The sequence below is a fragment of the Streptomyces sp. Pv4-95 genome, from assembly GCF_045782725.1.
Classification (GTDB): domain Bacteria; phylum Actinomycetota; class Actinomycetes; order Streptomycetales; family Streptomycetaceae; genus Streptomyces.
Window position 1 is genome coordinate 5,385,047 of record NZ_CP127172.1, and the last position, 113,881, is coordinate 5,498,927.

Here is a 113,881-nt window from a genome sequence, read left to right on the forward strand (position 1 = left end):
GCGCGGAGACGGCGGGCTCCTTGAGGGTCTCCATGATCGCCTCGACCAGCGCCTCGCGTGCCTCCTTCAGCAGGCGGCGCACGATCACACGGGTGAGCTGGGTGGCTCCCGCCGCTCCGATCTCGGACAGTCCGAAAGTGAAGGGGGCAGCTGCCTGGGCCGCGATGATCTCGGCAGCAAGGATCGCCAACTGGGCGATCACCGCCACTTTCATCCCGATGATGATCCCTGCGCCCACGTCCAGCGCGACGGCGATCAGCTCCGCGGCGGTCCGCGCGTCGTCCAGGTAGCCGGAGCCGGTCCCGGAGAACTTCTCCCAGGTCTTGCTGAACCCGTCGATGCTGTCGCCGGAGTTCTGCGACAGGACGTTGCCGGCCGCGGTGACACCCTCCGACTGCAGCTGTTCGACCGCCGCCGCGAAGTCCCGCCACTGCTGGGCGGATTCCATCATCTTGTCCTCGTCGCCCGTCGGCCAGTCGTAGCCGAGCATCTCGAGGACCCATTCGAGCCAGTCCGGCAGCATGAGCGACATGACGGCGATCCCCCGTAGGACAGCAGAGCGAGGTGGAGAGGAGAGGAAGGTGGTTCAGGACTACGCGGTGCCGGGCGACTTGAGGCTGGAGATCGACTGGCTCTGTGCCTCGGCGTTCGCGATGTGCTGCTTCATCAGCGAGTCGTTGAAGTCCTCGTCGGCCTGATGGTTGTTGCCCATCGTGGTCAGCGCGCCGCCGATCTCCTGAAGCTTGGCGGCGAGGTGCCCCATCGACTCGTACATGCCGTCGCGCAGACCTTCATAGACGACGCCGAACTTCGAACCGATGTCGTCGTCGCCCCAGGGCGGGGTGCCCTGGCCCTCAAGGCCGGTCAGTCCGGTCTGGAGCTTGTCCACAGCGGTCTGGTAGCGCTCGCCCACGCTGGTGAAATCCTTGCCGCCGGCCTTGAGTGACGGTACGTCGGCCTGCAGTCCGTCTCCCGCCACAACATCCCCCGTTTCGAGAACCTGGTCGTAGCCAAGTGGCTCCAGGCAAGTCTAGGCATGAGAGGCGGTCCGGCCTCAAGACGCCTTCTGTCACAGCCGTGTTACCGGTGCCGAGCGGTGCGCGTCACCTCGCCGGGCCCCGTGCGGCGGCCGGGCGACAACGTTGACATTAAACCGTTCCGGCCGTCGGCAGCGAATGGTTGGCGAGGCCGGCGACTCCGGCGCCCGGATGGCGTGACCGGAGTGACGGGGTTTCACGGCTCCTGGGGTGTGCCGCGGTCGAGGGCGCGGAGGGCGAACCACAGCTCCATACGGACGTCGGGGTCGTCCAGGTCGGTGTCGAGGAGGCCCGCGATACGGCCGATGCGCTGGCGGACGGTGTTGCGGTGGATGCCCAGAGCGGTCGCCGTGCGGTCCCAATTCCCGTGCAGTGAGAGCCAGTTGTGGAGAGTCGAGAGAAGGGCCGAGGATCCCGTCAGTGGGGCCAGGAGTGCCTGGGCGTGGTGCCGGGCGTCGGAGGGAGCGACGAGGGCGGTGATGCCGTGGGGGTCGGGGGGCCGGTGTTGGACGAGGGGGACGCGGCCGGCCAGGGCGCGCCGGAGGGCGGAGGCGGCGTGCCGGTCGGCGGCCGGCAGCTCGGCGACCGGGACGGCTTCGCTGACGCCGAATGTCCAGCCCGGGTGCCCGGTGAGTTCGCGGTCGGCGGGGACGAGGGCGCGCAGGGCGGAGGACTCGGGGTGCGGTGCGGTGGGCCGCTCGGACCCGGCCTCGGCGCGGGCCGGGGGCGCGGGGTCCGGTGCGGCTGTGGAACAGCGGGCCACGAGGGGGGTGTCGAGAGCGGCAGCCAGGGCGGCGGGGGACGCGGCCGTGTCGCGGCGCGGCTCGGCGTGCACGACGGCCCAGAGGGGGTGACCGAGGAGCGGGCCGACCTCCGCGGGGCGGGCGCCGAGGAGCAGCTCGGCCAGCGCGGCGGAGTGGTCCGCCCCGGCCTGGCCGGCATCCGCCGCCGGGCCGGTGATCAGGGAGAGGAGTACGGCGGCGACGCCCGCGATGGTGTGGGCGGGCGGGTCGAGGGGGTGCGCGGCGACCACGAGGGCGGGTGCCTCGCGGCGGGGGCCGCGCCCGGTGAGGGCGTACGCGGTCAGGTGGGCGTCGGGCAGGGTGTCGGTCGCCGAGGAGGGGCCGCCGCGGCCGACGACGCCGGCGAGGTGCGCGGCAGCGGCCCGGCAGGCGGCGGTGGGCGGGGGGCCGGCGGTGCCGTGCTCGGTGCCGTCGGGGGTGAGCAGGGCGGTCCAGCCGTGCGCGTGGCGGGCCAGGGCGCGCAGGACGGCCGGTGCGGGGTCGGGGCGGGCGGCGGCCGCGGCCAGCGCCCGCTGGGCCTCGCTGAGCCGGGTCAGCTCGCGGTGCCTGGCCTCCGTCACGGCCTGCCAGACGGCGCTCTCCACGGCGGTGAACGGCGTGGCCGGGGGCACTTCGATCAACGGCAGACCGTGCCGGTCGCAGGCGGCCACCAGGGCGCGGGGGACGGTGTCGTGCACCGGCGCGATCCCGAAGCCGAGCGCGGCGGCACCGGCGGCCACGGTCCGGGCGACGTAGCCGTCGAGATAGGCGTCGAGCGAGCCGGGGTGGAGCCCGTCGGGAGAGGCGTCGGGGGCGGGGCCGATGGCGTCGGTCTGGGGGGCGGGGCCTGCGCTGTCGGTCTCGGGGGCGGTGTCGGCTCCGGTAGGGGTGTCCGCCCCGGTGCTGATCGGGGGCTCGGCTTTCTCCTCCGTTCCGCTCGCCGCCTCCGCCAGGTGCATCCCTGCCGTGAGCAGCATCTCGCCGCCCAGAAGGTAGGGCACCGGGTCGGCCATCTCCGAGGTGTGCACCCAGTGGATGGCGACGCCCTCCCGCGGCCCCGCGATCTGCCGCAGGCCGAGGTCGGTGCGCGCGAGGAGATCGGCCAGCGCGACCGGAGGCGTCGAAGGCGGCACGGTACGCGCGGCCGCAGCGGGCCCCGGGCCGCCTGGTGAGGGGTGCGGGGCCGGTGGGACCTGCGGCTGCTGCTGCGGCATGTGCGAACCATCCACTGAGGGAGCGGTGAGTGGAGGAAACGTACACTTCAGCGTCGACTTTCAGCCTCCTAGGGTCAACCCCCAAGGCGAGACACACGTACGGCACCCGTCCCCGTCACACCCCACGCCGCACCGGTCTCGCGTCCCCGTTCTGCATTCCCCCTCTCCCCTCGGCGTTGCTGGAAGGGATGGCCCATGGCTGTCGACTACGCGGTGATCGTGCTCTACCTGGCCGGAATGCTCGCCATGGGCTGGTGGGGCATGCGGCGCGCCAAGTCCAAGAGCGAATTCCTGGTCGCCGGGCGCCGCCTCGGGCCCGCGATGTATTCGGGCACCATGGCCGCGATCGTTCTCGGCGGCGCGTCGACCATCGGCGGCGTCGGGCTCGGCTACCAGTACGGGCTGTCCGGCGCGTGGATGGTCTTCACCATCGGCATCGGGCTGCTGGCACTGAGCATCTTCTTCTCGGCGCGGATCGCCCGGCTGAAGGTCTACACCGTCTCCGAGATGCTCGACCTGCGCTACGGCGGCTCGGCCGGGATCATCTCCGGCGTCGTGATGTGGGCGTACACGCTGATGCTCGCCGTGACCTCGACCATCGCCTACGCGACGATCTTCGATGTGCTCTTCGGCATGGACCGCACCCTCTCGATCGTGCTCGGCGGCGTGATCGTCGTCGCCTATTCGACGCTCGGCGGGATGTGGTCGATCACCCTCACCGACATGGTCCAGTTCGTCGTCAAGACCATCGGCGTGCTGCTGCTCCTGCTGCCCATCGCGGTGGTCAAGGCCGGCGGCTTCGCCGAGATGCGCGACCGGCTGCCGGACGACTACTTCGCGCCGCTGGGCATCGGCGGCCAGACCGTCTTCACGTATGTGCTCATCTACTCCTTCGGCATGCTGATCGGGCAGGACATCTGGCAGCGGGTGTTCACCGCCCGCGGCGACAAGGTGGCGCGCCTGGGCGGCACCGCCGCCGGTACGTACTGCCTGGTCTACGCAGTGGCCGGCGCCGTCATCGGTACCGCGGCCAAGGTGCTCTACCCCCACCTGGGGAGCCCCGACGACGCCTTCGCGACGATCGTGAAGGACGCCCTGCCGGTAGGTGTGCGCGGGCTGGTCCTGGCGGCGGCACTGTCCGCGGTGATGTCCACGTCGTCGGGCGCGCTGATCGCGTGCGCGACGGTCGCCAACAACGACATCTGGTCCCGTGTGAAGGGGTTCGTGGCGGCTCGGCGGGCGGCCCCGGACGGCCCGGACGCGGGCCGGGAGCCCGCTGAAGGACCGGACGCCGAGGCGGCCGGCGGGTCCGACGAGGTGCGGGACAACAGGCTGTTCATCCTGATCATGGGCATCGCGGTCATCGTCATCGCGATCGCGCTCAACAACGTCGTCGAGGCGCTGACGCTCGCCTACAACGTCCTGGTCGGCGGCCTGCTGGTGCCCATCCTGGGCGGGCTGCTGTGGAAGCGCGGCACCGCCACCGGCGCCCTGGCGTCCGTCGCGGTGGGCGGCGTCACCGTCATCGGCCTGATGGCCTCGCTCGGCGTCCTCGCCAACGAGCCGATCTACTACGGGCTGCTCGCCTCGCTGGTGACCTACGTCGCCGTGAGCCTGGCCTCGAAGCCGACCGATCCCGCGGTGCTCACCGCCTGGCGTGCCCGGCTGGCCGGCGAGCCGGCACCGGAGGACGACGGCACCGAGGAGCCGGCGCCCTCGTCCGCGGTCCACGGCGCCTGAGCCGGGCCCCGGACCCGCCTCCGCGCACCCTTCTCCGTCCCCCGCTCCCCCTCCTCAGGAAGGCAGCACCCACGCATGAGCACCACCACCCCCACGGCGGCACCGCACCGGCGCAACGGCGGCGATCTGGTCATGGAATCGCTGACCGCGCTCGGCGCGAGCACCGTCTTCGGGCTGCCGGGCCAGCACGCGCTCGGGGTGTTCGACGCGCTGCGCCGGTCCGAGCTGCGCTACGTCGGGCTGCGGGTGGAGAACAACGCGGGCTTCGCGGCCGACGCGTACGCCAGGACCACGCACGGGGTGGCACCGCTGCTGGTCTCCACCGGGCCCGGGGCGCTGATGACGCTGGCCGCGCTCCAGGAGGCGGCCGCCGGCTCGGCCGCCGTCCTTGCCATCGGCAGCCAGGTGCCGCTGGCCGGTATCGGCGGCGGGCGCCACGGCTATCTGCATGAACTCACCGACCAGAGCGCCGTTTTCCGGGGCGTGGTCAAGTCCGTCCACACCGCTCGGACGGCCTCGCAGATCCCGTCCGCGGTGGCCGCGGCATGGGAGTCGGCACTGACCGTGCCGCACGGGCCGGTGTGGCTGGAGATCCCCCAGGACGTGCTGCTGGCGCCGGTCGAGGTGCCGCAGGTGAAGGAACTCCACGCCGCACCGCGCGAGTTGCCGCCACGTCCGGAGGTGGCGGCGGAGGCCGCGCGGTTGCTGGCGGAGGCCCGGCGGCCGGTCATCCTGGCCGGCGGCGGCGTCGTACGCGCAGGTGCCGAGGCGGAGCTGCTGGCACTCGCCGAGGCACTGCGGGCGCCGGTGGTGACGACGTTCGGCGGCAAGGGCGCCTTCCCCTGGGAGCATCCCCTCTCGCTCCGGTCCTGGCTGGAGGACCGCTACACCACGGAATTCCTGGAGGACGCCGACACGCTGCTGGTGGTCGGCTCGGGGCTCGGCGAACTCTCCTCGAACTACCACACGTTCCGGCCCCGCGGCCGGGTCGTGCAGATCGAGGCGGACCTCGGCAAGCTGGAGTCGAACCATGCCGCGCTGGGGATGCACGCGGATGCCAGGCCGGCACTGGCGGCGCTGGTGAAGGAGGTGGCGGACCGCCCGGCGCGGGAGAGCGCGGGCGCCGGATCCGCCGCTCCCGAGGACGCGGTGGCGGACCTGCTGGAGCGGGTCCGGCAGCGTATCGACGGGCAGGGACTCGACCTGGAACAGCGGATCCTGGCCTCGGTGCGCGAGGCGCTGCCCGACGATGCGGTCAGCTGCTGGGACATGACGATCCTGGCGTACTGGGCCTGGTCCGCGTTCGACGCGCGCCGCCCGAACGCGCTGCACTCCGCGCAGGGCTCCGGCGGCCTGGGCTACGGCTTCCCGGCGGCGCTCGGCGCGGCCGTCGCCGACCCCGCCCGGCCGGTGCTCGCGGTCTCCGGCGACGGCGGCGCGATGTACTCGATCGCCGAGCTGGCCACCGCCCGGCAGTACGCCCTGCCGGTCACCTGGCTCATCGTCGACGACGGCGGCTACGGCATCCTGCGGGAGTACATGAACGACGCGTTCGGCGAGGCCACCGCGACCGAGCTGGCCCGGCCGGACTTCGTGGCGCTGGCCGAGTCGTTCGGGGTGCCCGCGGTCCGGACGAGCCCGGAGCGGCTGCGGGAGGACCTGGCGGCGGCGCTCGCGGAGCCGGGGCCCTCGGTGGTGGTGCTCCCCGCCCGGCTGCGGATGTTCGCACCGACGCACCTCGACGACGCACCGGCCGACGGCGCGGGGGCGCCGGAAGCGCCGTAGCCGCCCGCGGGCCTCAGGCGCGAGCAGTCAATTCGCCCCACGAACGCCGCTTCCGCGCCTCGTTGCTGCCGCTTCCCCTCTCACGGACCGGGCGGGCCGGCCTCGGGGGCGCGGGAGGCGGGGGCGGCGGCGACCCGCCCCTGCAGCAGCCGGGACAGCGACGCGTGCACGTCCTCGACCGAGCGGTGCGGCTGGAAGGACAGCCAGTCCAGCGCGGCCACCAGGACCATGCCGAGCAGGGCGGAGGCGGTGAGCGGGACGTCGAGTTCCGCGGTGAGTTCACCGCTGTCGACGGCCTCCCGCAGGACGGATTCGACGACCGCGAGCGCCCGGCCCCGCACCGACTGGAGCGTGGCGCGCCACGTGCGGTTGGTGCGCCAGAGTTCGGCGACGTAGAGCTGGGTGAGGGCGGGGGAGCCGGCGATGAAGTCCAGGCCCGCCCGGATCATCGCGTCCAGGGCGTCCACCCGGGTGCCGCCGCGGGCCGCGGTCGTCTCCGCGGCTTGCCGCAGGGAGCCGGCCAGGAGGTCGATGCCGTCCCGCAGCAGCTCCTCGTACAGGACGTTCTTACTGGTGAAGTTGTAGTAGACGGTGCCCTTGGCGACGCCGGCGCGGTCGGCGATCTCGTCCACGGTGGTGGCGGAGAAGCCCTGTTCGGCGATCAGGGTGACGGCGGCGTCGAAGAGCCTTCGCCGGGTGGCCGCTCGGCGCGGACCCGCGGCGGGGACGTGCCGGCAGCTTCCCGTGGTGGCCGCGTCGCCCGCTTCCGCCGCGGTGCCGGGGCGCGCCCCGGGGGCGGTGCCGTGGCCGGCACCGCCCCCGGGACCGGAACGCTCGGTCACAGGCTGAGCTCCGGGTGCAGATCCTTCATCCGGACGACCTGCCGGCTGCGCGCCGCCAGAGCGGTGAGCGCCAGCGCGCCGAGGGTGAAGGCCGTGAGCACGATGCTGCCCTGCCACACGGGTTCGAGACCGCCGCCGGTGATGAGCCGGCGCAGCCCGTCGACGACGTAACTCATCGGCAGGAACGGGTGGATGGCGGCGAAGAACCCGGGGCTGGTCTGCACCGGGTACGTGCCGCCCGCCGAGGTCAGCTGGAGCATCAGCACGACGAGGGTGAGCACCCGCCCGGCCGGGCCGAAGAACGCGCTCAGCAGCTGGATGACCGCGGTGAAGCAGGCCGTCGCCAGCAGCAGGAAGCCGATGGTGGCGGCGGAGCGGGCCATCTCCAGGCCGAGACCCCAGTGCAGGACGGCCATCAGGGCGAGTACCTGCGCCACTCCGATCGCGAACGTCGGCAGCCACGAGCCGAGCGCGATCCGCCAGCCGGGGGCACCGGCCGCCAGGGCACGCTTGCTCAGCGGGGCGAACAGCATGTACGCGACCATCGCGCCGACCCAGAGGGACAGCGGGATGAAGTAGGGCGCAAGGCCGGTGCCGTAGTTGGGCGCCTTGTGCATCGACTTCGAGGCCAGGCCGACGGGGTCGGCCATCACCTCGGTGCGGGCGTCGCGGTCGTGCTTGTCGTAGTCCGGAATCTTGGCGACGCCGCTGTGCAGGCCCTCGGCCAGCTGGTTGGAGCCGTCCTTGAGCTTGAACAGGCCGCCGTTGAGGGAGACCGCGCCGTCCTTGAGCTTGCCGATGCCGCCCGCCAGCTGGTCGGTGCCGTTCTTGGCGGCGCCGATGCCGTCGTGCATCTGCCCGGCGCCGTCGGCCACCCGGCCCGTCCCGTCGGTGAGCCGGCCCGCGCCGTCGGTGAGCTGCCCGGTCCCGGTGGCGATCTTGCCGGCGCCGTCGGACACCTTGTGCGCACCGGCGTTGAGGCGGTTGATCTCCGCGACGGCCGTTTCGAGGTCCTTCTCGGAGGTCGGTGCGCGGTCGGCGACGGCGGTGGCCACCTTGTCGAGCCTGCGCAGGTCGCCGGTCAGCTTGTCGATGCCCGAGGTGTGCGAGGTGACAAGGGAGTTGACCTTCTCCGCGGTGTCGGCGGCGAGCGCGGTGGCGTCCCGGGCCTTCTTGAGCGCGGGGCAGTCCGCGTCGAGGGAGACGGTGCTCCCGCAGCGCTGGTCGTAGAGGGTGTCGAGCTGGTCGGCTGCCTCGCGTGCGTCGGAGGAAGCGCGTGCGGTGTCCCGCGGCAGTGTGCCGAGGTCGTCGGCGAGTGCCCCGGAGGCGCCCGCGACGATCCGGGCCTTCTCGCCGAGGTCCTTGGCGTACTGCTTGAGGAACGGGCGGGCCTTGCCGGCCAGGCCGTTGGCGGTGTCGGCGAGCTTCTGGGTGCCGGCCGCGACCTGCCGGGTGCCCTGGCTGAGCTCCTCGATCTTGGAGTGCGCCAGACCGAGCTTCTCCTCCAGGGTCTTGGCGCCCCGGTGGGTGTCCCCGGCGCCCTTGCTCAGGTCACCGGACCCCTTGTCGAGCTTGCCGAGGCCGCCGGACAGTTTGCCGGTGCTGTCCTTGGCGGTCCCGAGGCCGTCGGCGAGCTTGCCGGAGCCCTTCTTGGCATCGCCCAGCCCGTCGTCCAGCTTGCTCGCGCCGTCGGCCGCCTCGGCCGTCCGGTCGTGCAGGTCGGAGAACGACACGAAGATCTTGTCGAGGAAGGCCCGGGAGGACTTCGCCGAGGTCTTGGCGCGGATCTCGGAGAAGACGGTCTTGGAGATCGAGCCGACGATGTAGTTGTTGGCGTCGTTCGTCCGGACCTGGAGCGCGCCGGTCTGCGGGGAGTCGCCCGAACTGGAGGCGATCCGCTCACTGAAGTTCTTCGGGACCGTCAGGGAGAGGTAGTAGGTGCCGTCCTCGACACCCTTGGCTGCCTCGGCGGCGCTGACCTCCTCCCAGTGGAAGGTCTTGCTGTCCGTGACGTTCCCGGCCAGCTCCTCGCCCGCGTTGATCTTCTTGCCGTCGGCGGAGGCCCCCTCGTCGTTGTTGACGATCGCCACCGGGATCTTGTCCAGACGGCTGTAGGGGTCCCAGAAGGAGCAGAGGTACAGGGCTCCGTAGAGCAGGGGAATCAGCATCAGGGCGACGAGCCCCAGCCGGGGGAGCTTCCCCCTGCCGAAACGCCTGAGCTCAAGCGCGGCCAGTCGCGGCGAACGCATTCGCTGCTTCCTCCTCATCGATGTCGTTCTCGTCGGTCTTGGCGGCCTGGGCGGCAGCCTTATCGGCCTGGGCGGCAGCTTTTTCGGCCTTGGCGGCCTCGTCGGTCGTCCCGGCCCCGTCGGTTTCCGTGCTGCCGGGCCCCTTGCGCGCGGTGGTGGCCGGCGCGGTGCGGACGACGAGCGCGTCCGGTGGTGCGTCGCCGCCGGCGGCCACGACGGTGGTGCCCGCCAGCGCGAGGTCCCGCAACAGCTCCCAGGCCAGGGCACGTTCGTCCGCGGAGAGCTTGAGGTCGACGTCGTCGACGGCGAGCAGCCGGGGGTCGTGCATGACGGCGAGCGCGAGGGAGAGCCGCAGCGCTTCGAGCCGCTCCAGGTCGCGTACGGCGGTCCGCAGCCCCTTGGGCAGCGTGTCCGGGTCGAGCCGGACGGCGGCCAGCGCCGCCTCGATCCGGGCCCGGGTGGCCTCCTTGCGGCGGCGGCCCCAGGGCAGCGCGCCGCTCAGGGGGCCTTGCAGGCGGTTCCCCAACAGGGCCTGCTCCTGGAGGTGTTCGCCGACGGTGAGCGCCGGTTCGAGGTCGGCGACGCCCGGCACATGCGCCAGGGCCGTGCGGCCGCGCACCGCCCCCATCCGCTTGGGCAAGGGGAAGCCGGCGACCGTCGCATGGCCTTCGGTGATCCGCATCCGGCCGGTGAGCGCGAGCAGCAGGCAGGTGCGGCCGGAGCCCGAAGGCCCCTGGACCGCGATCAGTGCGCCCGGTTCCGCGGAGACGTCGACACCTCTGAAGGCCCATCCCCGTGGGCCCTCGACTCCGATCCCCCTGGCGTTGACCGCCGCCCCCTGACGGGTGGTGTCCACAACCCCTCCTTTGTTCTGACTGGTCAGTCTAAAAGTGTGCCGTAAGTGTGGCCCTATTGACCAATCGGGGGAGTTTCGTGCGAGCGCGCCGGAGCAGGTCGCGGAATTCGTGCCGTGGACTCCGTGACCCGGGCGGGGGTGTCGTTCTAGGGTGCCTTTCACGGCGGGGGCCGATGTATTGCCATGCTCAAGGCGCAGTCCGTACCGCATGACCCGGGTACGGCTGTGCACGTACCACGGAGAACCATGGATCGCTCGACCCATCACCCCGCGGACCCGCCGCCGCAGGGACCGTCGAACCACCCCGCCCGGACGGGGACGCGCCTGCCGCGCAAGGTCGTCGCCCCGCTGCTCGCCGGAGCCCTCGTCGCGGTGCTCGCGCCCGCCTCGGCCTCGGCCAGGACCGAGGCGCCGCCCACGGCCACGCCGCCCGGCGCCGCACACGGATCCTGTACGAAGGACGCCGACGCCTCCGGCGGCGACGGCTGGACGGCCACCGCCGACCGCATCGACCCCGAGGACAGCCACCACGCCTTCGTCGGCAACGGCTACCTCGGCCAGCGGGTGCCGCCCAACGGAACCGGCTATGCCTCCTCCGGGGGCAAGACGGGCTGGCCGCTCAAGACCCCCGAATACGACGGCTCGTTCGTCTCCGGCCTCTACGCCAAGGGCCCCAAGGAGCTCAAGGGCCGCCAGGCCATCGCGGCGATCCCCACCTGGACCACGCTCGACGTCGCCACCGGCGGCGCGCACTCCGAGACCTTCTCCTCCGCCACGAAGCCCGGCCGGATCTCCGACTACCGCCAGACCCTCCACCTGCGCTGCGGCTTCGTCCGCACCTCGCTGACCTGGACGGCCGCCGACGGCCGGGCCACCGACCTGGTCTACGACGTCCTCGCCGACCGCACCAACGCCCACACCGGCGCCGTACGGCTGCGGATGACCCCGCACTGGAGCGGCTCCGCCACGGTCACCGACGCCCTCGACGGGCGCGGTGCCCGCCGGATGACGCAGGCAGGCGACCCCGCCGGCGGCAAGGGCTCCCGCGGCACGATGGACGTCGCCTTCCGCACGGACGGCACCAAGACCGACGGCGCGGTCGCCTCGACCCTCCGCGCCGACCGGAAGGTGCGCGCCGAACGCCCCCGACAGGGCACGCGGAACGCCGAGTTGAGCAACAAGCAGCAGCTGCGCTTCCCGGTCAGCAGCGGCCGCTCGTACGAGCTGACCAAGTACGTCGGCGTCGACACCGCACTCACCTCCCGCTCCCCGCGCGCCACCGCGCACGCCGCCTCCCGGCAGGCCGCGGACCGCGGCTGGGACGCGCTCTTCGCGCGGCACACCGCCGCCTGGCAGCGGCTGTGGCGCAGCGACATCGAGGTCCACGGACGTCGCGAGCTGCAGTCGTGGGTCCGCTCGGCGCAGTACGGCCTGCTGTCCAGCACCCGGGCCGGCAACCGCAACAGCATCGGCCCCACCGGACTGACCAGCGACAACTACGCCGGTGAGATCTTCTGGGACGCCGAGACCTGGATGTACCCGGGGCTGCTCGCGAGCCACCCCGACCTCGCCAGGTCGGTGGTCGACTACCGCTACAAGACCCGGGCAGGCGCCCGCGCCAACGCCGAGAAGCTCGGCTACGACGGGCTGTTCTACCCCTGGACGTCCGGCAGCAAGGGCGACCTGAACAACGAGTGCCACAGCTGGGACCCGCCGCACTGCCGGACCCAGAACCACCTCCAGGGCGACATCTCCCTCGCCACCTGGCAGTACTACCTCGCCACCAAGGACACCGGATGGCTGCGCTCGCGCGGCTGGCCGGTCCTGAAGGGGATCGCCGAATTCTGGGCCTCCCGGGTGACCCGCAACGACGACGGCAGCTACTCGGTCAAGAACGTCGCCGGGCCCGACGAGTACAGCAACGGTGTCGACGACGGGGTGTTCACCAACGCCGGCGCGGCCACCGCGCTGCGGCACGCCACCCGCGTCGCGGACATCCTCGGCGAGCGGGCGCCCGCCTCCTGGCGCACCATCGCCGACAAGCTGCGCATCCCCTACGACGCGAAGAAGAAGGTCTTCGAGCAGTACGCCGGATACAAGGACACCACCATCAAGCAGGCGGACACCGTGCTGCTGATGTATCCGCTGGAATGGCCGATGAAGCCGGACCGGGCCGCCGGCACGCTGGACCACTACGCCGCGCGCACCGACCCGGACGGCCCGGCCATGACGGACTCCGTGCACGCCATCGACGCGGCCGGCATCGGCGAGGCCGGCTGCTCGACGAACACCTACCTGATGCGCTCCATCAAGCCGTTCGTCCGCGGCCCGTTCAAGCAGTTCTCCGAGGCGCGCGGCGACAAGGCCGGTGCCGGTGACCCGCACGCCGGCCGGCCCGCGCAGGACTTCCTCACCGGCAAGGGCGGCTTCCTGCAGACCTTCACCCACGGGCTGACCGGTCTGCGGCTGCGCGAGGACAAGGTGCGGCTCGACCCGATGCTGCCGCCGCAGCTCTCCAAGGGCGTCACCCTGCGCGGTCTGCGCTGGCAGGGGCGGACCTACGACATCGACCTCGGCGCGCACCGCACGACCGTGCGGCTGACCGACGGCGCGCCGATGCGGATCGACACGCCGGAGGGCGAGAAGGTCGTGAGCCGGGGCGTGCCCGCGGTCCTCAAGACCCGCCGCCCGGACCTGGCCCCGACCGACAACGCGGCCCGGTGCACCCCGGCCCGCGCCACGTCGGAGGAGCCCGGGATGTACGCCGGTGCCGCGGTGGACGGCAACGCGACCACCGCCTGGGTACCGGACGCCGCCGACGGCACGCTCACCGTCGACCTCGGCCGCAGCACGCGCGTCGGCCGGATCACCCCGCACTGGACCGCGACCCGCCCGAAGTCCTACGTCGTGCAGACGTCGCAGGACGGAAGGCACTGGCACCGGGCCGGCGGGGAGGACCGGACGCGGGCGCGGTACGTACGCGTCGAGGTCCACGGTGACGGAGCCGCCAAGGGCGACGGCAAGCCGGCACAGCACCCGGGGATCTCGGAGCTGACGGTGGACAAGGGGGAGTGAGCCGGGGGCGCCGCGGCGCCGGGTCGGGCAGTTTCGGCCGACCCGGCCCCGCGGCGCCCGGTGCCTCTCCGTGGTGCCTGGTGCCTTCCCGCGGTGCCCGGTGCCTCCCGCGGCGCCTGGCGCCTCTCCGTGGTGCCCGGCGCCTCCCGTGGCGCCCGACCGTGCCCGTCCTGAGAGGGCCGGCAGGCTCGGCGGGCCGCGCCAGGCAGGGGCGGGCCCCGGGCAGCACCTGCCCGACGATCTCCTGGTCTCCGCCCGTGCCGGCCCGCCCCGGGAGGCGGGGTGTGGCCGGAACCGGGCGGTGAATTGTTGCAGCGGGATGAAATCTGCCCGGCTCGGCGTTGGTGACAGCGGCAACGGTCGAGATGCGGGAGGCATCGGGTGGCGGGGACGGATACGGCACGACAGGGCTGGGCGCGGCGGCTGTCGCGCGACTGCTGGCAGTACAAGAAGGACGTGCTGCTCGCGCTCGGCGCCTCGCTCGCCGGCATGGCCGTGATGGCCCTGGTCCCGCTCGTCCCGAGGCTGATCATCGACGACGTCATCATCCAGCACGAGCGCTCCCTCGCCCCCTGGGCAGGCGTCCTCGTCGTCGCCGCGATCGCCGTCTACGCCCTCACCTACATCCGCCGGTTCTACGGCGGCCGCCTCGCCCTCGACGCCCAGCACGATCTGCGGACCCGCATGTTCGGCGCCATCGCCCGGCTCGACGGCCGGCGGCAGGACGAGCTGAGCACCGGCCAGGTCGTCGGCCGCGCCACCAGCGACCTGCAGCTGATCCAGGGCCTGCTGTTCATGCTCCCGATGATGATCGGGAACGTCCTGCTCTTCGTGATCTCCCTCGTCGTGATGGCGGTCCTGTCGCCGCTGCTCACCGTCGTCGCGCTGGCCGTCGCCCCCGCCCTGTGGTTCATCGCCAAACGCAGCCGCACCCGGCTGTTCCCGGCCACCTGGTATGCCCAGGGCCAGGCCGCCGCGGTGGCCGGTGTCGTCGACGGCGCGGTCTCCGGCGTCCGCGTGGTCAAGGGCTTCGGGCAGGAGGAGCAGGAGACCGGCAAGCTGCGCGAGGTGAGCCGCAGGCTGTTCGCCGGACGCCTGCGCACGGTCCGCCTCAATGCCCGCTACACCCCCGCCCTGCAGGCCGTACCGGCACTGGGACAGGTCGCGATGCTGGCCCTCGGCGGCTGGATGGCCACCCAGGGCCAGGTGACCCTCGGAACCTTCGTCGCCTTCTCCACCTACCTCGCCCAGCTGGTCGGCCCCGTCCGGATGCTGGCGGTGATGCTGACCGTCGGACAGCAGGCCCGTGCCGGTGTGGAGCGGGTCTACGAGCTGATCGACACCGAGCCGTCGATCCACCAGCGCCCGGACGCGCACGAGCTGCCCGCCGACGCCCCCGCCACCGTCACCTTCGACGACGTGACCTTCGGCTACGCCCCGCTGCCGCCGTCCGAGCACAGCGCCGCCGACCGGTTCTCCAAGGACGCCTCCTCCGAGGAGGCCCCCGTCCGCCCGGTCCTGGAGAACTTCTCCCTGCGCATGGAAGCGGGCGAGACCGTCGCCGTCGTCGGCACCTCCGGCAGCGGCAAGTCCACCGTGTCGCTGCTGCTGCCGCGCTTCTACGACGTCTCCGCGGGCCGCGTCCTCGTCGGCGGCCACGACGTACGCGACCTGACCCTGGAGTCCCTGCGCGCCGCCATCGGCCTGGTCCCCGAGAGCAGCTTCCTGTTCTCCGACTCCGTCCGCGACAACATCGCCTACGGCCACCCGGACGCCACCGACGAGCAGGTTCGCGCGGCGGCCCGCGCGGCCCAGGCCGACGGCTTCATATCCCAGCTGCCCGACGGCTACGACACCGCGGTCGGCGAACAGGGCCTGAGCCTGTCCGGCGGGCAGCGGCAGCGTGTGGCCCTGGCCCGCGCCATCCTCACCGACCCCCGGCTGCTGGTCCTCGACGACGCCACCTCCGCCGTCGACGCCCGCGTCGAGCACGAGATCCACGAGGCGCTGCGCGGGGTCATGGCGGGCCGCACGACCCTGCTCATCGCCCACCGCGCCTCCACCCTGGCGCTCGCCGACCGGGTCGCCGTCCTCGACGGCGGGCGGCTGGTCGACATCGGCACCCAGGAAGAGCTGGAAGCCCGCTGCGCGCTCTACCGCAGGCTGCTCACCGACCCCGAGGAGCTCGGCGGCGTCGAGCACGACCCGGCGGGCGAACTGGCCGGTGCCTTCACCGGCGACCACACCGGCACCGGACTGCTGGACGGCGACGCCGAGACCGCCGAGCCGGACCGCCGGAGCGCGGGGAGCGAGGTGCCCGGCACCATCACGCCCGAGCTGTGGGTGCGCCGCGAGCAGGAGACCGAGGAGGACGCGGCCGGGGCGATGCCCGGAGCGGCCGCCGCGGCCGGCCCGGGCATCGGCGCCGCCATGGCCGGGCTGCCCGCGACACCGGAGCTGCTGGAGCAGGTCGCCGCACTGCCGCCGGCCACCGACGTCCCGGACGTCGACGAGGACCGCGCGGTGCGCGCCGAACGGTCCTACGGCCTGCGCCGGCTGCTGCACGGCTTCGGCGCGCCGCTCGCGGTGGCCCTCGCCCTGGTCGCGGTGGACGCGCTGGCCGGACTGCTGCTGCCGATCCTGATCCGGCAGGGCATCGACGACGGTGTCCGCCGCGGCGCCCTGATCGGCGTCTGGACGGCCGCCGCGCTGGCGCTCGGCGTCGTCCTCGCCCAGTGGGCCGCGCAGATCGGCGCCAACCGCATGACCGGGCGCACCGGCGAGCGGGTTCTCTACTCCCTCCGCGTAAAGATCTTCGCGCAGCTGCAGCGCCTCGGCCTCGACTACTACGAGCGCGAGCTGACCGGCAAGATCATGACCCGGATGACCACGGACGTGGACGCACTGTCCACCTTCCTGCAGACGGGCCTGGTCACCGCCGTCGTCTCCGCGCTGACCTTCTTCGGCATACTCGTCGCACTCCTCGCCATCGACATCCAGCTGGCGCTCGTCGTCTTCGCGACCCTCCCACCGCTGATCATCGGCACGTACTTCTTCCGCAAGCAGAGCGTGAAGGCCTACGAACTCGCCCGCGAGCGGATCAGCGTCGTCAACGGCGACCTCCAGGAGAGCGTGGCGGGGCTGCGGATCGTCCAGGCGTTCCGGCGCGAGGGGCTCGGCGCGCAGCGGTTCGCGGCCCGCAGCGACGCCTACCGCCGGGCGCGGGTCCGCGGTCAGTTCCTGATATCGATCTACTTCCCCTTCGTCCAGCTGCTCTCCTCCGTCGCGGCGGCGCTGGTGCTGATCGTCGGCGCCGGCCGGGTCGGCTCCGGCACCCTCAGCGCCGGTGCGCTGGTCGCCTACCTGCTCTACATCGACCTGTTCTTCGCCCCCGTACAGCAGCTCTCCCAGGTCTTCGACGGCTACCAGCAGGCGTCGGTCTCGCTGGGCCGCATCCAGGAACTGCTGCGCGAGCCGACCACCACACCGGCCGCGGCGGCACCGCGCAAGGTGCCCGCCCTGCGCGGCGAGATCACCTTCGACAAGGTGCACTTCCACTACGGCGAGAACGACGAACAGGCCCTGGCGGGCGTCGACCTGACCATCCCGGCGGGCCAGACCGTGGCCTTCGTCGGCGAGACCGGCGCCGGCAAGTCCACCCTGGTCAAGCTGGTCGCGCGGTTCTACGACCCGTCCTCGGGCGCCGTCCGCGTCGACGGCACCGACCTGCGCGAACTGGACCTGACCGGCTACCGCCACCGCCTCGGCGTGGTACCCCAGGAGTCGTTCCTCTTCGCCGGCACGGTCCGCGACACCATCGCCTACGGCAAGCCGGACGCCACCGACGCCGAGGTGGAGGCCGCCGCCCGGGCCGTCGGCGCGCACGCCATGATCGCCACCCTGGAGGACGGCTATCTCCACGAGGTCGCCGAACGCGGCCGCAACCTCTCGGCCGGCCAGCGCCAGCTGCTCGCCCTCGCGCGCGCCGAACTGGTCGCCCCCGACGTGCTGTTGCTGGACGAGGCCACCGCGGCCCTGGACCTCGCCAGCGAAGCCGTGGTCAACCACGCCACCGACCGCCTCGTCGGCCGCCGCACGACCCTCGTCGTGGCCCACCGGCTGACGACCGCGGCCCGCGCCGACCGCGTCGTGCTGATGGCCCACGGCCGGGTCGCCGAGGACGGCACCCACGCCGAGCTGCTCGCCCGCGGCGGACGGTACGCCGAACTGTGGCGCACCTTCACCGGCGAGGAGGAACCCGTGGCGGCCTGAGCGACGGCCACAGCGCCGCCCCCGCCGCGAGCCGTCGGGGGCCCGCCCGTCCGCTGCGCCCGCGCCTCGACGTCACCCGTTCGCCGCACGCCGCCACCCGCCCCGCGACAAGGGCTGGTGGCGGTCTCGTTGCGCGGATAGGTTCAGCCCGACCTTTGTCATCCCAAGGGGAGGGTGCATGCGCAAGGCCATCAGATGGCTGCTGTCGCTCGTCGTGCTCATAGGCACGGTAGGAGTCGGCGGCGCGTCGGCAGGGGCGGCCACCGCCGCCGAGCCGAAGAGCAAGGACATCAAGGACCGGATCCTCGCGATACCGGGGATGAGTCTCATCGAAGAGAAGCCGGTCGACGGCTACCGCTACTTCGTCCTGAACTACACCCAGCCCATCGACCACCGCCACCCCGCCAAGGGCACCTTCCAGCAGCGGCTGACCCTGCTGCACAAGTCGGTGGACCGCCCGACGGTGTTCTTCACCTCGGGCTACAACGTCAACACCACGGCGACCCGCAGCGAGCCCACCAAGATCATCGACGGTAACCAGGTCTCCCTGGAATACCGCTACTTCACCCCGTCCCGCCCCACGCCGACCAACTGGAAGAAGCTCGACATCCAGCAGGCGGCGAACGACCAGCACCGCATCTTCAAGGCGCTGCACCGGATCTACGACCGGAACTGGATCGCCACCGGAGGCAGCAAGGGCGGCATGACGGCGACGTACTACCGCCGCTTCTTCCCGCACGACATGGACGGCACCGTCGCCTATGTCGCGCCCAACGACGTGCGCAACGACGAGGACTCGGCCTACGACAAGTTCTTCGCGACCGTCGGCACCGCGCAGTGCCGCGCCGACCTCGCGGCCATCGAGCGCGAGGCACTGGTGCGCCGCGAGGAGATGGTCGACCGCTTCCGGAAGTGGGCGGAGAAGGAAGGCAAGACCTTCACGACCGTCGGCAGCGCCGACCGGGCCTACGAAGTCATGGTCACCGACCTGGTCTTCGGATTCTGGCAGTACCAGCCGGCCGAGACCGCCTGCCCCCAGGTGCCCGCGCCGACCGTCTCCACGGACGCACTGTGGGCCTGGATGGACGAGGTCGGCGGCTTCGCCAGCTACACCGACCAGGGCATGGAGCCGTACACGCCGTACTATTACCAGGCCGGCACCCAGCTCGGTGAGCCCGGCTACGGCTACCCCCAGCTCTCGGACCTCCTGAAGTACCCGGGCATCAACAACTCCCGGACGTTCGTGCCCAAGGACATCCCGATGCGCTTCGACGCGCGCGCCATGCCGGACGTCGACCGCTGGGTGCGCCACCACGCGAACCGCATGATGTTCGTCAACGGCCAGTACGACCCGTGGAGTTCGGAGCACTTCGAGCTCGGCAGGGGAGCCCGGGACTCCTACCTCTTCACGGTGCCCGGCGGCAACCACGGCTCGAACATCGCGAAGCTGAAGGAAGCCGACCGCACCAAGGCCACCGCCGAACTCCTGGAATGGGCCGGCCTCCCGGCCCCCGCGAACGGCAAGGCCACCCCGCAGGCCCCGTACGACAGGAAGCTGGACAAGCAGGAAATCCGGCGGATGCCGCTGCTGCGGCCGTAGGCCGTAGGCCGCACGTCGACGCGGCGCGCCCCTCGCCTCGCCGAGGCAGGGAGCGCGCCGCGTTCGGCACGTCAGTACGTCAGCCCGTGTCCCATCGGGTAGAGGGCGGTCGTCGGGGCGTCGGCGCGCATCACCGGCACGGGCAGCTTCCCACCCGGCTTAGTCCGCCCGGCGATCACCCGGGCCGCGGCCCGCAGCTCCACATCCGTCCAGGAGTAGCTCGCCAGCCCCGCCTTGACGCCGGCGAGCTGGGCGATGTCGTACGGATTGCGGACGGCCAGCTGCACCACCGGTTTCCCGGTGTCCAGCAGCGCGGAGACCAGCTGCCGCTGGGACGACGCGGCGGTGACGTTGTAGGTCGCCACCACCACCGCGTCCCGCTCGCCCAGCGCCGCCACCGCCTCGTCGATCTGCGCCTGCGTCGGCGTCATGCCGGTGGGCAGGGCGGTGGCCGTGAAGCCCAGCTCGGTCAGGGCCGTCGCCAGGACCTTCGTGGGCGGGCCGCCGGTGCCGGACGGCGCGGCGGCGTCGGCCCCCACCACCAGCACCGAGCGCTCCCGCCGACGGGACAGCGGCAGCACCCCGCCCTCGTTGCGCAGCAGGGTGGTGGTGCGGTCCGCGATCCGGTCCGCGGTGGTGAGGTGGCTGCGGGTGCCGACCACCCGGTCCACCGCCGCGTGGGTGGTGTACGGGTCGGCGAACAGCCCGCGCTTCTCCTTGAGCAGCAGGATGCGCAGCAGCTTGACGTCGAGCTCACGCTCGGTCAGCTCACCGTCCTGGAGGGCCTTGAGGACCGCGCCGTGCGCGACGGCCAGATCCGGGGGGTTGAGCAGCTGGTCGACGCCCGCCTTGAGGGCGAGGACCGGCACCCGGGCGTCGCCGTATTTCACCCGTACGCCTTCCATGCCCAGTGAATCCGTCACCACCACACCGTCGTAGCCGAGGCGTTCGCGCAGGATGCCGGTGAGGATCGGCCGGGAGAGGGTGGCGGGGTCCTCGCTGGGGTCGAAGGCGGGCACGACGATGTGCGCCGTCATGATCGAATCGATGCCGGCGGCGATCGCCGCGGTGAAGGGCGGCGCGTCCAGCCGCTCCCACTCCTCGGCGGTGTGGTGGATGTACGGCAGCCCGACGTGGCTGTCGGTGTCGGTGTCGCCGTGCCCGGGGAAGTGCTTGGCGCAGGCCGCGACGCCGCCGGCCTGATACCCCTTCACCTCGGCGGCGACCATCCGGGCCACCGCCTGCGGGTCGGCGCCGAAGGAGCGCACCCCGATGACCGGGTTCGCCGCGTTGACGTTGACGTCCGCGTCCGGGGCGTAGTCCTGCCGGATGCCCATCGCGAAGAGTTCCTCGCCCGCGATCCGGGCCGCCTTGCCGGCGTCCTCGCGGGAGCCGGACGCGCCGAGCGCCATCGCCCCCGGGAAGAGGGTGGCGGGTGCTCCTATGCGGGCCACGATGCCGTGTTCCTGGTCCGTGGAGATCAGCAGCGGGACGGGGACGCGCTGGGCGGTGGCGGCCTTCTGGATGCCGTTGGACAGATCGGCGATCTGGTGCGGATCGCGGGTGTTGTGCGCCCAGCCGAAGTAGATGATGCCGCCGACGTGGTACTTGGCGATCAGCTCGGCGGCGTTGGCGACGCCGAGCTCCTTCTGGTTGGACGCGACGTCGGCGGGGTCGGGGTCGGTGGCGGAATGCCCGAAGACCCGCATCACGAAGAGCTGGCCGACCTTCTCCTCCGGCGTCATACGGGAGATGAGACGGCGCAGCTTGGCACGGGTGGCGGCGGTGGGAGGGGAGGGCGCCCGGCTCCCGGCGGGGAGCCCGGCGGCGTGTGCGGGGCCGGCGCCCGCGGCGCAGGCGGCGGCCGCGGCGGCCGCGGTGGTCAGGACGGTACGTCTGGAGTGCATGTGCGCTCCTTTCGGAGGGCTTCCTCGGCTGAATGAAGGAAACTTCCAAGGAGACACGGATAGCCGGAAAACTATTGCCGGTCAATGACTGGGGACGTGGTGGCGCTCAGGTATTGCGGTGCGGCCAGGGCTGTGTGAGGGGCCGTCGGCCGTCCCCGGGCCCCGGCGCGGGCCGCCACCGGCGCCCGGTCCCTTCAGGAGACGGGCCGCGCGTCCAGCAGGCGCTGGAGGTGGGCGCGGCCGGGCGCCAGCAGGGGAGCGAGGTCCTGCGCCTCGGGGTACCAGCGCTTCTCGTACTCCCAGCAGAGCCAGCTGCCGGTCTCCTGGCCGTCCGCGCCCGCCGGGCCCTCGCCGAGAGTGGCCAGCACCGACTCCAGCGGCAGCCGGCCCGCACCGAGCGGCAGCGGCGTGGTGTCGTCGGCCGACGCGACGTCCTTGACCTGGATGTAGCCCAGGTGGGGGGCGAGTGCGGCGTGCGTGTCGACGGGGTCCTCGCCGCCGAGCCAGCTGTGCAGCACATCCCACAGCGCTCCGATGCTGCCGTGGCCCACGGGCCCCAGGATGCGCGCGGCGTCCGCGCCCGTGCGGTGCGAGTCATGGGTCTCCAGCAGGACCCGGACGCCCCGGTCGGCGGCGAGCGGCGCCACCGCACCCAGCCGACGCGCCGCGTCGGCCTCCGCCTCGGCGGCCGGACGGTCACCGGCACCGGGGAAGACCCGTACGAACGGCGCCCCCAGATCGGCGGCGAGCAGCACCAGTTCGGTCAGTTCGTTGGCCAGCTTCTCCTCGTCCGCCTCGCCCTGGGCGGCGGCCGCGACCTGCTCGTATCCGGCGAGCGCCAGAACCTGCACCCCCGCGTCGGCGAACTGCTCGCGCACGGCGGCCCGCTCGCGCATCCCGAGCAGCGGGTGCACCGGCTCCTCGGGGTGGGCGCGCAGTTCCACGCCCTGGTACCCGGCGTCGTTCGCCAGCCGCAGCACGTCCGGCAGCGGCATACCGGGCACCCCCAGGGTCGAGAACGCGAACCGCACCGCGCTCCTGGTGTCGTCCCTGCCGCTTGCCATGCCGCCTCCTGTGCCGTAGCTCGCCGTGCCGTCGTTCGTGCCCGCGATCCCGCCGTCCATGCCCGTCCCGCGACGGGGCCGGGCGCCGGTCCACGGGCCCGGCCGGTCCATGGTGCGCTGCCCCGGCGGCCGCTCCGGTCCGGCGCGCCGGTGAACGCTCCCCGGCCGGGGGCGCCGGAGGAGGCCACCGGCCGGGACCGTGGCCCGGGGCGCCCCGTCCCGCCGATCCGGCCTACGCAGCCCGCACGCATCCGGTACCCGTGCCCCCGCCCGGTCATCAGGTGTGCGGGACCGCCGTCGACCGGCGTACCAGCAATTCCGCGCGCAGGGCCGCCACTCCGCCCGGCGGCGGCTCCTCCCGCCCCGTCGCCAGCCGCCCGGCCCGCGCCCCGGCCTCCTGGAGCGGCAGCCGGACGGTCGTCAGGGCGGGCGCGGTGTCCACGCTGAACGGGAGGTCGTCGAAGCCGGCGACGGACACGTCCTGCGGGATCCGCAGCCCCCGGTCCCGCAGCGCCGCGCAGACGCCCAGCGCGGCGGTGTCGTTGGCCGCCACGATCGCCGTCAGGGCCCCGTCGCGGCGCAGCAGTTCGACGGCCGCGTCGTAGCCCGACGCGCGGTCGTAGGCGCCCTGCACGGTGCGCCGCGGATCGTCCTCGATGCCGTGCGCGGCGAGCGCGGCGCGGTGGCCGGCCAGGCGCTCGCCCGTGGTGGTGCGGCCGGCCGGCCCGGCGACGCAGCCGATACGGACGTGCCCGAGCCCGGCGAGGTAGGCGGTCAGCTGCTCGGCTCCGCCCCGGTTGTCGAACGTGAGCGTGGTGAAGGGCGCGGCGGCGTCGGGGCCCGGCCCGCCGACCGCCGGCCGTCCGCACAGCACGACCCGGGTGCCGGCGCCGGACAGCCGCGCCAGCTTGGCCTCCAGTGCCCGCGCGTGCGCGCTGTCCTCCGAGGCGCTGCCCGTCAGGACGACGGCCGCCGCCCGCTGCCGCTGGAGCAGCGTGAGGTAGGTCAGTTCGCGCTCGGGGGAGCCGCCCGTGCTGCACACCACGGCCAGCTTCTCGCCGCCGGGCCCGGCGCCGCCCAGCTCCGTCTGGACGGCGCCGGCGATGATCCCGAAGAACGGGTCGGCCATGTCGTTGACGAGGATGCCGATCAGGTCGGAACTGGCCGCGGCGAGCGCGCTGGCCGGACCGTTGACCACGTACTCCAGCTCCTCGACGGCACGCAGCACCCGGCTGCGCGTGCTCTCGGCGACCGGGTAGTTGCCGCTGAGCACGCGCGAGACGGTCGCCGCCGACACCCGCGCCCGCGCCGCCACATCCGCCAGCGTCACCCCCACGGCGCGCTCCGCAGGGCCCCGGCGCTTCCGGCGCCCCTCGTGTTCTTCATGTCCCACCTCTTGTCCGTGTCCTGAGCGCAGGCTAGCTTCTCTTGCGATAGAAAGCGCTTACTATTCGGGGCGCGCACCAGCCGCACACGCCGACGACGACCGTCGGCGACCACACGACCCGACCGGCGGCAGCCGGCAGCGAAGAGGGGGCCCGGCCGTGACACGCACGACCGTACGCATCGCCATGAACGGCGTGACCGGACGCATGGGATACCGCCAGCACCTGGTCCGCTCCATCCTCGCCCTGCGCCAACAGGGCGGACTCGACCTGGGGGACGGGACGGTGATCTGGCCCGAGCCGGTGCTCGTCGGCCGCGCCGAGCACCGGCTCCGGGCCATCGCCGAGCGCCACGGCCTGGACCGCTGGAGCACCGACCTCGACTCCGTGCTGTCCGACGACGGCATCGACATCTACTTCGACGCCCAAGTCACCGCCGCCCGCGAGGAGGCCGTGAAGAAAGCGATTGCGGCCGGAAAGCACCTGTACGTCGAGAAGCCCACCGCGAGCGACCTGGCCGGCGCCCTGGACCTGGCCCGCCTCGCCCGGGACGCCGGCGTCAAGCACGGAGTCGTCCAGGACAAGCTCTTCCTGCCCGGACTGCGCAAGCTCCGCCGCCTCGTCGAGGGCGGATTCTTCGGCCGCATCCTGTCGGTGCGCGGCGAGTTCGGCTACTGGGTCTTCGAGGGCGACTGGCAGAAGGCCCAGCGCCCCTCCTGGAACTACCGCGCCGAGGACGGCGGCGGCATCGCCGCCGACATGTTCCCGCACTGGGAGTACGTCCTGCACGAGCTGTTCGGCCCGGTCAGGACCGTCCAGGCGCACATCACCACGCACATCCCGCACCGCTGGGACGAGTCGGGCGCCGGCTACGACGCCACCGCGGACGACGCCGCCTACGGCATCTTCGAGCTGGCCGGCGGCATCGTCGCGCAGATCAACTCCTCCTGGGCGGTCCGCGTGCACCGCGACGAACTCGTGGAGTTCCAGGTGGACGGAACCGAGGGCTCCGCCGTCGCCGGGCTGCGCGGCTGCCGCGTCCAGCACCGCGCCGGCACCCCCAAACCGGTCTGGAACCCCGACATCCCGGCGTCCGAACCGTTCCGGGCGCAGTGGCAGGAGGTGCCCGACAACGACGACTTCGACAACGGCTTCAAGGCCCAGTGGGAGCTGTTCCTGCGGCACGTCGTCCGCGACGAACCCTGGCGCTGGGACCTCACCGCGGGCGCCCGCGGTGTCCAGCTCGCCGAACTCGGCCTGCGCTCCTCGACGCAGGGCCGCCGCCTGGACGTGCCGGAGCTGACGCTGTGACCGCACCCGGCCGCACCGCAGCAGGCCCGCACCCGGCCGGGCCCCTCCCGGGCGGATACCCGCCGCCCGCCTCCCGCACCGTCTTCGCCGCCGCCCACGTCGTCGCCGACCCGCAGGCCGACACCACCCCCGACGGCCCCGCCGCCCTCGACTGGGACGCCACCCTCGCCTTCCGCCGCCACCTGTGGTCCCACGGCCTGGGCGTCGCCGAGGCCATGGACACCGCACAGCGCGGGATGGGCCTGGACTGGCCGGCCGCCGCCGAACTGATCCGCCGCTCCGCCGCCGAGGCACGAGCCGTCGGCGGCCCGCTGGCCTGCGGCGTCGGCACCGACCAACTCCCCCCGGGAAAAGCCGCCCTGGCGGACATCCGCGGCGCCTACGAGGAACAGCTCGGGCTCGTCGAGGACGTCGGCGGCCAACCGATCCTGATGGCCTCCCGGCAACTCGCCGCGGCCGCCCGCGGACCCGCCGACTACCGGGAGCTCTACGGCCACCTGCTGCGCCAGGCCCGCCGCCCGGTGATCCTGCACTGGCTCGGCCCGATGTTCGACCCGGCACTCGAGGGCTACTGGGGAAGCGCCGACCTCGACACCGCCACCGACACCTTCCTCGACATCATCGCCGACCACCCCGGCACGGTCGACGGCGTCAAGGTCTCACTGCTCGACGCCGGCCGGGAGGTGGCGCTGCGCCGCCGGCTGCCCGCGGGCGTGCGCTGCTACACCGGCGACGACTTCCACTACCCGGAACTGATCGCCGGCGACGACCAGGGCTTCAGCCACGCCCTGCTGGGCGTCTTCGACCCGCTGGCGCCACTGGCCGCCGCCGCGGTGCGCCTGCTGGACACCGAACGCCCCGGAGCCACCGCCGACTTCCGGGCCGCCCTCGACCCGACCGTCGCCCTCTCCCGGCACCTCTTCCGGGCACCCACCCGCTTCTACAAGACCGGCGTCGTCCTGCTCGCCTGGCTCGCCGGCCACCAGTCGCACTTCACCATGGTCGGCGGCCTCCAGTCCGCCCGCTCGCTGCCGCACCTGCGCCGCGCCCACGAACTGGCGGCAGGACTCGGCCTGTTCCCCGACCCGGACCTCGCCGCCGCCCGGATGCGCACCCTGCTCGCCCTCCACGGGATGGAGGACGCATGACCGGCCACGAACCGCACACCGCCGCGGGGCAGGCGCTGCTGGACCGCCTGAGCATCAACCAGGAGACCGTCAAACAGTGGTCGCTGCCGGAGCTGGCGGACGGCTGCGCACGCGCGGGACTGCGCGGCGTGGGACTGTGGCGGGCGCCGGTACAGGACTACGGCGTGACCGAGGCCGCCCGGCTCGTCCGGGACGCCGGACTGACGGTCACCAGCCTGTGCCGCGGCGGATTCCTCACCGACCCGGAACCGGCCGCGCGGGCCGCCGCCCTGGACGACAACCGGGCCGCCGTCGACGAGGCCGCCACCCTGGGGACCGACACCCTCGTGCTGGTCTCCGGCGGCCTGCCGGCCGGCAGCCGCGATCTGCACGGCGCCCGGGAGCGGATCGCGGACGCGCTGGCCGAACTGGCGCCGTACGCCGCGGAGCGGGGCGTACGGCTGGCGATCGAACCGCTGCACCCCATGTACGCAGCGGACCGCTGCGTGGTCTCCACGCTCACCCAGGCGCTCGCGCTCGCCGAACGCTTCCCCGCCGAACAGGTGGGGGTCGTCGTGGACACCTACCACCTGTGGTGGGACGACACCGTCGGCGAGCAGATCGCCCGCGCCGGAGGCGGGCGCGGCCCAGGCCGGGACGGCTCGCGGATCGCCGCGTTCCAGCTCGCCGACTGGATCACGCCGCTGCCCGAGGGCGTCCTGCTGGGACGCGGCCAGCTCGGCGACGGATCGGTGGACCTGCGCTGGTTCCGCGAACAGGTCGACGCGACCGGCTACCGCGGCCCCATCGAGGTGGAGATCTTCAACCCGGCGCTCTGGGCGCGGGACGGGGCGCAGGTCGTGGCCGAGATCGTCGCGCGGTTCGGCGCGCACGTCGGCTGACCGCCCTCCCGCGAGCCGTACCTGGCGGTGACCGGAAAATAACTCACCGGATACGCACAACCGTTGGCGGTGCACGGAAGTCATAGCTGGCGTCGGTCTCGTGAAGGGGAGGGATCCGGGGGGATCCGGGGGCTGACACGGAGGGGGAATCGAGGGGCCCGGCCATCGGACGGGCCCCTCGATGACGGCCGGGACACCCGCACCCGGCGGCGGACGCGGGACGCGCTGTCGGACCCCGGCGGTACCGTCGGGACATGGTCAACGCAGCGGTGGTGGAAGGGGTCCTGGAGCGGATCACCTACGCCAACGACGAGAGCGGCTACACCGTCGCCAGGGTCGACACCGGCCGCGGCGCCGGCGACCTCCTCACCGTCGTCGGGGCACTGCTCGGCGCGCAGCCCGGCGAATCGCTCCGCATGGAGGGCCGCTGGGGCTCCCACCCTCAGTACGGCAAGCAGTTCACCGTCGAGAACTACACCACCGTGCTGCCCGCCACCATCCAGGGCATCCGCCGCTATCTGGGCTCCGGCCTCATCAAGGGCATCGGCCCGCGGATCGCCGACCGCATCGTGGAGCACTTCGGCACCGACACCCTCGACGTCATCGAGCAGCAGCCCGCACGGCTGGTCGAGGTGCCGGGTCTGGGCCCCAAGCGCACCAAGATGATCGGCGCGGCCTGGGAGGAGCAGAAAGCCATCAAGGAGGTGATGGTCTTCCTCCAGGGCGTCGGCGTCTCGACCTCCCTCGCCGTGCGCATCTACAAGAAGTACGGCGACGCCGCCATCTCCGTCGTCCGCAACCAGCCCTTCCGCCTCGCCTCGGACGTCTGGGGCATCGGCTTCCTGACCGCCGACCGCATCGCCCGCTCCGTCGGCATCCCGCACGACAGCCCCGACCGCGTCAAGGCGGGCCTCCAGTACGCCCTCTCCCAGTCGACCGACCAGGGGCACTGCTTCCTCCCGGAGGAACAACTCATCGCCGACGCCGTGAAGTTGCTCCAGGTCGACACCGGCCTGGTCATCGACTGCCTGGGCGAACTGGCCGCCGACCCCGAGGGCGTGGTCCGCGAGACGGTGCCCGGCGGGGAGGGCGGCGCGCCCCTCACCGCCGTCTACCTCGTGCCCTTCCACCGCGCCGAGATCTCCCTGGCCGGCCGGCTGCTGCGGCTGCTGCGCACCGACCAGGACCGGATGCCCGCGTTCCAGGACGTCGCCTGGGACCGGGCGCTGGCCTGGCTCGCCCGGCGCACCGGCGCCGAGCTGGCTCCGGAGCAGCAGGCGGCGGTGCGGCTGGCGCTGACACAGAAGGTCGCGGTGCTCACCGGCGGGCCGGGCTGCGGCAAGTCCTTCACCGTCCGCTCCGTCGTCGAACTGGCGCGCGCCAAGAAGGCCAAGGTGGTGCTCGCCGCGCCCACCGGCCGGGCGGCCAAGCGGCTCTCCGAACTGACCGGGACGGACGCCTCCACCGTCCACCGCCTGCTGGAACTCAAGCCCGGCGGGGACGCCGCGTACGACGCCGACCGCCCCCTGGACGCCGACCTGGTGGTGGTCGACGAGGCGTCGATGCTCGATCTACTGCTGGCCAACAAGCTCATCAAGGCCGTACCGCCGGGCGCCCACCTGCTGCTGGTCGGCGACGTCGACCAGCTGCCCTCGGTAGGCGCCGGCGAGGTGCTGCGCGATCTGCTGGCCGGGTCAGGAGCCGCGCACAGCGCGTCCGACAGCGCAGGCCGGGTGACGGGCGGGCCCGTGCCGGCCGTCCGGCTGACCCGCATCTTCCGGCAGGCCCAGCAGTCCGGCGTGGTCACCAACGCCCACCGCATCAATGCCGGCCGGCCCCCGCTGACGACCGGGCTGGCGGACTTCTTCCTGTTCGCCGAGGAGGACACCGAGGAGGCGGGACGCCTGACGGTCGATGTGGCGGCCCGCCGGATCCCGGCGAAGTTCGGCCTCGACCCGCGCCGGGACGTCCAGGTCCTGGCCCCCATGCACCGCGGCCCGGCCGGAGCCGGCGCCCTGAACGGCCTGCTCCAGCAGGCCGTTACCCCCGCCCGCCCCGATCTGCCGGAGCGCCGCTTCGGGGGCCGGGTCTTCCGCGTGGGTGACAAGGTCACCCAGATCAGGAACAACTACGAAAAAGGCCGCAACGGCGTCTTCAACGGCACCGTCGGCGTGGTGACCGCCCTGGACGCCGACGAGCAGCGGCTGACGGTGCTCACCGACGAGGACGAAGAGGTTCCCTACGACTTCGACGAACTCGACGAACTCGCACACGCCTATGCCGTGACGATTCACCGCTCGCAGGGTAGTGAGTATCCGGCGGTGGTGATTCCGGTCACCACCGGCGCCTGGATGATGTTGCAGCGCAATTTGCTGTATACCGCCGTGACCCGGGCAAAAAGACTGGTGGTGCTCGTCGGCTCCCGAAAGGCTCTGGGGCAGGCGGTGCGCACCGTATCCGCCGGTCGGCGCCGTACGGCGCTCGATCACCGGCTCGGCGGAGTGTTGTGATGTGCCGCCTCTTTCCCAATCGGGGCGAAGGGGAGCAGGATGGGCACTCAGGCGGCACTCAGTGCCGCGATAAGGCCCTATGGCCGACCCCGAGTGCACATCCAAGGTCCAAATGGGGGAAGGTATAGGCAGTCAGGGCACCTCGAAGTAGAGGCACAACGTCGGTGAGGGATGACGTGAGCGACAACTCTGTAGTACTGCGTTACGGGGACGGCGAATACAGCTACCCGGTCGTCGACAGCAGCGTCGGCGACAAGGGCTTCGACATCTCGAAGCTGCGCGCACAGACCGGTCTGGTGACCCTGGATTCCGGTTACGGCAACACCGCTGCGTATAAATCCGCTGTCACCTATCTCGATGGTGAGGCGGGCATTCTCCGCTATCGCGGCTACCCGATCGAGCAGCTCGCAGAGCGCAGCACGTTCATCGAGACCGCGTATCTGCTGATCAACGGTGAGCTGCCCACCGTCGATGAGCTGTCCTCGTTCAAGCAGGACATCACGTACCACACGCTGCTCCACGAGGACGTCAAGCGCTTCTACGACGGCTTCCCGCGTGACGCGCACCCGATGGCGATGCTGTCCTCGGTCGTCAGCGCGCTGTCCACCTTCTACCAGGACAGCCACAACCCGTTCGACGAAGAGCAGCGCTACATCTCCAGCATCCGACTGCTGGCCAAGCTTCCGACGATCGCGGCCTACGCCTACAAGAAGTCGGTCGGCCACCCGGTCGTCTACCCGAGCAACGACCTCGGGTACGTCGAGAACTTCCTGCGCATGACCTTCTCGGTGCCCGCCGCGGACTACGACCTCGACCCCGTCGTCGTCAACGCCCTCGACAAGCTGCTGATCCTGCACGCCGACCACGAGCAGAACTGCTCGACCTCCACCGTGCGCCTGGTCGGCTCCTCGCAGGCGAACCTCTTCGCCTCGATCTCGGCCGGCATCAACGCCCTGTGGGGCCCCCTGCACGGCGGTGCCAACCAGTCCGTGCTGGAGATGCTGGAAGGCATCCGGCGCGACGGCGGCGACGTCGACACCTTCATCCGCAAGGTGAAGAACAAGGAAGACGGCGTGAAGCTCATGGGCTTCGGGCACCGCGTCTACAAGAACTTCGACCCCCGGGCGAAGATCATCAAGGCGGCGGCGCACGACGTCCTCTCGGCGCTCGGCAAGTCCGACGAGCTGCTGGACATCGCCCTGAAGCTGGAGGAGCACGCGCTCTCCGACGACTACTTCGTCGAGCGCAAGCTCTACCCCAACGTCGACTTCTACACCGGCCTGATCTACCGGGCCATGGGCTTCCCGACCGAGATGTTCACCGTGCTCTTCGCGCTCGGCCGGCTGCCCGGCTGGATCGCCCAGTGGCACGAGATGATCAAGGAGCCCGGCTCCCGCATCGGCCGCCCGCGCCAGATCTACACCGGTGTCGTCGAGCGTGACTTCGTCCCCGTCGAGCAGCGCTGACGGCAGACGCCGCACCCCATCGGCAACGGCTTCGGCCCCCGCCTCCGACGGAGGCGGGGGCCGAAGCCGTCCGGGCGTCGTACCGGGCAGAAGAAAAGCGCCCCGCCTCCAGATCCCCCCACGGGTCCGGAGTGCGGGGCGCTTCCCGTGTCCCGGGTCGGATTCCCCCCACGGGATCCGTCCGGGCGTTCTCGGGTTGCACCGCGATCTGCCGGGACGCGCACATTCGGGAGGGCCGCTCAAAGCTCCCCGGGCGCGTCGCCCCGGCCACGCGTAGCCGGGCACGATCCCCCAAGATCAGCACGGCTTGTGCAGTGCAAGCCCCGCCGGGGTGCCTGCACTGCCCGGTTAGACTCACGACCCCCCTCAATGGTTACGTTCGGATGAGTGTGATCTGGGTCTCTTGCCATATGGGGCCTAATACGGTCAAGGGCCGCGATTTGAAGATCGCGGCCCTTGCGTATGGGTGTTGTGTCGGTTGTGTGGCCTATGTGAAAATCCGCGATCGCGGGCAATGGGCAACCGTGAAGGTGCGTGCCCTCGCGGCGCCGCGACGGTCGCGGGTCGGTGAGGTCAGGCCCGGCCCGCGAGTTCGTACCCGGCCTCGTCCACCGCCGCGCGCACGGCCTCGTCGTCGAGCGGGGCCTTGGAGGTGACCGTGACCACCCCGGTGTCCGCGGCCGCCTGCACCGAGCTGACGCCCGCGATCTCGGAGATCTCGGACCGCACCGCGCCTTCGCAGTGGCCGCAGGTCATGCCCGTGACCCGGTAGGTCGTGGTCACCTCGCCGGCCCGGACGTCGACGCCGGAGGAGCCTTCAGGGGTGCAGCAGGAGCCGTTCTCGGTCATGGGGGTTCTCCTGATCGTGTCGAAGTGCCGATGTGTTGCGTTGAGAGCCGAAGAGCCGCGCAGGGCCACCACTGAGGACGATGACTCCCGACAGTCGCACTGTATACCCCTAGGGGGTATCGATCCAACTCTGGGAGCGCCCGGCCGTACGGAGTCCACGACCGCACCGAGTTCACCGCACGACCACCGGCCCGGCACGCGTTGCCGTACCTCCCCCCACGCGTCAGCCTTGGGGTACGGGCTCGGGGCGGATCCGAGGAGGCGGCCGGATGGACGTACTCGCCTACGGCCTGCTGGCGCTCACCACGCTGCCGCCGCTGGTACCCAACTCCGCCCTGCTCGTCACCGCCGGCGTCCTCGCCTCCCGGGGAGACGCCCACCTCCCACTGATCCTCCTGGTCGTCGCGGGCAGCGCCCTGCTGGGAGACCTCCTGATGTACCTCGCCGCGCGACGCTTCGGCGGACCCGTACGCTCCTGGCTGCGGCGCGAGGACCACCGCCGGGCCCTGCTGGAGCGAACCACGCAGCACATCGAGCGCTACGGGCTGCCCTTCCTCATCGGCGTGCGGTTCCTCCCGAGCGGGCGGATCGCCGGCGCCCTCACCTCGGGAATCCTCCACTACCCGCTGCGCAGGTTCGCCCTCGGCGCCGGCATCGCCGAGGCGATATGGGCGACGTACTCGGTGGGCCTCGGCTACCTCGGCAGCGCCGCCGCGGGCAACCCGTTCGTCGCGGCGGGCATCGGAGTCGGCGTCTCCCTCGCCATCGCCGCGGTGGCAACCACGGTGCAACGCACCGCCCGCCGCCGCTCCCGGCGCCGACGGCCCGCCGGAACCCGGACGGCCGCGAGCGGCTCGCCGCCCAAGGACGAGGAAGCGGGGGAGGAACCCGGCGACAGCCCGGAGGAACCAGGCCACCGGGCCGCACAGCAGGCCCCCACACCGCCGCGGACCCAACCCCGGCCGCCCGGCGCCACCCCCGCACCCCCGGCCCCCTGCGGCGGAGGCCACCGCCGCGGGTAGGGCCACCGCGTCGCGGACGGGTCGCAGCCCGCCACTGAGAGCCCATGCGATTCCCATCGAGTGCCCAGGGGAGGCGAGGGAAGCGCTCACCACCCGACGGCTGCGGGCGGCGAGGGCCGTCACCCGGGCGGAAAACCGCTCAACGACGGCACATCGCTGAACGACGGGGAAGCGGCGCGGGCCAGATGCCCTGCCGCCGACTCCGCCAACGTACGGACCGCCGGGTGCCACGGGCGGCCGTGCGGACCGGCCATGACGAGGCGACGCGAAGTGTGCGGCCGCAGCGGCACCAGAACCAGGTCGGAGGGAATCAGCGAACGGGACACCTCGGACAGGATCGTCACCCCGATACCGGCCTGCACCATGCTGATCAACGTCACCAGATCCCGCACCCGGTGCGTGGGGGCGAAACGCAGACCGGCCAGGTCGTGAATCGTACGGATGCGGGCTTCGCAGGCGTTGGGGGAAATCAGGAACGCGTCGTCCTCCAGATCGCCGAGTGCGACGAACGGCTCGTCCGCCAGGGGATGATCCCGCGGCAGCAACGCCCGGTAGCAGTCGACGGCGAGCTGCACGCCGCACCCGGACGGCGGGTCGATCAGGATCGCGGCATCGGCCGTCCCGTTCTCCAGCCAGGCCGACACCTCGGCGCTGTCCCCCTCGAAAGTCCGGACCGTGACCCCCGACAGGCCCTCACGCCAGTGCCGCAGCAGACCGGGCACCAGGCCCTGGGAGACCGTCGGCGTGGCGGCCAGCAGCACATTGCCGGTCATCGTCGCGGTGGCATCGGCCGCGACCCGCTCCACGGACCGGGCCGCCGACACCGCGACACGGGCATGCGGCAGGATCCGCGCACCGAGCTCGGTGGCCCGCACCGGGGCGGCACGCACCAACAACGGGGCGGACAGCTCACGTTCAAGGGACGCGACGGCGTGCGACACCGCCGACTGGCTCATCCCCAGTTCCGCGGCGGCCGCGCTGAACCCACCCGCGTCGACGACGGCGAGAAAGGCCCTCAACTGCGGGAGATTCACGGTCATGCGGCGGCCTCATGGAGCGATGACATGTATGCGTTGGATCCATCGTGCCATGGCACGCGACGCTTGCCCGGTGCCGCCGACTCCGGCGCAGCCACGCCGAACACCCCACCGAGGAGAGCCATGCCGCACATCCGCGTCACCATCCCCGACCCCCACCTCCCGGCCGACATCCGCCGCACCCTCGCGGAGGGCCTGACCCGGCTCGCGGTCTCGGCCCTGCACAAGTCCGCCGCACGAACCATCGTCCACATCGACCTCGTCCCCGCCGACAGCTACTTCATCGGCGGCAAGCCCCTGACGAGCGGCCGCGACGCACACATCGAGGCGAGCATCACCGCGGGCACCAACAGCGCCGCGCAGAAGGCGGCCTTCATCGCCGACGCCGACGAACTCCTGTCGCACGTCCTCGGCCCGCTTCCCCGATCGGGCGTCGCCCTGCACGAACTGCACCCCGAAAGCTACGGCTACCACGGCGTGACCCAATTCGACCACTACCGCCCGGCCGCCCCCGCGTCGGCCGCCCCCGCCGCCCGCTGAATTGCCTGCCGCCGGGCGGGCGCGGACACCGGCCGGCCACCGCGCCCGCCGCGCCACCGGAACCGGTCACACCCCGGTGGCCGCGCCTGCCGTGCCGCCACCCCCGGCGCCCCCGTCGGCACGTACGTCCGCCACGGCGACGGCTTCACCGGTCCGCCGCGAGCGCTCACACGCCTCCGCGACATACAGCGCCTCCAGCGCCTCACCCGGAGGGCAGGGATTCGGCGTTCGCCCCCCGGCCACCTCGGTGAACACGCCCAACTCCGCGACATACGCGGCCTGGAAACGCTCCATGAACGTGGCGTACGGCGCCTCCTGCTGCCAGGACAGCGAAGCCTCGGCCGACGGCAGCGGCGCCCGGTCGTCCAGGCCGACCACGCGGGCACTCCGCGAACCGCAGACCTCCAGGCGGACGTCATGGCCCGCGCCGTTGTAGCGGGTCGCGGTAACCGTGGCCAAGGTGTCGTCATCGAAGCGCAACAGTGCCGCACAGGTATCGACGTCACCGCCCTCGGCGAAGAAGGCCGCCCCGCCATTGGCCCCCTGGGCGTAGACCGAGACCACCTCGCGGCCGGTCAGCCAGCGCATGATGTCGAAGTCGTGGATGCTGCAGTCGCGGAACAGGCCGCCGGAGGTGGGAATGTACTCGGCGGGCGGCGGCGTCCGGTCGCTGGTACAGGCACGCAAGGTGTGCAGCCGGCCCAGTTCGCCGGAGCGCAGCGCCTCGCGGGCCGCGCGATAGCCGGCGTCGAAGCGCCGCTGGAAGCCGATCTGCACCGGCACCGTCCCGGCCCGCGCCCGCTCCACCACACCGACGGTCCCCGCGACATCCAGGGCGACCGGCTTCTCGCAGAAAACCGGGACCCCGGCATCCAACGCCTGGTGGATCAGCGGCGCGTGCGCACTGGTCGCCGCGGTGATCACCACACCGTCCGGGCCCTCCGCGTACAGCTCCTCGATGCTCCCGGCGGCCCGAACACCCAGGCTCTCCGCGAGCGCCGCGGCCCGGGCGGTATCGGCATCAGCGACCAGCAGGTCGGTGACGCCAGGGACGCTGCGCAGCGTCCGGGCGTGGAACGCGCCGATGCGCCCGGTGCCGATCAGACCGATCTTCATTCCGCGATGTCCTTTCGAAGGGGGAGGAGGTGGGGGAGGGGCGAAGGGCCTGCCGCGCTCCCGGCGCACGTCGGCCCCACGCCGGGGAGGCGCGGGGCCGGTGACCGAGTCCTGCGGACCCGGGGACGGTGGGCGGTACGGCCGATCAGTCGGCCCGGTCCCGCCGGCCACGATGACCGGGCCTGCGCTCCACCCAGGCTCTGACGGTGTCGGCGAACCAGAACGGCTTGCCGCCCTCCACCAGGTCCGGCTCCGGCAACAGACCGTGCTTGCGGTACGAGCGCACGGTGTCCGGCTGCACCTGGATATGTGCGGCGATCTCCTTGTACGACCAGAGCCTCCGGTCGGTCATCTCTGCGCACCTCCTGAGAGCCGTACGCGGGGTCGGCCCGGGGGAGCCGGCGGGGACCGCGTACGGCGTGATGATCACTCACCCTTCGTCCGGAGAACGACAGCGGCCGGAGGGCGGGGAGGGGCTGTTGACGGCCTGTGACGAAAGGCTCGTGTAACGGTGACAGCCGTGACGGGGGCAGGACGCTGCGACGGTGTCCGAACCGGCTCCTGGGTCTGGGCGTCGGACTCCCAGGCCAGGCCAGGCCAGGGCTTTGGGCTCGGGGGCGGGGCTTTGGGATCGCGGGGCGGTCGCAGGGCGGTGGGCCACAACCGGAGTGACCAGCCATCAGTTTCCCCTGGCGGCGGTGCGCAGGGCATCCTCCAGCTCCTCCAGGGCCAGGCCCTTCGTCTCCGGCGCGTACCGCTTGCAGAACAGCAGGGACAGCACGCACATCACCCCGAACAGCCAGAAGGTGACGCCGGCGCCCACCGCGTCGAGCAGGACCGGGAAGGCCAGCGCCACGGCGAAGTTCACCAGCCACATCACGAACACCGCAGCCCCCATGGCCAGTCCGCGCACCCGCAGCGGGAACATCTCGGCGAGCAGCAACCAGACTCCCGTGTTGAGAGTCGCCTGCATGAAAGCCATGTAGAGCACCATCAGACCGAGCACCAGCACACTGACCCCGGTGGACGGCGGCAGCTGGAACGACGCGCCGAGCAGGGCCAGGGAGATCGCCATGCCGGCCAGCCCGCCGATGAGCAGCGGCCGCCGCCCGACCCGGTCGATCAGCGACATCCCCACCGCGGTCGCGAGAACCGAGACGGCACCGACGGCGATGGTCGCGGTGATCGAGGCATTGGTGCCCAGGCCCGTGGTGGCGAGGATCTTGGGCGCGAAGTAGATGACGGCATTGACGCCGGTGATCTGCTGGACGACGGCAAGACCGATGCCCACCAGCAGCAGCCGCCGCACCCAGGCAGTGCGCAGTTCCTGCCAGGCACCGCGACGGGCCTCGGCCTCCAGACCGCGGGCATGCGCGATGCGCGCCAGCTCATCGCCGACATCCTCCGCCGGCAAGGTGCGGCGCAGCACCGCGGCGGCGTCCTCCGGCCGGTCCTTGCTGATGTACCAGCGGGGGGTGTCGGGGAGGAAGAAGAGACCGACGAACAGCGCCACGGCGGGCAGCGCGGCAAGGCCCAGCATCCAGCGCCACGCTTCCCAGTGCGCCAGGACGGCGTTGACGAGGTACGCGAGCAGCTGACCGCTGACGATCATCAGCGAGTTGAAGGAGACCAGGCGCCCGCGGATGTGCGGAGGCGCGATCTCCGACAGATACAGCGGCGTGATGACCGAAGCGCTGCCCACGGCGAGGCCGAGGACGAACCGCGCCACCGCCATGAACGGCACGGTCGGAGCGAGTGCGACGGCCACGGCGCCGCCGATGAACACGGCACCGGCCCAGAGCAGGGACGCCCGGCGGCCCAGCGCGTCGGACATCCGGCCGCCGGCCAGCGAACCGAACGCGGCACCGATCAGCAGCGCGCTGGTGATGATCCCCTCGCCCAGAGAGGTGAGACCGAAGTGACTCTCCATGAAGGGCAGGGCGCCGGAGACCACTCCGGTGTCGTAGCCGAACAGGGCGCCGCCGAGGGCGGCGATGGCAGCGATGCCGACGATGAAGCGCTTGGCGCTGCGGGCAGGCACGCTCTCGCGCGGGCCCGCGTACGCCGTCCTGCTGGTCGGGGCGGCCATCGTCAGCTCCCGTTCGCCTTGGCACGGCGGTCGACGTCCAGGAGCCGGCGAACGCGCACCGGCGACCCCGGTGACGCGACGGTGCAGCGCAGGCCGGAGAAGAGGGGCACAGCACGGTCGAGGGCAACACACATGGAGCGAAGGGCCTTTCGGGTGGAACGGGAGACGTACGACGGCGGGTGGGGGCGGCGGGCGGAGTCAGGGACGGGGCCGTCAGGGCCGTCGGGTCGCGGGCGGCGCGGGTTGCCGAGCGGGGTGGGCTGGCGGGTGGTGCGGGGGCTGGGGATGGCGGAGGGGCGGGGACGGCTCGGGGCTCCGGGAGGGTGCGAGGTTGAGGGAGGGCCGCGGCTCCCAGGGGCCCGGGGGGCGCGGCTCCGGGAGGGGGCTTCCGGCGGCAGCGCGAGGGATGGGGAGGGCGTCCGGAAGCGTCCGGAACGGCCCGACCCCAGCTCCCCTCAGCGATTCGGCCCCAGCCCCCTCAGAGACAGGCGCTGACCGCCCGGACCGCCCGGACCGCCCGGACCGGCAGAATCGGCGGGCCCGCCCCGCCGCTCCCCTCCCTGCCCGCTCCGCCCTCGCCCCGCCTCAGCGATACAGCTCGGGCCGCTCGGTCAGCTCCACGGGCACGCGCTCGCCACTCGCCTGCGCGCGGACGCCGGCCTCGCAGACCACGGCCGCGGCGTAGCCGTCCCAGCAGCTGGGGCCCTCGACCTCGCCGCGCCGAGTGGCGTCCACCCAGCGCTGCACCTGCCGGTCGTACGCCTCCTCGAACCGCTCGACGAATCCGGGGGTGATGGCCCCGCCCCACTTGCCCGCCGTGTTCACGAACACGCCCCGGTCATCGCCGATACGGGCGGTGCCGCCCTCGCAGACCGCCTCGCAGCTGACCTGATAGCCGAAGCCGCAGTTGACGAACAGTTCGGTGTCCACGACCTGCCCGGCCGCGGTCTCGAAGAGAATCAGCTGCGGATCGCTGAGCCCCTCGGGAGCCTTGCCGGTGGGCGCCGGGCGCAGCACGCGGACCGCGGTGATCTCCTCCTCCAACAGCCAGCGGGTCACATCGATCTCGTGCACCACCGAGTCATGGATCATCATCGCGTTGGTGAAGCCGGGCGGTGTGTCGGCATTGCGGTGCTTGTTGTGGAGCATCAAGGGCCGGCCGTGGGCACCCTGCGCCAGCAGGGCCTTGAGGTGCAGGTAGTCGGTGTCGTAGCGCCGCATGAAGCCGACCTGTACGCGGCGGTGGCCCAACTGCTGCTCGGCGTGCAGGACCCGCAGCGCGGAGGCGGGGTCCGGCGTCAGCGGCTTCTCGCAGAGCACGGGCAGGTCCCGCGCGAACGCCTCCAGCAGGGCCGCCTCGTGGGCGGGGCCGGGCGAGGCGATCAGGACGGCGTCCACCCCGGGGTTGTCCATGGCGGCGGCCGGGTCGGTGTAGGCGCTACACCCCTCGATGCCGTCGGCGAGGTGCTTGACCCGGGCCGCGTCGATGTCGGCCACCGCCGCCACCCGGGCCCCGCTGATCACGTCGTTGATCCGGCGTACGTGGTCGGCGCCCATCCGGCCGGTGCCGATGACCGCAACGCCGAGGGTTCCGTGCGAAGTCATGTGGTCCTCAAGTCCGTAGGTGCTACAGCGTGTGATATATCCTGGGAACTGATTACTCTCCGTAATCGTTGCCGGGGTGTGAGGAGGTGCCGCGAGGCGAACGCACGACATGCGAACGCACGACATGCGAACGCGAGAGGGCTGAGTGAATGAGAGGCGAGCGCCCGAGAAGCGAGCGCCCGAGAAGCGAGCGCCCGAGAAGCGAGCGCCCGAGAAGCGAGCGCATGAAGTGCAGCCGCGTGAGGTGCGAACGATGCGGTCGCATCCGGTGCGGGCGCGTGAGGGTCGTAGGCGTGAGGGTCGGGCGCATGAGGTGAGAGTGCGTGAGATGCGAGCGTATGGGGTGCGGGCGCGCGCAAGGCGACGGTGCGAAGGGCGGGCCCCGCCGAGCGCCCGCCGAGCGCCTGCCTCCGCCCCAACTCACACCCCAACCCCCACCTCGACCCCCGCCCCAACTCACCCCTCCGGTTCATCCCTCAGGCCCTCCGCTGCTCAGGCCCCGCAGGAGCTGAGGAAGCGGCGGGTGCGCTGGGCGATGGGCAGGGGCTGGTCGGGCGGGCACGGGTACATGTCCTGCTCGACGATGGCGAAGAGGTCGACGTCCAGCTTCTGCGCGGCCTCCAGGACGGGCGGCAGGGCCGGTACGCCGAGCGGCGGCTCGCACATCACGCCCTGCTTGACGGCGGGCCCGAATGGCGTGCCCTTGGCGTGGACGTCGGCGAGGATCTCCGGGTCGACCTGCTTGAGGTGCAGGTAGCCGATCCGCTCGCCGTAGGTGCGGATCAGCTTGACGCTGTCGCCGCCGCAGTAGGCGTAATGGCCGGTGTCCAGGCAGAGGTTGACCAGGTCGGAGTCGGTGACGTGGAGGAGGCGCTCGACGTGCTCCTCGGTGTCGATGTGGGTGTCGGCGTGCGGGTGCACCATGATCTCCAGGCCGAACTCGTCCTGCACCCGCTTGCCCAGTCGCTCCATGCCGGTGGTCAGGTGCTTCCACTGCTCCACGGTCAGCTCGCGCGGCTCGATCTCCTCGGCGGTCTTGTCGTCCCGCCAGAAGGAGGGGATGACGACGAGGTGCTTGGCGCCCATCGCCTGCGTGAGGGTGGCCACCTCGTGAACATGCGCCCAGGTCTCGTCCCATACGGCGGGGCCCCTGTGCATCGAGGTGAAGATGGTGCCGGCGGAGACCTTCAGGTCGCGGCGGGCGATCTCCTCGTGGAGGACGGCGGGGTCGGTGGGCAGGTAGCCGTACGGGCCGAGTTCGATCCATTCGTATCCGGCCTGCGTCACCTCGTCGAGGAAGCGCTGCCAGGGGACCTGCTGCTCGTCGTCGGGGAACCACACGCCCCAGGAGTCGGGGGCGGAACCGACGCGAATACGGTCCAGAACGGGCGCAACGGCACGGGGTGCGGACATGCTGCGGCTCTCCTCTCGCCGGTCGGCGGTGACCGGGAGGCGCTGGTGGGGTCGTGGGGCTCAGCCTCTCTGCCGCCCCCACGAGTGTCAAGACTTCGTCCTGACATAAGGACTTAAGGACTTTGTGGCGCGGCGACGATGTCCGCCCGTGCCCTCGGGGTGGGCCGGGGGCACGGGCGGAGGGGGCTGTCCTCTCCGCTCCCGGCGCCGGTCCCCCCGCTCCGGAGTCAACCCCTCCGCTCTGGCTGCCCACTTCCCTGCGCCAGCGGGCCACCTCCTCGCTGTGGGCGCCCACTCCCGGCTCCGGGCGCCCGCCCCCAGTTCTCGACGCCCGCCCCCCCCAGCTCCAGCGCCCGCCCCAGTTCTCGACGCCCGCCCCAGCTCTCAGCGCCCGTCTCGCCGCTCCGCTCTCCGCTCCCGGCGTCCGTCTCTCCGCCCCCCCGCTCCCGACGTCCGCCTCCTCCCCGCCCCAGGGCCGCCGACCCAACCCCACTCAACGGCGCCCCCTCTCCCCACCTCCCCTCCCCGTACCCCCCTTCCGCAGCCCCGCCCGCCGCGCCTGCCCCGTCGACTCCTCGCCCCGACGTCATAATGTAAGGACAAACTGTTGACAGGGTCTGATTCTGCCGGTTAGACCTGTGCGCAGAGCCGAACCGCCGACCCGCCGCGGCGGCCGACCGAAGGGGCGCACATGACCGAGCCGTACGACCTGATCACCATGGGCCGCATCGGGGTGGACATCTACCCGCTGCAGACCGGCGTGCCGCTGGCCCAGGTCGAGACCTTCGGGAAGTTCCTCGGCGGCTCCGCCACCAATGTCGCGGTCGCCGCCGCCCGGCTCGGCCGCCGCTCCGCCGTCATCAGCCGGACCGGGCGGGATCCGTTCGGCGACTACATCCACCAGGCCCTGCGCGACTTCGGCGTGGACGACCGCTGGGTGACACCGGTGGACAGCTACCCGACGCCGGTCACCTTCTGCGAGATCTTCCCGCCGGACGACTTCCCGCTCTACTTCTACCGCCGCCCCAAGGCCCCCGATCTGGTCATCCACCCCGAGGAAATCGACCACGACGCCCTGCGCGCCGCGCGGATCTTCTGGATGACCGGCACCGGGCTCTGCGAGGAGCCCAGCCGCGGTGCCACCCTCGCCGCACTCCGGGCCCGCGCCGCTTCCCCGGACGCGGGCGCCACCGTCTTCGACCTCGACTGGCGGCCGATGTTCTGGGGCGGCGAGGGCGGCGCCTCCAAGGACGGCGGCGCGTCCGGCGCCGCCGCCATGGCCGCCGCCCGCCCGCACTACGAAGAGGCCCTCCGGTACGCCACGGTCGCCGTCGGCAACGTCGACGAGGCCGAGGTCGCCACCGGGCTGCGCGACCCCAAGGCGTGCGCCCACGCGCTCCTGGACAGGGGCGTCGAACTCGCCGTCGTCAAACAGGGCCCCAAGGGCGTCCTCGCCGTGCACCGCGACGGCCGCAGCGCCGAGGTCCCGCCCACCCCGGTCGAGGTCGTCAACGGCCTGGGTGCCGGCGACTCCTTCGGCGGCGCGCTCTGCCACGGCCTGCTGAGCGGCTGGGAACTGGAGCCGATGATGCGCTACGCCAACGCCGCCGGCGCCCTCGTCGCCGGCCGGCTCGCCTGCTCCTCCGCGATGCCGACGGCCGACGAGGTCGAGACCTTCCTCGCCGGCCGGTGACAGCCGTGGCCCCGGCCGCCGCCCTCCCGGCGGTCCACCCCCACCCCGCCACACCTGTGCGCCCAAGAAGGTGAGTAACCCCTTGACCCCTCGGATCAGTGACCTCGCGACGCTGCGGGCCCGCCACCCCGAAGCCGTCGCGGAGGCCGCCGCCCGCCGCACCCGCCGCCCCCTCATAGGCGACAGCGGCCGGCTGATGATCGTCGCCGCCGACCACCCGGCACGCGGCGCGCTCGCCGTCGGAGACCGGCAGCTCGCCATGGCCAACCGCCTGGACCTGCTCGAACGCCTCGTCCTCGCGCTGTCCAGGCCAGGAGTGGACGGTGTCCTCGCCACCGCCGACATCCTGGAGGACCTGTTGCTCCTGGGCGCCCTCGAACGCAAGGTCGTCATGGGCTCGATGAACCGCGGCGGCCTCGCCGGCGCCGCCTTCGAGATGGACGACCGCTTCACCGGCCACCGTCCCCAGGACCTCGCCCGGCTGCGCTTCGACGCCGGCAAACTCCTGCTGCGCATCGACTACTCCGACCCCGGTTCGCTGGACACCCTGGAGGCCACCGCGCGCACCATCGACGCGATGGCCGAGCGGGAACTGCCCACCTTCGTCGAGCCGTTCCTCAGCCGCCGCGTCGACGGCCGGGTCCGCAACGACCTCGGCGCCGAGGCCGTCACCCGCTCGGTGGCCATCGCCTCCGGCCTCGGCGGCACCTCCGCCTACACCTGGCTGAAGCTGCCGGTCACCGACGACCCCGACGCCATGGCCCGGGTCTGCGAGACCTCGACGCTGCCGACCGTGCTGCTCGGCGGCGACATCGGCACCACCGTCCGGGACCAGGAAGCCGCGTACGAGAAGTGGCGCAAGGCGCTGCGGCTGCCGACCGTGCAGGGGCTGGTCGTGGGCCGCTCGCTGCTCTACCCGGCGGACGGCGATGTCGCGGCCGCGGTGGACACCGCCGTCGGCCTGTTGTGAGGCCCCACCGGCACGGCGAAAACGCAGGAAAAGCCGCCATCGCGCAGGAGACTTGAGATATGAGCTGTGACTTCCATCTGACGGCCGACGACGCGGCGCGAGGCCCCTACGCCCTCGACATCGACCCCGAGCGGGCAGGCTGGGGCCACTCCTCGCTGCGCGTCCTCGACCTGCCGCCCGGCGGCCGGCACGACTTCGCCACCGGCGACAGCGAATGGATCGTGCTGCCCCTGTCCGGCGGCTGCACCGTCCGCACCGGAACCGGCGAGACGTTCGAACTGACCGGCCGGGAAAGCGTCTTCAGCGGCGTCACCGACTTCGCGTACGTACCCCGCGACGCGCAGGTCCGGCTGACCACCGACGCCGGCGGCCGCTTCGCGCTCACCGGAGCCCGCTGCACCCGCGGCCTGCCCGCCCGCTACGGCCCCGCGAGCGATGTCCCCGTCGAACTGCGCGGCACCGGCAACTGCTCCCGCCAGGTCAACAACTTCGGCGCGGCGGGCGTCTTCGAATGCGACAAGCTCATCGCCGTCGAGGTGCTCACCCCCGGCGGCAACTGGTCGTCCTATCCGCCGCACAAGCACGACACCTGCCGGCCAGGAGAGGAGTCCGAGCTGGAGGAGATCTACTACTTCGAGATCGCCGCCGCGCACGGCACCGAAGGCGTCGGCTACCAGCGCGTCACCCCCTCCGGCCGTGGCCGCGGCACCGACGTCCTCGCCGAGGTCCGCGGCGGCGACGCCGTGCTCATCCCGGACGGCTGGCACGGCCCGTCCATCGCCGCGCCCGGCCACACGATGTACTACCTCAACGTCATGGCCGGTCCCGGCGAGACCCGCGAGTGGCTGATCTGCGACCACCCCGACCACGGCTGGATCCGCGGCACCTGGCCCGACCAGCCCGTCGACCCCCGCCTCCCCCTCTACGCAGCGCCCGCAGGAGACGCCCGATGACCGCCACCACGCCCCCGCCCGGCACCCGACGCCTGACCGTGGCCCAGGCCCTGGTGGAGTTCCTCGCCCACCAGTACACCGAGCGCGACGGCCGCAGGCACCGCCTGATCAACGCGTGCTGGGGCATTTTCGGCCACGGCAACGTCGCCGGCATCGGACAGGCCCTCCTGGAGTCCCGGGCGGCGTCGCCCCGGGGCACCACCCCCGAACCGCCGGGCCTGCCCTACCTCCAGGGCCGCAACGAACAGGCCATGGTGCACGCCGCCGTCGGCTACGCCCGGCAGTGCGACCGGCTCTCCGCCCACGCCGTCACCACCTCCATCGGGCCCGGCGCGACCAACCTCGTCACCGGCGCCGCCCTCGCCACCGTCAACCGCCTCCCCGTCCTGCTGCTGCCCGGCGACAGCTTCGCGACCCGACGCGCCGACCCCGTCCTCCAGCAGCTCGAAGTGCCCTACGCGGGCGATGTGTCGGTCAACGACGCGCTGCGCCCGGTCTCCCGGTTCTTCGACCGCGTCGCCCGTCCCGAGGCCCTGATCCCCGCCGCCCTCCAGGCGATGCGGGTGCTCGCCGACCCCGTCGAGACCGGTGCCGTCACCCTCGCCCTGCCGCAGGACGTCCAGGCGGAGGCGTACGACTGGCCGGAGGAGTTCTTCGCCGACCGTGTGTGGCGCGTCCCCCGTCCCGCCCCGGACCCGGCGGCCCTCGCCGACGCCGTCCGGGCGATCCGCGACGCCCGCAGGCCGCTGCTCATCGCGGGCGGCGGCATCCACCACAGCGAGGCCGAGGACGCGCTGCGCGCCTTCGCCGACAGCACCGGCATCCCCGTCGCGGCCACCCAGGCGGGCAAGGGCGCGCTGCGCCACGATCACCACGCCGACGTCGGCGGCATCGGCCACACCGGCACCGCGACCGCCGACGGCCTGGCCCGCGAGGCCGACCTGGTCATCGGTGCCGGCACCCGCTACACCGACTTCACCACCGCCTCCGGCACCCTCTTCGCCGCACCCGGCGTGCGCTTCGTCAACCTCAACATCGCCTCCTTCGACTCCCACAAGCTCGGCGCCCTGTCCCTCGTCGCCGACGCCCGCACCGGACTCGAAGCCCTTACCGCGGAGCTCGCCGGCCATCGCGTCGACCCGGCGTACGAGGCGGCCTACACCGCCGCCAAGACCGAGTGGGAGACCCGCGTCGACGCCGCCTACGCCGCGGACGACGAGAGGGCCCGCCCCTCCCAGACCCAGGTCCTCGGCGCCCTCGACGCCGTCGTCGACGACACCGACATCGTGCTCAACGCCGCCGGCTCCCTCCCCGGTGACCTGCACAAACTCTGGCGCGCACGGTCCCGCAGGCAGTACCACCTCGAATACGGCTACTCCTGCATGGGCTACGAGATCCCGGCCGCGATCGGCGTCCGGCTCGCCGCCCCCGACCGGCCGGTGTGGGCGCTGGTCGGCGACGGTACATATCTGATGAACCCCACCGAGATCGTCACCGCGGTACAGGAGGGACTGAACATCAACATCGTTCTCGTCCAGAACCACGGCTACGCCTCGATCGGCGGGCTCTCCCGGGCGACCGGGGGCGAGCGGTTCGGCACCGACTACCGCTTCCGGGCCGAGGACGGCACGTACACCGGGCCGCCGCTGCCCGTCGATCTCGCCGCCAACGCCGCCTCGCTGGGCATGCACGTCCTGCGTGCCGACACCGTCGGTGAGCTGCGCGCCGCGCTCGCCGAGGCGCGTACCGCGAACCGGCCCACATGTGTCTATGTCGAGACCGAAACGGCTGACACTGTGCCGGGCGCGCCGGACGCTCAGGCCTGGTGGGATGTTCCTGTTGCCGAGACCGCGACGCGTCCGGCGGCGGTCGCCGCCCGCGAGGTGTACGACCGGCATGCCGCAGGACGCCGCCGCCACCTCTGACCTCAGCTCGTTGTTGTCACCAGAAAGGTCCCCCGCATGAAGACCATCAGCCACTGGATCGGCGGCAAGCCCGTCGAGGGCGTCTCCGGCAACTTCGGCCCGGTCTACAACCCGGCCACGGGTGCCCAGGAGAAGCAGGTCGCCTTCGCCTCGGTGGACGAGGTCGACGCCGCCGTGACCGCCGCCAGGGAAGCGTTCCGCACCTGGGGCACCAGCTCGCTGGCCAAGCGCACCTCGGTGCTGTTCAAGTACCGCGAGCTGGTCGACGCGCACCGCGACGAGATCGCCGCGCTGATCACCGCCGAGCACGGCAAGGTGCACTCCGACGCGCTCGGTGAGGTCGCCCGCGGCCTGGAGATCATCGAGCTGGCCTGCGGCATCCCGGAGAAGCTCAAGGGGGAGCTGTCCACCCAGGTCTCCACCCGCGTCGATGTCTCCTCGATCCGCCAGTCCCTGGGCGTGGTCGCCGGCATCACGCCGTTCAACTTCCCGGCGATGGTGCCGATGTGGATGTTCCCGCTGGCCGTCGCCTGCGGTAACACCTTCATCCTGAAGCCGAGCGAGAAGGTGCCCAGCGCCGCCCTCAAGCTCGCCGAGCTTGCCGCCGAGGCCGGTCTGCCCGACGGTGTGCTGAACGTCGTCAACGGCGACAAGGTGGCGGTCGACGCGATCCTGGAGCACCCGGGCATCGCCGCCGTCTCGTTCGTCGGCTCCACCCCCATCGCCCGCTACATCCACACCACCGGCACCGCCAACGGCAAGCGTGTCCAGGCGCTGGGCGGCGCCAAGAACCACATGCTGGTGCTGCCGGACGCGGACCTCGACCTGGCCGCCGACTCCGCGATCAACGCGGCGTACGGCTCGGCCGGTGAGCGCTGCATGGCGATCTCCGTGGTCGTCGCGGTGGGTGACACCGCCGACCCGCTGATCGGCAAGATCAAGGAGCGCGCCGACAAGCTGCGGATCGGCCCCGGCGACGACCCGGCCTCCGAGATGGGCCCGCTGATCACCAAGGTCCACCGCGACAAGGTCGCCTCGTACGTCGAGGGCGCCGCGGCGCAGGGCGCCGATGTCGTCATCGACGGCACCGGCTACACCGTCGAGGGCTACGAGGACGGCCACTGGATCGGCGTCTCGCTGCTGGACAACGTCACCCCCGAGATGGACGCCTACCGCGACGAGATCTTCGGCCCGGTGCTGTCCGTCGTCCGCGTCGAGACCTACGACGACGCCATCGCCCTGATGAACGCCTCGCCCTGGGGCAACGGCACCGCGATCTTCACCCGGGACGGCGGCGCGGCCCGCCGCTTCCAGCTGGAGGTCGAGGCCGGCATGGTCGGCGTGAACGTGCCGATCCCGGTCCCCGTCGGCTACCACTCCTTCGGTGGCTGGAAGGACTCGCTCTTCGGCGACCACCACATCTACGGCAACGACGGTGTGCACTTCTACACCCGCGGAAAGGTCGTCACCACTCGCTGGCCCGACCCGTCCGACGGCGGCATCAACCTCGGTTTCCCCAGCAACCACTGACGCCGCGGCGCCCCGTCGCCCCGTCCCGTCGACCGGCCGGCCGCCGCCGGTCGGTCGACGGCCGAACCCCCTGCAGGCCGTCCGCCGGCAGGGGGTTCGTGCTGTCCGCACGGGCAGGGCGGCGCGGGTTTTCCCGCACCGATCCGGGGGGCTGGCGTGACCGAAAACGATTGCTACCGTGCTTCTTCGCGGACACACGGAATTCAACGGGGGGCAAAATGCCACGAAGTATGGCGCTGACCAAGGGCGCGCGGATCACCGGCGGGGCGTTCTGCCTGCTGTTCTTCCTCTACACCGCCTACTGGCTGGCAATCGACGTCGACGCGTTCGGGCTGGACGGCCTCTTCGACATATGGACCGGTGGGCGCGGGGGCGGTCGTGACCAGGTCACCATCCCCTTCCACCTCGGCCTGGCCGTCGTCCAGCTGGCCGCGGCCTGGGCGGCGTTCGCCGGGCTGCGGACGGCCGGCGGTCTGCTCGCCGTCGCCGGGACCTTCACCTTCGTGATGTCCCTGCAGGCCATCGCGAGTACGGGCAGCGCCACCGACTCGAACCGCTGGTTCCTCATCCCCTTCGAGCAGGACTCCTCGACGTTCTCAGGTGTCTTCCTCAGCGCGTTGTGCCTGGTTCCGCTGTCCCTCGCGGCGTGCGTCGTGCTGCTGGCCGGGATGCGTTCCTGGCCGCGTCCGCGTCCCAGTCAGCCGCCGATGCGTCCCGCCAAGGTGCCCGGTACGTTCGCGGGGCTGATCCTCGGCGCGATGGTGCTGCTGTATGTGGCCTGGAACGTCTACTGGCTGGTGGAGAACGGGTTCGGCTCGGCCGACGTGTTCTACCTCGGCACGGGCATTCTCACCTCCCTGCTGGATCTGTCGCCCGGCCTGTACTACCTGACCCTCATCGGGCTGAGTGCCGCGGCCGCCCTGAGCTGCCTGGCGCGCGGCGGTGCGGCCCGTGGCCTCGCCATGGGCCTTGCGACGCTGCTGCTGCCGAACGCCCTGCTGAGTGTCGTCGGGATGGCCAACCGCGGCACGCTCTTCGAATTCGGCAACGTCAACCCGGGCTTCTCGGTTCTCGTACACCTCAGCCTGGTGCTGTCCCTGTTCGGCTCGCTCGCGCTCTTCGCCCTGATGGGCCGCGGTGAGCCGGTCGCCCCGGGCTGGCACCCCCCGGTCCCGGCCCCGCAGTTCGGCGTTCCCGGCATGATGCCGCCCGGCCCGCAGGGCCCGCCGCCCGCCGGCTGGCAGCAGCCCGGACCGCCGATGCCGCAGCAGGGTCCCCCGATGCCCCCGCCCGGCAGCCCGCCGCCGATGCCGCCGGGCAACCCGCCCGCCCCGCAGGGTGGTTTCGGGCCGCCGCAGTACTGACCGGCGTACGGCCGCCGCCCCGTGAGCGGGCGGCGGCTGCGCCGATCGCGTCGTTCGACGCCCCCGCGGGCCCGCCGGTTGGTAGCCTGCGCATGCGCCCGAGAGGGGCAATCACCCCTGCGACAAGGGAGGTTGATGAATATGGCCCGCCACGAGCCTCATCAGCATGCCCTTGTCCGGGTCGCCTGACGAAGAGCGCGACCCGGTCGTTTCACCGACGACCAGGAGTGTCGAGTGTCTTCCCTTTCTTCCCCCTCTTCCCCCTCTTCTTCTCCTTTCTCCGCTGCCCCGACCGGCGCGGACCTGACCACCGATCGGCTCGTGCTGCGGACGTGGCCCGCGGACGAGGTCGCCGCGGTGCTCGGTGACGAGCGCAGGACCCACTGGGCGGCGGACTTCCCCGCCGACGGTGACCGCGCCATCGCCGGCTACATGGCCGAACGGCCGGACGCGCTGGGCGTGTACGGCCAGCGGCAGGTCATCGAGCGCGACAGCGGCCTGGTGGTCGGCGCGATCGGCCTGTTCTGGCCGCCCGTCGACGGCTGCCTGGAGTTCGGGTACGGGATCGTCCCCTCCCGGCAGGGCCGCGGCTACGCCACCGAGGCGGCCCGCGCCGTCGTCGAGTTCGCCCTCACGGCCCCGGGGGTGCACACCGTCGGAGCCGGCGTGGAGCTGCCCAACCCGGCATCCGCGCGGGTGCTGGAGAAGGTCGGCCTGGAGTGCTTGAGCAGCGACGGCGCCGTGGCCCGCTTCGGCACCACGGCACCCGAGCCGGCCCAGAGGTAGCGCCACAGGGCCGGCGGCGGGCACACCGACGCCGGCCCGCGCCACAAGTGGCGTGTACCACAGGCGCGGTACGGCCCCCCGGTATCTACTTCGCCGGGAGGTGGTGAGGTTCACCCCACGGGGCGGGCCGCGGCCACCGGGCCGTACCTAGGATTCATATATGGATCTCCCACTTCGCCGCGGTCCGCGGGCCGCTTCCGGCATGCGCCGGAAGCGGCTCTGTGCGACCGGGGCCGCCCTGGCGGTACTCATAGGGGGCGGCACCTGGGCCGCCGCCTCCTCGGACGCCGCACCCGCAGTGCACCGCGAGGACCGGGCCATGGCGATGCCCGAAAAGCCGGGCAGTGAGAAGAAGGTCCGGATCGACACGTCCTTCTTCACCTCCGACAGCACCAGTGGGCGGCGACCTGCGGTGCTGCTCTCCCACGGCTTCGGCGGCAGCAAGAACGACGTCCGTGCGCAGGCCGAGCAGCTGGCCCGGGACGGCTACGCGGTCATGACCTGGTCCGCGCGCGGCTTCGGCAAGTCGACCGGGAAGATCGGGCTGAACGACCCGGACGGTGAGGTCGCCGACGCCCGCCGGCTGATCGACTGGCTCGCCCAGCGGCCCGAGGTGAAGCTCGACAAGGCCGGCGACCCCCGGGTGGGCATGGCCGGTGGGTCCTACGCCGGCGCGATCTCGCTGCTGACGGCCGGCCACGACCCGCGGGTCGACGCCATCGCCCCGCAGATCACGTACTGGAACCTCGCCGACGCCCTGTTCCCCCACGGCGTCTTCAAGAAGCTGTGGGCCGGGATCTTCTTCACCACCGGCGAGGCGGGCAGCCCCACCGGGGCGCCGGGCGCCGCGCCCACCGCGCCCTCGGACACCGGCTGCCAGAAGTTCGAGGCGGAGCTCTGCGAGATGTACCAGCGGGTCGCCGTCGCCGGAAAGCCGGACGCGGCGGCCGAGAAGCTCCTGGAGGCCCGCAGCCCGTCCGCCGTCGGCGACCGCATCAAGGTGCCGACCCTGATCATGCAGGGCCAGACCGACTCCCTCTTCCCGCTGGACAACGCCGACAAGATCCAGAAGGCGGTGCGCAAGAACGGCGCGCCGGTCGACGTCGACTGGATCTCGGGCGGGCACGACGGCGGGGACCGCGAGATGCCCCGGCTCGAAGCCCGCACCAAGACGTGGTTCGACCGGTATCTGAAGAACGACAGGAGCGTCGACACCGGGCCCGCGTTCCGGGTCAGCCGCAGCGGGGGAGTGGACTCCACCGACGGCGCCGTGCGGCTGCGCGGCGCGAGCGGTGACCGCTACACCGGGCTGGACAACGACCCTCGGCGGGTGCGGCTCGCCGGGCGCGAGCAGCGCTTCGGCAACCCGGCCGGTGCCGGGCCGCCCGCCATCTCCGCGGTGCCCGGCGTCGGTGCCCTCGGCAACTTCTCGTCGCTGGGCGCCGGCGGCCTGTCCCTCGACTTCCCCGGCCAGTTCGCGCACTTCGACTCGGCGCCGCTGCGCAGCTCCACGCACCTCACCGGCAGCCCCACCGCCACCGTCGACGTCCGCTCCACCTCCTCCGACGCGGTGTTCTTCGCCAAGCTCTACGACGTCGCGCCCGACGGAAGCCGGCAGGTGCTGCCGTCCCAGCTCGTCACGCCGTACCGCGTCAAGGACGCCAAGGACGGCGAGCGGGTCCGGCTGCGGCTGCCCGCCGTCGACCACGACTTCGCGGCCGGCCACCGGATGCGGCTGGTGCTCGCCGCCACCGACCTGGCCTACGCCTCACCGGACAAGCCCGCGACGTACACGGTCTCGCTGCACGGCGGCGGCCTCGATGTGCCCACCGCCCCCCAGGTGCGCAGCGCGGCAGCCCCGCTGCCCGCCTGGACCTGGGGCCTGCCCACCGGTGCCGCGGTCGTCGCCGCGCTGCTGCTGCTCACCGCACGGCGCCGGACCTCGGCCCCGGCGCCCGACCCGGCGCTCGCAGACGTCCCGCTGCAGATCACCGACCTCGGCAAGCGCTATGCCAAGTCCGCCGACCGGTATGCCGTACGCGACCTGTCCTTCCGTGTGGAGCAGGGCCAGGTGCTGGGCCTGCTGGGACCCAACGGGGCGGGTAAGACCACCACCCTGCGGATGCTGATGGGCCTCATCCGGCCCGACGACGGCGAGATCCGGATCTTCGGCCACGCCATCCGGCCGGGCGCGCCGGTGCTCTCCCGGGTCGGCGCGTTCGTCGAGGGCGCGGGCTTCCTGCCACACCTCTCGGGCCGCGCCAACCTCGATCTGTACTGGCAGGCCACCGGCCGGCCCGCCGCCGACGCGCACATCGAGGAGGCCCTGGAGATCGCCGGTCTCGGCGACGCGCTGCAACGCGCGGTGCGCACCTACTCCCAGGGGATGCGGCAGCGCCTGGCCATCGCGCAGGCGATGCTGGGCCTGCCGGATCTGCTGATCCTCGACGAGCCGACCAACGGTCTCGACCCGCCGCAGATCCGCGAGATGCGCGACGTGATGATCCGTTACGCCGCCGCCGGACGCACGGTCATCGTCTCCAGCCATCTGCTGTCGGAGGTCGAACAGACCTGTACGCACCTGGTCGTCATGGACCGCGGCCGGCTCGTCCAGGCGGGCCCGGTCACCGAGATCGTCGGCTCCGGCGACACGCTGCTGGTGGGCGTCGCGGGCACCGAGCCGCTCTCCGACGCCCTGGTGGAGAAGGCCGACGCGCTTCCCGGGGTCGTCTCCGCCGTCCGTGCCGAGGAGGGACTGCTGATCCGCCTCGCCGACCCGGCCGGTACGCCCGAGCTGCTCGCCGACCTCATCCGGCTGGAGATCCCCGTCGACCGCGTCGGCCCGCACCGCCGCCTGGAAGACGCCTTCCTCACCCTGATCGCAGGTGACCGATGACCGCCCCCGCCACATCCGCACCGCCGGAGCCCTCGGCGGCCTCCGCGCCCGGCTACCGCGCGCGCCGCACCCTCCCGCTGCGCGTCGAGGCGATGCGCCAGCTCAAGCGGCGCCGCACGTTGGTGATCGCCGCGATCCTCACCCTGCTGCCGTTCGTGCTGGTGGCGGCGTTCGCGATCGGTGGCGACCCGAGCAGCCGCGGCAACGGCCGGGTCACCCTGATGGACACCGCCACCGCCTCGGGCGGCAACTTCGCCGCCACCGTCCTCTTCGTCTCGGCGGGCTTCCTGCTGGTCGTGCCGGTGGCCCTGTTCTGCGGGGACACCGTCGCCTCGGAGGCGAGCTGGTCCTCGCTGCGCTATCTGCTCGCCGCGCCCGTCCCGCGGGCCCGGCTGCTGCTGAGCAAGCTCACCGTCGGGCTGCTGTTCAGCGCCGCCGCGATGGTGCTGCTGCCGCTGGTCGCGCTCGCCGTGGGCGCCGCCGCGTACGGCTGGGGCCCGCTGCAACTGCCCACCGGGGGCGCGCTGTCGGCGGGCGACGCGGTGCCGCGGCTGGCGGTCGTGGTCGGCTACCTCTTCGTCAGCCAGCTGGTCACCGCGGCCCTGGCGTTCTGGCTGTCGACGGTGACCGACGCACCGCTCGGCGCGGTCGGCGGCGCCGTCGGGCTGACCATCGTGGGCAATGTCCTCGACCAGGTCACCGCCCTCGACACCTGGCGCAACGTACTGCCCGCCCACTGGCAGTACTCCTGGGCGGACGCGCTGCAGCCCCATATGGAGTGGTCGGGGATGATCCAGGGCTCGGCGGTCTCGGTGTCGTACGCGCTGGTGCTGTTCGCGCTGGCGTTCCGGGGCTTCGCGAAGAAGGACGTGGTGTCGTAGGGAGCGTCGCTCCAGGGACCTTGTGGCCCGGGCCACGCGTCCCGTGTCCGGGAGGCCGGGGCGGATTCGGTCCGCGGGGCCGGGGAGTCGAACCGAACGGGTCCGACTCCCCGGCCCCGCGCCGCAACCATTCGGCGTGGCCGGATGTCTCACTCACCGAAGCCCGGTTCCTGCGCAGAAGCGCTCTTGATGGCGACAAGCCCGGTTGATGGGCGAATAACCGATTCATGCGCGCACCCGCCGGAAGCCACTGACGCGTTCCGACGCCTGAAGTTGAGGACAGCCCATGCTCCGTACCGCTTCGCGTAACGCCGCCGTCGCCGCCTGTGCCGCCGCGTTCGGCCTGACCCTGACCGCCGCTGCCGCCCCCTCGGCGGCCGCCGCCCCGGCCCCCGCCCACCAGCGGGCGGCGGCCGACACCGTCCGCTCCGACCCCAACGGACGGCACACCGCCACCGAGATCCGCCGCTTCCTGACCACGTTCTACGGCCACCACGGCCCCAGCGCCTGGGCGCGGGAGAACCAGGTCTCGGACCACCTCAAGGAGCGCATCGCCCAGACCGAGGGCTATGACCTGCTGCTCTGTGCCCAGAACACACCGCGGGAGATCGCCATCGGCAAGGTGACCACCGCGCAGTCGGCGGGCATGGGCTGGGCGACGGTCACCACCATCTGGGACGGCGCGGAGCGCGGCACCTTCACCGCCTACGTGGACCTGGACTCCCGCCCCATCGAGCTGCAGGACGTCGACTGCGGGGAGTGACCCGCGCGGCCGGGCCTTGGCCGTGAGTCCGGAACCCGGCGTTCCGCGCTCGCGGCCGGCACCCGGCACCGCGCACGGAAGACCGGCACCAACCCTTCCGGAAGGCCGGGCTCCGGACCGTATTCTCTGGCCATGACGTGGTCGCGTGCGCTGAAGCAGACGGCCCGCTCCGGGCTGACCATCGAACGGATCAAGCTCACCCCTCTGATCGCCATCCGCGGCTCGATGGGCGTCGCCATCGTCATCGCCCTGTGCCTGTGGCTGGGCGACCCGATCCTCGCGGTCTCCTCCGCCTTCGGCGCGTTCTCCTCCGGCATCGTCACCTTCCAGCGCAGCATGCGCCCGCGCCCGGTCCTCGCGCTCGCCGCGGCCGGGGCGCTGGCCGTCTCCACCTTCTTCGGCTATCTCGCCGCCGACCATGTCCTCGCGTTCGTCCTGCTGCTGGCCGGCTGGACGCTCCTCGCCGGCATGGCCTGGGCGATCGGCCCGGTCGCCGGCCTCACCGGCACCCAGACCATCGCCGTCATGCTGATCACCGTCACCCTGCCGACATCCACCCTGGGCGCCCTGCAACACGCCGCCCTGATCGCGTTCGGCGGCCTCGTCCAGGCCCTCCTCATCATCGTCTTCCCCGTCCGCCCCTGGGGGGTGCAGCGCGACGCACTCGCCGACGCCCTGGCCGCCGAAGCCGACTACGCCCGACGCCTGCGCCAGGACCCGGTCGCCCCCTTCGACCCCGCCCCCCTCATGGACGCCCGGCTGGCCTCCGCCGTCACCCCGCGCCAGGCCAGGCGGCGCCCCGTCCAACTCCACGGCCCCCGCGGTCTCGCCGAACAGCTCAGGCCCGTCCTCGCCTCGCTCGCCGACCCGGTCGTCGGCGCCCCCATGCACGGCCCGCAGCGCGACCGCGTCCTCGATCTCCTGCACGCCGCCGCCACCGTCCTGGACGCCGTCGCGCACGCCGTCCGGCACGCCAAGCCCGTCCGGCTGCCGCCCGAGGCCATGGCCACCCTCGAAGTCCCCGAGAGCGGGCCCATGCTGGCGGGCGCCGCCCGCCGCTCCGCCTACCGCCTGATCTCCCTGCTCGCCGACGCCGTCGAACTCACCGACGAACCGGTCCAGGCCACCCGGCCCACCACCGAAGCCGAACGCGGCCACCTGCTGCGCCCCAGCGTGCCCCGGCTCGTGCCCGCCGCCCTCCGCGCCCTGCACCGGGAAACCCGCTGGTCCTCGCACATCTTCCGGCACGCCCTGCGCGTCTGCGGCGTCGCCGCGGCCGGCTACCTGCTGGGCGCGGCGCTCCCCTTCGGCCACGGCTACTGGGCCCCGCTCACCTCCGTCATGGTCATGCGCCCTGATTTCGCCCAGACCTACTCCCGCGGCGTCGCCCGCTTCAGCGGCACCCTCGCCGGCGTCGCCGTCGCCGGCGGGCTGATGGCCCTCACCCACCCCGGCGTCGTCGTCAGCGCCGGACTCGCCGTCGTCAGCGTGGCGTTCATGTACCTGCTGATGCGCACCGGCTTCGCCGTGACGTCCGCCTGCGTGGCCGCCTACGTCATCTTCCTGCTCGGCATCGCGGGGGAGGGCTGGGAGCAGACCGTGCAGGAACGCATCGTCCTCACCCTCATCGGCGGGCTCCTCGCGATGCTGTCGTACGCCCTGTTCCCCGCCTGGGAGACCCCCAGGCTGCGCGACCGCCTCGCCGAGTGGCTGGAGGCCAACGGGCGCTACGCGCTGGCGGTGTACGGCCTCTACGCCCGCCCCGCCGAACGCCGCCCGCGGCAGGTGCGCGAGTCCCTGCTGGACGCCCGCGCGGCCCGCGTCGCATGGGAGGAGAGCGAGGCCCGCGCGGAGAAGGAACCCGTACGCCACCGCGGCCTCTCCCGCACCGCCGCGACCGCCGCCGGCTCCGCGCTGGCCACGATGGGCCGGGTCACGATGATCCTGGAGGCCCACCTGCCCGCCAAGGACGCCGAACCTTCCCCCGGAGCCGACGCGTTCGCCGCCGCCCTGCGCCCCGCGCTGGAACGCGCGGCCCACGCGGTCCGCGAGCGGGAGGAGCTGGACTGGAGCGAGCTGCGCGCCGAATGGGAGGAGTGGAACGCCGGGAGCGACGGCCAAGGCGTCGCCGTGCGCGCCGCCGACCTGCTCCTCGATGCCCTCGACGACCTCGCCGGTGCCCTGTCCCGCGGGCCGGGCGGCCGCAACCGTGCGGCGCGGGAGGGCCGGCGCGGCACCTGAGGCGGCTGCGTCACGGTGCGCGGACGCGGAGTGCGAGCGGCGATCTCCACCGGCGTGGTCCCGCGTGCAGGAACCATTCGGCGCCGCCAGTAGTCTAGATAATTGCCCGCAATTGCCGCCTTTCGTGACCCCGTGGAGCCGCCTGGACGACGAGGCCCCCAACTCCCGTACCCAACGCCCCGATCCGACCGCCGACCGCCCACCGCGGAACCGCGGACGGCTCATCGCCCGACAGTGACCCACGCCCAACCGCTTCCGCCACCCACCCCTACCGAGCATCCGCGCCCGAGACGATCACCGTCCGGGCCCCACAGACCAAGCGACCGAGAAAGCAGCCAAACTCCCCATGGCGTCCAGCACTTCGTCCGGTACGTACGACATCGGCATCGACCTCGGCACGGCCAACACCCTGGTGTACGCGCGCGGCAAAGGCGTGGTGCTGAACGAGCCGTCCGTCGTCGCCGTCAACGCCGTGGGCGACGTCATCGCCGTCGGCGCGGACGCCAAGCGCACCATCGGCCGCACCCCGTCCGGCATCACCGCCATGCGTCCCCTGCGCGAAGGCGTCATCGCCGACTTCGACGCCGCGGAACAGATGCTGCGGGCCCTGATGAAGAAGGCCCTGCCCGGCAGCCGTCGGCTGTCCCGCCCGCGGGTGGTCATCTGCGTCCCCTCCGGCATCACGGGCGTCGAGCGGCGGGCCGTGGTCGAATCCGCCCGGGGCGCCGGAGCCCGCGAGGTGCATCTCATCGAGGAGCCGATGGCCGCGGCGATCGGCGCCGGCCTCCCGGTGGACGAGCCGGTCGGCTGCATGGTGGTGGACATCGGCGGCGGCACCACCGAGGTGGCCGTGGTGTCCATGGGCGGCATCGTCACCGCCCAGTCCCTGCGCGTCGCGGGCGACGCCCTCGACACCGCGATCACCACGTACATCAAGAAGGAGCACTCGCTGGCCATCGGCGAGCGCACCGCCGAAGAGATCAAGATCGCGATCGGCTCCGCGGCCTGGACCCCCCTCGACACCGACGAGGAGGGCGTCCCCACCCGCCGCACGTCCTTCACCGTCCGGGGCCGCGACCACATCAGCGGACTGCCGCGCATCCAGGAGATCACCGAGGAGGAGATCCGCGAGGCCCTCACCGAACCGGTCGACGCGATCGTCCGCGCCGTGCACCGCACCCTCGACGCCTGCCCGCCGGAACTCTCCGGCGACATCATCGAACGCGGCATCGCCCTCACCGGCGGCGGCGCCCTGCTCCGCGGCCTGGACGAGCGGCTGGGCGAGGAGACCGGCGTACCGGTCGTCGTGGCCGACCAGCCCCTGGACTGCGTGGTCAACGGCACCGCCAAGTGCGTCGACGAATTCGCCTCCCTGCACGGCCTGCTGACGGGAGCGAAGCAGCAGCCCCGCAAGACGGTCCGGCTGTGACGGAGACCCCTTGATGTGGCTGCCGCCTGCCGCCTGCCGCCTGCCGCCTGCCGCCTGCCGTGTGACGTCATACGGCCAGCGGCCGGTCCTCCGGCGAGATGGGTGACGGGAGCGCGGTCGATCCGGTCAGATAGCGGTGCGCGGCCGCCGCGGCGGCCCGCCCCTCCGCGATGGCCCATACGACGAGCGACTGACCGCGTCCCGCGTCGCCCGCGACAAAGACCCCTTCCACCGGGATACGGGCACCGCACCGGTCCCGCTCTCCCCGTTCATTCCGATCGGCCTGCTCCGCCTGCTCAGCCGTCCCCGTCCCCGCCCCCGTTCCCGCACCGGCACCCGCCATCCGCTCGGCCGAGAAGCTGCCGTCCCGCGCGAAATTTCCCCGCTCGTCCAGGCTGAGCCCGAGCTGCCGCATCAGCCCCGTACCCCGCTCCGGGCCCGAGAAGCCGAGCGCGAGCACCACCAGCTCCGCCGGTATCCACCGCTCGGTACCCGGCCGCGGGCTCCTGACTCCCGGCTCGACCTCCGTCAGGCACAGCGCGCGCACGTCGCCCGCCGCGCTCCCCACAAAGCGGAGAGTGGCCGAGGCGAAGATCCGGGGGTCGCCCCCCTCCCTGCCGCGGGCCTCCTCATGGGCGTGGGAGATCCGGTAGACCTTCGGGTAAATGGGCCAGGGCTCGGCGTCCGCCCGGGTGTCGCCCGGCTCCGGGTTGACGTCCAGCTGCAGCACGGAGACGGCGCCCTGACGCAGTACGGTGCCCAGGCAGTCCGAGCCGGTGTCCCCGCCGCCCACGATCACCACATGCTTGCCCTCGGCGGTGACAGGCGGCGAGGCGTAATCGCCCTCCGTGACCCGGTTGGCGAACGTCAGGTAGTCCATGGCCTGATGGATGCCGCCCAGCTCGCGGCCGGGAACGGGCAGCTCCCGCCGCTCTCGGGCTCCGACGGCCACGACCACGGCGTCGTGCCGCGCCCTCAGCTCGGCGGCGTCGAGATCCCCGCCGATGTCCGCCCCGGTGCGGAACGAGGTGCCCTCGGCCCGCATCTGCTCCAGACGCCGGTCCAGGTGCCGTTTCTCCAACTTGAACGCGGGGATCCCGTAGCGCAGCAGCCCGCCGATGCGGTCGGCCCGCTCGTAGACGGCCACGCGGTGTCCGATACGCGTCAGCTGCTGCGCCGCCGCGAGACCGGCGGGCCCGGATCCGATGACGGCGACGCTCTTCCCGCTGAGCCGCTTCGGCGGATGGGGCGACGCGTACCCGCGCTCCCAGATCTGGTCGGCGATGGCCTGCTCGACGTTCTTGATCGTCACCGGGTCCGCGTTGATGGACAGGACACAGGCGTCCTCGCACGGCGCCGGGCACAGCCGCCCGGTGAACTCGGGGAAGTTGTTCGTGGCGTGCAGCCGCTCCGCAGCGGCCCGCCAGTCGCCGTGCGCCGCGAACACGTTCCACTCCGGGATCAGATTTCCCAGCGGACACCCGCTGTGGCAGAACGGTATGCCGCAGTCCATACAGCGTCCCGCCTGCTCGGACACGACCGGAAGCAGCGTCTGCCCGGCGTAGACCTCGCACCAGTCGCCCAGCCGTTCCTCCACCGGGCGCGGCGGCACGGGACGACGCGGACTCTTGAGAAAGCCATGCGGATCGGCCATGCGCCGCCTCCGTCACTCACCGGCGCTGCGGTAGGGCGTTCTGATCAGCGGTCGTCCTGATCACAAGGCGCTCTGACCAGACTACGACCCCCTGTGGCAATTGTTCCGCTTTTTCCGGTCTGTCAGACAAACGCCCCACCAAAAACCGAAAGAATCCCGCCCGGCAACGGCCGACAGCCCCCCATAACCGAGAACGAAGATCCCCTACCCCGCTCCCTATCCCCTCCCGGCCCTCCCCGCCCCGTGCCCCAGCCCGTTCCGGGTCCCGTACCGCCCGGCCTTACCACCGGCTTAGGTGACTTCCGGGCACGATGGTGGCGAACTCGCTCCGGACGAAAGGACACGTGCCCACCGTGTGCATAACCGAATTCAGTGGTCATCGCCGACGGGCCCCGAGCACTGGTCGGTCACAGGGTGTGAGGGAGTCGCAGTCCGGGCGCGACCCTTTGTCCCGTCGTGGCTGAGGCGCGTCCGCTTTCCCTCCCGCCGCGGCCGGCGCATCCCCCGTACGCGGACCGCAGTGAAACCTCCCCACGCCGGTGGCGACAACGCGAGCCCGCCCGGGACTTTTCCCAACTGCGCCCCACCATCCGGATAAGGCTGACGCTGTTGTACGGCGGCATGTTTCTGATGGCGGGAGTGGTGCTCCTGCTGATCATTTATCTTTTGGCCGCGCAGGTCCTGCGCAGCAGCGGCCCGGCCTTCCACATCCTCGACGGCAATGAACTGAGGCTGTCCAGCGATGTCTGTCCGCAGGTCCGCCGGGCGCAGAACATCGGAGAGTTCAACGCCATCCTGGACGCCTGCATGGAAAATCAGCGCGCCACCACACTCGGCACCCTGCTGAACCGCTCGCTGGCCGCTCTGATCGGCCTCACGGTGCTGGCGTTCGCGGTCGGTTACCTCATGGCCGGACGCGTGCTGTCGCCGCTCGGCCGCATCACCCGTACGGCGCGCAATGTGGCCGGCTCGGATCTGCACAAGCGCATTGAACTCGACGGGCCGGATGACGAACTGAAGGAACTCGCCGACACTTTCGACGGCATGCTGGAACGGCTCGATCGGGCCTTCAACGCCCAGAAGCGATTTGTCGCGAACGCCTCGCACGAACTCCGCACCCCGCTCGCGATCAACCGCACCCTGCTGGAGGTGCAGATGTCCGACCCGGATGTCTCACCGGAACTCGCCCAGTTGGGCAAGACCCTGCTGGCCACCAACGAACGCAGCGAACAACTCGTCGAAGGGCTGTTGCTTCTCGCCCGCAGCGAGAACGAGATCGCCGAACGAAATTCCGTCGATCTGGCCGAGGTGGCCTCGCTCTCCGTCGACCAGTCCCGCACCGAGGCGGAGGCGGCCGGTGTGGAATTGCGCGGAGTACGCCGGTCCGCGTTCGTCAAAGGCAACGGCGTTCTGCTCGAGCGGGTCGCAATGAATCTGGTGCAGAACGCAATCCGCTACAACGTCCCCGATGGCGGATGGGTGGAAGTGGGCACCACGGCCGACTCCGACCACGTTTCGCTGACCGTCTCCAACACCGGACCGATGGTCCCGGCGTATGAAGTGGACAACCTCTTCGAACCGTTCAGACGATTGCGCGCGGAACGCACCGGCAGCGACAAGGGCGTTGGGCTGGGCCTGTCCATCGTCCGCTCCGTGACGCGCGCTCACGGCGGATTCGTGCACGCCGTACCGCGCGAGGGCGGCGGCCTGGAGGTACACGTCAGCCTGCCCAGGTACTGATCCTGACCGGGCGCGCCCTTCAGAGGAATCCCGGACGCCGCAGGCGCCCTACGCCGCCGGGTCGCGGGTCACGGAACCGGGTCGAGGTGGCCCAGGCGGCGGGGGAACAGGCCCGCGGATGAACTCCAACCGCTGCCCGTGAACCGCACCGTGGCCCAGGAACCGTCCACGAAGCCGATCTCGTGGGTGCCGCCCCGGAGGCCCGAGGAAAGGTCGCCTGCAAGACGAGAGCATGACAATCGCGGTTGCGCCATTGTCGGTTCCTGCTCCGCGGCGACGGCTGGGCGCACCCGGCCGACCTCGCCCCTTGGGCGATCTCAAGGGCACTGCAGGAGGTGGCGGCCGGCCTGTCTTCAAGCGGGGGCAACAGCGCCCCCCGTGCCGCTGGCCACCTGTGCCTGGGTGATCTCCGGGCAATGGCGGATCTCAATGAAGGATTTCGAGCGACGTATGGAGGCCGCGGGAGCCCCCCGGGGCCCGCCGGCCGGAGGGTGAAAGTGAGCGGCAACTTCACCGTGTATTCACCGTGGCCACCCGCGGAAACCCGGTGGCAGCCGGACGGTATCGGACTCCTTCGGCGACCGTGCGGGGCGGCCCGGTGCCTTGTGCCGGTACGGGCCCCGCACACCCTGACCAGCAAAAAGACCCTCCCGAAGGAGGGTCTGGAAAGCGCCCCCGGCAGGACTCGAACCTGCGGCCAAGTGCTTAGAAGGTATTGGGTAGTGAGCGCTGTGCTCACCTGCGTTTTCCCTGGCAACGCTGCGCCATCTTAAGTAAAGGCACTTGGCCTATCGATTCCCTCGATTTGGCCTGATCAGAGCGCCGCCGTCCCACCCCAAGGATACGGGGCGGGGCGGCGGCAGGCTGCGTCTCCGTCATCTGGACGGAGCGGCGCCCCTCGTGCGGTAGCGCCTTCCGCAGCCGGCCTGTCCCCCCTCGTACCCTCAGCGCCAGATCTTGCGTCCTTGTTACTCGTGAGTAGTTCACTGCTGCGGATGGCGAGGCCCGGTGCTCCCCGGCGGAGACGACAACGCCCCGCCCCGGTCCACCAGATGGGACCGGGCGGGGCCTGTTTGCTGCCGGACCGACTCAGGACGGGGAGCCGTAAGGGCACGGCCGGGAACTCATGCCGCACGCCACCAGCGCACGCGACACGTACCGACCACGCTCCGAGTAGTACCCCCACACCACATCCGCGCCCCGCGTTAGGCAGTCGTCCACATAGGTCATGCGCTCATCCAGCGAGAACGATGCCTCGGAGAGATGCCGGTGCTCCTCTCCCCCCGCCCGCATCCAATCCGCCGCGCCCTTGATGCCGGCCTCATCGTTCGTGAACGTCTCGGCGACGTGCTTCACCGGCTTCCGCAGCCAATGAGCGATTTCGAGCGGGGGTGTCGCCTGGTTCGGGTCGACGCGGATGTTGTCGGCGGGCCGCTCGTGTCCGGTCCATGCAAATCCGTGCCAGTGCGCCGCGGGCTCCATGTAGCACCTTCCGAGGGGAGGGGCCGACTCCCCGAAGGGAGTCGGCCCCGGTTCTGTGAGCGGGAGATTAGCGACTTAGCGGTTGTACTGGCGGCCGTCGTCGCTGTCGCCGGTCGGCGGGTTGCCGCCCTTGCCGTCGTCCTCGTCGCCGCCACCGTTCTTGACCAGGTCGAATCGGTATCGCATGGTTCCTCCAGGTGCTCATTCGGCGCGGGGTCTTTCCGCGCGCCGGGGGTGCACTTGCAAGGGCCTCTTGAGCGAGGCCCGGACCCGTCCCGGTCGGTGTCCGGCCAAGGAATCTCCGGCCGGGGCGGGGGTCTGAGAGTGCGGCCAGCCGCCGCGGGCAGGTGCGGCGGCTGACCTGTCCCGCGGCGCCTCGGGGGTCGCAGCGCGGCGGGAGTTTCAAGGGCGCCAAGTGGGCGCGCGGGGCGGACATAGCGCCACACGGTCTAGCCGGGTGTGCACCGCACTGAGGAAGCGTGATCTCGGCCGTCCGCCCACTGCTCATTTCTGGCCTGTGTGCTGGTTCAAGAGCCATTGGCAGTCGCGGGCGAGGAGTTGCACCTGCACCAGCGCAGCAAACGGCGTGCTACTGATCTCCGTCTCGGCCTGCCGGGCGATGCCGTCGAGCCGGGCGGCCTGCTGGTACCAGGCGGTGCCGCCGTGCCACAGCTTGGCCGCCGTCTCTCGGATGGGCGGGAGGAGCAACGCGATATGCCCGCGGAGCAGTTCGTCCAACTCGGCCAGTCGGTCAGCGTCGAGCCGCTCGCGGCTCATGCTCATGGCTCGGACGATGGTGCCGTCGATGGTGTGCACGTCAATGGGGATCTGGTCGGCCGCCACAGGCAGCGCGGCCGGCAATACGGCACTCATGGTCATTTCCCGTCCACTCGCTGTGACTGAGATAGCCCGAGAGTAGAGAGTGAGCTAGCGCAAACACAAGACCTCGACGTGAGCTAGCTCAAAAGGGTGGCGCTGTGGGACCCTCGGCGCATGAGCACCCCGAATCTCCGCCTCGCCGAGCTGTACCGCCAGAAGATCCGGGACGGGGAACTGCGTCCTGGTGACAAACTCCCCACCGTCCGCGAGCTGTCCGAAGAAACCGGCTACGCGACCGCCACCGTGCGCGCCGGCTTGGCCTGGCTCCGTACCGAAGGGTGGATCGTCACCACTCAGCGGGGTTCGTGGGTCTCCGACGAGGTGGTCAATACCGCGGCGCCCGCCGACCGCCTCGAACGCGTCCGCCGCACGGGCTCTGTCCTCGGTGATGGCGAGACAAAGCGCGTGCTCTCCGCCGCCCTTATCGTTCCGCCGCTGTACGTCGCTGAGCTTTTCGACCAGGACCCCGGCGATCAAGTCATCCGCCGCGAGTACGTCATCGGGACCGGCGCGCAGCGCCTCGCGCTGGAAGTCGATTGGTACCCGGCTGAGTTCGCCGAGTTGGTGCCCGACCTCCTCGACACCGCGCCCGGATCGGCCACCGCCGAGCACCCCGGACGCGGCAATGACCTTATGCGACAGATCGAGCAGGCCACCGGCCGGACCGTAACCAACGGCCGGGACGCCATGCACGGCCGCGCCGCCGACCAGCGCGAGGCCGGCCACCTCGGCATCGCGGTCGGCGCGCCGATCCTCGCCGGTACTCACGAGTGGTCGGATGCCGACGGCGTGATGCTGTACGGGGAATGGTGCCTGCCGCCCAAGTTGACGATCGGGTACGAGTACAAGATCTGACCGGCGAGAACGCGAACGCCCCACCTCCTTGCGGGAGGTGGGGCGTTCGTCTGCCTGAGGTCAGGAGCGGCGCCGCTCGGGCGCGATGATCGCGGGTTGCGTTGTGGTCGGGCCGGGCTCTGGGGCCGGGGCGCCGTCGCGGCGGCAGACGAGCGCGTCGGGATCGTCCGGCGGCGGTTGTAGTGAGTAGCCGTCGGGGCACGTCTGTCCGGCGCGGCCGTCGGCTCCGTCCGTCCCGTCCCGTCCGTCCGCGCCGTCCGCACCGGGCGGGCCCGCGGGTCCGGCGGGTCCGGCGGGTCCCGCGGGGCCGGCCGGTCCCGGTACGACGGAGTCCGCGCCATCCTTGCCCGCTGCCCCGTCATCTCCCGAGGCGCCGGGTGACCCGCTCTTCCCGGATGAGCCCGTCGGCCCCGGCTTGCCTGGTGGCCCCTGTGAGCCGCGCGGGCCGGGTATCGGGACCGGGACGCGGGCCCGGTCCGGCAGGCCCTTGACTGCCCGCGCGGGGTCTGGTGCGACCGGGGTGCCGCCCTCGCCCTTGATCTGTGTGCGCAGCTTGCGGACGTCGGTGGCGAGCGTCGTGACTGCGCTGCCGCGTCGGTCCGCCTCGGCGGCGAGTTGGTCGGCGCGGCTGGCCTCGGTGGAGATGCGGGCCCAGATGATGAGGACCGCCCCGGCGAGCGCGACGAGGGTGCACACGAGCGCGAGGGACCGCCAGCGGCGGGCGAGGGCGTGCTCGGCGCGGGTCACGGGGTACCTCCGAGGTGGGTGACGAGGGCGCGGAGCCGTGCTATCTCCGCTTGGTCGGCGGCGCGTTCGGCCGCCTGCTCACTGACCTTGCGGTCGAGGCGGTCGCGCTCCTCTTGCAGGTTGTCGGTGAGGCTGGAGTAGCCGTTGAGGGCGGTCTCACCCCTCTTGCCGAGGAACGCCACCGCCGCGCCGGCTACTGCGCCCGCGCCTACGAGCAGGCTGCCGAGTGCGGTGGCGTCCAACGGGGGTCCTCCTATTCGGGCAGGGACCGCGACCCGAGGCGCGGCGTGTGCTGTGCGGTGTATCCGCCGAGGAACGTCACGAGCGGCGGGACTATGAGGGTGGCGAGGTGCTGCAACCATGCCGGGGCGGTGCCGAGTAGTTCGGTGTCACCGAGGGTGGCGTTGAGGAGGGTGATGGCGACGGCGGCGGCGAGGCTGGCGAGCGTCGCCGCGCTCACCTTCTTTTCGACGGGTGCTGTGGGCATGACGTCTCCCTACTTGAGCTTGATCTTTTGACCGACGCGGATCACGTCGGGGTCCTTGAGGTGGTTGAGCGCGGCGAGCCTCTTGACGGTGGTCTTGTAGCGCTTCGCGATGGCACCGAGCGTGTCGCCGGACCGGACGGTGTAGGTCGAGGGGGCGCCGCCGCCCGGTTTCACCTTGAGCCGGTCGGCGACGTCGTCCCGGTAGTCGCCCATGTCGGCGAACCGTCCGCCGCGCGGGTCGACCTTCCCCGGCTGCCACTCCTTGTGGCCGATCACCGACCGCGCCGACCAGCCATGCGCCCGGCACAGGGCAGCCGCGGCCTTGACCATGGCGTCGTACTGGACGGCCGGCCACGGGTCCTTGCCGTCGCCGAGGTTCTCGCACTCGAACCCGTAGAACCTGCCGTTGCCGTCGGTGTTCGCCTCGTTCGCGGCCGGCGGCCGGTCGCCGTAAGACTCGGCGATCACCGCGCGGAGTACGTCATCGTCACCAAGACCCGCATGGTTCGCGCGGCCGTACCCGACGACGTGAACGGTGCCGTCCTTGGTGATCACGCCGTGGCACAGCGGGCCGGGCAGCGTGGCGTAGCCGCGGCGGCAGATGTCGACGGTCGAGGCGGCGCCCTTGGTCACGGTGTGGTGCATCATCACGCCGTTCATCGGGCCCCACGCGCCGTGTCCGGCGCGGTTGTGGTGGGCAGCGTCCCCGACGATTTCGACGGTGAGGCCCTCGGCCCGCAGAGCAGAGACGAAGCGGGTGAAGGTGAGGGGAGTTGCCATGTCGGTCCTTTCAGAGTTGGCGTGCGAAGCGGGGCGCGGACCCGATGGATCCGCCGCCGCCGAACTTCCCGCCGGTCGTTGAGCCGCTGGTGCGGCGGGTCTGAATCTGGATCTTGAGATCCGGAGAATTGCGGTACGGGGCGAGGTCGATGGACAGGGTCGGCAGGACGTACGTCAGCGATGCCGGGACCGCGCCGGACCCGACAACCACCGAGTCGTTCACGACCACCTGCCACAGGCCGCCGGTGTAGTTCGGGCTGACGTAGTCGCCGATGAAGACGAGGCCGAGGGAGAGCAGCGCCGTGCGGGGGCTGATGATCGTTTCCCATGTGGTGACGAGGGCGGCCGACGCGTCGTCGTACGCGATGGTGCGGCTGTTCGTGGGAAAGAACGGGATCTCGTCCCGCTCGCGGCCGGACCGTTCCAACTGCGCGAGGCGTTCCTCAAGGATCGCGAGGCGCTCCATCGGGTCCCGCTGCTTTGAGTACGTCGGCATGGCCTACACCGCCCCGCACTTGAGGGTGATGCGCTCCGAGCCAGATGCCGCGGTCGTCTCGATGGACAGGATCCGCAGCTCTCCGCGCCGGCCGGCCGGGGTCTGCTCATCGGGCTCGATCACGAACAGGGCGACGTCCCCGACGGTGTACGACCCGAACGACGGATCGGCGTCGGCCATCACCTCGAACTCCGGTTGAACGTCGGCCTGCGACCGGGCGGCGACGTCGGCTCGCACGGTGGCGTCCAGCCTCGATTGGTCGAGGACGTCCCCGTACGTCGTCACCGCTTCCAGCAGGGGATAGCCGGCGGCGAGGAGGGCGGTGGCCTGCTGCGTCGAGGAGAGCTTTGCCTCGCCGTTTCCCGCGCCGAGGCCGGTCACTTCGGTGGCGAGGTCGGTGCCGTTCTCTGGCCAGTCGTAGTCGATGATGCTCGGCTCGGGCCCGCCGTTGGAGAACACCAGCCCGGACGCTGCCGCCGTCTGCCGGCCGCGCCGCGGGTACCAAACACGGGCCCGCTTCACACGCTCGGGGGCGTCGTTGTTGGCAGGCTGCGTCCAGTACACCTCGATGCCGAAATCGAATCCGTCGTCGGCTGCGGCGAGCGCTGCGATCGAGTCGTAGATCTTCGGTCGCTCGTACCCGAAGTAGGTGGCGACGCGGTTGATTCCGGTGCCGGGCTCGGTGGCGATGTTGGAGATCGAGACGCCGATGTCGCCGTACGGCTGGACGTTGGCGTACCGGAGCAGTGACCACACCAAATACCGCTGGTCCGGGTACAGGCGCTGACCGTCGGGGACGAATTCCGGGTTGGTGATCAGGCTGGTGTCGGTGGCGAGCGTCGTTTTGACGGTCCGCTGTTGGTAGTAGGACAGGAACTCTGCGCACTGGATGGCCTTGCCGCCGTTGGCGCGGACGCGGGTCCACACGATGCCGGCCCAGACGATGACCCCGTCACGGTCGACGTACAGGGCGGTGCGGCTCGGCCGCGTCGCGGTGTCCGGATCGAGGGGGATGGTGTCGTCGTTGTACGGGACGACCGCGGAGAGGGCGCCGATGCCGTTGAGTTCGGTGCCGTACTTCACGTCACGTAGTGGGAGTTCCGCGAGGACTGCGTCCGTGCGCAGGTCACAGAACAGGTACGTGTAGGTATGCGCCATCACGCCACCCGCGTGAGCCGGAGCCAGGAATCCGCCCGCATGATCGTCGCGGTTGCGTCGCTCGCGGCCTGCGACCACTGGACAGCGCACTGCCCGGCCGTGCCTGCGGTGCGTAGAATGCCGCGCATGTGGAGGGTCTCATCCACGGTGTCACCGCCGTACGTGCGCGGCTGCACCGAGGCAATGTTGTTGGGGTTCATGCGGACCGTCCAACCGTCGGTGGCCACGGTGGCGGGCACGCTGCGGCCGTAGCCGACGGCCGACCAGGACCCTTCCGCGGAAGTCGGGCCGGAGATGGCGACGTTGACGTCACCTGCCGTACTGGACTGATAGATGAGGTAGGCATCAACGGTGTACGTCGAGTAGGTGGCGACGCTAATCGTGAGGTGGGGGTCCGCCGTCATGGTGACGGTGCTGCTGCGTGAGGTGTCCGCGCTCTTGCGGGCGAAACCGCCGCTCCCGGAACCGAGGGCGAGGGGCACGATCGTCCCGTCGGCCTTGCCATAGACGAACTGATCAACATCGGTCAGGTACATCACCTGTCCGGGGTGCGGGCGCGTGGGCAACAGGGTGTAGGGCACCGGCAGGACTCCGCCGGCGCTGACCGTGTAGTTCCGCATGTCGGTGATGACGCCGGCCGTGATGCTCGTGACCGATGGGTTCACCGCCACCGACGCCAAGATCTGGCACGACGCGGGCAGGGACGGCAGGACCGCGGCACCGGCGCTCGCGGCATACGTGCCCTGGATGACCTCAAGGCGCCATTCCGACACGCTGCCGCTGGTCTCGGCGTCGTACACCGAGGCGACGACCGCATCCTTGCGGTACTGGCCGGCCGCGCCTGCCGGGGCGATCGTGAGGATCTTGTCCGCATCGTTGACGCAGGTGTACGCGCCGTATCCGCCGACGTCGTGATTGTCGATCCACGCGTACCCGGCGCTGACGGTCACCGTCATGTTCGGGGTGGCCGCGGCGCGGGCCTTGAGCTGGTAATTCTGGTAGCTGGGCTTGACGCCCTGCCGGATGCGGAGCGGCGTCGACTCGTCGGCGAGAAAGCCGGGGTAGCAGAGTCCGGCGGAGATGGCGCCGAGCCGGTCGGTCCGGGCAGCGTACGATCCTGCCTGCATCCATGCGGGCGGGTTGACCTCGGCCATGGGTGGCCTTCCTTCCTACAGGCTCGTGTCCCGCCACGTGACGGTGAGCAGTGACGTTTGTCCGGGCGCGCCGGGCAGGGCGGCGCCGCGGTAGGCGAGTTCGTTGTCTCCGGGGCCGAGGACCGGCCACTGTGATCCGGCGCGCACCCAGTCGCGGCGCGGCGCGGAACCCATGAGGAGTACGGCGCGGGTGCGAGTGTCGATGAGGAGGTACTCGCCGGTCTGGAGAGTGCCGGTGAGGCTGAGAGTGGCACTGCCGCTTTCGTCCTCGGGGTCCCCGCCGATGAGTTCGACGACCGGTTGAGCAACGGGCCCGTCGATGCGCAGCAGGGGGTACGCCTCACTGTCGCCGCCGTTGTGGATGGTGAGGCGTCCGGACGATCCGGCGTCGCCGTACACGCGGGGGTAGACGAGCGGGTACGTGCGGCCCGCGGATGGGCTGTACGCCGTGGTCTGCGCGGTGTGCTCGGCGAGGGAGTACAGCCGCGGGTCCGGGCAGTAGATCTCGATGGCCGCCTCACCGGTGCGCCACAGGAAATGGGCGTCGTAGGGGATGTTGCGGCGGCGGACCTTGCCGTACGCGAGGAGGTCCCAGTCGAGGAACTGCACCGGTGCCGGCGCGCGGCCCGGCTGCGTGGCCGCGCGCAACGCCACCTTGAGGGAGCGCAGTTCGTCGGGTGAGTCGGCGCGGATGGCCAGTCCGATTTGGATGGTGCGTGCCCCGGTGAAGTCGGAGCCGGAATACTCGCCGTGCTGGTTCGGGCGGTCGGTGTCGTCGCCGCGGACGTCGGGCAGATCGTCGAGCCCTACGACCGCCTCGACGCCGTACGGGCTGCCGGGCCCGAACGTGAGCGGGCCCCACTGGATACGGCCGATGGCCTCGGGCATGGTCACCGCCTCCCTACGAGGCCAGACCAGGACAGGGCCCGCAGGATGCCGTCCGGGGTGGCGTCGGTCTGGTAGAGGTTGAACGTCTGCGTGGTGGGGCCGGCTGCGCCTGCGCCCGCGTAGGCAGAGCTGAGCGCGCCCGCGGTGGGCACGCCGGACGCGACGCGGGCAACCGCTGTTGCGGCGCCCGTGGCGGCGCCGGCCATCGATGCGGACGCGGCGGCAATGGCGCCTGTAGCCGAGAGCATGCCGCGGCGTAGGCCCTCGGCTGTCTGCGCGCCGATGTCGGCGAACACCCGACTCGGGCTGTGGATCTTCAACTTGCTCTTGATTGCCCGCACCATCGAGGCGGCGATCTTCTCCATCTGCCGCTCGATGCTGGCCTGTGACTTCTTGAGGCCGTCGACAAGACCCTGTGCGGCGCGGACACCTGAGCCGTACATCTGATCAGCGACCGTGCTACCCACTTGGCCGGCGGCCGTCGAGAGCTGCGATTGAAGGGAGTTGATGCGGGCAAGGTCGGCGGCCGACGCGCGCGATAGGGCCGTGGCGGTGGCTGACCCGCCCTCGACTCCGGCGTCCGTGATCTGCTGCACCAGGTCGGCGCGCAACCCCCGTTTGCGGAGCGCGGCGATCTGCGCGGCGAACGCCTGCGTGCGCTTCACTGCCTGTTGCAGACCGACGGTGATGGCGGTCACCGAGTTCAGGTCGGCTTGACCCTCGGTGATCTGCGCCTCGCCCAAGATCTTCGTCTTGGTCTCGGCCGCCAACTTGTCGCGCTCTTTGGTGACGTCCGTCAACTTCTTCGTGGCGGCAGCAAGGCTCTTTGCGGCAGAGTCCCGCCGGGTGGCCAGCCGAATGATGCTGGCGTTGTCCCGCTCGACCCGCGCCAGCAGAGACCCGAGTCCGCTGGTCTTGCGGCGGTTCTGCGAGTTGATCCCGATGGACCGTTCGATGAGTGTCGTGACCTGCCCGAGTTTGCTCTTGAGGGATTTGGTGCTCGCGTCGATGCCGTCGATGAGGCCCTTGATGAGGGTCTTACCGGCGGGCGTGAGCAGCGTGGCGTCCCGCCGTTTCGGCCCCTTCCAGTCCGGGATCATGTTGGTGAGCCCGTTGAGGACCGACTGCACGCCGGGGATCGCTGACCGGATGCCTGCAATGAGGCCCCGCACGATGGATGAGCCGGCGTTCCAGAGCAGGGAGCCAAGGTTGCCGAGGGCACCGGAGATGCGGCCGGGCAACCCTCTGACCCATGAGACTGCCTGGCTCATGCCGGACCGGATCAGGCCGGAAAACCGGTTGGCCGCGTCGCTAGCGAGGGACGCAATCCGGCCGGGCAGTGACGACACGGCGGACCATGCCTTGCCGGGCAGGCCGGCAAGCCAGGAGACGATGCCGCTGACCATATCGGGAATGACGCTGTGTCCGACGAGGTGATCGTAGAGCCATTCGAAAGCGCCGCTGATCTTGTCGGTCAGCCACTTGACGGCGTCAATGCCGGGTTGGAGTTTCCCTTTCAGGCCGTCGAGGAAATCGATGATGTGCTCGATCGCGGGAATGGCGTATTTCTCGATGGCGACCGCGCCGAAAGCGATCATCCTTGCGGCGATTTTGGCGAGCGGCTCAATGAGAGGGATCAACTTGGGCAATAGCTCTGAAAGGACCTTGGTGCCCAATTCGGTGAGCTTCGGCAATAGCGGGGCGAGTGCAGTGAAGACCTTGCCGACGGACTTACCTACCGTTCCCATGGCTTCCGCAATGGTCGGCATGAGTGGCGCGAGGTTGTCGAAGATGACGACGAGTTGATCAGCGTTTCCGACGATCAATTTACTGATGATCTGGGCGAGTCCACCGATCACCGGCGCAAGGTAGTTGCCAAGTCCTTCCGCGAGGTTGGAGACGATCGGTGCCATGGATGCGAAGATCCGGCCGAGCGCTCCAAAGATCGGCTGGATGGCGGGCAGCAGCGCAGCGATGATCTTGCCGACGACCGGGAGGAGTGGGGCGAGCGCGGTGACCAGCGATCCGACCGCGCCAGCAGCGGTCACCAGCACAGGGCCGAGGGCCTTGATGACGGGTTGGAGCGCGGTACCGAGGGCCTTAATGAGTGTCTGCGCCGGCGGCCCGAGCTTTTCCAGCACCCCGCCCACTACCTTGAGCACCTGCCCGAGAAGCGGGCCGGCGGTTTTCGCGAGCTGCGACATCGTCCCGAAGAGTGCCTTGAGGCCGCCCTGAACTTCCGGGCTGGCGAATGCCGTTTTCATCGAGCCTGTGATCTCTTTGAGCATCCCGACGAATCCGCCGCCGGACGTCTGCGCGGCTGAGAAGATGCTGCCGATGATGCTCGCGACATTCCCCGCCACGCTCATGAGCTGACCGATCAGGCTGATCGCCTGCTCGATCGCCTGTTGCATGGCGCCGCTCTTGAAAGCGGTCGACATCTTCGCCGAGAGCTTGTCGAGGGCACCGCCCGCAACCGACGAAAGCCGCTGAAACGACGGGGCGGCAGCCGCGCCGATCTGCACCAGCCCTTGCACCGCTATCCCAGGCAGCCGGGAGAACGAGCCGAGACCCGCCGTGGCGCCCTTGAGCGCGATGCCGAGAGTGCCGTCCTTGCCGAGACTCCGGGCCGCCGAGAGGACGCTTGTGGCCATCCGGTTGAGCGTCCCGGCCGACGTGTCGAGGGCCTGCCGCAGCGCGGGCAGCGTGGCCGTGGCCGTGCTCTTCAGCTGCGTGTCGAGGCCCGCGAAAACCTTGTCCTGGACGCTGCGCCTGATGGCGTCGAGGGCCGGCTGTGCCTGGTGGATTGCCTCGACGAACGACCGCGCGTGCGGCGACAACTTGGCGAGAGCCTCGCCGTACTTGCCCGCGGCCTCGGGATCGAGGGCAGCAGTGACGGCGTCGCCCACACCCGTCATGGCGAGTTTGAACGTGCCTGCCGTTGCGGCCAGTCCGAGGACACCGGTGGCCGCTACTCCGGCGGCCGGGGCAACCTGTACGAGGGTCGCCGACAGACCGGCGACGACCGGCACGACCGCGCCCACCGCCGCGCTCACTCTGGCGAAACTCCCCGCGAGGCCGGCGATGCTCCCGCCCATCTCGCCGAGCCGGCCGAGGGCGCCCCGCAGACGTTCGGTGGTCGCCTCGGCGTCGCGCACCTCGACGTGCACGTCAATCTCAGGCTCGACCGCATCGACGGCGCGGGCGGCGGCACGGATGTCCGCAAGGTTGGCCGCGGCGTCGGCGACGGACGCCCGTACGTCAATGTCGGGGTGGGTGCGGGCGAGGCGCTCGATGTGGGGTTCGAGCCGGTACATCTGCCTGAGCGCGTCCTCGACGCTGATATCGACGCCGATGCGCTGCTCGCCGAGCTGCTGCAACTCCCGCCGGATGCGGTCGAGGTCCCGATCGAATGCGTTGCTCTCATCGGTGATGACAACGGGCGGGATGTCATTGGTCGCCGCCTGCACCCGGCGTTGCAGGGACTCGCCGAGGGCCTGCCCGACGGCGGACCCTTGGCGGGTGGCGTCCGCGATGATGCCGCTGGTGTTCTGCAAGTCCACCTGTAGGTGAGACACCAGGTTGGGCAGGTTGATCTCATCGGCCATCGCGGACACCTCCTAGGCGCGGCGCATCGATGCCAGCCCCATGAGGGAACTGCCGTCGGACGGGGTGGATCGGGACTCGCCGCCCCGGTGGGCGGCCTGGTGCTGGTCGGCCAGCGTGGTGAGCTGGCACAGCGTCATGTCCCAGAATTCGCCGGGTGAAATGTGGAGGGCACCGACGGCGAGGTAGTAGCACTCAGACCAGGGGAAACCGTCTCGGTCGGGGGCGCGGCCTCGGTCGCCGCTGCTCCGTTTCCCGTGCTCTTGAGGGCGCGGTCGAGGGCCTTGGTGAACGCGCTGGTGTACTCGTCGAGGCGGCCGGGGTGCAGCAGATCGGCGAGGTTCGCGCCGTCGGTGCGGCGGCGGTAGACGATCTCCGTGACGGTGCGGTTGCCCTTGGCGTCCTGGTGCTCGCGGATGTGCGGCTCGAACCCACCGGGCCCGACGCAGCCGGCGCCGACGATTTCGAGGAGAGGGCCGAAAGCTGCGCCGTTGGCGTCGATGGCGGTCTGTACGGCGGCGACGGAGCCGAACCGCGCTTCGATGAGGGCGAGGGCGCGGAATGAGTACCTGAGCGGTACCTCGGTGCCGTCGGTGAGGGTGACGGTGCCGCCCTCGGCGAGCAGGTCAAGGCCAGTGGTCATGATGGTTCCCTTGGTCAGTGCCGGGTTTCGGCCTGCGGGTGTGGTGTGGGGGCCGGGCGGGCGCGTGGGATCCCGCCCGGCGGGCTACGGCGCCGGGGTCGCCGTGGTGTCAATGGCGGTGGCGGTCTCGTTGATCTCGACGTCGACCCATTCGCCGGTGGACGCGAGCGGCACGGCGCGGGCCTCGTTCTCGATCGTGCGGTAGTCCTCCTCCGCGAACCCGAGGCCGGGGAATGAGGACATGACGCACTTGAAGAGCGTGAAGTGCACGTCACCGGTGATGGCGTCGCTGCCGCCCGTGGGGGTCTTGCCCTCGATCTTGTAGGGGAGGGGCTTGGCGCCCTGCTTCATCGACCATTTGGTCTTCTGTGCCGGGGTCGTCCCGGAGTCCGTGACGGTGCTCACGATGAGGGCCTTGAGGACGTCGAGGGACAGCTTGGCGTGCGGGTACGAGACGGTGACGTTCGAGATGGCCGAGTCGGAGTCCAACAGGCCGTTGTCCCCGCGCAGTTCCTTGACCTCGACGTCTCCCGAGATCTCCATTTCCTTGATGCCGGGCACGTCGATGCCCTCGCCGTACATCGCGGTCCCGCCCGCGGGGTCGGACAGCAGGGGGAAGATCTTGCAGTCCTCGACGGCGTACAGCTTCGTCACTCGGCTCATGGCCATGATGTGTGTCCTTCCTGGTGCCGGGGTCCGGCCCGGATCGGTTACTCGGTTGGGGCGTCGGCGCGCAGGCCCGGCGGGTCCCATGGCGGATCAGACGGGTACGGGCTCGGCGGCACCTCGGCCGGGATTTCGCCCGGCACGGTTTCCAGCACGCTGCCGGGGATGAGCGCGGCGAGGGTCTCGTCTACGGCCCCGGCGTCCTGCTCGTAGATGAGGCCGTCGAGGAGGTAGAACAGCCACCCCGGCTGACCCTCGGTGGGGAACACGCACACCCCGCCCGTCTGCGTCTCGGCGTCCGCGGGGACGCGGAGCACGGGCCGGCCGACGCGGGCAGGGAGCCGGTTGCCTAGGCACTGCTCGACCTCGCGGCGTTCGAGGGGGACGTATATCGGTGGCTGGCTCATGCGGGGGTCACCTCGGTGCGGGAGAGGGCGCGGTGTACCTCGACGGTGATCGAGTGCCGGATCCGGTTGCCGGCGATGGGGAACCGGTCGATGTCCCGGACGCGGATGGCCGTCACCGGGACCGGCGACGTGGGGAGTTGGCACCCATGCAGCGCGACGGCGATCGTCTCGGCGAGGCCGTAGCGCTCCGCATTGCGCGCGACACGGGGGCCGGCCTTGAGGCGTGCGTGCTGGATGAGGTCGACGGTGAGGGTCTCGATGACGGTGACCTCGGCGTCAGGGTCCCTGAAATCTCCGCTCGCCCGCTGGTTCGTCGTGATGTCCTGCTGCTCGATCACGATGAACGGCGGTGCCTGTCCCTCACGGGGCCCGTCCCGGAACGCGGGCACACCGAACGCCAGTGATTCGAGGCGGGCCTTGATGGCGCCCTCGGTGCTCGCGGCCATCAGCGGCCACCCCGGACGCCGGCCATGTTGAACCGGAAAAAGAAGTCCGTACGCTCGATGGCCGGTCGTAGGAACGGCTGCGCGTGGGTGCCGGGATGGTTGACCTTGGCGACGGGGTGAGCAGCGCCGGGCCAGTACAGGGCCTTGCCGTTCTTAGGGGTGATGACGTGCGGCGCGGTGCCGTACTCGACGGCCGCGGCGTAGTTGACGTTGGTGCCGACCGCGTAGCCGACACCCCGGATACCGCCCTCGCGGCGGGACACGATCGAGGACCGCAGCCGGCCCGTATCGACGGGTGCCAGGCGTCGGGCTTCGTTCTGGACGTCGGTGCCGGTGCGCTCGACGGCGCGCTTGACGTCGTCGCTCATGCGGCCGAGGTAGCGGCGTAGGCCCCGCTCGTAGGATCGGGTGTCGATGCGGGCGCTGGCGCTGGTGTTGAAGTATCGACGGGCCATCACACACCTCCGAGGAGGTTGACGCCCGCGTTGAGGTACGGGGCGAGGAGCGCGTCTACCTGCGTCGAGCCGGTCGACGCCGATGCCGAGACGGGCGACGACGGGGCGTCGTCGGTGTCCTCGATGGCGACGTTGTTGCCCTCGTCGTCCACGGTGAGACTCGGGTCCTGCTCGGCGTCGGCGTCCGAGGGCGCGGCCTGCGCCTGGACGTGCGCAGCGAGGAGAGCGGTGGCCTGCGCCACCAGCGGCGGCACCTCGGCGTAGCCGAACTCTCCGGATACGCGGACCTGTTCTGATCCCCACCCGTCGAGCAGGCCGGCCCAACCGCCGTTCCATGATTCGGCGCCGACGATGAGATCGTCGTAGCCGCGCCACGCAAGGTGTACGGCGTCAACCTGTCCGAGCACGTCAGACGACGTGACGCGGTAGGCCGACGACGGGAGCGACGGGGCGTCGTCGGCCCCGTCGGTGACCACCGGGGCCACCGACGAGACCGACCGGACGCGACGCGGGAGGAGCACCAACCCACCAGGCGCCACGTCCCCCACCACCACCATGGCGAGGGGTTCGAATTGCTGACGCGTGTACGCGGTGATCCGCTCCATGGCAGCAGTGATCCACGCGGCCAGCTCGGCGTCAGTGCCGGTCGTCCCCGCGTCTCGCGCCTGCGCCACAGAGCAGTACACCGGCGTCAGTCCTCGGTGCCGTCGGAGTCGGCGGCGTCGAGGTCACGCTTGACGCCCTCGGTGATGAGGCCGCCCTTGGCGACGATCTGCCGGGCGTACCCACCGGGGTGGGAGTGGACGACGGGCCCGACGGACTCGCCGTTCCCGGCGGAGTCCAGTGCACGGAACGCGTCCGACGGCGCCGTCTGGCCGACGTCCCATCCGGTGCCGGCGGCGTACTCCTGTGTGCGGACGGCGGCCGGGGTGGACTGCTCGTGGGGGGTGTCGGACTTACTACGTGCGGCCATCGCTGGCCTCCTCACGGTGTCGTGTCGGACGGGGGAAGGGGCGATCAGGTGGCCGCGGCGAACGTCACCTTCACGAACGCCTGCGGGGTGTGGACCGCGACGTTCGCGCGGCGCTCGGCGAGGATGACCAGGGTGTTCGCGGTGAAGTAGTCCGCGTGGGAATCGGTCATGAGGATCGTCACGCCCTGCCGCTCCCACAGCGTCGCGCCGGTCCGGAACCCACCGAGCAGGGCAGTACCGGCAGTCATGGCAACGGTGGTCACGACGGTGAGGCCCCAAAGGCGCGTGGGGGCGCCGGGGTCGGTGACGTTGGCGATGACGCGGAACTGACCGTTCGCGTCCTCGTCGAGTTCGATGTCCTGCCAGTCCATGGGGTTGAGGACAACCGCGGTCGGCGGGTACATCGCCAACTCGCCCTGAGTCTTGGCCTTCCGGACGGTGATCAGCTTGACGTCCGTCGAGCCGACGCCGGGCTGATACGACCCGATGCCGGGCGTGGTGAGGATCCCCTGCATTTCGGTGGTGCCGTTGCCGGTGAGGATCTCGCGGTCGAGCTTGTATTCGAGGCCGTATGTGAGGCGGCCGTTGATGTATCCCATGAGCTGCCCGTTGTCATCGGCAGCCTGCCGGGTGATCGGCACCCAGTGGGCAACGGTCTTGAGGGTCGTCGTGATCAGGTCGAACGTGAACGGCCCCGACTTGGGCTTGTCCGCGCCTTCCGCGACGACCGCGGCCTTATTCCAGGTGGACTGCGGGCCGGAAGTGTCCCGCATGTATTCCAGCGTCGTCCCGTCCGACGTCTGCCGATCGAGCAGGCTCGCCACGAGCAGCGGGAAGTCCGGGTTGTTGGGGACGATCCCCGGTACGCGGGTGTTCTGCTGCGGCTGCGTGCCGGTGGTGACGGTGCCAGCCGGCGCCGCGCGGTGGTCGACGGAGAACTGTCCGCGCTTGCCGTTGGCCCGGAAGGACTCCAGCGCGGCGGAGCGGATGAACGCCTCGGCGACGGTCACCGGGTGGGGCTGCCCCTGGTCATCGGGCTGGTGGCCCGGCTCGCTGCGCCGGCCCTGCTGCTGCGGGGCGGGGTCGCCGGCGGGGAGTGCCGCGGCGCGCAGCGAACGCAGGCGGGCGTCCCGGTTGTTGGCCTGCTCGATCTTCGCGGTGATGTCGTCAGCGCGTTGCATCAGCTCGTCAACGTCGCCCTCGTAGTTCTCATCCTGAAGCAGGCGGACGATCTCGTCACGCTGCTCGATGAGGGTGGGGGCGCCGCCCTTGATGGGGTAGATCGGCCGTCCGTCGCTGCGGCGGCCGATGGGACGCACGCGGTTGCTCATGGCGGTGTCCTTTCGTCCGTGGACGGCGCGCAGCCGCCCAGATGTCTGGGGGTCTGCGTCCGTCTGTCACGGCCGGTGGATCGCGCCCGGCATGCTCGCGGCTTTTACGTCCGGTGCGAGCGGCCCGGATCAATGCGGCGAGGGTAGATCGAATGCCGCGGTGCGCGTCGGGGGGTGCCGTAAGTCGCGGCGGCGACGCCCGTCTACCTGCGTCGTACGGCCAATGGGGTGCATCCCCCGTCACGGTCACATTTCCGGTCTGGTTCCCGGGAACGGGGCCTCTACCGGCGCCCGAGCGCCGGCCATCTGGCACACGCGGGGCCAGACGCCCTGCACAGGAACAGGAGGCCGCCATGACCGACATCGCTGAAGGACCGCTCCAGACGTTGATGAGCCTGCTCAACCCCGACAACCAGCAGTGGCTGAAGAGCCAGACCCCGCAGAGGCAGCAGGAGCTGGCCCAGCAGTTCCATCAGGACACCGGAACCGGCGGCCAGCACGTCGGAATCGAAATGATCGAAGACACGGAGAAGGCACCCGATCCGACGGCGCTTGCCAATAACTTCATCACTGGTGTGCGCGGGAGGGACGAGTTGGCGAGGAGCGATATCAAGAAGGACGCCTAGGCGTAGAGCACAAGGCCACGCCCGGCCCGCACGCTGGTGCTCAGCGTGCGGGCCTGCCCTGCCGCTGCTCGGCTGACGAAGCTCCACACCGTCACGACACCCCGGCCAGCCGCAGCAGCGCGGCCCGGCGGCGGCGCTCGGCCAGCCGCGCGGCCGGGGTGTCCTGCCGCTGCTGCTCGGCTGCGGCCTGCTCATCGAGGGACGGCGGTGCCGGAGCCTGGATGTCCTCGTACAGCGCGCCGAGCGCCGATCGCACCGTCTTCAGTTTGCTGCCGGGCACCGCAGCCATGCGCGCCGTGATCTGCGAGACCTCGACGAGGCGGGCGCCGCGGATGTTGTCGAGCGCGTCCCGGCGCTCGTCGTCGCCCATCTCGTCGAGTTTGTCCCACGTGGGCAGGTCGGTCCGGATGAAGCCCACGGACAGTTCCGGCGCCGAGCCGGACCGGGCCATCGTGCGGGCGTCTCGGCCGGCTGCGGTGTCGTCGTACCGGCCGGAGATGTAGAGGCCGTCATCCCGCTCGTCGGCGGTGAACGTCCCGACCGGCTGCATAGGGGAATGCATGAACAGCATTGCGTACGCGCCCTTGAGGCCCTTACGGAACGCTCGCGGGTGGAACGTCGTGCCGTAGGAATCGACGACGCTGTACCGGCAGGCCAGCCCCTCGAACGTGCCGTCGTCACCCTCGGCTACGCGTAGCTCAATGTCCTCGACAGACCGGAATTCGATCTCTGCCATCACTGGCCTCCCTTGATCTTGTGCTCGGCGTAGACCTCGGCAACGCCGTCCATGACGGACCGGTGCGAGGGGGACAGACGCGGCGCGTACCGGTACACCGCCCGGCCCTGCCCGTCCCGGCCGTCGTACTCGTAGACGACCGCGCCGCCACCGAACGTCATGTGACGGGGCAACTCGCCGTCCGCGTCCGGGCGTACGCCGATGTCCTCCTTGCCGTCGAACGGCCCGCGGCGCACCTCCTTGAACGGCACACCGGGCGGGCAGTAGGCGCCCCGGTACTGTGCCGTTCCTGCGGGTTGCAGGATGGCGCGGACCTCGCCGCGCAGCAGGGTTGCCACGTCAGTCCTCCTCGAACTCGTAGGTGAGTGCACACCGGCACTGGATCGATTGGGATGCGGGCGCGGCCGGGTCGGCAGGCCATCGCGACTCGGTGAGCGGGAACCGCTTGTTCAGTGCGACCGACGATCCCTGTGCCGCGCGGTGCGTCGCCCGCGTTCGGATGTCGTCCGTCGAGAGCCACGTCTTGCGGACGGCCCCGGCATCGAGGGCGGCCATGTGCGAGGCGGCCGAGTACCCGCCGACCGACTCGGTACGGGCGATCATCGTTGCCCGGTAGTCGGAAAGGTCAGCGAACACCCGTTGAATGCGGGCCCGCAGCTCAGGCACCGACTCACCCTCGGCCACCCCGTGCGCGAGCAGCATCGACCGCAGTACCTGTTCCGTCGTCGCGGTGACGTGGCCGGCCAGCACGCCGAGCCGCTCATCGAGGGCCTCGGTGACGGCCGGCTCGTCGAGGTCGAACGAGCCGGTGATCGTGGCGCCGCCGCGGCGCCATGCCCGCTCGACGAACGGGCGCAGCACCTCGGCCGTCCGGCGCCGCCAATACCCGCCGTCGAACAGGTCCCGGACCTTGATGCGCTGCTCCCACCCCTCGGGGCCGGCGGCGACGTCGAGCGCGGTCATGCGGTCCGCGGGCGTCGTGCCGGGGTCGGGCGGGGTGAGGCGGACGGTGTCCTCGCGGGCGAGGGCGCATGCCTGCTTGCGTACCTCGATGAGCCAGTCGGCGGAGCGCTGCGGCTTCTTCATCAGCCGGTCAAAGTCCCGGAGCACGCGCGCCCCCTGCTCCTTGGCGAGGGCCCGCACCACCGCCCGGCCGGCGGACTCCAACGCGTCGTACGCGGCGTTGATGTCGTCGAGGGACGGTGACGACGGGTCGTCGTCGGCGCGCGTCAGCTCAAGGCGGCGGGGCGTCGGGCGGGCGTCCACCTGCGTCGGGGCGAGCAGACGGGCAAGGGTGTCCTCGACGGCCCGCGCGACGACCTGCCCGACGTCCGGGCCGGGCAGGCGGGAGAAATCCGCGTCCCACGATCGGGCGTCGTCCGTCCCGGCTGCGCCCTGAACAGGGGCGAATTGGCTGCGGTACGGGGTGAGGGTGTGCTCGCCGATTCCGCCGGGCAGGGCGTCGTAGCCGAGGACGGCGCGGGCCTCGTCAACGGTGGTGATGTCGGCGTACATCGAGGCGCGGGCGCGGTTCGCTTTGCTGTCCTGTGCCTCTTGCAGCGCCTCGACGCCGGAGAGATCGAACTCTGCCTCTTCCGTATCGCTCGGCAGTAGGACGCGGTCAATCTCCGAGCCGATGATTTCGAGCTTCGGCTTGATCGTCTGTGCCCACAGGGCAGCCACCGCGGCAGTCTGGTTCTCGTAGGTGCTGCCGCCGGTGAGGACGTCCCGCCGCACGCCGAACGCCATGGCTACTTCATCGGCGTTGGCCATGCGGGATTCGAGGTAGTCCATCTCCTCGGCGGTGAGACCGACCCGCGCGTACTCAATCCCCTTGCCCTGCCCGCCCGGCGGCGACGCGACGAGCAGGGTCTTGCCGGCGTTCTCCGGCCCCTGCATGCTGCTGCGCCACGATGCGCGGGTGGCGGCGAATTGCTTCTCTGTCTGGTCACCGACGTAGAGGACGCCGGACGGCGTGGCACCGTTCGCGTACGAACTGCGCTGCCACTCGCGGGCGTAGGCATCCATATCGACGGCGTGCCGCGCGGCCTTCCACGGGGCGAGGCAGCCGAGCGGATCGAACGGGTGCGGGTAGCGGAGCCAGAGCATCTCCTCGGGCAGCACGGGGACGCGGGTGCCGTCGGACCGGTTGATGACGAAACCGATGATGTCCGCCGTCGTCGGCCGCGCAGCGATCGGCTTGTTCACCACAACCTGCACGTCGTCGTACACCGGGTGCGCCTCGGCGATCGGGCCGAGCCCGGTCTCTCCGCGGTCGAGCCAGACGAACGACTGCCCGGCCAATTCCCCCTGCTGCAAGAGGATGCTCTTGAACACCCGCGCCGACATCCGGCGGTTCGGCCGCTTGTTGAAGAGATGGGCGATGGGGTGACCCTCGATCGCCTCGCCGTCCGGCCGGCGCACCACCAGCGGCACCGACGACCCGTTGTCAGCGATGGCCGCCACGCACCGGTACGCCACCGCGGAATGGGCGTAGCCGCGGGCCTCGGCGTCGAGGTCGAGGGTGAGGGACTGCTGCCCGCCGATGCTGGCGACGGTGATGGGCCGGCGGTCCCGGATGGTGTCGAGGCCACCGGCCGCGCGCCGGCCGATGGCCGCGTCGATGACGGCTCGGATACGTCCCACTGGTGGCCTCCTATGCGACCGCGGCGAGGTTGCCCGCGGGGGCGAGCATGAGATCTGTGAGGGCCCAGACGAGGGCGTCGAGACGGTCCGGGGAGGCGTCGCCCGGTACCCATGTCGCTAGCTGTTCCTCGACGGTGGGCAGGCTGTTGACGACGTGCGCGGCGCGCTGCTCGAACAGGGCGGCGATGGGTTCGGCGCGGGTTACCTTGCCGCGGCTGGCGTGCACCGTGCGGTAGTTGACGGTGGGGTCTACCTGCCGGATGACCTCGCCGATCCACTCGCCGCCGTTGTTGACCTCGGCGACGATCGCGTCAGCACGGTGAGCGTGGTACGCCTGCACCGCTCTGCGGGCGGCCTCGATCGGGGGCATGCGGCCGGACAGGTCATCGAGTACGTAGCCGTGCTGCCGCATGGTGCCGTTGAGGTCCGGTACGTATTGCTGGGAGAGGCCGGCGACGATGATGCCCATCTCGTCGGACTCATCGTGTGAGGTGGCGGCGGGGTCGATGGCGACGACCAGGCGGGCGGTGTCCGGGCAGGCGCCCACGCGGGTGGTGTCGAGCAGGCCCCAAGACCACAGGGCGCCCTCGATGTCGGTGATGAGTTCGCCGTCGAGTTCCTGCCGTTCGAGGCGGGTGCCTGCGTACTGCGCGATGAGCTTGGAACGCATGAGGGCGGGCAGGTGGATCGCGTCGCGGGTCCGGCCGCGGGTGACGGTGACGTCGTCGCGGGCGATCAGGTCCCGTATCTCGCGGCGCGGTTTCGGGGTGGTGCTGGCGATGTAGTGCGGCCGGGGCCCGAGGCGCAGACCCATCGCGGAGTGCGTGAGGGCGTCGCCGAGGCGGCGCATGGCCGCAGCTTCCTCAAGCCAGACGAGGCACCGGTTACCGCCGGAGCGCAGCCGCTCGATGTCGTCGGGGGAGTGCGCCCCGAACAGCTTGGCCTCGGCCCCGCTCGGCCACCGCACGTGAGTGCCGCCGACGGTCGTACGGACAACGACGCGCGGGTCATGGGCACGGAGCCCGGATGGGCCGTTGACGGCGGACTCGACGGCGTCACCCTGCGTCGGGGCAATGATGCTGAGCCGGTGGCCGCCGGGGACGCGGTCGTCGCACGCCGGGCCGTTGACGTGCTCGACGACGTACCGCGCGGCCCCGTCTGTTTTGCCGGTGCCGCGCCCGCCGAGCTGTAGCCACATGCCGTGCGTCTCGATGTCGTCCGGGGCGACCTGCCACGGGTACGGCGTCCATGACTCCCACCGGTCTTGCCACAGGCGGGCGGCGAGGCGGTCCCGCAGTGCGCGGAGCGCGGCCGGGCTCATGCGGTCCAACCGTGCGCGCTGCTCGGCGGTAAGGCCGGTCACCGGGCCCTCTCGGCGATCTCGTCGGCGAGGGCCTCGACTTCCGCGGTGAGGGCGTCGGTGAGCTTGGCGTCAACCTTGACGGGCGCGTCGAGGCCGAGCAGGCGGGCATGCCGGTCGAGGGCCTTGATGATGACCTCGCCCGAGCGAGCATCGCCGGCCGTCGCTTTCGGCATGAGGCCGTCGAGCAGTGCCTCAAGGGTGGCGAGTTGCTTGCCGATCTCGATGTCCCGCTCGGCGGCGGCGGCCTCGGCGTACTTGCGCATGCCGCGTTTCCACGCCTCGTAGGCCGTCTTGACGTCGATGTCGAGTTCGGCGGCGATCTCACGGAACGGCATGCGGCGGCGGGTGTGCATCAGCAGCACTTGATGTTCGCGCAGTGTCGCGATGTCCTGGTTTTGCCGTGTCGCCATGTCCGCTCGCCTCCCTGGTGGGAGGGTACGGATTTCGGGCGAGGCGGGATCTTGGGTGCCGTAAGTCGCACCGAGGCCCCGCGCCGGGCGCTGTTCCGGGCGGGGCCTCGTGGGGTTGCAGCGCCACCAGCATGGGCGCGCACACGGTGTGTGTGATGGCGGCACGGTACGGCGGGCGAATGCGCACAGAGAAGCCCCACCGCCTCGGGGGTGCGCGGTGGGGCCTCGGTCAGTGTGGCAGGCGGTCAGTCGAAACCGTTCCCGTACAGGTTGTCCATCGAGTGGTTCAGGTCATTGAGGTCGGGGTGATCTGCGATCTGGAACCGATCAAATGCCCTGATCCCGTCGCGGGCGGCCTTTCCAACGCTTTCGATGGTCGCTCGCAGAGCGCGCAACTTGTCCATCGCCTCTTGAATGTCGGGGCGGGCCTCGGGCTCTTGACTCATGTGCCCATCATCCTCATTTCGGCGTGCTGCCGCCGGGCTTCCCGGCTTCCTGCCCGCCCCCGGCCAGAATCGTCCGGGGCGGGCAGGCAGTGGTCAGACGCTGTGCCACCGCGCAGGTTCCGCGCCCTCGTTGACGGTGTAGCCACCGAGCCCGATCGGGGTCACCGTTATTGCGTTGTTGGCGTTGGCGTTGGCGTCCTCACCTGCGGCAACAACACCCCTCGGCCCCTCTCCGATAGGGGAGGGGAGGGGTGGCAGATCCTCCCGCTTAACGCCCGGCCCGTTCCCGGCGCGGGTGCGCACGCCCTCACGTACGGGGATGTCGTGCTCGGCGAGCAGCGCCCGAACGGCCTTGGTGGCGGGCACACGGAGCGGAGCAGTGAGGCCAGTGAGGAGTACGCCGTTGTCGTCGCCGACGGCCTTCCACACCTCGGCGAGCACGGCGACCGGCTCGGCATCCTCGCCCTCCGTGCCCTTTGAACCGCGCTCGGCCCGCCACGCCTGAACGCGCTGCCATCCCAGGCAGCCGCCCACACCGATGACGACGTACGCCGTCTCAGGCAGCGCGGCCACGACCCCCCACATCGCCAGCCCCCCGACGCCCGAGAGAATCAGGCGCGCCGTGCGCTCACTCATGACAGCGGGCTCCCCCGACTCCCCCGGCTCGGCCGTCTCGTCGGCCTGCGTCGCGCTCATCCGAACGCCCCGGTGAACACGCTGCCCGCGAGGTTCACGCCACTACCGAGCGGGATGGCTGCCACGCCTGCGACGCTGCCAGAGAGCGCCATGAGGACGCCGGCGAGAGCGCCCCAGAGAAGTTTGGTCTTGGACTGTTGCGGGCCCCACTTCAGCAGCGCGACCAAGGCGATCGTCAGCAGGAACACGATCGCGTACCCGCCGGGGGTGAGGGCGATGGGGTGCGCCCTGGTCACGTCCGGCGCTGTGCCACCGACGCCCCACACGAGACCGACGTAGCCGGCGAGGTTCCCCGCCCACAGCGCTACCCAAGTCGTGACGCCGAGCAGGGACCAGGCGCCGAGGGCGGCGAGCGCGGCGAGCATGCCGTAGAGGAGCGACAGCACGAACGGGACGAGCGCCCCCCATCTCCGCTTCTCCTTGAAGAACCAGCGGAGCAGGAACGCGAGGACGATGCCGACGCCGAGCGCGACACCGCCGAGATTGATGGCCATGTACGGCATGAGGGGTCCTATCGGAGGACGGCCACGACGAGCGCGGCGAGGGTGAGGACGAGGGCGCACGTGCCGCTCACGGGCGGGACGGTGCGGATGTCGACCAGGGCGAGGGCGAGCAGCGCGGCGAGCGCGGCGATCACAAAGAACACGAGCGCGGCGACGGCGGGCATCACGCGGTCCGCGTCGCGTGCAGCGCGGGCGGCAGGTCGGCGAGGTGCGGCTCATGCTCCTCGACCTCGCGGCGCAGTTGGCCCCGGATCGTCGAGTCGCCCACGCGTCCGTGCCCGGCGGCGATGAGGGCGTCCCGCATGGCGGCGGTGCCGGGCCGGGCCCCGTCGTCGTACAGGGGGCGGATGGCTGCGCACCGCGGGTCGCGGTAGATGATCGCCGGGGCCTGCTCCGGCTCGGGCTCGGCGGCCGGAAGCTGCGGCGCGGGGGCCTGCTCCGGCATCGGCGGCGCCGCGGGCACCGGCTCGGGCACCTCGACGCGCTCGACGACGGGGGCACTGGACGGGGTGTCGACGCTGGCCGACGGGGTGACGACGGGCGTTGCGGCGAGGTGCAGCAGGTGACCGAGCACGAGCGGCGGCACGCACGACACGGTGATGACCAGCCACGCCGGGGCGTGCGGTGTCGCCGACCAATGGCCGGTCACGAACAGGTGCGATACGGGCTGCGCGGCCATGGCGGCGCCGAGGGCGAGCCACGCCCCGACGACGGCCGAGGTCTTACCGGGCGCGCCAGCCGGGCGGCGGGACGCTACGACCGCAGCGATACCGGCGTAGGCGGCGAGGACTGACGCCATGCCCCATGCGAGGCGGGTGTCCCATCCGGCGAGTACGCCGAGGTGGTGCTCACCGGGGGCGCACATGACCATGACGAGGATGGCGACGATGGGCCGGCCGGCATCGGTGAACAGCGTTGCCCACCAGGGGATGCGGGGCGCGGGCGCGGTCCGCGGGGTGGGGGTGCGGCGGGTGATTCGGCGCAGTAGGCGCCTGCGGGGTGTGGTGCGGCTACGCTTTGCGTCAGCCATGGAGACTTCACCTCTCCTGGTCAGACCCCTGTTTGGTGTTCGCGCACCGGGCGGGGGTCGTTGTCGTTGAGGGGGCGACGGGTCGTCGTCGACCCGTCGGGACGGCCAAAGGGTACCCCTTGGACTAGCTCAAGAATACCCCTTGTGTGATCCAAGGGGAGTGTCGAATTCCCGGATGGGGGAGACGAGTTGGCCGGTGAGGTCGAGCAGGTGCGCGCTGCGCTGCGCGCCGTCGAGCAGATCGAGGACCCGATCGAGCGGGCCGCGGTGTGCTCTGAGCTGCTGCGGGAGTGGCCGGCGCTGCACCGGCAGGTGGCAGACGCGCGACAGCAGGCGGTGAACGAGGCGCACGACGATCGCGGGGAGACGTACACCGCGCTTGGCCGGCGCATGGGCGGGATCACCGGCGAGGCGGTCGGGCAGATCGCGCGGGGTCGCGGGCGGGCGTCGTCGAGGCGTGACGACGGATAGCGCCGACACCCGTCCGACGGCCGTTGACGTGCATCGTCGCCGTGCCGCCCGCACGCTGGATGCATGAGCGTCGATTGGGAAGCGCGACGGGTGAACGACACGACGTGCGAGTTGCGCAATACGGGCACCGAGTTGGCTACCGGGGTCACGGTCGCGAGGGTTGGGGTCGAACACGACATCAGCCCGGACCGGCCCCAGGGCGCATCCGTACCCGCACGTCATTCGGTGGAGTTCCGCATCTGGTTCAAGCTTGAGCAAGAGCCGACACCGACCGAACTCAGGGTCACGTGGGACGGGTGCACGGGGCCCGCGACGGTCCCAATCACCTGACGCGCCGATGCCTGGTAACCCGCCCGTTGTCGTGCACCCGCCCTCCCCGTCCGGCGGCCGGCGGGTGACGGTCGATGGCGAGATCCTCGGCCTTGCCTACGGGCCGCGGGACGTCGTCGAATTCCTGCGCCGTGCCGGCCTCGACGAGAACGTCATCTCCATCGACGATCCGCAGCTGATCGAGTGGCGCGGTGGTGGCTCTGATGAATGGTCGTGAGGTGGGCCGTGACAAACCTCGCTGGAGTCCAATACGGGGATATTGCGGCGTGGGTTGGTGTTCTACTGTCGCTCTTCTTCTCCGTTACCGCCTTCATCCAAGGCCGCACGCAATCCAATGCGGCGAAAGAGGCTGCCGAGGCGACCCATCGCCAAGCGGAGGCAGCAGAGAGGCGCGCCATCGCGGTTGAGACGGCCCTGCTGAGTGTGATGACGCAGCTTGCCGAACGTGAGCCGAGGCAGCGTGCCGAAGGCAAATTCAAGGGGCGAAGACTCAAGGGGGGTGACGCAATGCCTCCACCCGAGCGCACCGATGAGGTGGAATGGGTCGTCGAGCGACGCTCTAAGCATGTCTTCGCATTGCGGAACGTTGGCGCTGCGATGGCGACTGGGGTCCGTATTGACCCTGAGAGAATACCGGCCTCGGCATTGAACGTTCCGGAGAATGCAACTGTCCCTCCGGGGCAGGCCATCGAACTGGTGATGGCTGCGTCCTTCGGCAGCCCGTTGCCTGGTGAAATCTGGGTCGCTTGGAATGGCCACGATGAGCCGGTTGCCGTACCCGTTCCACCCGCCGAGTAGACGTGACGCCCCGTCGTGGTGGCGACGGGGCGTCTGGCTAGTCGGGCCCCTACCCGGGTCGGGTCATGAGGGCGGCGCGCTGCATGACGTCTACCTCAGTGCCTCGACCATGGCGGCGAGGCGGTCGCGGTCGCTGAGCAGATGCTCGACGTGCTGCCGGAGTAGCGGGCCCTCGTCGGCGGTGAGGACACCGCGGGCGGCGCGAGACACGAGCACGCCGATCGCGTCACGGAACTCGTAGTCGGGGCCCGGCTGCGCCTCGGCGGTAGGAGCGTCGGCACAGGGGGCGTCGCTGCCCGTCGTCGGGGCGTCGTCGGTGGGCGTCGGCATGGCGTCGGCGAGGCGTCCCACCTGCGTGGCTAGGGCGACGACGGCCCGTTCAAGGCGGCGGGCGGGGTCATTGGTCACGGTCGGTCTCCTCGGTGGTGATGTCGGCGACGTGCACGGCTGCGCTGCGGGCGGGCGCCGGGTCGTTGCGGTGTCGCCAGAGATAGACGGTGGCGGCGGGACGTACGAGGGCGTGCACGACGAGCACGGTGAGATGCCCGCGGCGGGTGCGGGTCCACCGGCCGCCGAAGGCCAGCCGGCGCCAGAGCCACGTATCGAGTCGGTCCCACGGGCGCAGCCGGCCGAGGACGTAGCCGACGACGAGGGCAGCAGCGATGAGGGCGGCCATCATGACGCTGCCTGCATGCGGCGGACGCGGGCCGGGCGGCGGGGCGCCAGCGGCACCACCTCGGCAGCCCGATCGGCGGCCTTTCGTGCCGCGCGCTGCTCCCGCTGCTCCGCCGACCGCCGGGCCTGTGCCCCAAGGCACGCCGGGCACGCGTCCTCACCGAGCAGGCGATGGATGAGATACCCGTTCACCGTCCCGCCCTTGGCGTGCTCCTTGCGCAGACGGCGGCGACGGTCCGCCTCGATCCGGGCGTCCTGCGCCGCGGTGCACGCCTCGCAGGTCTCGCCGTACGCACGGTGCGCCTGCAAGGCGGGCAAGGTGCCGCAGGCCAGCCGGACACGCCCCTCGTCGTCAACCCACCGGCCGTCACCGCGGGCGAGCCTGCTGCGCTCCTTGGTCGTGAGGCCGCCCCACACCCCGAACCGCTCGCCGCGGTCGAGGGCATCGGCGAGGCAGTCGGCGCGCAGGGGGCAGCCGAGGCAGGTGGCCTTGGCCTGCGCCTGCTCGGTGGCCGTGCCATAGAACAGCTCAGGATCCGCGGTGGCGCAGCCGGCGGTGCCGCGGTCGAGGAACGTGGGGAGGTTGATCGGGCTCATGGTCACTGCTCCTCGGTGTCCGGGTGGTTGGCGGTGGGGGCGTTGGGGTGGCTGCCGGTGTGGGGGTCGCATGCGAGGTGGGTGGTGTATCCGCGGTCGAGGCGGTAGCCGGTGAGGGGGGTCTTGCAGATGTCGCATTGGGGGGTCTCGGGGGTGGTCTCTTGGTCGTCCTCCCCCACACCTCCCCCCTCCCTAGAGGGGGAGCGGGGGGAGGGAGGTGGTTTTGGGGCATCCCCCGTACCTCCCCCGGCGTTTGGGGGGATGTCTGACCTGCGGGTTTGGTCCACCTCCCCCGGGGTCCCCCCGTTTTTGGGGGGAGGTGGGCTTTCAAGATCGCGGGGGAGGTTCGGGGGGAGGCCATTTCGGGCATCAAGAGCCTCGTCAAATGACCCCTTGCGCTTGCGGATCCTGACCGCCTCTTCGATCTTGTCCTTGCGCATCTGGATGCCCTTCTCCGCGCACCACTTGCTGACGCGGGGCGCTCCCCACGCGAGGTCAATGCGAGCCTCGGCGAGGGCCGCGACGAGCCATTCCGGGGTGCCGGGCGCGAGGGGCTTAGGCCGGTTGTCGAGGGATTCGAGGACCACGGAGGTAACGGGCCGGCCGTCCGCTTTCGTCTCGCCGTCGATGGTGACGACGCGGAGACCGAACTGAAGATCGCCGCCTTGCTCGTCGTCCTTCTGTTTGCCGATCTTCATGGTGACGATGGTGTTGCGGGCGTCGTCGCCCTTCTTGGACACGTGCAGTTCGCTCTGTAGGGCGCCCTTGGCGCTGCTCGATCCGCGGCCGTGCTCGCCGACATGGCCGGTGTGGTGGATGACGAGGACGCACGCCTCGGTGGCCGCCCTGAGCTGTTCCATGCGGTCGACGACGAGGCCGAGTTCCTTGGCGCTGTTCTCCTCGACGCCCACGGACACGCGGGCCTGCGTGTCGATGACGATGAGGGCCGGCGAGAGGCGGTGCATGGCCTCGATGAGGGTGTCCCATTCGGGCGACATGGCCTGTACCGGGCGCGGCAGGAAAAAGACGTTGTCCATCTTGAGGCCGTAGTGCTTCTCCCACGCGCGGACGCGCTTGCGGATGCCGCGGGCGCCCTCGGCGACGAGGTAGACGACGGTGCCTTGCCGGACGTAGTGGCCGTGCCACTTCATGCCGGTGCCGACGTGCCCGGCGAAGTCGATGACCATGAATGACTTCATGTGCCCGGACGGGCCGACGACGCGGGCGAGGGAGTCGAGGTGCAGCAGATCGCCGACCAGCGGTTCGAGGGTCGGCATGTCGTCGAGGCTGGCCGCGTCGAGAAGCTCGGCGATGAGGGCGTCCGCGGGATCCCCCGAGCGGCCGGCGGCGCGCTCGGCCTGCCGCTTGAGGTAGTCGTCGATGAACGTCGTTGTCCCGCCGGGGACTGCGTCGGGGGCGGTGGCGTACTGGACGATGCGGCGGCCAAGGTCGGCCTCGGCACGCAGGTCGGAGCGCTCGCGGACCTTCTCGGCGTAGTAGCCGGGTTCTCCGCCGTAGTTGGCGAGGTGGCTGATGTAGGGGCTGCCGCCGGCGCGCTTGATCTCTCCGCGCTTTTCCAGCTCGATGGACACGGCGAGGGGGCTGGTGGGATCGCCCTTGTCGTAGAGGTGGGTGAGTGCGTCCCAGACGAGTTCATGAGCGGGCTGCGAGAAGTCAGCGCGACTGATGATGCCGCGCACGATGGGGATCTCTCGGGGCTGGTGCATGCAGCCACCGAGCACGGTCCGCTCGGCGTCGATGTGTTCCTGGCCGTGCGGGTCCGCCTGGTCGTGCGGCTGGAGTTGGCGGACGTTGGTCACGGGCGGGCTCCTCGGCTCAAAAGAGGGTGGCGGGCTGCTCGGGGGCGACCGCGGGGCGGCCGGTGCAGGCGTGTTCTGCGACGTGCTTGTGGGGGCAGCGCGCGGGGTGGGTCGGGTCGATCCAGCGGAGCCGGGCCGGGGTGTGGGGGCCGGCGACGAGGCACCAGATGAGGCGGTGGGGTGTGCGGGCGGCGGCCTGCTCTGCGGGGGTGAGGGGGCGCAGGTCCGCGGTGACGTTCAATGCGGCTCGTTGGCCGACGAGTTGCCGGAGGATGGGCGCGCGGCAGGCGGGGCACCGGGTGGTGCCGTCTGCTGCCGCGCGCCCGGTCATCAGGCCACCTCGTCGAGAGTGCCGCTCGCGGTCCGCTGGCGATACATCGTCTGTGCCTGCTGCCGCAGCTTCTCGTCAGTGAATTCGTCGCCGGCAACCTCGATGTCGACGATGCGGACCTTGACGGCGTCGGGCTTCTCCTCGTCGGGGCCCTGCTCGGTGCGCTCAACGGAGGTGAGTTCGACGATGGCCATGACGTGATGGCCGAGGTTGTTGAAGAGGTCACGGGCGTGGGGGCGGATGGCGGCCTCGACGTCGGCGATGACCTTGGTGTCGAACTTGATGGTGGTCATGCGGCTCGTGCTCCTTGGTAGTTGGCGGTGCATTCGGTGTGGTGGGTGGAGCGGATGGTGCCGACGAACTGCGCGACGTCGGCGGTGCCGGTGACGGGGCCCTCGGTGGTGCGGCAGAGCAGGCACTCGTAGCGGGCGCGGGGCGGGCGGATCCACCGGTCGCCGCCGCGCGCCTGCTGGCCCATGTCGACGTAGAGGGCGCCGGTGATGGCGAGCGGCCGCCCAGTCACCGGGTCAACCTCGTGATCCCGACGGGCCACTTGGCCTTGGTGAGGCGGGTGCGCTGCCCGGCGGGAAGGTCGAAGAGTGGGGCGCCCCACCAGTCGTGTCCGGCGGCTCGGAGCCACCAGGCATCGCACATGTCCCCGCCCTTGCCCGCGGGGGTGAGGTCGCCGGGGAATTCGATGCCAGCCGCGAGGTATGCGGCTGCGGCCATCTCCCGTTTGTCGGCGCTGCCGTTGTCGCATGCGTAGCTCTTGAGGGTCGCCGGGACGACGTAGGCGTACGGGACGCCGGCGTCCGCGAGTTCGCACCGCGCAATGCCGTGAACCATGCCGGTGATGCCGGCGCCTTTCGCGTGCGTCGGGAGATCCTCGATTACGGCGAGGCGCACCGGCCCGTGTGTGGCCAGCGCCCGGCGCAGGTTGTCGCGGATCATGATCAGCCGGTGGTCCGCGTCGGCGGACCGGGTCTTGATGCGGTAGGTGGTGCCGTCGGGAAGGGCCACGCCGGTGCTCGTGAGGGAGAGGTCGAGGCCGATGATGCGGGGCTGGGGCCTGGCCGCCGTGGTGGCGGCCGGGACGGCGTCGAACAAGGTGGTCACTTGTTGTCCCCCTTGGTGAGGTGGCCGCACCGCTCGGTGGTGCAGCGCCAGAGCCCGTCACCGGCCGGCACGTGCACCGTCTGTGTGTGGGCGCACGTAGTGGTGTGGCAGGCCAGCCACCGAGTGCCGGCCGGGACGGTGTAGAAGCGGGCGGTACGGACCGCGGCGAGGCGGCGGGCGCCGATGTAGCGGGGCAGGGCGAGGAGGACGATGAACGCGAACCCTGCGAGGCCGCCGAGGAGTGCGGTGATCACTGCTGCTCACCGCCCGCCTGGTGCGGGATGACCGGCCATGCGCCCTCGACGACCGCGCCGGGGTCCTTCTTACGGAAGTGCTCCTGAAGTGATGCGGCCTGCTCGGCTGCCCATGCGATCTGTGCGGCGTGCAGTGCGTCGAGCGTCATGCCCGCCAGCCGCTCGTACCGGGTGCCCTGCCGCCACGCGACACGGCAGGCGGCGAGAGCGTCGGCGTCCGCCTGGTGCGCGCCGTCGAGGGGTACCTCGTAGTGCTCACACAGGGCGGTGAGGGTGCGCTTGCCGCGGCGGTAGCGGTCGACCTGCTTGTCGATGACGAACGGGTCGATGACCCGCAGGTCTCCGCCGAGGCGGTCGGTGAGGGGCGTCATGCCGTACCGGCGGGCCTCACGGTCGAGGAGCGTGAGGTCATAGCGGGCGTTCATCGCGACGACGGGGATGCCGTCGGACAGAGCCACCTGCGAGAGGGCGCCGATGATCTCGTCGACTGCCTCTCGCAGGTCGACGCCCTCGGCGCGGGCCCGCTCGGTCGAGACGCCATGGATTGCGGCGGCCTCGGCGGGGATGTCCTCGCCGTCCACATCAGTGAGCCAGGTGGCGGACTGCACCGGCTGGCTGCCGCCGCACTGGACGACGCAGGCGGTGACGATGCGGGCGGTGAGCGGGTCGGGCCCGGTGCTCTCGATGTCGAAGCCGGCCATGCGGCTCGTGTGCCAACTCACGCGCCACCGCCTACGCGTTCGCCGTAGATGCGGCCCCCGAGGGCGTCGAGCGTCTCCCACTCGCCGGTCTCGTTCTGTACCTTCCGGGCCAGCATTCGCAGGTTCGTCAACTCGTAGTTGATCTGCTTAAGCCGGGCGGGGCTGGTGCCCTTCTCCAGAATCTCGTCACGGTAGGACTCCGCGGACCGGGCCGGGGCGTCGTTGCCGCGCTCGATGAGCGAGGCGTCAGGATCCTTGTCGTGCGTGGGCGTGAGGCCGCTGGTGAGGAGCAGCACGCGGAGAGCGACGCTCTGAGCCTTGGCGGTGCCCTTGTCGGCGGAGTCCAGCGCCTCGCCCTGCGTTTGGAGGGTGAGGGTGTCACCGACCGGGCCGACGATCAGCCACGTGACGCGGGCGGTGCACTCCCGCATCTTGTTGCCCTTGCTGGTGGTGGTGTCGCGGTACGACGCCTCGACGTTCACCGGCAGGACGCTGACGCCGTGCCGCAGAGTGACCGGCCCGAAGGTGTTGACCACGGTGTCGACGCCACGGAAGTTGAAGCGGGTGCCGCCGCCGTTGTACTGCTCGCCCTTAGCGATGGCCCGGACTTCGCGACGAACGCGGAGCCACGCAAGGTGAACGGGCACCATCTCGGGGTCTTGCTCGCCGGGCTCGTAGTCGGCCATCGGGTCCGGTGCCGGGCGGTACTCCGTCGTCTGCTCCGCCTCGACGGCCGGGCTCGCGGCGGTGGTGTCGGCGCGGCCGGCCGCAGCCGCGGCGCGCTCCTGAATGGTCGTGCTCATGCGTTGTGCTCCTCACGGATCACGCGGGGGATGTTCAGGCGGCGGCTGACGCGGTCCTCGACGCACTCGGCGTAGGCGTCCGGCCAGCGCTCGGCGAGGCGCGCGGTGTCGCAGTGCTCGCGGGCCTGCTCGTCGTAGCTGTAGAAGCGGCGGTCAAAGACGGTCGCCTCGGTGGCGTTGCCGAGGGCGGCGATGAGCTGCGCCTTGGCGATGGCCTTCCGGTGCTTGGCCTCGGTCTCGTCGTTGCCTGCGTCGAGGTAGTCGGCGAGGGCGTCCTGTGTGTCGCCGTCGCGGTCGAGGACGACGGGCGCGCCGTCGCGCTCGGGGTGCAGTTGCTCGTAGAGGTCGAGGAGTACGTCAGGGTCGGCGTCGTGCGGCAGGACCGGCGGCCGGCGCTCGGTGATCTGCTGCCATGCCCGCTCGCCGGTGGCACGCAGGTCCGCGATGAGCTGCGTGTGGTCGGCTACGCGGACGACGAACTGTCGATAGTCGTTGCCGCCGATGAGGCACCCGACGTGCATGTGGTCGTAGCCGCACGTGTCGGCCTGCCACAGGGTCTGTGCGAGGACGTCGTCCGGGCACCCGCGCCGCCACTGTGAAGCCTTCATCTTGTCGCGGCACTTGATCTCGACGGCACAGCGCTCGGCGGCGTCGGCGAGGGGGCATTTCAGTACGCGCCGGTCGAGGGTGCACATCTGCCACGGGCGCTCGACGTTGGCGACGAGACCGACGCGGCGGACGACGGACCGGTTACGGCGCGCCCACTCGCGGGCAACGGTCTCCTCATTCAGCCGGCCCCAAAGAGCGGGCTCGGAGTCGTCGCCTTCCAACGGCAGGCCGCCCGTCTTGTCGTGCCAGACGGAGAGCGCGTTGCCGTAGCGGCTGATACCGAGGATGGCGGCGAGGTCGGAGGATCCGAGGCCCTGCCGACGGGCGGTGAGCCATACCTCGCGGTCGGCGTCGGCGGGGAGGATGAGGCGGCCGGTGGGGGTGACCCGCCGACCGGCGGCCGGGGCCGAGGCCCCGGCCTGCGCGGTGGTGATTGTCATCCGAGCAGCACCCCCAAAGTGGCGGCGATGGTGGCCACGAGCAGCGCGAGAGCCATGAAGCATCCGGCCGCCGCGGGCGCGTGGTCGTAGGTGGCGGTGTCGAGAGCCTCGCGGCGCGAGGTGGCGCGGCCGTCGTCGGTGCGGCGGCGGTGGTGGTCGCCGAAGGTGTCAGCCACGGTCGTCACCGCCCCCGGGCGCGAGGGCCGCGCACACCAGGCACCGGTGGAACGGGTCCGTGGACTCATGGCAGATGTCGACGCAGCCTCGACAGAACCGCGTGTCGCGGTACCGGGCCCGCCCGTCGAATCGCATGTCGGTCGGGTCGAACGGGCGGCTGCACCTGCCGCAGGTCTCGGCGTCGCGGGTGGACTCGCCCTCGCGGGTGTCCTTCCCGGCGGCGTCGAGGAACAGCCGGACCGCGCCTCGGTCGACCTTGGACGCCATCGTCTCGATGGCGTCCGCCTGCAACCGGTGCTGATGGCTTTTGGTCGACCGGTACTCTCGGGCCTTCTTGGTCAGCCACGCGACGACTTCGCGCTTGGCCTCGCGCAGCACCTCGGCACGGTGCTCGTCGAGCAGAGCAGCAATCTCGCCATCGGCCGTGGCCAGCACGCCCGGGTGATCGAGAATCTTGGATCGGGCGTTCATGCGGCGGCACCACCCTCGGCGGTGCGCTGCTGCGGCACGGCCTTGGGGCCGGCAACCGCCCGGATCCGATCGGCCAGCGCCATGCACTGCCCGCCGTACACCGGGAGTTTCGTGGCGAGTTCGTCGACCAGCCGCTCAACAAGGAGCGTCTCGGCCCGGTGCCCGTCGTGCGGGCGGGGCTCGGCCTGCTCGTCGAGGATCTCGGCGAGGGCGTCGGCGTGCTCGGTGACGAGGTCGAGGACGAGAGCCTCGACGAACTGCGAGATGTCGAGGGTGACGCCGGTCGGGATGGCCTCGACGGAGATACGGAACGGCCCAGTAACGGGCGTGTCAGCGGACATTGGTGCCCCCAAGGGCGAGTTCGAGGATCCAGAACGCGAGGACGGCGAGAGCGAGGGCGAGAAGCCAGATCACGGGAGGTCACCACCGGCGGCGCGCATGGTCGCGCGGTAGTCGAGGCGGCGGGCCTCGATCTGCTCGGCGGTGAGCGGCACCTCGTCGGCCTCGTCGTCGTGCACGAGCCGCCAACGCTGCCCGTCGCGGGCCCACTCGATGTGTTCGTCTCCGAGCGGGTTACTGATGTGCCCGTCCGGCTCGATGTGCACCGGAATCCACATGTCCTCAAGGGCGTTGAGGGCGTCGACCACGCGTTGCCACGGGGAGCAGGGGGTCTCGTCGTCCTCGATCGCGCCCAGAGTCGGGCAGGGCCACCGTTCGCCGTCGTGCTGGCAGTGCTCGGAGTCCGGGTGCTTCACGTGCACCGCCTGGACAGCGGCCGTCTGCTGTTCGAGTTCGGCGACCCGCGTTCGCAGCCGCTCGACCTCGGCCGCCGACTCCGGCGACTGGAGCATCCCGGCCGCGTCGAGGTCCGCGGCGATACCCGCCGCCGTCTGCTTGGTCTTCATCGAGCGGCAGATCAGATCCGCCGCACGGCTCACGAGGCGGGCGTTCATGCCGCACCGTCCAACCGGCGAACCAGCGGGCCGAACGACCGGGCCACCGACGACACCGTCCACGGGCGGGACTCGCCCGTTCCGCGGTCGTCGGCGTTCCGCGGCGCGTCGCAGACGAGCAGCACATCGGCGCTCGCCGTAAGCCCGGCCGGCCGCCACTCGTCGCCCTCGCGGTCCACCAGGACAACGGGCGTGCGGGGAGCGGGGAGCGGGATGGGGATGGGGATCGACCGGTCGAACCGACCGGGGAAGTCGATAGGGTTGGTGCTCACGGTGAGCCTCTCGTTTGTGTGTTTGGTGAGGTGAGCCGGAGGGGTCGCGCCGGGTGGAGTCCGGTTGCGGCCCCGACTCACGTCGGGATGGCGGAAATTCAGGCGGCCGGAGTCTCGGCGGCCTTGGCCTTGGCACGGCGGGCCTTGCTCGACGCCAGCGCGAGGCGCGAGAAGTGCGCCTTCTTCAGGTGCGCGGCGACCTCGGCGATCCGCTCGTCACTGGCCGTCGGGTGCAGCGCTCGCGCCTGCTGCACGAACTTGCCGTTGGCTGCGGCTCGGGCCTTGGCGGTCCGCGAGGCCGGGTCGGCGGTGTTCGCCCACGAGGTGTGAGCGGCGAGACGGGCTCGGAGCGTGCGGTCCTGCGGATCCATGGGTGTCCCTCCGGGGGCATGTCACCGGGTCATCGTCCATGTCCATGGACATGGACACGGGGTGAAACAGAGCGCGCGGAGCCAAGTGCAGCGCCGCCGCGACCCTGCGCGCCTCGGCGCCGGAGACGGTTGGCCGGTCCTCGTCTATGAGGGCCTGAACCTTGGACTTGGAAAGTCCCGTCTCGGCGGCGAAATCGCGAACGCTGACCGGCGTGTCGCCGTGCTGATTCATCAGCAGGCGCAGCAGGTCACCGTCATGCAGTCGATAGCGGGGCACTGTTCTCCGTTCGGTGTCCACGTTTCTGGACATCTGAAGCATGGCAGGTAGCACAGCGCTTGTCCAGTTTCGTGGACAAGGTGTGTCCACCGATTAGGTGTGGATTGCGTCAAAGACCCGAGGCCCCGTATGCGCGGCTGTCCCGTTCCGTGGACAATGGCTGTCCACGGGTGAGGGTTGCCTTACGCTCCCTGCCTGGACCGATGGGCGTAGTTGAGGGCTCAACCGTGGACAGTGACCGAGGGGAATCGGGGATATGGCCGAGCAGACAGACGCGCTAACGCGTCTTGTTCAAGAGCATGTAGGCGACGGCCGTCCCCTCACCGTCCGTGCTTTCGCCGAGCGCGCCATCGATCCGGAGTCGGGACGCTCGATCAGCAAGAGCACCGCGGGGAACCTCGCCAAGGGCCACCAGGTGAAGATCACGCCGGAAGTGCTGCGCGCCATCGCCGCCGGCCTCGGCGTCCCCCTGACTGCCGTGCAGGCTGCGGCCATTCAGCAGTACGTCGGCATCATCGTTGATGACCCGTTCGGCGTCGGGCCGGGTGATGACGATGCGGTCGTCCGCGTGGCGCACGATCCCGAGGTGACGGCCGCGGACATGCCTGCGACCCGCCGATTCCTCGACGAGGCGCGGCGAGACGCGGAAGGCGCGTAACCCTCCCCAACGCTGCGTTGTCATATGCAGTGAAGGTTTCAGGTTCACTGATTAAGGTGACGCCAAGAGTGCATGCTGAAGCGTAGAGTGATCGCACCTCGTGCAATTCGAACGTGTGTGCGGTGGCCCGTTGTGTCTGCGCTCGCACGGGAATGGGGGTCGGGTGTCATCTGAGGTACCGCCACGCATGCGCGTGCGCGCGGTGAACCTGGACGGAGAGGCGCCGCTCGCCCTCTACGACAGTGCACACCATTTCGAACTTGGCATCGACTTCAGCAGGCCACCCGACGAGATCGCCGAGGCCCTCACCGGATTGCTGCAAGAGGCTGTAGACAGCGGGAGATGGACGCGCAACGGGCCCTGTTCTCGCCCCCCTGACTCGCCCACAGATACCGGTGGGGCCGGACCCGATCGGCCCAGCCCCACCTGATCGCGACGAACGCGCCCCGGCCCGCCCTACAGGCGGTCACCGGGGCTCAAGTCTCTGTGCTGCTGCCGTGCCCGCTCCTCGCCGGCTGACGCCCCGTACCGCGACAACATCTGACGGGACCGCCAGCCCATGATCCGCATCAAGGCGTCCTCATTACCCCCGTTCACCTTCCACAGGTGCGCGAACGTGTGCCGGAACTGATGTGGGTGGATATGCGGGATGCCCGCCTCTTTGCACCGCCGCTCGATCATCGTCCCCACCCCCCAAATGGTGAGGGAAGACTTGGACTTGACGCCGAACCAGAGTGGATCCGTCGGCTCTAGATCACGGCCGAGGTGCTTGCCGGCGGCCCGCAAGTACCGGTCCATGGCGAGCGCGGTTGCCCGGCCGAACGGGGCCGGCCGCTCCCGGCCGCCCTTGCCGAGGACGTGCAAGACCATGAGGTCGAGATCGAGCGCGGCTTGCCGCCGATCCGTCACCTCGGAGAGCCGGCCGCCGGTGTCGAGGAACATCATCAGCAGCGCCGTGTCCCGGCGTTCCTGGAACCCTTTGCCCTTGCAGGTGGCGAACAGCGCCTTGAGAGAGTCCTCAGGGATGACCGGGACTTCAACCTCGGGTAGCTGCGGGGGCTTCATCGTCCGCATGGGGGAGCGGTCAATCTCCTCCTCGTCGACACACCAATTGAAGAACGTTTTCAGCGACCGGAAGTATTGATGCGCCGTCGCCGGTGACGTCGTCTTCAGCATGTGATTGATGTACGCCTCGACGTGCTCGCGGTGCAGGCCGGTCGGCCCCTCCAGCGTGGTCGGCCGCGGCCGGGCCTCGGTGTCCTCGGCCGGCGGGTCGTAGTCGAGGAGGTAGTTGCGGAGCCCTGTGGCGGCGCGGGAGTAGACGCGCTGCGTGTTCTCCGAGAGGTTCCGGGCCCGAAGTGCGCGGACCCATGAGGACGCGAGAGGGGCGATGTCGTACCCCCGGGTGGCGGTCATGATCCGAGGGTAGTGAGGTCAAGGCACTTGGTCTATATGCGCTGTGCGAACCGGACATGAGAAAACCCCTCACCTGTTCTTGCAGGTGAGGGGCTGTTTGCGCCCCCGGCAGGACTCGAACCTGCGGCCAAGTGCTTAGAAGGCACCTGCTCTATCCACTGAGCTACGGGGGCCGGGCGGTGGACGTGGATCACGGACCGCGGACAAGGATAGAGGTCCGGGTGCCTTGTCCCGGTTGCTTCACCTCCGTGGCACGTTGTGGAGGTTCCGTGAAGCGGTCCAAGAATCGCAGGCAGGTACGAATCCTGCACCGGTTTTGGCACCCCACGCGCCGGGTGTTGTGCACTCGTTATGCCTGCGTCTCAATTGTCGCGTACGCCTCATGCGCCACTTATCCCGTTCTGTAGGGGTTCTTGCGGGGCACACGAGGGGTTATACGCTTCAAAAAGCCAACGAAATTGGGCATTCTGCACATGTGGCGACCTTGGACGTACGACCGCGACTGATCGAGGCACTGTCCGTACTGCGCGACCGTGTCGACGCCGCACGGTTTCCGCTGCCACTACGGGGCGCCGCCCGCGCACGGCGGAGCCGGGCCGAGCTGCTCGCCCAACTCGACGACTATGTGATTCCCCGCCTGCGCTCACCTCAGGCACCGCTCCTCGCGGTGATCGGCGGATCCACCGGCGCGGGCAAGTCCACCCTGGTCAACTCGCTGGTGGGACGGCGTGTCTCCGAGGCGGGGGTGCTGCGCCCGACGACGCGTACACCGGTGCTCGTCTGCCATCCGGACGACCAGCACTGGTTCGCGGGCCAACGGGTGCTGCCACGCCTCTCCCGGGTGTGGGTGCCCGAGCAGGAAGGCGGCGACGACCCGGACGGCCCGTACGCGGCCGGCGGCCCGCCCTACGGACCCGGCGCACAGCGCGAGCCGGCGTATGGGGACGGGTTCGGCCACGGGGCGGGCGAGGGCCGCGATCACGGATCCGGCCACGGACTCCGCAACGACGGGAGCCGTGGCGACCGGCGCGGGCCGGGACACGACTACGGCCGACCCGGCTCCGGCTACGGCCTCCATGACGGGTACGGCGCGGGGGCAGGCGCCGACTCCGGAATGCCGACCGTGCGGATCGAGACCGATCCCGCGCTGCCCAGCGGACTGGCGCTGCTGGATGCCCCGGACATCGACTCCCTCGTCGCCGGCAACCGGGAACTGGCCGCCGAGCTGATCTGCGCTGCGGACGTATGGGTGCTGGTCACCACGGCCGCCCGCTACGCCGACGCGGTGCCCTGGCATCTGCTGCGCACCGCAAAGGAGTACGACGTCACGCTCGTGACCGTGCTGGACCGGGTGCCCCACCAGATCGCCACCGACATCTCCGGGCGGTACGCCGAACTGCTCCAGCGGGCCGGGCTCGGCCACGTGCCGCGCTTCACCATCCCCGAGCTCCCCGAGTCGGCCGGCGGCGGCAGCGGACTGCTGCCCGCCACGGCCGTCGCCGCCCTGCGCGCCTGGCTGGAACAGCACGCCCAGGACCCGGTGGCCCGCGCGGCCGCCTCGGACCGCACCGCAGCCGGCGTCATCGCCTCCCTGCGCAGCAGAGTGCCCGCCCTGGCCGGAGCGGCCGCCGCCCAGCACGCCGCGGCACTGCGGCTGGCCTGCCGCGTCGAGGAGGCGTACGAGGAGGCGGCGGAGCGCGTACGCCGGGAAGTCGCGGCAGGCGAGGTGCTGGCCGGCGACGCGCGTGCCCACTGGCACGACCACAAACTCGGCGGTCGGCCGGACGAACTGCTGGACGCGCTCACCAGCGGGCTCACGTCCCTGCTGGCCTGCGCCGTCGAGGAGGCCGACGAACGGGCCGCCGACGCCTGGCGGCGCGATCCCGCGGCGGCCGAGGTCGTGCGGTCGGCCGCCGCCGGTGCCGCGGGCGCGGGCGAGCGCCTCGGCGTGCTCGCCCGCCGCTGGCGCCGCTGCCTGGAGGAACTGGCCGACGAGGAGACCCGCGAGGCCCGCGGCGGCCAGGCCGGCGAGCGGCCCGGCTCGGTCGAGCCCGAGGAGTCTGCGGCGCTGCTGGCCACCGCGCTGCTCGGTGGCCGGCGCGCCCGTACCGCGGGTGAGAACCTCGCCGACCTGCTGGGGGCACAGAGCGCGCTGAGCCTGTGCGACCGGGGCGGCAGCCTCCTGACGACGTATGTGGAGTGCGCGTTGGACGCCGAGCGTGAGCGGCGGCTGGTGCCACTGGACAAGCTGGCCGTGCCACCGGATCAGCAGGCCGAATTGATCGCCGCGCTGTCCGTTCTGCAGAAGGAGAAGGTGTCGGGGTGACCGCTTCTACGGAGCACGCGGGGCAGGCCGCACAGGCCGGACAGACGGGTCAGGATCCCCAGGAGCATCGGGAACCCCAGGGGCATCAGGCGGGGCGGGAGAATCAGTCGGTCCCGGGGGAGCAGGCCGTTCCGGCTGCTCCGGGCGCCTTGGGGCCGGGCGGTCCGACTCCGGCCGCACTCGCTCCGAGCGACGCCACTCCCGGCGACGCCACCGCGAGTGCCCTCCCGCCCGGCGGCCGCACTCCAGGTGACCCCACTCCGAGCGCTCCGGGGCCGCGCACCCCGGGGGACGTCGACGGTGGCATCGGCGGGGTCCTGGCCGCCGTGGGTGCCGAAGCGGTCGACGGAAGTGATGCCGCCGCCGGAAGTGGTGCGGTCGACGATGGAGTGGGTGCGATCGGAGACGAGGCGGCGGATGCGGCGGCCGGGCCGGGCGATGTGCGAGGCGGGCCCTGGGACGACGGGTTGATCGCGCGCCGGGCACGGGTGGGAGAGTTCCCGCGGCCCGGAGGACGGCGGCGAGCGCTGGAGGCGGAGGAGGCCCGGACGGCGGCCCCGGGGCAAGCGGCGACTCAGGAACAGCTCCTGACCGCAGGCGCGCAGTGCGGCTCCGGCGTCGGCACGTGCAGCAGCACCCGTGCGGGCGTCGGCGGGGATGTGGCCGTCGACCTGGCCGCGGCCAGGGAGGACGCCGCGCACGAGGACCTGCGGTCGGGCGGCGGGACGGTCGGTCTCGGCGGGCAGGTGGCCCGGGGCGGCCGGGCGGCGGCGCGAGACGGATCGCCCCGGGGCAGCAGGGAGAGCGCGGTGACGGACCGGCCCGGTCCCTACGGGCGGGGGACGGACCGGCGCGCCGTCGGTGACGAGCTGCGGCCCCGGCTTGACGCGTTGCGCGAGCTGATCGCGCTCTCCCGTACCCGGTTGGACGCCGAGACGCTGGAGGACGCGGGCCGGGTGCTGGAGGCGGCGAACGAGCGCTACCGACTCTCCGGCGAGTACACCGTCGTCGCCATCGCCGGCGCGACCGGAAGCGGGAAGTCCTCGCTGTTCAACGCGCTGGCGGGAGCGAGCCGTTCGCAGGTCGGCGCCCGACGGCCGACGACCTGCCAGCCGGTGGCCTGCGTCTGGTCGGACGGCAGGCCCGGCGCGGAGGGGCTGCTGGACCGCCTGGGCGTGCCGGCGCATCGCCGCCACACCCCCATGGACGATGCCCCCGAGCTGCGCGGACTCATCCTGCTCGACCTGCCCGACCACGACTCGGCGGCCACCGAGAACCGGACGCAGGTCGACCGGATGCTGGAGCTGGTGGACGCGGTGATCTGGGTCGTCGACCCGGAGAAGTACGCCGACGCCGTGCTGCACGAGCGGTATCTGCGGCCCTTGGCTGGCTACGCCGAGGTCACCTTCGTCGTGCTCAACCAGGTGGACCGGCTGCCCGGCGACGCCACCGACCAGGTGGTGGACGACCTGCGCCGGCTGCTGGACGAGGACGGTCTGGCGCTCGGCGAGCACGGCGAGCCCGGGGCGGTGGTGCTGGCACTCTCCGCCGCTACCGGCGAGGGCGTCGTGGAACTGCGCGAGACGCTCGGCCAGTTCGTCACGGAACGGGGCGCGGCGAGCCGGCGGCTCATGGCGGACGTCGACGCGGCCGCCGAGCGGCTGCGGTCGGTGTATGTCGCGGACAGCCGTATCGGGCTGACGGAACGGGCCCGTGAGGAGTTCGACGACCGGCTGGCCGAGGCGGTCGGCGCGGTGGCCACCGGGCGCGCGGCGGAACGCGATTGGCTGCGGCACGCCTACCGCGCCTACGGCTCCCCGTGGTCGCGGCTCAACGGCCGGCGGCGGGGACGGCGGGCGGAGGAAGCCCACACCGGAAGTGGACTGTCCGGGGGCGGGTCGGCCGGGCGCGGGCAGGTCGGCAGGCAGGGACAGTACGGGCAGGTGAGCGGGGCGACCGGCGTACCGGGGCCCGGGGGCGGCGACGGAGCGGCGGACGGGCGGGCGGCGGCCCGGCCGGTGGTGGAGCAGGCCGTACGGGCCGTGGCGGGCGATGCCGCGCGCGGGTTGCCGGCGCCCTGGGCACAGGCCGTGCGCGAGGCCGCGAGCCGCGGTGCGGTCGAACTGCCGGGTGCGCTGGACAAGGTGGCGGCCGACGCCGAGGAATCCCTCAGGGGCGGACCGGCGGTGAAACCGCGATGGTGGAAGGTGGCCGCGGTGTTGCAGGGCCTGCTGCTCGCCCTGCAAGTGGCGGGCGCGTTGTGGCTGCTGGGCGCGGCGACGGGGCTGACGGACACGTCGGCATGGCTCTCCGCACTGCTGCCCGCGGCCATCGGTGCGGTGGGCGGCCCGGTGCTGGCCTGGATGTGCCGGATCGCGGCACGCGGCCCGGCCCGGCGGTACGGCCAGGACGCCGAGCGACGGCTGAGGGGCGCGGCGGCGGGCTGCGGACGGGCCAGGGTTCTGGAGCCGGTCGCCGCCGAGCTGTTGCGCTACCGCGAGGTTCGCGAGCGGTACGCGGTGGCCTCGGGGGCTTGACGGGTAGCGCGTCACGGAGCCGGGAGGAGGAGGCCGGCAGGGCGCGCGAGGCAGCTGGGGCGGCCCGGTATCGGCCGCCCCTTCGCCTTTCCTGCCCATCGGTCCATCAGCCTCCCCCTCACCTGCCCTTGGACGTGCCCTCCTGCGCTCGGCCTTCCCCTTCCGGGTGGCGGGGTTATCCACAACCGGGCGTTCGTCCACAGGTCTCTGCGGCCTGCGCCGATTCCCTGCAGCATGAATCGCAGGCAGATCGCGACGCGGTCAGCACCCGAGGAAGCTCGGGGAGAGCGAACGGGGGAGTGGGTTCGATGAGCGAGACGATGGTGACCTTGGTGGGGAACGCCGCGACGGCGGTGGAGCACCGGCAGACGCCGACGGGGGTGCCGGTCGCCAGGTTCCGGCTGGCGTCGACGTCCCGGCGCTGGGACCGGACGCGGGAGTGCTGGACCGACGGGGACACGAGTTTCTACACCGTGCGGTCGTGGCGGACACTCGCCGACAACGTCGCCGCGTCGGTAGCGGTGGGAGAACCTCTCATCGTTCAGGGCAGGTTGCGGCTGCGAGAAGGGGAGAAGCCGCCGGAGCAAGGCGGGCAGCGCTGGTTCTCCGCGGAGGTCGACGCCGTCGCGATCGGCCACGACCTCTCCCGCGGCACCGCCGCCTTCCGCCGCGCTGCGCGGCCGCGCTTGGACGTCGTCCCGGCGCAGCCCGGCACGTCGGGCCCCGACCCATGGGCAGCCGGCACTGGCACGGGCACTGGCAACGGCATCGGCACGCGAACGTCGACGGCAGGGGCAGCAACGGGAGGGGCGGCAACGGCGAACGCGGCAACACCCGTGCCGGACCCAGGCGGGGCAGAGGCGGCCGTGAACGCATCGGCACCGGCGGTCGCCATCGAAGCCGAAGGCGAGGGGCCACCAGGCGGGCAGCCCGGCGAGGGGCCACGGGGCGAGCAGTCCGGCAAGAGCGTACGAGCCGAGCAGCGCGGCGACGGCGTACGAGTGGAACGACCCGGCGAGGGACCACGAGCCGAAGAAGGCGACGCTCGGGCGGAGTACGTCACCGTCTCGCCTCCACAGGGAGCGGCCCTGCCCACCCCTCCCAACCGGCCCTCGCCTCCCGCCCTTCCCGTGCGGCCGGCGTCTTCACCACCTCCGTACGCTGCGCCGCCCCTCCTGCCGCATCGCCAACTCCCTGTGGGCGCAGTGCGCCTGAGAAGGCGTCAGTGCCCCGAAAAGTCCCGTTGATTTGTCGATAATGCCAGGTCAGGGTGCCCGCGATCGATAACGATTGCGATTCGGATCGGTTATGGAATGCCATTCCTGGGGACCCTGATGCCCCTGCTCCATAGGATCCGTCGAGTACTCACGGGGGCTGACTTTTTTCGGCTGTTGAGTTCTTCAGGATCTTTCCGGCGAGGCACCCTCCCCATTCGATCGCCTCGCCCAGAGGGGAAATCATGCTTTCGATGAAGAGGCGGGGCGCAGCCCGCCTTGCTGCCGCGGTTGTGGCCTCAGGCCTGGTCGCGGCGGGTGCGATAGCCACCGCGGGAACTGCCGCGGCGGATGAGACGACTCCCACGCACGGGGGTGCCACCGCGACGCTCGGTGGTCTGAAGACCTTCGACCAGGCAGTCGTGCACGCCGACGGCCAGGACCAGCGCGTCGGCGCCGGCCTGTTCGAGATGGCGGTCGACAACGGCGGCACGCTCCAGACGTACTGCATCGACATCCACAACCCGACGCAGCAGCAGGCGAAGTACCAGGAAGTGCCCTGGAGCGCCTCGTCGCTGCACAACAACGGGGACGCGGGCAAGATCCGCTGGATTCTGCAGAACTCCTACCCGCAGGTGAACGACCTGGCGGCGCTCGCCTCCAAGGCCGGCGCCGGCAACCTCACCGAGAAGACCGCCGCGGCCGGTACCCAGGTCGCCATCTGGCGCTTCTCCGACCACGTCAAGGTCGACGCGGTCGACCCGGCGGCCGAGAAGCTCGCCGACTTCCTCGAGAAGAGCGCGCAGAACCTCGCCGAGCCCAAGGCGTCGCTGACGCTGGACCCGCCGGCCGTCTCCGGCAAGTCCGGCAGCCGTCTCGGTCCGGTCACCGTGCACACCAACGCCGACAGCGTCACGGTCTCGCCGGCCGCCGACGTGCCGGCCGGTGTCAAGGTCGTGGGCAAGGACGGCAAGCCCGTCACCAGCGCCGCCGACGGCACGCAGCTGTTCTTCGACGTCCCCGCGGGTGCCGCGGACGGCAGCACCTCGCTGACCGCCCAGGCCGCGACCAAGGTCCCGGTGGGCCGTGCCTTCACCGGCATCGGCCAGCACGCCAAGAGCCAGACGCAGATCCTGGCCGGCTCCAGCGAGTCCACCGTCTCCGCGGCGGCCACGGTCTCCTGGAAGAAGCAGGGCGCCATCCCGGCGATCACCGCCGAGAAGAACTGCGCCAAGGGTGGTGTGGACGTCACCGCCAGCAACAAGGGCGATGAGGCGTTCCGCTTCCAGCTCTCCGGCAAGGAGTACGAGATCGCTCCGGGCAAGTCGCAGACCGTGACCGTGCCGGTGGCCGAGGACCAGCCGTACTCGATCACGATCAAGGGCGAGGGCGGCTTCAAGAAGTCCTTCTCCGGGGTCCTGGACTGCAAGACCGCGGGCAGCGGCGGCGGCAAGCCGTCCTCGCAGCCGAGCCCGGCCACGGCCGGCGGCAGCACCGGCGGCGACAACGGCGGTGACCTCGCCGAGACCGGTTCCAGCAACGCCACCCCGATGATCGCGGGTATCGCGCTCGTCCTGGTGCTGGTCGGCGGCGGCGCGGTGTTCTTCCTTCGCAAGAAGAAGGCCGGCACCCCCGCTCAGTGACCGCGTCACCGAGTGAGCGACCTGCCGGTCGGCTGACCGGAAGGGACCGACTCCGGTCGACCGACCGGAGTCGGTGACCCGGCGAACCAACCTGTGGCCCCGGAGCGCACACGCGCTCCGGGGCCACAGGCGTCCTCCGGCGCCTCCCCACCTTCCCCGCGCCCCTCCGGCCACGACGACCTCCGGCCCGCCCTGCCCAAGCGCCCGGGTCGCGAGGAGCGCGAGCAGCGGGAGGAGCCGCGAGAGCCGTGAAAGCGAGGGAGACGCGTCGTGGTCGCCCGCGCCCGCGTACGTCCGCCGGTGTCCATCTGCGTGCGTCCGTCCGCGGGCCATCGGCGAACCTCGCGCACGCGACCCTCCTGCACCCCCTGAGAGCCTCCTCCGGAGCCCCTCCGGAAACCCCTCCGGAGCCCCCTGAATGATCTCTCCGGGGCCCTCTCCGGCCCGCCCATACCGGGCCCATCCGCTGTCCGCCCAGTGGCACCCGTTTCCCCCGGGGGATGGACGTACGGCAAGATGGGGTGTATCTGCCCTCGGCCACGCCGCACCATGGCCCAGGCGGCGGAGCCGCACACAGACCTGATAGATCCAAAACTGCCGGACGGTTTCTCTTGGCTGAGTACATCTACACGATGCGCAAGGCGCGCAAGGCGCACGGCGACAAGGTCATCCTCGATGACGTGACGCTGAGCTTCCTGCCGGGCGCGAAGATCGGTGTCGTGGGTCCCAACGGCGCCGGTAAGTCCACGGTGCTGAAGATCATGGCCGGTCTTGAGCAGCCGTCGAACGGTGACGCGTTCCTCTCCCCGGGCTACACCGTCGGCATGCTCCTGCAGGAGCCGCCGCTGGACGAGTCCAAGACCGTGCTGCAGAACGTGCAGGACGGCGCCGCCGAGGTCATGGGCAAGCTGCACCGCTTCAACGAGGTCGCCGAGCTGATGGCGACCGACTACTCCGACGCGCTGATGGAGGAGATGGGCAAGCTCCAGGAGGACCTCGACCACGCCAACGCGTGGGACCTGGACACCCAGCTGGAGCAGGCCATGGACGCCCTGGGCTGCCCGCCCGGCGACTGGCCGGTCACCAACCTCTCCGGTGGTGAGCGCCGCCGCGTCGCGCTCTGCAAGCTGCTGCTCGAAGCGCCCGACCTGCTGCTCCTCGACGAGCCCACCAACCACCTGGACGCCGAGTCCGTGCAGTGGCTGGAGCAGCACCTCGCGAAGTACCCCGGCACCGTCGTCGCCGTCACCCACGACCGGTACTTCCTCGACCACGTCGCCCAGTGGATCTGCGAGGTCGACCGCGGCCGCCTGCACGGCTACGAGGGCAACTACTCCAAGTACCTGGAGACCAAGCAGACCCGCCTCAAGGTCGAGGGCCAGAAGGACGCCAAGCGTGCGAAGCGTCTGAAGGAAGAGCTGGAGTGGGTCCGCTCCAACGCCAAGGGGCGCCAGGCCAAGTCCAAGTCGCGACTTGCCCGTTACGAGGAAATGGCCGCCGAGGCCGACAAGATGCGGAAGCTGGACTTCGAGGAGATCCAGATTCCGCCGGGCCCGCGCCTGGGCAGCATCGTCGTCGAGGTCGAGAACCTCTCGAAGGCCTTCGGCGACAAGGTCCTCATCGACGACCTGAGCTTCACCCTGCCGCGCAACGGCATCGTCGGCGTGATCGGCCCGAACGGCGCCGGCAAGACGACGCTGTTCAAGATGATCCAGGGCCTGGAGACCCCGGACTCCGGCGCGATCAAGGTCGGCGACACCGTCAAGATCTCCTACGTCGACCAGAGCCGCGAGAGCATCGACCCCAAGAAGACGCTGTGGGCCGTCGTCTCCGACGAGCTGGACTACATCAACGTCGGCCAGGTCGAGATGCCCTCGCGCGCCTACGTCTCGGCGTTCGGCTTCAAGGGCCCCGACCAGCAGAAGCCGGCCGGTGTGCTCTCCGGTGGTGAGCGCAACCGCCTCAACCTCGCGCTGACCCTCAAGCAGGGCGGCAACCTGCTGCTCCTCGACGAGCCGACCAACGACCTCGACGTCGAGACCCTCTCCTCGCTGGAGAACGCCCTGCTGGAGTTCCCCGGTGCCGCGGTGGTCGTCTCCCACGACCGCTGGTTCCTGGACCGCGTCGCCACGCACATCCTGGCGTACGAGGGCGACTCCAAGTGGTTCTGGTTCGAGGGCAACTTCGAGTCGTACGAGAAGAACAAGGTCGAGCGCCTCGGCCCGGACGCGGCCCGTCCGCACCGCGCCACGTACAAGAAGCTGACCCGGGGCTGAGCGTCGTGCGACACCTCTACTCCTGCCCCCTGCGCTGGTCGGACATGGACGCGTTCGGCCATGTCAACAACGCGGTGTTCGTCCGCTACCTCGAAGAGGCGCGGATCGACTTCATGCGCCGGCTCGCGCCGGGGAACGGCAGCCCGTCGTTCACGGGTGGTTCGGTCGTGGCGCGGCACGAGATCGACTACGTGCGGCCGCTGGTGCACCGGCACAGCCCGGTGACCATCGAACTGTGGGTGACGAAGGTCAGCGCCGCGTCCATGACGATCGCGTACGAGGTGAAGGACGAGGCGACCCTCTACCTCCGGGCCTCGACCATCGTCGTCCCGTACAACTTCACCGATGAGCGTCCCCGCCGCATCACCGCGGAGGAGAAGGCCGTCCTGAAGGAGTACATGGACGACGCGTCGCACCAGGAGGGGGCCGTCGCCGTATGACGGCGCTGCGCCTGGCCGATGCCGGGGAGGCGGCGGACCTCGCCGCCTTCCTGGCCCGGCTGATCCGCTACGACCGTGCCGCCGCGGTACGACTCCAGGCCCGCGGCGGGGTACTCGCCGTCTTCGGCCGCCCGCCGTCCTTCGAGGTCCTGGCGATCCGGACGGCGCGCCTCGCCGACGACGACCGCACCCTGGACGTCACGGTCTCCGCGGGTGAACTCCTCGAAGGCGTCGAGGAGTCGGCGGACACCGTCACCGTGCCCGCCGCGGTCACCGGGCCGCCCTGGGCCGGGCTGCTGCCGCCGCGCGGCGGCTGGCGACGGGTACCGGGCCTGCCCGAGACCGACGCGCTGGTCCGTGCCGTGGCCGCCGCGGTCGCCGAATTCCGCGCCCGCGACGAGGAGTTGCCGCCACAGCACCGCACCCGCGCCGAACGGGACCGCATCGGCCGCGACATCTGGTCGCGCACCCTCGGCGACACCCACCTCCCGCTGCGCGCCGCACACGCCGCCCATTCGCTGGGCTTCCTGCGCCCGGCGCGCGCCAACGCCCTCGCGGGCGGCGGCACTTCACCCGCCGCGGAACGCGCCACCGCCGACGCCGGCGCCGAGGCGAGTGCCGAAGCCCCCCGTTCCGCGCCTCAGCCGCAGGCGCCGACCCTGCTCGCAGCGGGTGGCTGGCTGCGCCTGAGTACCGCCTACGGCTCGATCGCGGTACGGACGGGCGGCCCGGCGGGGCTCAAGGGGCTCTCGGGGCTGTCGGTCACACCGACCTGACGCTCGTGGGGCGGCACCGCCCCGGTTCCCGCGTGGCCACGCCCTCGGCGCCCCGCCGGCCCGTGGCGCGGCCATCTGCTGAGGTCTCTCTGACATGACGGGTGCGGCGGGCGGCTGCGGGCCCCTCCACTCGGCGGCCGCTGGTGCGTACGTTTCCAGCGCTCCAAGACTCCAGGGCCGCGCGCATCGGCGTTGGCGGCCGTGTCACTCCCTGGCGGCCGCGCCGCAGCCCTGGCGGCCGTGTGCGCTCCGAATGCCGGGCGAGAGTCTTCCTGGGCGGTCCGGGAGGCCCTGGGCGGTCTCTGGACGGCCTGTAGCCCTTGTGGGCGCTCTACGGGCTCTACGGGCCCACTCTGGAGCATCGGCGCCGCCTGAGCGCCTCAGACACGTACTGGCACCTGTCGGCTCTTACTGGCTCCTGCTGGGTCCTTGCTACGCGGCGGCGGAGCAGGCGTGTGCGGGGCCCGTCGGGAAGCGTGCGCCCTGCGTGTAGGTGGCCGTCGGACGCCTCGTCCCTCCCGCCGGGCCGTGCCTTCCGGGTTTCCGCAGGCGGCCTGGCGGGCGAGTGGGCGCGGCAGGGCTCAGTCCGCGGTGTTGACCATCGACGCGGCCGCGTACGTCAGGTAGTTCCACAGCGTCGTTTCGTGCTCCTCGGACAGTTCGAGGGAGTCCACGGCGTCCCGCATGTGCCGCAGCCACGCGTCGTGCGCCGCACGGTCGACCGTGAACGGCGCGTGACGCATCCGCAGCCGGGGGTGCCCGCGGCCGTCGCTGTACGTACGGGGACCGCCCCAGTACTGCATGAGGAAGAGCGCGAGCCGCTCCTCGGCCGGGCCCAGATCCTCTTCCGGGTACATCGGCCGCAGCAGCGGGTCCTCGGCGACTCCCTGGTAGAAGCGGTGCACCAGGCGGCGGAAGGTCTCCTCGCCACCGACCTGCTCGTAGAAGGTCTGCTCCTGAAGCGTGCCGCGCGGAATCTTGTTCACCCGTCCATGGTGTCAGACGCGCGGTCCTAGGACTTCGGGCGGAGGACGGAGATGCGGACCCGCGGGAGAGAGCCCCGGGAGGGCGCGCGGGGGAGCGGTCAGGGGGACAACGGCGTCCGGGGCGTGATCGGTTGATCACGCCCCGGACACGGGTCGGCTCCGGGTGGGCCCGCCGCTCCGGAGCGCGGAGCTCCGGGCTCGGGGCCTTACCGGGTGTCAGCCTCGGCGGACGGTCAGCGTCGTCCAGGCGCCGACATGTACGCGGTCGCCCTCGTGGAGGGGCACCGGTACATACGGCTGGATCGGGTCCTCGGCGAGGTTGATCGTCGTGCCGTTGGTGGAGTTCTGGTCGACCACCGCCCAGCTGCCGTCCTGCTGCTGCACCAGCAGCGCGTGCTGGTGCGAGACGCCCGGGTCCTCCGGCGAGCGGCCCAGGTCGACGTCCGGCGCCTCACCGGTGCTGTTCCGGCGGCGGCCGACGGCGATCTGGCCGTTGGCAAGGGGAAGCACCTGCTCGGGGGAGTACGAGGGGAGGTTGAGCCCCGCGGCTTCCGGACCGCTGCGTCCCATCATCGCCATGAAGTACTCGCGGTCCGGCGCTATGGCCACCACCC

General features: G+C 71.3%; 107 protein-coding genes, 1 tRNA gene and 1 pseudogene (2 of these 109 cut by a window edge). 39 read left to right on the forward strand and 70 right to left on the reverse strand.

Annotated elements, in window-relative coordinates:
- The 3 genes from QOM21_RS23580 to QOM21_RS23590 all read right to left on the reverse strand — a co-directional run.
- A protein-coding gene (locus QOM21_RS23580; protein WP_407552976.1) for a toxin glutamine deamidase domain-containing protein crosses the window boundary here: on the reverse strand, positions 1–532 show its 5' end (the start). 4,286 nt of this gene lie to the left of the window's left edge; the window shows 532 of its 4,818 coding nt (coding positions 1–532); the start codon lies at positions 530–532; its stop codon lies off the left edge, out of view.
- Between the two features lie 60 nt (positions 533–592).
- Positions 593–979, reverse strand: coding sequence for a hypothetical protein (locus QOM21_RS23585; RefSeq protein ID WP_407552977.1), 387 nt, complete (start codon positions 977–979; stop codon positions 593–595).
- 254 nt (positions 980–1,233) lie between these two features.
- Positions 1,234–3,033 carry a helix-turn-helix domain-containing protein gene (locus tag QOM21_RS23590; RefSeq protein WP_407552978.1) on the reverse strand — a complete coding sequence of 600 codons (1,800 nt, stop codon included), beginning with the start codon at positions 3,031–3,033 and terminating at the stop codon, positions 1,234–1,236.
- Between the two features lie 195 nt (positions 3,034–3,228).
- On the opposite strand from QOM21_RS23590, the gene QOM21_RS23595 reads away from it, so the two are divergent.
- The gene (locus QOM21_RS23595) at positions 3,229–4,773 is read left to right on the forward strand and encodes a sodium:solute symporter (RefSeq protein ID WP_407552979.1); all 1,545 of its coding nucleotides are present in this window, start codon (positions 3,229–3,231) and stop codon (positions 4,771–4,773) included.
- Positions 4,774–4,848: 75 nt separating this feature from the next.
- Positions 4,849–6,558 (forward strand): thiamine pyrophosphate-binding protein, encoded by a 1,710-nt coding sequence (locus QOM21_RS23600; RefSeq protein WP_407552980.1) that lies wholly within the window; start codon positions 4,849–4,851, stop codon positions 6,556–6,558.
- 80 nt (positions 6,559–6,638) lie between these two features.
- On the opposite strand, the gene QOM21_RS23605 is transcribed toward QOM21_RS23600, so the two are convergent.
- The 3 genes from QOM21_RS23605 to QOM21_RS23615 are packed head-to-tail and all read right to left on the reverse strand — an operon-like array spanning position 6,639 to position 10,505.
- Positions 6,639–7,400, reverse strand: a complete 762-nt coding sequence (locus QOM21_RS23605; RefSeq protein ID WP_407552982.1) for a TetR/AcrR family transcriptional regulator — start codon at positions 7,398–7,400, stop codon at positions 6,639–6,641.
- A complete protein-coding gene (locus tag QOM21_RS23610) occupies positions 7,397–9,649 on the reverse strand; it encodes a YhgE/Pip family protein (RefSeq protein WP_407552984.1) in 2,253 nt (750 codons plus the stop codon). The genes QOM21_RS23605 and QOM21_RS23610 overlap by 4 nt, the downstream gene beginning before the upstream one ends.
- Entirely contained in the window at positions 9,621–10,505 is an 885-nt protein-coding gene (locus QOM21_RS23615) for an ATP-binding cassette domain-containing protein (protein ID WP_407552985.1), read from the reverse strand. The genes QOM21_RS23610 and QOM21_RS23615 overlap by 29 nt, the downstream gene beginning before the upstream one ends.
- Before the next feature lie 246 nt (positions 10,506–10,751).
- Here QOM21_RS23615 and QOM21_RS23620 point away from each other — a divergent pair, with 246 nt between their 5' ends.
- The 3 genes from QOM21_RS23620 (at position 10,752) to QOM21_RS23630 (ending at position 19,452) form a co-directional block, all read left to right on the forward strand.
- Positions 10,752–13,580, forward strand: coding sequence for a discoidin domain-containing protein (locus QOM21_RS23620; protein ID WP_407552987.1), 2,829 nt, complete (start codon positions 10,752–10,754; stop codon positions 13,578–13,580).
- A gap of 381 nt (positions 13,581–13,961) precedes the next feature.
- Positions 13,962–17,852, forward strand: a complete 3,891-nt coding sequence (locus QOM21_RS23625) for an ABC transporter ATP-binding protein (RefSeq protein ID WP_407552988.1) — start codon at positions 13,962–13,964, stop codon at positions 17,850–17,852.
- 178 nt (positions 17,853–18,030) lie between these two features.
- Entirely contained in the window at positions 18,031–19,452 is a 1,422-nt protein-coding gene (locus tag QOM21_RS23630; protein WP_407552990.1) for a S28 family serine protease, read from the forward strand.
- A gap of 71 nt (positions 19,453–19,523) precedes the next feature.
- Here the strand turns inward: QOM21_RS23630 and QOM21_RS23635 are convergent, their stop codons facing one another.
- The 3 genes from QOM21_RS23635 to QOM21_RS23645 form a co-directional block, all read right to left on the reverse strand.
- The gene (locus QOM21_RS23635; RefSeq protein ID WP_407552992.1) at positions 19,524–21,359 is read right to left on the reverse strand and encodes a glycoside hydrolase family 3 protein; all 1,836 of its coding nucleotides are present in this window, start codon (positions 21,357–21,359) and stop codon (positions 19,524–19,526) included.
- 194 nt (positions 21,360–21,553) lie between these two features.
- Positions 21,554–22,390: a sugar phosphate isomerase/epimerase family protein gene (locus tag QOM21_RS23640; protein ID WP_407555775.1), complete on the reverse strand. Its 837-nt coding sequence runs from the start codon at positions 22,388–22,390 to the stop codon at positions 21,554–21,556.
- 310 nt (positions 22,391–22,700) lie between these two features.
- On the reverse strand, positions 22,701–23,759 hold the full coding sequence (locus tag QOM21_RS23645; RefSeq protein WP_407552994.1) for a LacI family DNA-binding transcriptional regulator: 1,059 nt from the start codon (positions 23,757–23,759) through the stop codon (positions 22,701–22,703).
- Between the two features lie 208 nt (positions 23,760–23,967).
- On the opposite strand from QOM21_RS23645, the gene QOM21_RS23650 reads away from it, so the two are divergent.
- The 5 genes from QOM21_RS23650 to QOM21_RS23670 all read left to right on the forward strand — a co-directional run bounded on the left by QOM21_RS23650 (position 23,968) and on the right by QOM21_RS23670 (position 31,124).
- Positions 23,968–25,119: a Gfo/Idh/MocA family protein gene (locus QOM21_RS23650; RefSeq protein WP_407552996.1), complete on the forward strand. Its 1,152-nt coding sequence runs from the start codon at positions 23,968–23,970 to the stop codon at positions 25,117–25,119.
- On the forward strand, positions 25,116–26,267 hold the full coding sequence (locus QOM21_RS23655) for a dihydrodipicolinate synthase family protein (RefSeq protein ID WP_407552998.1): 1,152 nt from the start codon (positions 25,116–25,118) through the stop codon (positions 26,265–26,267). The genes QOM21_RS23650 and QOM21_RS23655 overlap by 4 nt, the downstream gene beginning before the upstream one ends.
- Positions 26,264–27,148 (forward strand): sugar phosphate isomerase/epimerase family protein, encoded by an 885-nt coding sequence (locus QOM21_RS23660; RefSeq protein WP_407553000.1) that lies wholly within the window; start codon positions 26,264–26,266, stop codon positions 27,146–27,148. Before QOM21_RS23655 ends, QOM21_RS23660 begins: the two co-directional genes overlap by 4 nt.
- A gap of 254 nt (positions 27,149–27,402) precedes the next feature.
- The gene (locus tag QOM21_RS23665) at positions 27,403–29,658 is read left to right on the forward strand and encodes an ATP-dependent RecD-like DNA helicase (protein WP_407553001.1); all 2,256 of its coding nucleotides are present in this window, start codon (positions 27,403–27,405) and stop codon (positions 29,656–29,658) included.
- Positions 29,659–29,834: 176 nt separating this feature from the next.
- Positions 29,835–31,124 carry a citrate synthase gene (locus tag QOM21_RS23670; RefSeq protein WP_393895461.1) on the forward strand — a complete coding sequence of 430 codons (1,290 nt, stop codon included), beginning with the start codon at positions 29,835–29,837 and terminating at the stop codon, positions 31,122–31,124.
- Positions 31,125–31,697: 573 nt separating this feature from the next.
- Here the strand turns inward: QOM21_RS23670 and QOM21_RS23675 are convergent.
- A complete protein-coding gene (locus QOM21_RS23675; protein ID WP_407553003.1) occupies positions 31,698–31,973 on the reverse strand; it encodes a heavy-metal-associated domain-containing protein in 276 nt (91 codons plus the stop codon).
- 269 nt (positions 31,974–32,242) lie between these two features.
- Here QOM21_RS23675 and QOM21_RS23680 point away from each other — a divergent pair, with 269 nt between their 5' ends.
- Positions 32,243–32,995, forward strand: coding sequence for a DedA family protein (locus QOM21_RS23680; RefSeq protein ID WP_407553005.1), 753 nt, complete (start codon positions 32,243–32,245; stop codon positions 32,993–32,995).
- Positions 32,996–33,114: 119 nt separating this feature from the next.
- Here the strand turns inward: QOM21_RS23680 and QOM21_RS23685 are convergent, their stop codons facing one another.
- On the reverse strand, positions 33,115–34,035 hold the full coding sequence (locus tag QOM21_RS23685) for a LysR family transcriptional regulator (RefSeq protein WP_407553006.1): 921 nt from the start codon (positions 34,033–34,035) through the stop codon (positions 33,115–33,117).
- A gap of 120 nt (positions 34,036–34,155) precedes the next feature.
- Here QOM21_RS23685 and QOM21_RS23690 point away from each other — a divergent pair, with 120 nt between their 5' ends.
- Positions 34,156–34,572, forward strand: a complete 417-nt coding sequence (locus tag QOM21_RS23690; protein ID WP_407553008.1) for a 4-oxalocrotonate tautomerase family protein — start codon at positions 34,156–34,158, stop codon at positions 34,570–34,572.
- A gap of 66 nt (positions 34,573–34,638) precedes the next feature.
- Here the strand turns inward: QOM21_RS23690 and QOM21_RS23695 are convergent, their stop codons facing one another.
- The 6 genes and pseudogenes from QOM21_RS23695 to QOM21_RS23720 all read right to left on the reverse strand — a co-directional run bounded on the left by QOM21_RS23695 (position 34,639) and on the right by QOM21_RS23720 (position 40,795).
- Complete coding sequence (locus QOM21_RS23695; protein WP_407553010.1) at positions 34,639–35,688, reverse strand: Gfo/Idh/MocA family oxidoreductase; 1,050 nt, start codon at positions 35,686–35,688, stop codon at positions 34,639–34,641.
- 145 nt (positions 35,689–35,833) lie between these two features.
- Positions 35,834–36,040 (reverse strand): helix-turn-helix transcriptional regulator, encoded by a 207-nt coding sequence (locus tag QOM21_RS23700; protein ID WP_407553012.1) that lies wholly within the window; start codon positions 36,038–36,040, stop codon positions 35,834–35,836.
- Positions 36,041–36,367: 327 nt separating this feature from the next.
- Positions 36,368–37,777 (reverse strand): sugar porter family MFS transporter, encoded by a 1,410-nt coding sequence (locus QOM21_RS23705; RefSeq protein ID WP_407553014.1) that lies wholly within the window; start codon positions 37,775–37,777, stop codon positions 36,368–36,370.
- A gap of 585 nt (positions 37,778–38,362) precedes the next feature.
- Positions 38,363–39,382: a Gfo/Idh/MocA family protein gene (locus QOM21_RS23710; RefSeq protein ID WP_407553016.1), complete on the reverse strand. Its 1,020-nt coding sequence runs from the start codon at positions 39,380–39,382 to the stop codon at positions 38,363–38,365.
- Between the two features lie 156 nt (positions 39,383–39,538).
- Positions 39,539–39,712: pseudogene (locus QOM21_RS23715) on the reverse strand (pentapeptide repeat-containing protein); the annotation flags it as partial.
- A 162-nt stretch (positions 39,713–39,874) separates the two neighbouring features.
- Positions 39,875–40,795 carry a sugar phosphate isomerase/epimerase family protein gene (locus QOM21_RS23720; protein ID WP_407553018.1) on the reverse strand — a complete coding sequence of 307 codons (921 nt, stop codon included), beginning with the start codon at positions 40,793–40,795 and terminating at the stop codon, positions 39,875–39,877.
- 691 nt (positions 40,796–41,486) lie between these two features.
- Here QOM21_RS23720 and iolC point away from each other — a divergent pair.
- The 12 genes from iolC (at position 41,487) to QOM21_RS23780 (ending at position 58,226) form a co-directional block, all read left to right on the forward strand.
- A complete protein-coding gene (gene iolC / locus QOM21_RS23725) occupies positions 41,487–42,488 on the forward strand; it encodes a 5-dehydro-2-deoxygluconokinase (protein ID WP_407553020.1) in 1,002 nt (333 codons plus the stop codon).
- Between the two features lie 82 nt (positions 42,489–42,570).
- Complete coding sequence (locus tag QOM21_RS23730; protein ID WP_407553021.1) at positions 42,571–43,458, forward strand: deoxyribose-phosphate aldolase; 888 nt, start codon at positions 42,571–42,573, stop codon at positions 43,456–43,458.
- 59 nt (positions 43,459–43,517) lie between these two features.
- Entirely contained in the window at positions 43,518–44,411 is an 894-nt protein-coding gene (iolB, locus tag QOM21_RS23735) for a 5-deoxy-glucuronate isomerase (RefSeq protein WP_407553023.1), read from the forward strand.
- On the forward strand, positions 44,408–46,336 hold the full coding sequence (iolD, locus tag QOM21_RS23740) for a 3D-(3,5/4)-trihydroxycyclohexane-1,2-dione acylhydrolase (decyclizing) (protein ID WP_407553025.1): 1,929 nt from the start codon (positions 44,408–44,410) through the stop codon (positions 46,334–46,336). Before iolB ends, iolD begins: the two co-directional genes overlap by 4 nt.
- Positions 46,337–46,372: 36 nt before the next feature.
- Positions 46,373–47,866, forward strand: a complete 1,494-nt coding sequence (locus tag QOM21_RS23745; protein WP_407553027.1) for a CoA-acylating methylmalonate-semialdehyde dehydrogenase — start codon at positions 46,373–46,375, stop codon at positions 47,864–47,866.
- Between the two features lie 218 nt (positions 47,867–48,084).
- The gene (locus QOM21_RS23750) at positions 48,085–49,230 is read left to right on the forward strand and encodes a hypothetical protein (RefSeq protein ID WP_407553029.1); all 1,146 of its coding nucleotides are present in this window, start codon (positions 48,085–48,087) and stop codon (positions 49,228–49,230) included.
- Between the two features lie 234 nt (positions 49,231–49,464).
- Positions 49,465–50,016 (forward strand): GNAT family N-acetyltransferase, encoded by a 552-nt coding sequence (locus QOM21_RS23755; protein ID WP_407553031.1) that lies wholly within the window; start codon positions 49,465–49,467, stop codon positions 50,014–50,016.
- A gap of 160 nt (positions 50,017–50,176) precedes the next feature.
- Complete coding sequence (locus QOM21_RS23760) at positions 50,177–52,912, forward strand: alpha/beta fold hydrolase (protein WP_407553033.1); 2,736 nt, start codon at positions 50,177–50,179, stop codon at positions 52,910–52,912.
- On the forward strand, positions 52,909–53,793 hold the full coding sequence (locus QOM21_RS23765; protein ID WP_407553035.1) for an ABC transporter permease: 885 nt from the start codon (positions 52,909–52,911) through the stop codon (positions 53,791–53,793). The genes QOM21_RS23760 and QOM21_RS23765 overlap by 4 nt, the downstream gene beginning before the upstream one ends.
- 286 nt (positions 53,794–54,079) lie before the next feature.
- Positions 54,080–54,556: a hypothetical protein gene (locus QOM21_RS23770; protein WP_407553037.1), complete on the forward strand. Its 477-nt coding sequence runs from the start codon at positions 54,080–54,082 to the stop codon at positions 54,554–54,556.
- Positions 54,557–54,688: 132 nt separating this feature from the next.
- Entirely contained in the window at positions 54,689–56,797 is a 2,109-nt protein-coding gene (locus QOM21_RS23775) for an FUSC family protein (protein WP_407553038.1), read from the forward strand.
- A 346-nt stretch (positions 56,798–57,143) separates the two neighbouring features.
- The gene (locus tag QOM21_RS23780; RefSeq protein ID WP_407553039.1) at positions 57,144–58,226 is read left to right on the forward strand and encodes a rod shape-determining protein; all 1,083 of its coding nucleotides are present in this window, start codon (positions 57,144–57,146) and stop codon (positions 58,224–58,226) included.
- Positions 58,227–58,293: 67 nt separating this feature from the next.
- Here the strand turns inward: QOM21_RS23780 and QOM21_RS23785 are convergent, their stop codons facing one another.
- The gene (locus QOM21_RS23785; protein WP_407553041.1) at positions 58,294–59,880 is read right to left on the reverse strand and encodes a glutamate synthase subunit beta; all 1,587 of its coding nucleotides are present in this window, start codon (positions 59,878–59,880) and stop codon (positions 58,294–58,296) included.
- Positions 59,881–60,336: 456 nt separating this feature from the next.
- On the opposite strand from QOM21_RS23785, the gene QOM21_RS23790 reads away from it, so the two are divergent.
- Complete coding sequence (locus QOM21_RS23790) at positions 60,337–61,620, forward strand: sensor histidine kinase (protein ID WP_407553042.1); 1,284 nt, start codon at positions 60,337–60,339, stop codon at positions 61,618–61,620.
- 1,089 nt (positions 61,621–62,709) lie between these two features.
- On the opposite strand, the gene QOM21_RS23795 is transcribed toward QOM21_RS23790, so the two are convergent.
- Complete coding sequence (locus QOM21_RS23795; protein WP_407553044.1) at positions 62,710–63,102, reverse strand: hypothetical protein; 393 nt, start codon at positions 63,100–63,102, stop codon at positions 62,710–62,712.
- A gap of 504 nt (positions 63,103–63,606) precedes the next feature.
- Positions 63,607–63,975: a DUF6415 family natural product biosynthesis protein gene (locus tag QOM21_RS23800; protein WP_407553046.1), complete on the reverse strand. Its 369-nt coding sequence runs from the start codon at positions 63,973–63,975 to the stop codon at positions 63,607–63,609.
- A gap of 120 nt (positions 63,976–64,095) precedes the next feature.
- Between QOM21_RS23800 and QOM21_RS23805 the strand changes: the two genes are divergently transcribed.
- Positions 64,096–64,836, forward strand: a complete 741-nt coding sequence (locus QOM21_RS23805; RefSeq protein ID WP_407553048.1) for a GntR family transcriptional regulator — start codon at positions 64,096–64,098, stop codon at positions 64,834–64,836.
- A 60-nt stretch (positions 64,837–64,896) separates the two neighbouring features.
- Here the strand turns inward: QOM21_RS23805 and QOM21_RS23810 are convergent, their stop codons facing one another.
- The 18 genes from QOM21_RS23810 to QOM21_RS23895 form a co-directional block, all read right to left on the reverse strand.
- Positions 64,897–65,583 carry a collagen-like protein gene (locus QOM21_RS23810; RefSeq protein WP_407553050.1) on the reverse strand — a complete coding sequence of 229 codons (687 nt, stop codon included), beginning with the start codon at positions 65,581–65,583 and terminating at the stop codon, positions 64,897–64,899.
- Positions 65,580–65,825, reverse strand: coding sequence for a hypothetical protein (locus tag QOM21_RS23815; RefSeq protein WP_407553052.1), 246 nt, complete (start codon positions 65,823–65,825; stop codon positions 65,580–65,582). The genes QOM21_RS23810 and QOM21_RS23815 overlap by 4 nt, the downstream gene beginning before the upstream one ends.
- Before the next feature lie 11 nt (positions 65,826–65,836).
- Positions 65,837–66,070 (reverse strand): holin, encoded by a 234-nt coding sequence (locus QOM21_RS23820; RefSeq protein WP_407553054.1) that lies wholly within the window; start codon positions 66,068–66,070, stop codon positions 65,837–65,839.
- Between the two features lie 9 nt (positions 66,071–66,079).
- The gene (locus QOM21_RS23825; protein WP_407553055.1) at positions 66,080–66,850 is read right to left on the reverse strand and encodes an N-acetylmuramoyl-L-alanine amidase; all 771 of its coding nucleotides are present in this window, start codon (positions 66,848–66,850) and stop codon (positions 66,080–66,082) included.
- Between the two features lie 10 nt (positions 66,851–66,860).
- Complete coding sequence (locus QOM21_RS23830; RefSeq protein WP_407553057.1) at positions 66,861–67,346, reverse strand: hypothetical protein; 486 nt, start codon at positions 67,344–67,346, stop codon at positions 66,861–66,863.
- Between the two features lie 3 nt (positions 67,347–67,349).
- The gene (locus QOM21_RS23835) at positions 67,350–68,504 is read right to left on the reverse strand and encodes a hypothetical protein (RefSeq protein WP_407553059.1); all 1,155 of its coding nucleotides are present in this window, start codon (positions 68,502–68,504) and stop codon (positions 67,350–67,352) included.
- The gene (locus QOM21_RS23840) at positions 68,504–69,658 is read right to left on the reverse strand and encodes a hypothetical protein (RefSeq protein WP_407553061.1); all 1,155 of its coding nucleotides are present in this window, start codon (positions 69,656–69,658) and stop codon (positions 68,504–68,506) included. The genes QOM21_RS23835 and QOM21_RS23840 overlap by 1 nt, the downstream gene beginning before the upstream one ends.
- 15 nt (positions 69,659–69,673) lie before the next feature.
- Entirely contained in the window at positions 69,674–70,546 is an 873-nt protein-coding gene (locus QOM21_RS23845; protein WP_407553063.1) for a phage distal tail protein, read from the reverse strand.
- Positions 70,547–70,548: 2 nt separating this feature from the next.
- A complete protein-coding gene (locus QOM21_RS23850) occupies positions 70,549–74,154 on the reverse strand; it encodes a hypothetical protein (RefSeq protein ID WP_407553065.1) in 3,606 nt (1,201 codons plus the stop codon).
- Between the two features lie 12 nt (positions 74,155–74,166).
- A complete protein-coding gene (locus tag QOM21_RS23855; protein WP_407555776.1) occupies positions 74,167–74,316 on the reverse strand; it encodes a hypothetical protein in 150 nt (49 codons plus the stop codon).
- The gene (locus QOM21_RS23860; protein ID WP_407553067.1) at positions 74,289–74,795 is read right to left on the reverse strand and encodes a hypothetical protein; all 507 of its coding nucleotides are present in this window, start codon (positions 74,793–74,795) and stop codon (positions 74,289–74,291) included. The genes QOM21_RS23855 and QOM21_RS23860 overlap by 28 nt, the downstream gene beginning before the upstream one ends.
- Before the next feature lie 84 nt (positions 74,796–74,879).
- Positions 74,880–75,464 (reverse strand): phage tail protein, encoded by a 585-nt coding sequence (locus tag QOM21_RS23865; RefSeq protein ID WP_407553069.1) that lies wholly within the window; start codon positions 75,462–75,464, stop codon positions 74,880–74,882.
- A 41-nt stretch (positions 75,465–75,505) separates the two neighbouring features.
- The gene (locus QOM21_RS23870; protein WP_407553071.1) at positions 75,506–75,868 is read right to left on the reverse strand and encodes a hypothetical protein; all 363 of its coding nucleotides are present in this window, start codon (positions 75,866–75,868) and stop codon (positions 75,506–75,508) included.
- On the reverse strand, positions 75,865–76,314 hold the full coding sequence (locus tag QOM21_RS23875) for a hypothetical protein (RefSeq protein WP_407553073.1): 450 nt from the start codon (positions 76,312–76,314) through the stop codon (positions 75,865–75,867). Before QOM21_RS23875 ends, QOM21_RS23870 begins: the two co-directional genes overlap by 4 nt.
- Positions 76,314–76,769 carry an HK97-gp10 family putative phage morphogenesis protein gene (locus tag QOM21_RS23880; RefSeq protein WP_407553075.1) on the reverse strand — a complete coding sequence of 152 codons (456 nt, stop codon included), beginning with the start codon at positions 76,767–76,769 and terminating at the stop codon, positions 76,314–76,316. Before QOM21_RS23880 ends, QOM21_RS23875 begins: the two co-directional genes overlap by 1 nt.
- Positions 76,769–77,455, reverse strand: a complete 687-nt coding sequence (locus QOM21_RS23885; protein ID WP_407553077.1) for a hypothetical protein — start codon at positions 77,453–77,455, stop codon at positions 76,769–76,771. The genes QOM21_RS23880 and QOM21_RS23885 overlap by 1 nt, the downstream gene beginning before the upstream one ends.
- Before the next feature lie 5 nt (positions 77,456–77,460).
- Complete coding sequence (locus QOM21_RS23890) at positions 77,461–77,742, reverse strand: hypothetical protein (RefSeq protein WP_407553079.1); 282 nt, start codon at positions 77,740–77,742, stop codon at positions 77,461–77,463.
- A gap of 44 nt (positions 77,743–77,786) precedes the next feature.
- A complete protein-coding gene (locus tag QOM21_RS23895; RefSeq protein WP_407553081.1) occupies positions 77,787–79,073 on the reverse strand; it encodes a phage major capsid protein in 1,287 nt (428 codons plus the stop codon).
- A 353-nt stretch (positions 79,074–79,426) separates the two neighbouring features.
- Between QOM21_RS23895 and QOM21_RS23900 the strand changes: the two genes are divergently transcribed.
- Entirely contained in the window at positions 79,427–79,699 is a 273-nt protein-coding gene (locus QOM21_RS23900; protein WP_407553083.1) for a hypothetical protein, read from the forward strand.
- 91 nt (positions 79,700–79,790) lie between these two features.
- Here QOM21_RS23900 and QOM21_RS23905 read toward each other — a convergent pair whose 3' ends face one another.
- From QOM21_RS23905 to QOM21_RS23950, 10 genes are all read right to left on the reverse strand, one after another.
- On the reverse strand, positions 79,791–80,435 hold the full coding sequence (locus QOM21_RS23905; protein WP_407553085.1) for an HK97 family phage prohead protease: 645 nt from the start codon (positions 80,433–80,435) through the stop codon (positions 79,791–79,793).
- A complete protein-coding gene (locus QOM21_RS23910; protein WP_407553087.1) occupies positions 80,435–80,773 on the reverse strand; it encodes a hypothetical protein in 339 nt (112 codons plus the stop codon). The genes QOM21_RS23905 and QOM21_RS23910 overlap by 1 nt, the downstream gene beginning before the upstream one ends.
- A gap of 1 nt (position 80,774) precedes the next feature.
- The gene (locus QOM21_RS23915; RefSeq protein WP_407553089.1) at positions 80,775–83,081 is read right to left on the reverse strand and encodes a phage portal protein; all 2,307 of its coding nucleotides are present in this window, start codon (positions 83,079–83,081) and stop codon (positions 80,775–80,777) included.
- A 10-nt stretch (positions 83,082–83,091) separates the two neighbouring features.
- Positions 83,092–84,444, reverse strand: a complete 1,353-nt coding sequence (locus QOM21_RS23920) for a terminase large subunit domain-containing protein (protein WP_407553091.1) — start codon at positions 84,442–84,444, stop codon at positions 83,092–83,094.
- On the reverse strand, positions 84,441–84,854 hold the full coding sequence (locus tag QOM21_RS23925) for a hypothetical protein (RefSeq protein ID WP_407553093.1): 414 nt from the start codon (positions 84,852–84,854) through the stop codon (positions 84,441–84,443). The genes QOM21_RS23920 and QOM21_RS23925 overlap by 4 nt, the downstream gene beginning before the upstream one ends.
- 245 nt (positions 84,855–85,099) lie before the next feature.
- Complete coding sequence (locus QOM21_RS23930) at positions 85,100–85,300, reverse strand: hypothetical protein (protein ID WP_407553094.1); 201 nt, start codon at positions 85,298–85,300, stop codon at positions 85,100–85,102.
- Positions 85,301–85,393: 93 nt separating this feature from the next.
- On the reverse strand, positions 85,394–85,996 hold the full coding sequence (locus QOM21_RS23935) for a hypothetical protein (RefSeq protein ID WP_407553095.1): 603 nt from the start codon (positions 85,994–85,996) through the stop codon (positions 85,394–85,396).
- Entirely contained in the window at positions 85,993–86,499 is a 507-nt protein-coding gene (locus QOM21_RS23940; protein WP_407553096.1) for a hypothetical protein, read from the reverse strand. Before QOM21_RS23940 ends, QOM21_RS23935 begins: the two co-directional genes overlap by 4 nt.
- Before the next feature lie 8 nt (positions 86,500–86,507).
- The gene (locus tag QOM21_RS23945) at positions 86,508–86,663 is read right to left on the reverse strand and encodes a hypothetical protein (RefSeq protein WP_407553097.1); all 156 of its coding nucleotides are present in this window, start codon (positions 86,661–86,663) and stop codon (positions 86,508–86,510) included.
- Positions 86,663–87,529: a hypothetical protein gene (locus QOM21_RS23950; protein ID WP_407553098.1), complete on the reverse strand. Its 867-nt coding sequence runs from the start codon at positions 87,527–87,529 to the stop codon at positions 86,663–86,665. Before QOM21_RS23950 ends, QOM21_RS23945 begins: the two co-directional genes overlap by 1 nt.
- Positions 87,530–87,718: 189 nt before the next feature.
- Between QOM21_RS23950 and QOM21_RS23955 the strand changes: the two genes are divergently transcribed.
- The 4 genes from QOM21_RS23955 to QOM21_RS23970 all read left to right on the forward strand — a co-directional run bounded on the left by QOM21_RS23955 (position 87,719) and on the right by QOM21_RS23970 (position 89,128).
- Positions 87,719–88,000 (forward strand): hypothetical protein, encoded by a 282-nt coding sequence (locus QOM21_RS23955; RefSeq protein ID WP_407553099.1) that lies wholly within the window; start codon positions 87,719–87,721, stop codon positions 87,998–88,000.
- A 63-nt stretch (positions 88,001–88,063) separates the two neighbouring features.
- Positions 88,064–88,330, forward strand: a complete 267-nt coding sequence (locus QOM21_RS23960) for a hypothetical protein (protein WP_407553100.1) — start codon at positions 88,064–88,066, stop codon at positions 88,328–88,330.
- Positions 88,331–88,337: 7 nt separating this feature from the next.
- The gene (locus tag QOM21_RS23965) at positions 88,338–88,547 is read left to right on the forward strand and encodes a hypothetical protein (RefSeq protein WP_407553101.1); all 210 of its coding nucleotides are present in this window, start codon (positions 88,338–88,340) and stop codon (positions 88,545–88,547) included.
- Between the two features lie 8 nt (positions 88,548–88,555).
- Positions 88,556–89,128: a hypothetical protein gene (locus tag QOM21_RS23970; protein ID WP_407553102.1), complete on the forward strand. Its 573-nt coding sequence runs from the start codon at positions 88,556–88,558 to the stop codon at positions 89,126–89,128.
- Positions 89,129–89,218: 90 nt separating this feature from the next.
- On the opposite strand, the gene QOM21_RS23975 is transcribed toward QOM21_RS23970, so the two are convergent.
- The 18 genes from QOM21_RS23975 to QOM21_RS24060 all read right to left on the reverse strand — a co-directional run bounded on the left by QOM21_RS23975 (position 89,219) and on the right by QOM21_RS24060 (position 98,718).
- Entirely contained in the window at positions 89,219–89,536 is a 318-nt protein-coding gene (locus QOM21_RS23975; protein WP_407553103.1) for a hypothetical protein, read from the reverse strand.
- Complete coding sequence (locus QOM21_RS23980) at positions 89,526–89,807, reverse strand: hypothetical protein (RefSeq protein WP_407553104.1); 282 nt, start codon at positions 89,805–89,807, stop codon at positions 89,526–89,528. The genes QOM21_RS23975 and QOM21_RS23980 overlap by 11 nt, the downstream gene beginning before the upstream one ends.
- Positions 89,804–90,400, reverse strand: coding sequence for a WhiB family transcriptional regulator (locus QOM21_RS23985; RefSeq protein WP_407553105.1), 597 nt, complete (start codon positions 90,398–90,400; stop codon positions 89,804–89,806). The genes QOM21_RS23980 and QOM21_RS23985 overlap by 4 nt, the downstream gene beginning before the upstream one ends.
- 2 nt (positions 90,401–90,402) lie before the next feature.
- Positions 90,403–92,220: an AAA family ATPase gene (locus QOM21_RS23990; RefSeq protein ID WP_407553106.1), complete on the reverse strand. Its 1,818-nt coding sequence runs from the start codon at positions 92,218–92,220 to the stop codon at positions 90,403–90,405.
- A gap of 16 nt (positions 92,221–92,236) precedes the next feature.
- Entirely contained in the window at positions 92,237–92,551 is a 315-nt protein-coding gene (locus tag QOM21_RS23995) for a hypothetical protein (protein WP_407553107.1), read from the reverse strand.
- Entirely contained in the window at positions 92,551–92,844 is a 294-nt protein-coding gene (locus QOM21_RS24000) for a hypothetical protein (RefSeq protein WP_407553108.1), read from the reverse strand. The genes QOM21_RS23995 and QOM21_RS24000 overlap by 1 nt, the downstream gene beginning before the upstream one ends.
- Positions 92,841–93,074: a hypothetical protein gene (locus tag QOM21_RS24005; protein ID WP_407553109.1), complete on the reverse strand. Its 234-nt coding sequence runs from the start codon at positions 93,072–93,074 to the stop codon at positions 92,841–92,843. The genes QOM21_RS24000 and QOM21_RS24005 overlap by 4 nt, the downstream gene beginning before the upstream one ends.
- Entirely contained in the window at positions 93,071–93,667 is a 597-nt protein-coding gene (locus QOM21_RS24010; protein WP_407553110.1) for a hypothetical protein, read from the reverse strand. The genes QOM21_RS24005 and QOM21_RS24010 overlap by 4 nt, the downstream gene beginning before the upstream one ends.
- A complete protein-coding gene (locus QOM21_RS24015; protein ID WP_407553111.1) occupies positions 93,664–93,921 on the reverse strand; it encodes a hypothetical protein in 258 nt (85 codons plus the stop codon). The genes QOM21_RS24010 and QOM21_RS24015 overlap by 4 nt, the downstream gene beginning before the upstream one ends.
- Positions 93,918–94,643 (reverse strand): 3'-5' exonuclease, encoded by a 726-nt coding sequence (locus tag QOM21_RS24020; protein ID WP_407553112.1) that lies wholly within the window; start codon positions 94,641–94,643, stop codon positions 93,918–93,920. The genes QOM21_RS24015 and QOM21_RS24020 overlap by 4 nt, the downstream gene beginning before the upstream one ends.
- A complete protein-coding gene (locus tag QOM21_RS24025; protein ID WP_407553113.1) occupies positions 94,640–95,425 on the reverse strand; it encodes an ERF family protein in 786 nt (261 codons plus the stop codon). Before QOM21_RS24025 ends, QOM21_RS24020 begins: the two co-directional genes overlap by 4 nt.
- A complete protein-coding gene (locus QOM21_RS24030; RefSeq protein ID WP_407553114.1) occupies positions 95,422–96,474 on the reverse strand; it encodes a YqaJ viral recombinase family protein in 1,053 nt (350 codons plus the stop codon). The genes QOM21_RS24025 and QOM21_RS24030 overlap by 4 nt, the downstream gene beginning before the upstream one ends.
- A complete protein-coding gene (locus tag QOM21_RS24035) occupies positions 96,471–96,650 on the reverse strand; it encodes a hypothetical protein (RefSeq protein ID WP_407553115.1) in 180 nt (59 codons plus the stop codon). Before QOM21_RS24035 ends, QOM21_RS24030 begins: the two co-directional genes overlap by 4 nt.
- Positions 96,643–97,122 (reverse strand): hypothetical protein, encoded by a 480-nt coding sequence (locus QOM21_RS24040; RefSeq protein ID WP_407553116.1) that lies wholly within the window; start codon positions 97,120–97,122, stop codon positions 96,643–96,645. Before QOM21_RS24040 ends, QOM21_RS24035 begins: the two co-directional genes overlap by 8 nt.
- The gene (locus QOM21_RS24045; protein WP_407553117.1) at positions 97,119–97,463 is read right to left on the reverse strand and encodes a hypothetical protein; all 345 of its coding nucleotides are present in this window, start codon (positions 97,461–97,463) and stop codon (positions 97,119–97,121) included. The genes QOM21_RS24040 and QOM21_RS24045 overlap by 4 nt, the downstream gene beginning before the upstream one ends.
- Positions 97,464–97,532: 69 nt before the next feature.
- Positions 97,533–98,075: a hypothetical protein gene (locus QOM21_RS24050; protein ID WP_407553118.1), complete on the reverse strand. Its 543-nt coding sequence runs from the start codon at positions 98,073–98,075 to the stop codon at positions 97,533–97,535.
- Positions 98,072–98,347, reverse strand: coding sequence for a hypothetical protein (locus QOM21_RS24055; protein ID WP_407553119.1), 276 nt, complete (start codon positions 98,345–98,347; stop codon positions 98,072–98,074). Before QOM21_RS24055 ends, QOM21_RS24050 begins: the two co-directional genes overlap by 4 nt.
- 98 nt (positions 98,348–98,445) lie before the next feature.
- Positions 98,446–98,718, reverse strand: coding sequence for a hypothetical protein (locus QOM21_RS24060; RefSeq protein ID WP_407553120.1), 273 nt, complete (start codon positions 98,716–98,718; stop codon positions 98,446–98,448).
- 533 nt (positions 98,719–99,251) lie between these two features.
- Here QOM21_RS24060 and QOM21_RS24065 point away from each other — a divergent pair.
- Positions 99,252–99,653 (forward strand): hypothetical protein, encoded by a 402-nt coding sequence (locus QOM21_RS24065; RefSeq protein WP_407553121.1) that lies wholly within the window; start codon positions 99,252–99,254, stop codon positions 99,651–99,653.
- Between the two features lie 456 nt (positions 99,654–100,109).
- Here QOM21_RS24065 and QOM21_RS24070 read toward each other — a convergent pair whose 3' ends face one another.
- Positions 100,110–101,069, reverse strand: coding sequence for a tyrosine-type recombinase/integrase (locus QOM21_RS24070; RefSeq protein WP_407553122.1), 960 nt, complete (start codon positions 101,067–101,069; stop codon positions 100,110–100,112).
- A 100-nt stretch (positions 101,070–101,169) separates the two neighbouring features.
- A tRNA-Arg gene (locus QOM21_RS24075) sits at positions 101,170–101,242 on the reverse strand.
- A gap of 311 nt (positions 101,243–101,553) precedes the next feature.
- On the opposite strand from QOM21_RS24075, the gene QOM21_RS24080 reads away from it, so the two are divergent.
- From QOM21_RS24080 to QOM21_RS24110, 7 genes are all read left to right on the forward strand, one after another.
- Positions 101,554–103,395, forward strand: coding sequence for an ATP-binding protein (locus QOM21_RS24080; protein ID WP_407555777.1), 1,842 nt, complete (start codon positions 101,554–101,556; stop codon positions 103,393–103,395).
- Positions 103,392–105,932: a GTPase gene (locus QOM21_RS24085; RefSeq protein WP_407553123.1), complete on the forward strand. Its 2,541-nt coding sequence runs from the start codon at positions 103,392–103,394 to the stop codon at positions 105,930–105,932. The genes QOM21_RS24080 and QOM21_RS24085 overlap by 4 nt, the downstream gene beginning before the upstream one ends.
- A gap of 320 nt (positions 105,933–106,252) precedes the next feature.
- Positions 106,253–107,179 (forward strand): single-stranded DNA-binding protein, encoded by a 927-nt coding sequence (locus tag QOM21_RS24090; protein WP_407555778.1) that lies wholly within the window; start codon positions 106,253–106,255, stop codon positions 107,177–107,179.
- Positions 107,180–107,391: 212 nt separating this feature from the next.
- Positions 107,392–108,789: an LAETG motif-containing sortase-dependent surface protein gene (locus QOM21_RS24095; protein ID WP_407553124.1), complete on the forward strand. Its 1,398-nt coding sequence runs from the start codon at positions 107,392–107,394 to the stop codon at positions 108,787–108,789.
- 611 nt (positions 108,790–109,400) lie between these two features.
- Positions 109,401–111,065, forward strand: coding sequence for an energy-dependent translational throttle protein EttA (ettA, locus tag QOM21_RS24100; RefSeq protein WP_407553125.1), 1,665 nt, complete (start codon positions 109,401–109,403; stop codon positions 111,063–111,065).
- Between the two features lie 5 nt (positions 111,066–111,070).
- Complete coding sequence (locus QOM21_RS24105; protein ID WP_407553126.1) at positions 111,071–111,505, forward strand: acyl-CoA thioesterase; 435 nt, start codon at positions 111,071–111,073, stop codon at positions 111,503–111,505.
- Positions 111,502–112,281 (forward strand): hypothetical protein, encoded by a 780-nt coding sequence (locus QOM21_RS24110; RefSeq protein ID WP_407553127.1) that lies wholly within the window; start codon positions 111,502–111,504, stop codon positions 112,279–112,281. The genes QOM21_RS24105 and QOM21_RS24110 overlap by 4 nt, the downstream gene beginning before the upstream one ends.
- A gap of 581 nt (positions 112,282–112,862) precedes the next feature.
- Here the strand turns inward: QOM21_RS24110 and QOM21_RS24115 are convergent.
- Together QOM21_RS24115 and QOM21_RS24120 are read right to left on the reverse strand one after the other, a co-directional pair.
- Positions 112,863–113,267, reverse strand: coding sequence for a globin (locus QOM21_RS24115; protein ID WP_393895495.1), 405 nt, complete (start codon positions 113,265–113,267; stop codon positions 112,863–112,865).
- 216 nt (positions 113,268–113,483) lie between these two features.
- Positions 113,484–113,881: the 3' end of an FHA domain-containing protein gene (locus tag QOM21_RS24120; protein WP_407553128.1), read on the reverse strand. It continues 1,093 nt past the right edge of the window; 398 of the gene's 1,491 nt are visible here — the last part of the coding sequence; the start codon falls outside the window, past its right edge; the stop codon is at positions 113,484–113,486.

What these genes read in the sequence shown, in the direction of transcription:
- QOM21_RS23965 (WP_407553101.1), top strand. Translation starts at nt 88,338, where the DNA reads ATGCCTGGTAACCCGCCCGTTGTCGTGCACCCGCCCTCCCCGTCCGGC.
- QOM21_RS24065 (WP_407553121.1), top strand. Translation starts at nt 99,252, where the DNA reads ATGGCCGAGCAGACAGACGCGCTAACGCGTCTTGTTCAAGAGCATGTA.
- QOM21_RS23595 (WP_407552979.1), top strand. Translation starts at nt 3,229, where the DNA reads ATGGCTGTCGACTACGCGGTGATCGTGCTCTACCTGGCCGGAATGCTC.
- QOM21_RS23770 (WP_407553037.1), top strand. Translation starts at nt 54,080, where the DNA reads ATGCTCCGTACCGCTTCGCGTAACGCCGCCGTCGCCGCCTGTGCCGCC.
- QOM21_RS23620 (WP_407552987.1), top strand. Translation starts at nt 10,752, where the DNA reads ATGGATCGCTCGACCCATCACCCCGCGGACCCGCCGCCGCAGGGACCG.
- QOM21_RS23795 (WP_407553044.1), bottom strand. Translation starts at nt 63,102, where the DNA reads ATGGAGCCCGCGGCGCACTGGCACGGATTTGCATGGACCGGACACGAG.
- QOM21_RS23880 (WP_407553075.1), bottom strand. Translation starts at nt 76,769, where the DNA reads ATGGCCCGTCGATACTTCAACACCAGCGCCAGCGCCCGCATCGACACC.
- iolC (WP_407553020.1), top strand. Translation starts at nt 41,487, where the DNA reads ATGACCGAGCCGTACGACCTGATCACCATGGGCCGCATCGGGGTGGAC.
- QOM21_RS24060 (WP_407553120.1), bottom strand. Translation starts at nt 98,718, where the DNA reads ATGGATCCGCAGGACCGCACGCTCCGAGCCCGTCTCGCCGCTCACACC.
- QOM21_RS23680 (WP_407553005.1), top strand. Translation starts at nt 32,243, where the DNA reads ATGGACGTACTCGCCTACGGCCTGCTGGCGCTCACCACGCTGCCGCCG.
- QOM21_RS23785 (WP_407553041.1), bottom strand. Translation starts at nt 59,880, where the DNA reads ATGGCCGATCCGCATGGCTTTCTCAAGAGTCCGCGTCGTCCCGTGCCG.
- iolB (WP_407553023.1), top strand. Translation starts at nt 43,518, where the DNA reads ATGAGCTGTGACTTCCATCTGACGGCCGACGACGCGGCGCGAGGCCCC.
- QOM21_RS23865 (WP_407553069.1), bottom strand. Translation starts at nt 75,464, where the DNA reads ATGGCCATGAGCCGAGTGACGAAGCTGTACGCCGTCGAGGACTGCAAG.
- QOM21_RS23590 (WP_407552978.1), bottom strand. Translation starts at nt 3,033, where the DNA reads ATGCCGCAGCAGCAGCCGCAGGTCCCACCGGCCCCGCACCCCTCACCA.
- QOM21_RS23835 (WP_407553059.1), bottom strand. Translation starts at nt 68,504, where the DNA reads ATGGCGCATACCTACACGTACCTGTTCTGTGACCTGCGCACGGACGCA.
- QOM21_RS23875 (WP_407553073.1), bottom strand. Translation starts at nt 76,314, where the DNA reads ATGGCCGCGAGCACCGAGGGCGCCATCAAGGCCCGCCTCGAATCACTG.
- QOM21_RS23980 (WP_407553104.1), bottom strand. Translation starts at nt 89,807, where the DNA reads ATGATGGCCGCCCTCATCGCTGCTGCCCTCGTCGTCGGCTACGTCCTC.
- QOM21_RS24030 (WP_407553114.1), bottom strand. Translation starts at nt 96,474, where the DNA reads ATGACAATCACCACCGCGCAGGCCGGGGCCTCGGCCCCGGCCGCCGGT.
- QOM21_RS23780 (WP_407553039.1), top strand. Translation starts at nt 57,144, where the DNA reads ATGGCGTCCAGCACTTCGTCCGGTACGTACGACATCGGCATCGACCTC.
- QOM21_RS23825 (WP_407553055.1), bottom strand. Translation starts at nt 66,850, where the DNA reads ATGGCAACTCCCCTCACCTTCACCCGCTTCGTCTCTGCTCTGCGGGCC.
- QOM21_RS23760 (WP_407553033.1), top strand. Translation starts at nt 50,177, where the DNA reads ATGGATCTCCCACTTCGCCGCGGTCCGCGGGCCGCTTCCGGCATGCGC.
- QOM21_RS23630 (WP_407552990.1), top strand. Translation starts at nt 18,031, where the DNA reads ATGCGCAAGGCCATCAGATGGCTGCTGTCGCTCGTCGTGCTCATAGGC.
- QOM21_RS24045 (WP_407553117.1), bottom strand. Translation starts at nt 97,463, where the DNA reads ATGTCCGCTGACACGCCCGTTACTGGGCCGTTCCGTATCTCCGTCGAG.
- QOM21_RS23690 (WP_407553008.1), top strand. Translation starts at nt 34,156, where the DNA reads ATGCCGCACATCCGCGTCACCATCCCCGACCCCCACCTCCCGGCCGAC.
- QOM21_RS23720 (WP_407553018.1), bottom strand. Translation starts at nt 40,795, where the DNA reads ATGTCCGCACCCCGTGCCGTTGCGCCCGTTCTGGACCGTATTCGCGTC.
- QOM21_RS23870 (WP_407553071.1), bottom strand. Translation starts at nt 75,868, where the DNA reads ATGAGCCAGCCACCGATATACGTCCCCCTCGAACGCCGCGAGGTCGAG.
- QOM21_RS23705 (WP_407553014.1), bottom strand. Translation starts at nt 37,777, where the DNA reads ATGGCCGCCCCGACCAGCAGGACGGCGTACGCGGGCCCGCGCGAGAGC.
- QOM21_RS23600 (WP_407552980.1), top strand. Translation starts at nt 4,849, where the DNA reads ATGAGCACCACCACCCCCACGGCGGCACCGCACCGGCGCAACGGCGGC.
- QOM21_RS23960 (WP_407553100.1), top strand. Translation starts at nt 88,064, where the DNA reads ATGAGCGTCGATTGGGAAGCGCGACGGGTGAACGACACGACGTGCGAG.
- QOM21_RS23945 (WP_407553097.1), bottom strand. Translation starts at nt 86,663, where the DNA reads ATGCCCGCCGTCGCCGCGCTCGTGTTCTTTGTGATCGCCGCGCTCGCC.
- QOM21_RS23985 (WP_407553105.1), bottom strand. Translation starts at nt 90,400, where the DNA reads ATGAGCCCGATCAACCTCCCCACGTTCCTCGACCGCGGCACCGCCGGC.
- QOM21_RS23700 (WP_407553012.1), bottom strand. Translation starts at nt 36,040, where the DNA reads ATGACCGACCGGAGGCTCTGGTCGTACAAGGAGATCGCCGCACATATC.
- QOM21_RS23805 (WP_407553048.1), top strand. Translation starts at nt 64,096, where the DNA reads ATGAGCACCCCGAATCTCCGCCTCGCCGAGCTGTACCGCCAGAAGATC.
- QOM21_RS23895 (WP_407553081.1), bottom strand. Translation starts at nt 79,073, where the DNA reads ATGAGCAACCGCGTGCGTCCCATCGGCCGCCGCAGCGACGGACGGCCG.
- QOM21_RS23830 (WP_407553057.1), bottom strand. Translation starts at nt 67,346, where the DNA reads ATGCCGACGTACTCAAAGCAGCGGGACCCGATGGAGCGCCTCGCGATC.
- QOM21_RS23925 (WP_407553093.1), bottom strand. Translation starts at nt 84,854, where the DNA reads ATGGCGACACGGCAAAACCAGGACATCGCGACACTGCGCGAACATCAA.
- QOM21_RS23765 (WP_407553035.1), top strand. Translation starts at nt 52,909, where the DNA reads ATGACCGCCCCCGCCACATCCGCACCGCCGGAGCCCTCGGCGGCCTCC.
- QOM21_RS23930 (WP_407553094.1), bottom strand. Translation starts at nt 85,300, where the DNA reads ATGAGTCAAGAGCCCGAGGCCCGCCCCGACATTCAAGAGGCGATGGAC.
- QOM21_RS23635 (WP_407552992.1), bottom strand. Translation starts at nt 21,359, where the DNA reads ATGCACTCCAGACGTACCGTCCTGACCACCGCGGCCGCCGCGGCCGCC.
- QOM21_RS23610 (WP_407552984.1), bottom strand. Translation starts at nt 9,649, where the DNA reads ATGCGTTCGCCGCGACTGGCCGCGCTTGAGCTCAGGCGTTTCGGCAGG.
- QOM21_RS23860 (WP_407553067.1), bottom strand. Translation starts at nt 74,795, where the DNA reads ATGACCACTGGCCTTGACCTGCTCGCCGAGGGCGGCACCGTCACCCTC.
- QOM21_RS23695 (WP_407553010.1), bottom strand. Translation starts at nt 35,688, where the DNA reads ATGAAGATCGGTCTGATCGGCACCGGGCGCATCGGCGCGTTCCACGCC.
- QOM21_RS23940 (WP_407553096.1), bottom strand. Translation starts at nt 86,499, where the DNA reads ATGCCGTACATGGCCATCAATCTCGGCGGTGTCGCGCTCGGCGTCGGC.
- QOM21_RS24025 (WP_407553113.1), bottom strand. Translation starts at nt 95,425, where the DNA reads ATGAGCACGACCATTCAGGAGCGCGCCGCGGCTGCGGCCGGCCGCGCC.
- QOM21_RS24090 (WP_407555778.1), top strand. Translation starts at nt 106,253, where the DNA reads ATGGTGACCTTGGTGGGGAACGCCGCGACGGCGGTGGAGCACCGGCAG.
- QOM21_RS24040 (WP_407553116.1), bottom strand. Translation starts at nt 97,122, where the DNA reads ATGAACGCCCGATCCAAGATTCTCGATCACCCGGGCGTGCTGGCCACG.
- QOM21_RS23685 (WP_407553006.1), bottom strand. Translation starts at nt 34,035, where the DNA reads ATGACCGTGAATCTCCCGCAGTTGAGGGCCTTTCTCGCCGTCGTCGAC.
- QOM21_RS23820 (WP_407553054.1), bottom strand. Translation starts at nt 66,070, where the DNA reads ATGCCCACAGCACCCGTCGAAAAGAAGGTGAGCGCGGCGACGCTCGCC.
- QOM21_RS23745 (WP_407553027.1), top strand. Translation starts at nt 46,373, where the DNA reads ATGAAGACCATCAGCCACTGGATCGGCGGCAAGCCCGTCGAGGGCGTC.
- QOM21_RS23660 (WP_407553000.1), top strand. Translation starts at nt 26,264, where the DNA reads ATGACCGGCCACGAACCGCACACCGCCGCGGGGCAGGCGCTGCTGGAC.
- QOM21_RS23900 (WP_407553083.1), top strand. Translation starts at nt 79,427, where the DNA reads ATGACCGACATCGCTGAAGGACCGCTCCAGACGTTGATGAGCCTGCTC.
- QOM21_RS23840 (WP_407553061.1), bottom strand. Translation starts at nt 69,658, where the DNA reads ATGGCCGAGGTCAACCCGCCCGCATGGATGCAGGCAGGATCGTACGCT.
- QOM21_RS23850 (WP_407553065.1), bottom strand. Translation starts at nt 74,154, where the DNA reads ATGGCCGATGAGATCAACCTGCCCAACCTGGTGTCTCACCTACAGGTG.
- QOM21_RS24050 (WP_407553118.1), bottom strand. Translation starts at nt 98,075, where the DNA reads ATGAACGCCCGCCTCGTGAGCCGTGCGGCGGATCTGATCTGCCGCTCG.
- QOM21_RS23710 (WP_407553016.1), bottom strand. Translation starts at nt 39,382, where the DNA reads ATGACTTCGCACGGAACCCTCGGCGTTGCGGTCATCGGCACCGGCCGG.
- QOM21_RS23890 (WP_407553079.1), bottom strand. Translation starts at nt 77,742, where the DNA reads ATGGCCGCACGTAGTAAGTCCGACACCCCCCACGAGCAGTCCACCCCG.
- QOM21_RS23675 (WP_407553003.1), bottom strand. Translation starts at nt 31,973, where the DNA reads ATGACCGAGAACGGCTCCTGCTGCACCCCTGAAGGCTCCTCCGGCGTC.
- QOM21_RS23775 (WP_407553038.1), top strand. Translation starts at nt 54,689, where the DNA reads ATGACGTGGTCGCGTGCGCTGAAGCAGACGGCCCGCTCCGGGCTGACC.
- QOM21_RS24095 (WP_407553124.1), top strand. Translation starts at nt 107,392, where the DNA reads ATGCTTTCGATGAAGAGGCGGGGCGCAGCCCGCCTTGCTGCCGCGGTT.
- QOM21_RS23665 (WP_407553001.1), top strand. Translation starts at nt 27,403, where the DNA reads ATGGTCAACGCAGCGGTGGTGGAAGGGGTCCTGGAGCGGATCACCTAC.
- QOM21_RS23950 (WP_407553098.1), bottom strand. Translation starts at nt 87,529, where the DNA reads ATGGCTGACGCAAAGCGTAGCCGCACCACACCCCGCAGGCGCCTACTG.
- iolD (WP_407553025.1), top strand. Translation starts at nt 44,408, where the DNA reads ATGACCGCCACCACGCCCCCGCCCGGCACCCGACGCCTGACCGTGGCC.
- QOM21_RS23995 (WP_407553107.1), bottom strand. Translation starts at nt 92,551, where the DNA reads ATGACCGGGCGCGCGGCAGCAGACGGCACCACCCGGTGCCCCGCCTGC.
- QOM21_RS23905 (WP_407553085.1), bottom strand. Translation starts at nt 80,435, where the DNA reads ATGGCAGAGATCGAATTCCGGTCTGTCGAGGACATTGAGCTACGCGTA.
- QOM21_RS24070 (WP_407553122.1), bottom strand. Translation starts at nt 101,069, where the DNA reads ATGACCGCCACCCGGGGGTACGACATCGCCCCTCTCGCGTCCTCATGG.
- QOM21_RS23800 (WP_407553046.1), bottom strand. Translation starts at nt 63,975, where the DNA reads ATGAGTGCCGTATTGCCGGCCGCGCTGCCTGTGGCGGCCGACCAGATC.
- QOM21_RS23845 (WP_407553063.1), bottom strand. Translation starts at nt 70,546, where the DNA reads ATGCCCGAGGCCATCGGCCGTATCCAGTGGGGCCCGCTCACGTTCGGG.
- QOM21_RS23750 (WP_407553029.1), top strand. Translation starts at nt 48,085, where the DNA reads ATGCCACGAAGTATGGCGCTGACCAAGGGCGCGCGGATCACCGGCGGG.
- QOM21_RS24110 (WP_407553127.1), top strand. Translation starts at nt 111,502, where the DNA reads ATGACGGCGCTGCGCCTGGCCGATGCCGGGGAGGCGGCGGACCTCGCC.
- QOM21_RS24000 (WP_407553108.1), bottom strand. Translation starts at nt 92,844, where the DNA reads ATGACCACCATCAAGTTCGACACCAAGGTCATCGCCGACGTCGAGGCC.
- QOM21_RS23935 (WP_407553095.1), bottom strand. Translation starts at nt 85,996, where the DNA reads ATGAGCGCGACGCAGGCCGACGAGACGGCCGAGCCGGGGGAGTCGGGG.